113 protein-coding genes and 1 tRNA gene (2 of these 114 only partly in view) are annotated in these 111,327 nt (G+C 64.6%); 67 read left to right on the top strand and 47 right to left on the bottom strand.

What is annotated here, in order from left to right:
• A protein-coding gene (locus AKL02_RS01410; protein ID WP_083076208.1) for a DHA2 family efflux MFS transporter permease subunit crosses the window boundary here: on the top strand, positions 1–430 show its 3' end. The gene continues 1,133 nt to the left of window position 1, outside the view; only the last 430 of its 1,563 coding nucleotides appear in the window; its start codon lies beyond the left edge, outside the window; its stop codon occupies positions 428–430.
• Between the two features lie 72 nt (positions 431–502).
• On the opposite strand, the gene AKL02_RS01405 is transcribed toward AKL02_RS01410, so the two are convergent.
• Together AKL02_RS01405 and AKL02_RS01400 are read right to left on the bottom strand one after the other, a co-directional pair.
• A complete protein-coding gene (locus AKL02_RS01405) occupies positions 503–1,831 on the bottom strand; it encodes an ammonium transporter AmtB (RefSeq protein ID WP_172976213.1) in 1,329 nt (442 codons plus the stop codon).
• Positions 1,832–1,856: 25 nt separating this feature from the next.
• Positions 1,857–2,195, bottom strand: a complete 339-nt coding sequence (locus tag AKL02_RS01400) for a P-II family nitrogen regulator (RefSeq protein WP_078522388.1) — start codon at positions 2,193–2,195, stop codon at positions 1,857–1,859.
• A gap of 270 nt (positions 2,196–2,465) precedes the next feature.
• On the opposite strand from AKL02_RS01400, the gene AKL02_RS01395 reads away from it, so the two are divergent.
• Positions 2,466–4,685, top strand: a complete 2,220-nt coding sequence (locus tag AKL02_RS01395; RefSeq protein WP_083076210.1) for a transglycosylase domain-containing protein — start codon at positions 2,466–2,468, stop codon at positions 4,683–4,685.
• A 91-nt stretch (positions 4,686–4,776) separates the two neighbouring features.
• Here the strand turns inward: AKL02_RS01395 and AKL02_RS01390 are convergent, their stop codons facing one another.
• Both AKL02_RS01390 and AKL02_RS01385 read right to left on the bottom strand, forming a co-directional pair.
• Positions 4,777–5,400: an MlaC/ttg2D family ABC transporter substrate-binding protein gene (locus AKL02_RS01390; protein WP_078541733.1), complete on the bottom strand. Its 624-nt coding sequence runs from the start codon at positions 5,398–5,400 to the stop codon at positions 4,777–4,779.
• Positions 5,363–6,073 carry an MlaA family lipoprotein gene (locus AKL02_RS01385; protein WP_083076766.1) on the bottom strand — a complete coding sequence of 237 codons (711 nt, stop codon included), beginning with the start codon at positions 6,071–6,073 and terminating at the stop codon, positions 5,363–5,365. Before AKL02_RS01385 ends, AKL02_RS01390 begins: the two co-directional genes overlap by 38 nt.
• A gap of 283 nt (positions 6,074–6,356) precedes the next feature.
• Here AKL02_RS01385 and AKL02_RS01380 point away from each other — a divergent pair, with 283 nt between their 5' ends.
• The gene (locus AKL02_RS01380) at positions 6,357–8,120 is read left to right on the top strand and encodes a type I secretion system permease/ATPase (protein WP_083076212.1); all 1,764 of its coding nucleotides are present in this window, start codon (positions 6,357–6,359) and stop codon (positions 8,118–8,120) included.
• Positions 8,117–9,451, top strand: coding sequence for an HlyD family type I secretion periplasmic adaptor subunit (locus tag AKL02_RS01375; RefSeq protein WP_078541731.1), 1,335 nt, complete (start codon positions 8,117–8,119; stop codon positions 9,449–9,451). Before AKL02_RS01380 ends, AKL02_RS01375 begins: the two co-directional genes overlap by 4 nt.
• A gap of 18 nt (positions 9,452–9,469) precedes the next feature.
• Here AKL02_RS01375 and AKL02_RS01370 read toward each other — a convergent pair whose 3' ends face one another.
• Entirely contained in the window at positions 9,470–10,648 is a 1,179-nt protein-coding gene (locus AKL02_RS01370) for a lytic murein transglycosylase (RefSeq protein WP_083076214.1), read from the bottom strand.
• Between the two features lie 195 nt (positions 10,649–10,843).
• Between AKL02_RS01370 and AKL02_RS01365 the strand changes: the two genes are divergently transcribed.
• A complete protein-coding gene (locus AKL02_RS01365; RefSeq protein WP_083076216.1) occupies positions 10,844–11,191 on the top strand; it encodes a hypothetical protein in 348 nt (115 codons plus the stop codon).
• A gap of 45 nt (positions 11,192–11,236) precedes the next feature.
• On the opposite strand, the gene AKL02_RS01360 is transcribed toward AKL02_RS01365, so the two are convergent.
• Positions 11,237–12,412: a MalY/PatB family protein gene (locus AKL02_RS01360; protein WP_083076217.1), complete on the bottom strand. Its 1,176-nt coding sequence runs from the start codon at positions 12,410–12,412 to the stop codon at positions 11,237–11,239.
• A 129-nt stretch (positions 12,413–12,541) separates the two neighbouring features.
• Between AKL02_RS01360 and def (AKL02_RS01355) the strand changes: the two genes are divergently transcribed.
• The 8 genes from def (AKL02_RS01355) to AKL02_RS01320 all read left to right on the top strand — a co-directional run bounded on the left by def (AKL02_RS01355) (position 12,542) and on the right by AKL02_RS01320 (position 16,736).
• Positions 12,542–13,087 carry a peptide deformylase gene (gene def, locus AKL02_RS01355; protein WP_075775430.1) on the top strand — a complete coding sequence of 182 codons (546 nt, stop codon included), beginning with the start codon at positions 12,542–12,544 and terminating at the stop codon, positions 13,085–13,087.
• Entirely contained in the window at positions 13,087–13,587 is a 501-nt protein-coding gene (def, locus tag AKL02_RS01350; protein ID WP_083076218.1) for a peptide deformylase, read from the top strand. The genes def (AKL02_RS01355) and def (AKL02_RS01350) overlap by 1 nt, the downstream gene beginning before the upstream one ends.
• A 3-nt stretch (positions 13,588–13,590) precedes the next feature.
• Positions 13,591–14,487, top strand: a complete 897-nt coding sequence (gene fmt / locus AKL02_RS01345; RefSeq protein WP_083076219.1) for a methionyl-tRNA formyltransferase — start codon at positions 13,591–13,593, stop codon at positions 14,485–14,487.
• A gap of 95 nt (positions 14,488–14,582) precedes the next feature.
• A complete protein-coding gene (locus AKL02_RS01340; RefSeq protein ID WP_165756939.1) occupies positions 14,583–14,741 on the top strand; it encodes a hypothetical protein in 159 nt (52 codons plus the stop codon).
• 60 nt (positions 14,742–14,801) lie between these two features.
• Positions 14,802–15,644 (top strand): SPFH domain-containing protein, encoded by an 843-nt coding sequence (locus AKL02_RS01335; protein ID WP_408648146.1) that lies wholly within the window; start codon positions 14,802–14,804, stop codon positions 15,642–15,644.
• Entirely contained in the window at positions 15,644–15,919 is a 276-nt protein-coding gene (locus AKL02_RS01330) for an NfeD family protein (RefSeq protein ID WP_078522376.1), read from the top strand. Before AKL02_RS01335 ends, AKL02_RS01330 begins: the two co-directional genes overlap by 1 nt.
• 112 nt (positions 15,920–16,031) lie before the next feature.
• Entirely contained in the window at positions 16,032–16,340 is a 309-nt protein-coding gene (locus AKL02_RS01325; protein WP_078522375.1) for a flagellar basal body-associated FliL family protein, read from the top strand.
• Between the two features lie 156 nt (positions 16,341–16,496).
• Positions 16,497–16,736, top strand: coding sequence for a hypothetical protein (locus tag AKL02_RS01320; protein ID WP_083076220.1), 240 nt, complete (start codon positions 16,497–16,499; stop codon positions 16,734–16,736).
• A 10-nt stretch (positions 16,737–16,746) separates the two neighbouring features.
• On the opposite strand, the gene pyrF is transcribed toward AKL02_RS01320, so the two are convergent.
• Both pyrF and AKL02_RS01310 read right to left on the bottom strand, forming a co-directional pair.
• Positions 16,747–17,457: an orotidine-5'-phosphate decarboxylase gene (pyrF, locus tag AKL02_RS01315; RefSeq protein WP_408648105.1), complete on the bottom strand. Its 711-nt coding sequence runs from the start codon at positions 17,455–17,457 to the stop codon at positions 16,747–16,749.
• A gap of 71 nt (positions 17,458–17,528) precedes the next feature.
• Positions 17,529–17,738, bottom strand: coding sequence for a hypothetical protein (locus AKL02_RS01310; protein ID WP_078541724.1), 210 nt, complete (start codon positions 17,736–17,738; stop codon positions 17,529–17,531).
• Between the two features lie 197 nt (positions 17,739–17,935).
• On the opposite strand from AKL02_RS01310, the gene clpB reads away from it, so the two are divergent.
• Both clpB and AKL02_RS01300 read left to right on the top strand, forming a co-directional pair.
• Positions 17,936–20,557 (top strand): ATP-dependent chaperone ClpB, encoded by a 2,622-nt coding sequence (gene clpB, locus AKL02_RS01305; protein ID WP_083076222.1) that lies wholly within the window; start codon positions 17,936–17,938, stop codon positions 20,555–20,557.
• Positions 20,558–20,713: 156 nt separating this feature from the next.
• Positions 20,714–21,976, top strand: coding sequence for a DNA polymerase IV (locus AKL02_RS01300; RefSeq protein ID WP_083076224.1), 1,263 nt, complete (start codon positions 20,714–20,716; stop codon positions 21,974–21,976).
• A gap of 1 nt (position 21,977) precedes the next feature.
• Here AKL02_RS01300 and AKL02_RS01295 read toward each other — a convergent pair whose 3' ends face one another.
• Positions 21,978–22,844: an N-formylglutamate amidohydrolase gene (locus AKL02_RS01295; RefSeq protein WP_108722330.1), complete on the bottom strand. Its 867-nt coding sequence runs from the start codon at positions 22,842–22,844 to the stop codon at positions 21,978–21,980.
• A gap of 180 nt (positions 22,845–23,024) precedes the next feature.
• Between AKL02_RS01295 and AKL02_RS01290 the strand changes: the two genes are divergently transcribed.
• Both AKL02_RS01290 and ykgO read left to right on the top strand, forming a co-directional pair.
• A tRNA-Val gene (locus tag AKL02_RS01290) sits at positions 23,025–23,099 on the top strand.
• A gap of 81 nt (positions 23,100–23,180) precedes the next feature.
• Positions 23,181–23,306 (top strand): type B 50S ribosomal protein L36, encoded by a 126-nt coding sequence (gene ykgO / locus AKL02_RS01285; protein WP_038074920.1) that lies wholly within the window; start codon positions 23,181–23,183, stop codon positions 23,304–23,306.
• Between the two features lie 95 nt (positions 23,307–23,401).
• Here the strand turns inward: ykgO and AKL02_RS01280 are convergent, their stop codons facing one another.
• The 9 genes from AKL02_RS01280 to AKL02_RS01240 form a co-directional block, all read right to left on the bottom strand.
• Positions 23,402–25,051, bottom strand: a complete 1,650-nt coding sequence (locus tag AKL02_RS01280; RefSeq protein ID WP_165756940.1) for a peptidoglycan-binding domain-containing protein — start codon at positions 25,049–25,051, stop codon at positions 23,402–23,404.
• A 52-nt stretch (positions 25,052–25,103) separates the two neighbouring features.
• The gene (locus AKL02_RS01275) at positions 25,104–26,324 is read right to left on the bottom strand and encodes a phenylacetate--CoA ligase family protein (protein ID WP_083076228.1); all 1,221 of its coding nucleotides are present in this window, start codon (positions 26,322–26,324) and stop codon (positions 25,104–25,106) included.
• 89 nt (positions 26,325–26,413) lie between these two features.
• On the bottom strand, positions 26,414–27,238 hold the full coding sequence (locus AKL02_RS01270; RefSeq protein ID WP_083076230.1) for an ABC transporter ATP-binding protein: 825 nt from the start codon (positions 27,236–27,238) through the stop codon (positions 26,414–26,416).
• A gap of 58 nt (positions 27,239–27,296) precedes the next feature.
• Complete coding sequence (locus tag AKL02_RS01265; protein WP_078522367.1) at positions 27,297–28,583, bottom strand: ABC transporter substrate-binding protein; 1,287 nt, start codon at positions 28,581–28,583, stop codon at positions 27,297–27,299.
• Between the two features lie 73 nt (positions 28,584–28,656).
• Entirely contained in the window at positions 28,657–29,733 is a 1,077-nt protein-coding gene (locus tag AKL02_RS01260; RefSeq protein WP_078541718.1) for a branched-chain amino acid ABC transporter permease, read from the bottom strand.
• Positions 29,734–29,773: 40 nt separating this feature from the next.
• On the bottom strand, positions 29,774–29,956 hold the full coding sequence (locus tag AKL02_RS01255) for a hypothetical protein (protein WP_078541717.1): 183 nt from the start codon (positions 29,954–29,956) through the stop codon (positions 29,774–29,776).
• 148 nt (positions 29,957–30,104) lie between these two features.
• Positions 30,105–31,094, bottom strand: coding sequence for a branched-chain amino acid ABC transporter permease (locus AKL02_RS01250; RefSeq protein WP_078550810.1), 990 nt, complete (start codon positions 31,092–31,094; stop codon positions 30,105–30,107).
• A gap of 38 nt (positions 31,095–31,132) precedes the next feature.
• Positions 31,133–31,954: an ABC transporter ATP-binding protein gene (locus tag AKL02_RS01245; protein WP_078522363.1), complete on the bottom strand. Its 822-nt coding sequence runs from the start codon at positions 31,952–31,954 to the stop codon at positions 31,133–31,135.
• Positions 31,951–33,927 carry a long-chain fatty acid--CoA ligase gene (locus AKL02_RS01240; RefSeq protein ID WP_083076232.1) on the bottom strand — a complete coding sequence of 659 codons (1,977 nt, stop codon included), beginning with the start codon at positions 33,925–33,927 and terminating at the stop codon, positions 31,951–31,953. The genes AKL02_RS01245 and AKL02_RS01240 overlap by 4 nt, the downstream gene beginning before the upstream one ends.
• A 211-nt stretch (positions 33,928–34,138) precedes the next feature.
• Here AKL02_RS01240 and AKL02_RS01235 point away from each other — a divergent pair, with 211 nt between their 5' ends.
• The 3 genes from AKL02_RS01235 (at position 34,139) to AKL02_RS01225 (ending at position 37,100) form a co-directional block, all read left to right on the top strand.
• Complete coding sequence (locus AKL02_RS01235) at positions 34,139–36,043, top strand: hybrid sensor histidine kinase/response regulator (protein WP_083076234.1); 1,905 nt, start codon at positions 34,139–34,141, stop codon at positions 36,041–36,043.
• Positions 36,040–36,750 (top strand): response regulator transcription factor, encoded by a 711-nt coding sequence (locus AKL02_RS01230; protein ID WP_078541712.1) that lies wholly within the window; start codon positions 36,040–36,042, stop codon positions 36,748–36,750. The genes AKL02_RS01235 and AKL02_RS01230 overlap by 4 nt, the downstream gene beginning before the upstream one ends.
• Before the next feature lie 104 nt (positions 36,751–36,854).
• The gene (locus tag AKL02_RS01225) at positions 36,855–37,100 is read left to right on the top strand and encodes a WGR domain-containing protein (protein WP_078541711.1); all 246 of its coding nucleotides are present in this window, start codon (positions 36,855–36,857) and stop codon (positions 37,098–37,100) included.
• 7 nt (positions 37,101–37,107) lie between these two features.
• On the opposite strand, the gene AKL02_RS01220 is transcribed toward AKL02_RS01225, so the two are convergent.
• The 4 genes from AKL02_RS01220 to folK all read right to left on the bottom strand — a co-directional run bounded on the left by AKL02_RS01220 (position 37,108) and on the right by folK (position 40,977).
• Complete coding sequence (locus AKL02_RS01220) at positions 37,108–37,782, bottom strand: DUF2062 domain-containing protein (protein ID WP_083076236.1); 675 nt, start codon at positions 37,780–37,782, stop codon at positions 37,108–37,110.
• Positions 37,783–37,816: 34 nt separating this feature from the next.
• The gene (locus AKL02_RS01215; protein WP_078570796.1) at positions 37,817–39,949 is read right to left on the bottom strand and encodes a RelA/SpoT family protein; all 2,133 of its coding nucleotides are present in this window, start codon (positions 39,947–39,949) and stop codon (positions 37,817–37,819) included.
• 27 nt (positions 39,950–39,976) lie between these two features.
• Positions 39,977–40,333 (bottom strand): DNA-directed RNA polymerase subunit omega, encoded by a 357-nt coding sequence (rpoZ, locus tag AKL02_RS01210; protein WP_078522357.1) that lies wholly within the window; start codon positions 40,331–40,333, stop codon positions 39,977–39,979.
• A gap of 98 nt (positions 40,334–40,431) precedes the next feature.
• Complete coding sequence (gene folK, locus AKL02_RS01205) at positions 40,432–40,977, bottom strand: 2-amino-4-hydroxy-6-hydroxymethyldihydropteridine diphosphokinase (protein ID WP_232621689.1); 546 nt, start codon at positions 40,975–40,977, stop codon at positions 40,432–40,434.
• Positions 40,978–41,142: 165 nt separating this feature from the next.
• Here folK and AKL02_RS01200 point away from each other — a divergent pair, with 165 nt between their 5' ends.
• The 7 genes from AKL02_RS01200 to AKL02_RS01170 all read left to right on the top strand — a co-directional run bounded on the left by AKL02_RS01200 (position 41,143) and on the right by AKL02_RS01170 (position 45,393).
• A complete protein-coding gene (locus AKL02_RS01200; protein ID WP_078522355.1) occupies positions 41,143–41,706 on the top strand; it encodes a LabA-like NYN domain-containing protein in 564 nt (187 codons plus the stop codon).
• Between the two features lie 84 nt (positions 41,707–41,790).
• Positions 41,791–42,237: a YqaA family protein gene (locus AKL02_RS01195; protein ID WP_083076241.1), complete on the top strand. Its 447-nt coding sequence runs from the start codon at positions 41,791–41,793 to the stop codon at positions 42,235–42,237.
• A gap of 60 nt (positions 42,238–42,297) precedes the next feature.
• Positions 42,298–43,245: a 4-hydroxy-3-methylbut-2-enyl diphosphate reductase gene (ispH, locus tag AKL02_RS01190; protein ID WP_083076243.1), complete on the top strand. Its 948-nt coding sequence runs from the start codon at positions 42,298–42,300 to the stop codon at positions 43,243–43,245.
• Complete coding sequence (locus AKL02_RS01185; protein ID WP_083076245.1) at positions 43,245–43,673, top strand: DUF3429 domain-containing protein; 429 nt, start codon at positions 43,245–43,247, stop codon at positions 43,671–43,673. Before ispH ends, AKL02_RS01185 begins: the two co-directional genes overlap by 1 nt.
• Before the next feature lie 4 nt (positions 43,674–43,677).
• Positions 43,678–44,283: a glutathione S-transferase family protein gene (locus tag AKL02_RS01180; protein WP_083076247.1), complete on the top strand. Its 606-nt coding sequence runs from the start codon at positions 43,678–43,680 to the stop codon at positions 44,281–44,283.
• Positions 44,276–44,740: a ribonuclease HI gene (gene rnhA / locus AKL02_RS01175; RefSeq protein WP_078551118.1), complete on the top strand. Its 465-nt coding sequence runs from the start codon at positions 44,276–44,278 to the stop codon at positions 44,738–44,740. The genes AKL02_RS01180 and rnhA overlap by 8 nt, the downstream gene beginning before the upstream one ends.
• Positions 44,737–45,393, top strand: a complete 657-nt coding sequence (locus AKL02_RS01170; RefSeq protein WP_083076249.1) for a trimeric intracellular cation channel family protein — start codon at positions 44,737–44,739, stop codon at positions 45,391–45,393. Before rnhA ends, AKL02_RS01170 begins: the two co-directional genes overlap by 4 nt.
• Here AKL02_RS01170 and AKL02_RS01165 read toward each other — a convergent pair.
• Complete coding sequence (locus AKL02_RS01165) at positions 45,390–46,106, bottom strand: LrgB family protein (RefSeq protein WP_083076251.1); 717 nt, start codon at positions 46,104–46,106, stop codon at positions 45,390–45,392. The genes AKL02_RS01170 and AKL02_RS01165 overlap by 4 nt on opposite strands.
• The gene (locus AKL02_RS01160) at positions 46,099–46,455 is read right to left on the bottom strand and encodes a CidA/LrgA family protein (RefSeq protein WP_083076253.1); all 357 of its coding nucleotides are present in this window, start codon (positions 46,453–46,455) and stop codon (positions 46,099–46,101) included. The genes AKL02_RS01165 and AKL02_RS01160 overlap by 8 nt, the downstream gene beginning before the upstream one ends.
• A 239-nt stretch (positions 46,456–46,694) precedes the next feature.
• On the opposite strand from AKL02_RS01160, the gene smc reads away from it, so the two are divergent.
• The 6 genes from smc to AKL02_RS01130 all read left to right on the top strand — a co-directional run bounded on the left by smc (position 46,695) and on the right by AKL02_RS01130 (position 54,096).
• The gene (smc, locus tag AKL02_RS01155) at positions 46,695–50,153 is read left to right on the top strand and encodes a chromosome segregation protein SMC (RefSeq protein WP_083076255.1); all 3,459 of its coding nucleotides are present in this window, start codon (positions 46,695–46,697) and stop codon (positions 50,151–50,153) included.
• Between the two features lie 128 nt (positions 50,154–50,281).
• Positions 50,282–50,737: a RidA family protein gene (locus tag AKL02_RS01150; protein WP_078541698.1), complete on the top strand. Its 456-nt coding sequence runs from the start codon at positions 50,282–50,284 to the stop codon at positions 50,735–50,737.
• Positions 50,737–51,501, top strand: coding sequence for a glycerophosphodiester phosphodiesterase family protein (locus AKL02_RS01145; protein WP_108722331.1), 765 nt, complete (start codon positions 50,737–50,739; stop codon positions 51,499–51,501). The genes AKL02_RS01150 and AKL02_RS01145 overlap by 1 nt, the downstream gene beginning before the upstream one ends.
• Positions 51,502–51,558: 57 nt before the next feature.
• The gene (locus AKL02_RS01140) at positions 51,559–52,746 is read left to right on the top strand and encodes a GNAT family N-acetyltransferase (RefSeq protein ID WP_083076257.1); all 1,188 of its coding nucleotides are present in this window, start codon (positions 51,559–51,561) and stop codon (positions 52,744–52,746) included.
• Between the two features lie 39 nt (positions 52,747–52,785).
• Positions 52,786–53,667 (top strand): mechanosensitive ion channel family protein, encoded by an 882-nt coding sequence (locus tag AKL02_RS01135; protein ID WP_078570788.1) that lies wholly within the window; start codon positions 52,786–52,788, stop codon positions 53,665–53,667.
• A gap of 57 nt (positions 53,668–53,724) precedes the next feature.
• Positions 53,725–54,096, top strand: coding sequence for a 4a-hydroxytetrahydrobiopterin dehydratase (locus AKL02_RS01130; RefSeq protein WP_083076259.1), 372 nt, complete (start codon positions 53,725–53,727; stop codon positions 54,094–54,096).
• A gap of 54 nt (positions 54,097–54,150) precedes the next feature.
• Here the strand turns inward: AKL02_RS01130 and AKL02_RS01125 are convergent, their stop codons facing one another.
• Positions 54,151–54,639 (bottom strand): peroxiredoxin, encoded by a 489-nt coding sequence (locus AKL02_RS01125; protein ID WP_078570786.1) that lies wholly within the window; start codon positions 54,637–54,639, stop codon positions 54,151–54,153.
• 82 nt (positions 54,640–54,721) lie between these two features.
• Between AKL02_RS01125 and AKL02_RS01120 the strand changes: the two genes are divergently transcribed.
• The 3 genes from AKL02_RS01120 to AKL02_RS01110 are packed head-to-tail and all read left to right on the top strand — an operon-like array spanning position 54,722 to position 57,146.
• Positions 54,722–55,921 carry an NAD(P)/FAD-dependent oxidoreductase gene (locus tag AKL02_RS01120; RefSeq protein WP_083076261.1) on the top strand — a complete coding sequence of 400 codons (1,200 nt, stop codon included), beginning with the start codon at positions 54,722–54,724 and terminating at the stop codon, positions 55,919–55,921.
• A complete protein-coding gene (rsmD, locus tag AKL02_RS01115) occupies positions 55,918–56,481 on the top strand; it encodes a 16S rRNA (guanine(966)-N(2))-methyltransferase RsmD (protein ID WP_083076263.1) in 564 nt (187 codons plus the stop codon). Before AKL02_RS01120 ends, rsmD begins: the two co-directional genes overlap by 4 nt.
• Positions 56,478–57,146: an HAD family hydrolase gene (locus tag AKL02_RS01110; protein WP_083076265.1), complete on the top strand. Its 669-nt coding sequence runs from the start codon at positions 56,478–56,480 to the stop codon at positions 57,144–57,146. The genes rsmD and AKL02_RS01110 overlap by 4 nt, the downstream gene beginning before the upstream one ends.
• An 88-nt stretch (positions 57,147–57,234) precedes the next feature.
• On the opposite strand, the gene map is transcribed toward AKL02_RS01110, so the two are convergent.
• The gene (gene map, locus AKL02_RS01105; RefSeq protein WP_078550844.1) at positions 57,235–58,044 is read right to left on the bottom strand and encodes a type I methionyl aminopeptidase; all 810 of its coding nucleotides are present in this window, start codon (positions 58,042–58,044) and stop codon (positions 57,235–57,237) included.
• Between the two features lie 117 nt (positions 58,045–58,161).
• Here map and AKL02_RS01100 point away from each other — a divergent pair, with 117 nt between their 5' ends.
• Genes AKL02_RS01100 through AKL02_RS01090 form a run of 3 tightly spaced genes read left to right on the top strand, consistent with a single transcriptional unit; the run spans position 58,162 to position 60,700 of the window.
• Positions 58,162–58,890 (top strand): competence/damage-inducible protein A, encoded by a 729-nt coding sequence (locus tag AKL02_RS01100; RefSeq protein ID WP_083076267.1) that lies wholly within the window; start codon positions 58,162–58,164, stop codon positions 58,888–58,890.
• Complete coding sequence (locus tag AKL02_RS01095) at positions 58,887–59,600, top strand: GNAT family N-acetyltransferase (protein ID WP_083076269.1); 714 nt, start codon at positions 58,887–58,889, stop codon at positions 59,598–59,600. Before AKL02_RS01100 ends, AKL02_RS01095 begins: the two co-directional genes overlap by 4 nt.
• Positions 59,597–60,700, top strand: a complete 1,104-nt coding sequence (locus AKL02_RS01090; RefSeq protein ID WP_198453235.1) for an OmpA family protein — start codon at positions 59,597–59,599, stop codon at positions 60,698–60,700. Before AKL02_RS01095 ends, AKL02_RS01090 begins: the two co-directional genes overlap by 4 nt.
• On the opposite strand, the gene AKL02_RS01085 is transcribed toward AKL02_RS01090, so the two are convergent.
• Positions 60,607–61,512: a LysR family transcriptional regulator gene (locus AKL02_RS01085; RefSeq protein ID WP_078522334.1), complete on the bottom strand. Its 906-nt coding sequence runs from the start codon at positions 61,510–61,512 to the stop codon at positions 60,607–60,609. The genes AKL02_RS01090 and AKL02_RS01085 overlap by 94 nt on opposite strands.
• A gap of 225 nt (positions 61,513–61,737) precedes the next feature.
• Between AKL02_RS01085 and AKL02_RS01080 the strand changes: the two genes are divergently transcribed.
• Positions 61,738–63,753 (top strand): NADPH-dependent 2,4-dienoyl-CoA reductase, encoded by a 2,016-nt coding sequence (locus AKL02_RS01080; protein ID WP_083076273.1) that lies wholly within the window; start codon positions 61,738–61,740, stop codon positions 63,751–63,753.
• 73 nt (positions 63,754–63,826) lie between these two features.
• Here AKL02_RS01080 and AKL02_RS01075 read toward each other — a convergent pair whose 3' ends face one another.
• From AKL02_RS01075 to gatC, 4 genes are read right to left on the bottom strand one after another with little or no spacing between them, the layout of a single operon-like run.
• Positions 63,827–64,516 (bottom strand): N-acetylmuramoyl-L-alanine amidase, encoded by a 690-nt coding sequence (locus tag AKL02_RS01075; protein WP_232621688.1) that lies wholly within the window; start codon positions 64,514–64,516, stop codon positions 63,827–63,829.
• Positions 64,513–65,247, bottom strand: coding sequence for a hypothetical protein (locus tag AKL02_RS01070; RefSeq protein ID WP_083076277.1), 735 nt, complete (start codon positions 65,245–65,247; stop codon positions 64,513–64,515). The genes AKL02_RS01075 and AKL02_RS01070 overlap by 4 nt, the downstream gene beginning before the upstream one ends.
• 1 nt (position 65,248) lies before the next feature.
• On the bottom strand, positions 65,249–66,727 hold the full coding sequence (gene gatA / locus AKL02_RS01065; RefSeq protein WP_083076279.1) for an Asp-tRNA(Asn)/Glu-tRNA(Gln) amidotransferase subunit GatA: 1,479 nt from the start codon (positions 66,725–66,727) through the stop codon (positions 65,249–65,251).
• Entirely contained in the window at positions 66,724–67,011 is a 288-nt protein-coding gene (gene gatC, locus AKL02_RS01060) for an Asp-tRNA(Asn)/Glu-tRNA(Gln) amidotransferase subunit GatC (RefSeq protein ID WP_075775378.1), read from the bottom strand. The genes gatA and gatC overlap by 4 nt, the downstream gene beginning before the upstream one ends.
• 180 nt (positions 67,012–67,191) lie before the next feature.
• Between gatC and AKL02_RS01055 the strand changes: the two genes are divergently transcribed.
• The 10 genes from AKL02_RS01055 to AKL02_RS01010 all read left to right on the top strand — a co-directional run bounded on the left by AKL02_RS01055 (position 67,192) and on the right by AKL02_RS01010 (position 76,429).
• The gene (locus AKL02_RS01055) at positions 67,192–67,884 is read left to right on the top strand and encodes a metal-dependent hydrolase (protein ID WP_078606028.1); all 693 of its coding nucleotides are present in this window, start codon (positions 67,192–67,194) and stop codon (positions 67,882–67,884) included.
• Positions 67,885–67,971: 87 nt separating this feature from the next.
• Entirely contained in the window at positions 67,972–68,340 is a 369-nt protein-coding gene (locus AKL02_RS01050) for a MerR family transcriptional regulator (RefSeq protein ID WP_078522329.1), read from the top strand.
• A gap of 239 nt (positions 68,341–68,579) precedes the next feature.
• Positions 68,580–68,975 carry a MerR family transcriptional regulator gene (locus tag AKL02_RS01045; protein ID WP_078522328.1) on the top strand — a complete coding sequence of 132 codons (396 nt, stop codon included), beginning with the start codon at positions 68,580–68,582 and terminating at the stop codon, positions 68,973–68,975.
• A 29-nt stretch (positions 68,976–69,004) separates the two neighbouring features.
• Entirely contained in the window at positions 69,005–70,780 is a 1,776-nt protein-coding gene (locus AKL02_RS01040; RefSeq protein ID WP_083076281.1) for an acyl-CoA dehydrogenase C-terminal domain-containing protein, read from the top strand.
• 165 nt (positions 70,781–70,945) lie between these two features.
• Entirely contained in the window at positions 70,946–71,305 is a 360-nt protein-coding gene (locus tag AKL02_RS01035; protein ID WP_083076283.1) for a DUF6404 family protein, read from the top strand.
• Positions 71,306–71,420: 115 nt separating this feature from the next.
• Positions 71,421–71,633 carry a hypothetical protein gene (locus AKL02_RS01030; protein WP_083076285.1) on the top strand — a complete coding sequence of 71 codons (213 nt, stop codon included), beginning with the start codon at positions 71,421–71,423 and terminating at the stop codon, positions 71,631–71,633.
• 16 nt (positions 71,634–71,649) lie between these two features.
• Entirely contained in the window at positions 71,650–72,186 is a 537-nt protein-coding gene (locus tag AKL02_RS01025; RefSeq protein WP_083076287.1) for a hypothetical protein, read from the top strand.
• 194 nt (positions 72,187–72,380) lie between these two features.
• On the top strand, positions 72,381–73,007 hold the full coding sequence (locus AKL02_RS01020; protein WP_083076289.1) for a glutathione S-transferase family protein: 627 nt from the start codon (positions 72,381–72,383) through the stop codon (positions 73,005–73,007).
• A 9-nt stretch (positions 73,008–73,016) separates the two neighbouring features.
• Complete coding sequence (locus AKL02_RS01015) at positions 73,017–74,228, top strand: acetyl-CoA C-acetyltransferase (protein ID WP_078522322.1); 1,212 nt, start codon at positions 73,017–73,019, stop codon at positions 74,226–74,228.
• Positions 74,229–74,239: 11 nt separating this feature from the next.
• Positions 74,240–76,429, top strand: a complete 2,190-nt coding sequence (locus tag AKL02_RS01010) for a 3-hydroxyacyl-CoA dehydrogenase NAD-binding domain-containing protein (RefSeq protein ID WP_083076293.1) — start codon at positions 74,240–74,242, stop codon at positions 76,427–76,429.
• A 180-nt stretch (positions 76,430–76,609) separates the two neighbouring features.
• On the opposite strand, the gene AKL02_RS01005 is transcribed toward AKL02_RS01010, so the two are convergent.
• Both AKL02_RS01005 and AKL02_RS01000 read right to left on the bottom strand, forming a co-directional pair.
• Entirely contained in the window at positions 76,610–77,278 is a 669-nt protein-coding gene (locus AKL02_RS01005) for a Hint domain-containing protein (RefSeq protein ID WP_165756941.1), read from the bottom strand.
• A 262-nt stretch (positions 77,279–77,540) separates the two neighbouring features.
• Positions 77,541–78,188 (bottom strand): sulfotransferase family 2 domain-containing protein, encoded by a 648-nt coding sequence (locus AKL02_RS01000; protein ID WP_083076300.1) that lies wholly within the window; start codon positions 78,186–78,188, stop codon positions 77,541–77,543.
• Positions 78,189–78,285: 97 nt separating this feature from the next.
• Between AKL02_RS01000 and AKL02_RS00995 the strand changes: the two genes are divergently transcribed.
• On the top strand, positions 78,286–79,914 hold the full coding sequence (locus AKL02_RS00995) for an AMP-binding protein (RefSeq protein ID WP_083076304.1): 1,629 nt from the start codon (positions 78,286–78,288) through the stop codon (positions 79,912–79,914).
• A gap of 51 nt (positions 79,915–79,965) precedes the next feature.
• Here the strand turns inward: AKL02_RS00995 and AKL02_RS00990 are convergent, their stop codons facing one another.
• From AKL02_RS00990 to AKL02_RS00955, 8 genes are all read right to left on the bottom strand, one after another.
• A complete protein-coding gene (locus AKL02_RS00990; protein WP_078602275.1) occupies positions 79,966–80,316 on the bottom strand; it encodes a hypothetical protein in 351 nt (116 codons plus the stop codon).
• An 11-nt stretch (positions 80,317–80,327) separates the two neighbouring features.
• The gene (locus AKL02_RS00985; RefSeq protein WP_078602502.1) at positions 80,328–81,101 is read right to left on the bottom strand and encodes a DUF6478 family protein; all 774 of its coding nucleotides are present in this window, start codon (positions 81,099–81,101) and stop codon (positions 80,328–80,330) included.
• A 152-nt stretch (positions 81,102–81,253) separates the two neighbouring features.
• Entirely contained in the window at positions 81,254–81,850 is a 597-nt protein-coding gene (locus AKL02_RS00980; RefSeq protein WP_078602276.1) for a hypothetical protein, read from the bottom strand.
• Positions 81,851–81,986: 136 nt separating this feature from the next.
• The gene (locus AKL02_RS00975; protein WP_083076307.1) at positions 81,987–82,622 is read right to left on the bottom strand and encodes an ABC transporter ATP-binding protein; all 636 of its coding nucleotides are present in this window, start codon (positions 82,620–82,622) and stop codon (positions 81,987–81,989) included.
• A complete protein-coding gene (locus tag AKL02_RS00970; protein WP_083076311.1) occupies positions 82,619–84,274 on the bottom strand; it encodes an ABC transporter permease in 1,656 nt (551 codons plus the stop codon). Before AKL02_RS00970 ends, AKL02_RS00975 begins: the two co-directional genes overlap by 4 nt.
• Before the next feature lie 7 nt (positions 84,275–84,281).
• A complete protein-coding gene (locus AKL02_RS00965; RefSeq protein ID WP_083076314.1) occupies positions 84,282–85,481 on the bottom strand; it encodes an ABC transporter substrate-binding protein in 1,200 nt (399 codons plus the stop codon).
• An 11-nt stretch (positions 85,482–85,492) separates the two neighbouring features.
• On the bottom strand, positions 85,493–86,098 hold the full coding sequence (locus AKL02_RS00960) for a CDP-alcohol phosphatidyltransferase family protein (RefSeq protein ID WP_083076317.1): 606 nt from the start codon (positions 86,096–86,098) through the stop codon (positions 85,493–85,495).
• Complete coding sequence (locus AKL02_RS00955) at positions 86,095–88,224, bottom strand: dihydrolipoyl dehydrogenase family protein (RefSeq protein WP_083076320.1); 2,130 nt, start codon at positions 88,222–88,224, stop codon at positions 86,095–86,097. The genes AKL02_RS00960 and AKL02_RS00955 overlap by 4 nt, the downstream gene beginning before the upstream one ends.
• Before the next feature lie 134 nt (positions 88,225–88,358).
• On the opposite strand from AKL02_RS00955, the gene AKL02_RS00950 reads away from it, so the two are divergent.
• The gene (locus AKL02_RS00950) at positions 88,359–89,180 is read left to right on the top strand and encodes a glucosamine kinase nucleotide-binding domain-containing protein (RefSeq protein WP_083076324.1); all 822 of its coding nucleotides are present in this window, start codon (positions 88,359–88,361) and stop codon (positions 89,178–89,180) included.
• The gene (nagA, locus tag AKL02_RS00945) at positions 89,168–90,310 is read left to right on the top strand and encodes an N-acetylglucosamine-6-phosphate deacetylase (protein ID WP_083076327.1); all 1,143 of its coding nucleotides are present in this window, start codon (positions 89,168–89,170) and stop codon (positions 90,308–90,310) included. Before AKL02_RS00950 ends, nagA begins: the two co-directional genes overlap by 13 nt.
• On the opposite strand, the gene serB is transcribed toward nagA, so the two are convergent.
• Complete coding sequence (gene serB, locus AKL02_RS00940; RefSeq protein ID WP_078522307.1) at positions 90,286–91,158, bottom strand: phosphoserine phosphatase SerB; 873 nt, start codon at positions 91,156–91,158, stop codon at positions 90,286–90,288. The two genes, nagA and serB, sit on opposite strands and share 25 nt — an antisense overlap.
• A 159-nt stretch (positions 91,159–91,317) precedes the next feature.
• Between serB and AKL02_RS00935 the strand changes: the two genes are divergently transcribed.
• The 3 genes from AKL02_RS00935 (at position 91,318) to AKL02_RS00925 (ending at position 94,931) form a co-directional block, all read left to right on the top strand.
• Positions 91,318–92,463, top strand: a complete 1,146-nt coding sequence (locus AKL02_RS00935; RefSeq protein WP_083076330.1) for a phosphoserine transaminase — start codon at positions 91,318–91,320, stop codon at positions 92,461–92,463.
• A gap of 69 nt (positions 92,464–92,532) precedes the next feature.
• Positions 92,533–94,128 (top strand): phosphoglycerate dehydrogenase, encoded by a 1,596-nt coding sequence (serA, locus tag AKL02_RS00930; protein ID WP_083076333.1) that lies wholly within the window; start codon positions 92,533–92,535, stop codon positions 94,126–94,128.
• A gap of 68 nt (positions 94,129–94,196) precedes the next feature.
• The gene (locus AKL02_RS00925; RefSeq protein ID WP_083076337.1) at positions 94,197–94,931 is read left to right on the top strand and encodes a metallophosphoesterase family protein; all 735 of its coding nucleotides are present in this window, start codon (positions 94,197–94,199) and stop codon (positions 94,929–94,931) included.
• Positions 94,932–94,934: 3 nt separating this feature from the next.
• Here AKL02_RS00925 and AKL02_RS00920 read toward each other — a convergent pair whose 3' ends face one another.
• Positions 94,935–95,807, bottom strand: a complete 873-nt coding sequence (locus tag AKL02_RS00920; protein WP_083076341.1) for an MBL fold metallo-hydrolase — start codon at positions 95,805–95,807, stop codon at positions 94,935–94,937.
• Positions 95,808–95,970: 163 nt separating this feature from the next.
• On the opposite strand from AKL02_RS00920, the gene AKL02_RS00915 reads away from it, so the two are divergent.
• Positions 95,971–97,146, top strand: coding sequence for an acetyl-CoA C-acyltransferase family protein (locus AKL02_RS00915; protein ID WP_078570753.1), 1,176 nt, complete (start codon positions 95,971–95,973; stop codon positions 97,144–97,146).
• A 143-nt stretch (positions 97,147–97,289) separates the two neighbouring features.
• Positions 97,290–99,503, top strand: a complete 2,214-nt coding sequence (locus AKL02_RS00910) for a response regulator (protein WP_083076344.1) — start codon at positions 97,290–97,292, stop codon at positions 99,501–99,503.
• On the opposite strand, the gene recQ is transcribed toward AKL02_RS00910, so the two are convergent.
• Both recQ and AKL02_RS21030 read right to left on the bottom strand, forming a co-directional pair.
• Positions 99,500–101,563: a DNA helicase RecQ gene (gene recQ / locus AKL02_RS00905; protein WP_083076348.1), complete on the bottom strand. Its 2,064-nt coding sequence runs from the start codon at positions 101,561–101,563 to the stop codon at positions 99,500–99,502. The two genes, AKL02_RS00910 and recQ, sit on opposite strands and share 4 nt — an antisense overlap.
• A complete protein-coding gene (locus AKL02_RS21030; RefSeq protein WP_075775346.1) occupies positions 101,563–101,862 on the bottom strand; it encodes a YggT family protein in 300 nt (99 codons plus the stop codon). The genes recQ and AKL02_RS21030 overlap by 1 nt, the downstream gene beginning before the upstream one ends.
• Before the next feature lie 127 nt (positions 101,863–101,989).
• On the opposite strand from AKL02_RS21030, the gene AKL02_RS00900 reads away from it, so the two are divergent.
• The 9 genes from AKL02_RS00900 to dxs all read left to right on the top strand — a co-directional run bounded on the left by AKL02_RS00900 (position 101,990) and on the right by dxs (position 110,413).
• Entirely contained in the window at positions 101,990–102,523 is a 534-nt protein-coding gene (locus tag AKL02_RS00900) for an acyl-CoA thioesterase (RefSeq protein ID WP_083076352.1), read from the top strand.
• Between the two features lie 103 nt (positions 102,524–102,626).
• Positions 102,627–103,982 (top strand): MFS transporter, encoded by a 1,356-nt coding sequence (locus AKL02_RS00895; RefSeq protein WP_083076356.1) that lies wholly within the window; start codon positions 102,627–102,629, stop codon positions 103,980–103,982.
• Positions 103,979–104,875, top strand: coding sequence for a penicillin-insensitive murein endopeptidase (gene mepA / locus AKL02_RS00890; protein WP_083076359.1), 897 nt, complete (start codon positions 103,979–103,981; stop codon positions 104,873–104,875). The genes AKL02_RS00895 and mepA overlap by 4 nt, the downstream gene beginning before the upstream one ends.
• The gene (locus AKL02_RS00885; protein WP_083076363.1) at positions 104,848–105,777 is read left to right on the top strand and encodes an esterase-like activity of phytase family protein; all 930 of its coding nucleotides are present in this window, start codon (positions 104,848–104,850) and stop codon (positions 105,775–105,777) included. The genes mepA and AKL02_RS00885 overlap by 28 nt, the downstream gene beginning before the upstream one ends.
• Before the next feature lie 87 nt (positions 105,778–105,864).
• Positions 105,865–106,497, top strand: a complete 633-nt coding sequence (locus AKL02_RS00880) for a queuosine precursor transporter (protein WP_083076367.1) — start codon at positions 105,865–105,867, stop codon at positions 106,495–106,497.
• 349 nt (positions 106,498–106,846) lie between these two features.
• On the top strand, positions 106,847–107,242 hold the full coding sequence (locus AKL02_RS00875) for a c-type cytochrome (protein ID WP_083076370.1): 396 nt from the start codon (positions 106,847–106,849) through the stop codon (positions 107,240–107,242).
• 125 nt (positions 107,243–107,367) lie between these two features.
• Positions 107,368–107,604: an exodeoxyribonuclease VII small subunit gene (locus AKL02_RS00870; protein ID WP_078522293.1), complete on the top strand. Its 237-nt coding sequence runs from the start codon at positions 107,368–107,370 to the stop codon at positions 107,602–107,604.
• Positions 107,605–108,471 carry a polyprenyl synthetase family protein gene (locus AKL02_RS00865; RefSeq protein ID WP_083076374.1) on the top strand — a complete coding sequence of 289 codons (867 nt, stop codon included), beginning with the start codon at positions 107,605–107,607 and terminating at the stop codon, positions 108,469–108,471. It begins immediately after the preceding gene.
• Positions 108,472–108,490: 19 nt separating this feature from the next.
• A complete protein-coding gene (dxs, locus tag AKL02_RS00860) occupies positions 108,491–110,413 on the top strand; it encodes a 1-deoxy-D-xylulose-5-phosphate synthase (RefSeq protein WP_083076378.1) in 1,923 nt (640 codons plus the stop codon).
• A 42-nt stretch (positions 110,414–110,455) separates the two neighbouring features.
• Here the strand turns inward: dxs and AKL02_RS00855 are convergent, their stop codons facing one another.
• Both AKL02_RS00855 and AKL02_RS00850 read right to left on the bottom strand, forming a co-directional pair.
• Positions 110,456–111,073: an HAD family hydrolase gene (locus tag AKL02_RS00855; RefSeq protein WP_083076382.1), complete on the bottom strand. Its 618-nt coding sequence runs from the start codon at positions 111,071–111,073 to the stop codon at positions 110,456–110,458.
• Positions 111,066–111,327: the 3' portion of a YaiI/YqxD family protein gene (locus AKL02_RS00850; RefSeq protein ID WP_078522289.1), read on the bottom strand. The gene runs 197 nt beyond the window's last position; the window shows 262 of its 459 coding nt (coding positions 198–459); its start codon lies beyond the right edge, outside the window — the gene reads right to left on this strand; the stop codon is at positions 111,066–111,068. The genes AKL02_RS00855 and AKL02_RS00850 overlap by 8 nt, the downstream gene beginning before the upstream one ends.

Here is a 111,327-nt window from a genome sequence, read left to right as displayed (position 1 = left end):
CGGGCTGGGCTCGGTCTTCGTGCCGATCTCGACGCTCGCTTTCGCCACGCTCGCCCCGGAATATCGCGGCGACGGCACAGCGTTGTTCTCGCTTCTGCGCAATATCGGCTCGTCCATCGGGATCTCGATCGTGACCGCGCTGCTCACCCACAATATCGCGGTGAACCATTCCGAGATCGTCTCGGCGATCAATCCGCAGAACCTCTCGGGCGTGATGAACGGCGCGAGCGGCATGTCGCGGGAGGCGGCCCTTACGGTGCTCAACAACCTCGCGACGCAGCAGGCGGCGATGATCTCTTACGTGGACGATTTCAAGTTCATGATGTGGGTCACGCTGGCGGCGATCCCGCTCGTCTTCTTCCTGCGCAAGCCGGATTACCAGAACAGCGGCGGCGGCCAGAAGCCGCAAGGCGCTCCGGTCACCGAGTAAGCCGACACCAGACGCAATGAAAAAGGCCCGGGATCGCTCCCGGGCCTTTCGCTTTCTCTTGGATGCGGCGTCTTAGTTGACGAACTCCGGATAGGCTTCCATGCCCAGTTCCGCCTTGTCGAGACCCATCATCTCGTCCTCGGCCGGGGCGCGGATGCCCATGACGGCTTTGAGGATGAACCAGATGATTGCCGAGACCACGAAGACGAAGATGCCGACGATGATGATCGAGACGATCTGGCCGTAGAAGGTGCCGTCCGGGTTGGTGATCGGAACAGCCAGCGTGCCCCAGATACCAGCGCCGAGATGGACCGGGATAGCGCCCACGACGTCATCGATCTTCAGCTTGTCGAGCATCGGAACCAGCAGGACCACGATGATACCGCCGATCGCGCCGATGATGGTCGCCGCACCGAGGCTCGGGGTCAGCGGCTCAGCCGTGATCGACACGAGGCCAGCCAGAGCGCCGTTGAGAACCATGGTCAGATCCGGCTTCTTGTAGAGGATCTGGGTCAGGATCAGCGCTGCGATCGCGCCACCGGCAGCTGCCGTGTTGGTGTTGGCGAAGATGCGCGAGATATCGGCGACGTTGCCCACGGTGTTCATGTAGAGCTGCGAACCGCCGTTGAAGCCGAACCAGCCGAGCCACAGGATGAAGGTACCGAGCGTGGCGAGCGTCAGGTTCGAACCGGGCATAGCCTGGACCTTGCCGTCCTTATACTTGCCGATACGCGGGCCGAGGATCAGAGCGCCTGCGAGAGCCGCCCAGCCACCGACCGAGTGCACGACGGTCGAGCCAGCGAAGTCGAGGAAGCCGAAATCGGCGTCCAGGAAACCACCGCCCCATTTCCACGAAGCCTGGATCGGGTAGATGAAGCCCGTCAGGATCACGGTGAAGATCAGGAACGGCCACAGCTTGATGCGCTCGGCCAGGGTGCCCGAAACGATCGACGCGGTGGTGGCGCAGAACATCAGCTGGAAGAAGAAGTCCGAACCGACCGAAGCGTAGGTCAGGTCGACCGAATCCGCGCCGACGCCAACGGGCTCGAGCGAGGTGGTCGAGAAGGCACCGAGCACGCCGTTGATCGACCAGCCGTCGCCCGGGTACATCAGGTTGTAGCCGATCAGGTAGTACATGATCGCCGCGATCGCGAAGAGCGCGATGTTCTTGAGCGACTGCATGGTCACGTTCTTCGAACGCACGAGGCCAGCCTCGAGCATCGAGAAGCCCGCGCCCATCCACATCACCAGGAAGCCGGTGACGAGGAACATGAAGGTGTTCAGGATGAAGCCGATCTCATTGGCCGGCGGATCGACCGGGGCGGCGTCTTGCGCCAGCGCCGGCAGGGCCACCGCGGTCATCGCAACCGCAAGGCCAGTGATTTTCGAAAGCTTGTTCATTTTCCTACTTTCCCCCTGTCGCGCCTTAAAGCGCGTCGTCATTGGATTCGCCGGTACGCACGCGAACCGCCTGCCCGACATCGAGAACGAAGATTTTGCCGTCGCCGATCTTGTCGGTTTTCGCGGCTTTCATGATCGTGTCGACAACCTCGTCGGCGAGGCCGTCCGCGACGACGATCTCCAGCTTGACCTTCGGCACGAAGTTCACGGCGTATTCGGCACCACGATAGATTTCCGTGTGACCCGACTGGGCACCGAAGCCTTTGATCTCGGTCACCATCATTCCGCGCACGCCGATGGTGGTAAGCGCCTCGCGCACCTCCTCCAGCTTGAACGGCTTGATTGCTGCAATGATGAGTTTCACCTGACATCCCTTCCTTGTTCAGCCCTTTCGATGCCCGCTTGGTGACATCGCACGGTGTTAAAAGGCCCGCTGTGCCCCTTTCGCACAAGGAAACGAGGTTCCGTCCGAGTGGCAGCCTCAGCGGATTCTGGCTCAAATTTGCACAATTTGTGCGCTTTGCCGCTTTTTTAATCACATTGCAAATCTGAAACGTGATTTTTCGCGGGTGCACATCTCGGGTCGGCCCGTGTAGATTGCGCGCAATTAAAACGCAGGCAGCGGAACAGGCAGATGACTCAGAAAGGCGGAGGGCGCGGGCGCCTCGTGGCCGACAAGCGCTATTCCTCGTCGAAGCAGCCTCCCAAGGCATCGAAACCCACCAAGCCGCGCAAGAATGCGCGCCGGGGTGGAGGTAACGGCGGAGGTGGCGGTGGCGGCCGAGGTAAGCCGCCGCGGCGCAACGGGCCGGTCACCGGCCTGATCATCGGCCTCGCCCGGTTGATCTGGCGGGTCGTATGGGGCGTCGGCTGGCGCCTCGCGATGATCGTCGCCCTCGTGGTGGGCGCAGCGACGCTGTATTTCTACTCGACCCTGCCTGACTACACGAAGCTGCTCGACGGCCGCACCCGCGGCTCGGTCACGATGCTCGACGATCAGGGCAAGGTCTTCGCCTGGCGCGGCGAGACCTTCGGCGGCCAGATCGACGCGAAGAACGTCTCGCCCTATCTGCGCGACGCCGTGGTCGCGACCGAGGACCGCCGCTTCTACCATCACTTCGGCATCTCGCCGCGCGGCATCGCCTCGGCGATGGCAATCAACATGCGCGAAGGGCGCGGGCCGTTCGACGGCAACGGCGGCTCGACCATCACGCAGCAGACCGCGAAGCTCCTGTGCCTCGGCGTGAAGTTCGACCCGAAGAAATGGAAGAACGAAGCCGCCTACGAGAATGACTGCCGTTCGGGCGGTCTGCGCCGCAAGATCAAGGAAGTGCCCTACGCCTTCGCGCTGGAACTGAAATACTCGAAAGATGAAATCCTTTCGATCTACCTCAACCGCGCCTATCTCGGTGCGGGTGCGCGCGGCTTCGAGGCCGCGTCGGAGCGCTATTTCGGCATCTCGGCGGCCAATGTCGATCCGCAGCAGGCCGCGATGCTGGCCGGCCTTCTGAAAGCCCCTAGCTATTACGCCCCGACTTCGAGCCTCGAGCGTTCGCAGGAACGGGCCGCGACCGTGCTCAGCCTCATGCATGAGCAAAACTACCTGACGGACCGGCAATATCTCGACGCGAAGAACAACCCCGCCACGCTGAGCCAGGCGGCCCAGAAGCGCGCGGGCGGCTATTTCGCGGATTGGGTGATGGATACGATCCCGGACTTCCTGTCGCGCGACACGACCGAGGATGTGGTCATCAACACCACGCTCGATCAGCGCATCCAGTCGGCGGCCGAAGACGCGATGAAGTCGGTCTACGACAACAAGGTCTCCAAAGGCTCGAAGGCCGAATCCGCGATCGTCGTGATGAGCGCAGATGGCGCCGTGCGCGGCATGGTTGGCGGTCGGGCCACGAAGGTCTCGGGTGCGTTCAACCACGCGACCATGGCGCAGCGTCAGACCGGCTCCACCTTCAAGCCCTTCGTCTACGCGACCGCGCTCGATCTGGGCTACACCCCGGATTCGATGGTGGATGACGCGCCGGTCACGGTGAAGATGCCCGGCTCGCCCGATTGGAGCCCGCGCAACTACGAGCGTAGCTACATGGGGCCGATCACGCTGACCACGGCGCTCGAGCATTCGGTGAACGTCGCGACCGTGCGCGTCTCCGAAGCGGTGGGACGCGAGAATGTCATCAAGATCGCGGAAGGCTTCGGCTTTGCGCAGGACCTGCCGAACCTGCCTTCGGTGGCGCTTGGCGTGGGGGAATCGGATCTGCTCGACATGACAGGGGCCTATGCGGGCATCCTCAATGGTGGCTCTTCGGTGCAGCCCTATGGCCTGACCTCGCTGACGCTGAAAGGCGACGACCAGCCGCTCTTCGGTAAGCCCGGCGGGATCGGCGAGCGCGTGATCTCGAAGAAAGCGGCGCAGGAACTGACCTACATGATGCGTCAGGTCGTGCTGCACGGGACCGGCCGCCGCGCCAACATCGACGGCTACGAGATCGCGGGCAAGACCGGCACCACGCAGAGCGCGCGCGATGCCTGGTTCGTGGGCTTCACCTCGGATTACGTCGTCGGCGTCTGGATGGGCAATGACGACAACACGCCGCTGAAAGGCACGACCGGGGGCGGCCTGCCCGCCGAGATCTTCCACGAGACGATGAAGCGGGTGCTCAACGGCGAAGATCCCAAGCCGCTCCCGATGGCCCATCCGGGCGACTGGCAGGTGCCGGCACAGCAGTCTCAGGGGCAAAGCCAGAGCGCGGGACAAGCGCCCGCGCAGCCCCAGCGGCAGCGGCGCGATCCGTCGCAGTCGATCCTCAACGAATTGCTCAACATCTTCGGCAGCAACTGAGCGACCGACCCGAAACAAAAGAAACGCCCGGGCCACTGGCCCGGGCGTTTTCATTTGGTACGGCGTCTTGCCGGGCCGAAGCCCGCGCCGGTTACCCCGCCCGTTTCAGATCCTCGATCATCGCGTTGATATTGCCGCGACGCCGGTCGAGCATCGCCCCGATCTCGGCCCGTTCGGAGGCGAGCATGTTCACGCCCTCGACGATCAGGTTGAAGAACTTGTCGCTGCCAGAGCGATCCGAGACCTGCCACAGCACCTCGAACGGCGCCTGCCCCGGCAGGGTCGCGAGCGTCTTCACCTCGTAGAAGGTTTTGATCGGGCGGGCGCCCTGAATCTGGAACTTCGCGCCCTGGAACTCACGGAACCGCTTGCCGTATTTGCGCGAGAGGTAGCCCTGGAACGCCTTGGTGAAGGCCGCGAGCTGCGCCGGGCTCGCTTGCCGCGCCGCCACGCCCAGCGCCGAACGCGCGATGACGTTCACATCCGCATATCGCGCGAAAATCCGTTCGAACATCGCATAGAGCGCGGGCCCGGTGCGCCCCGAGGCGATGGCTGCGTTGACCTCGTTCACCGCTTTCTGGATCAGTGCGCGCGCCTGCGCATCCGTCAGCGCATATGCCGACCCCGGCACCATCGCCGCCGCCAGACCCGCCGCGCCGAGGCCCAGAACCTGCCGCCTATTGCGGCAGAAGGTCTTCGTAGGGATCGTAGGCATTCGCATCGGTGGCCTCCTCGCCATTGAGTTCGTAGCGTCGGTTCTGCAGATACAGAAGCCGGCTTTGGGAATAACTGTCGGCACTGTCATACAGGATCGAATCGACAGTGGTGCCATACATGTTGCGCTTCGCGACATTGCCTCCGAAGCGTAGCGCCCCTGCGGCGATGCGCTCCTTGTCGGGCAGCGCGCCCAGCGGGTCGATCACGAAATCGACGACCATCCCGACTGTATCACGCGTCGTGGACGGTCCGAAGACCGGCAATTCCTGATAATTACCTTCGCCCACGCCCCAGACATGCAGCGTCTCGCCGAAGTCGGTATCCGTCTCGGGCAACGAGAAATCCGTCCCCGCCGGATCGAAAATCCCCCCCAGCCCGATCGTCGAGTTAATGAAGAATCGGAAAGTGTTCTTCACCGCCGGCTCGGGCCGTCCTTGCAGTAGAGAGTTGAGCACTTTGCCCGGCAGGCTGAGATTGCTGCCGACATTATAGAGCGTCTTCGTCACCGGCCCGGGGCCACTGCCATCGGTCGAATCGGAGCGGAAGAAGGCCGAATCTAGCTTCTTGTTGAACTCATGCGTCTTGCGATTTGCCGCCTCGTAAGGATCCTGAATGCCGGTCGCGGGCGGCGCAGGCGCGCAGGCGGCCAACCCCAGCGCAAGCGCCGTCATCGTAGCCACCGCAGACCACCGCATGCCGATGCGCGCCGAGGCCCTCTTTTCTAATTCCTGCGCCAAAGTCGCTCCCCCCTGCGTTGCGGCTTAGGTCCTGAAATAGATAGGGCGCATCCGGTCGTGCCGCAACGCGAGTCGCTCAGAACTCCGGAGTTCCGGAAGAAATGGATCGAATTGACGGGAAAAGGCGCGGGGAAATTAACGCCCCGTTCAGCGCCCTCGCATCACCCTTGCCAAGCGCGGCGCTTCGATCAGCGCCCGTCATCGCGGGGAGAGCACGATGCCATATTCCAACACCGATCAAGCCATCATCAAACGCAACATCGTCAAAGGGCGACGGGAGATGGCCCAGCTGCTGGGCCGGGTACGAAGGCAATTCGTGCTGGTTGCAATATTCGCGGCCTTCATCAATCTGCTCGTTCTCGCGGGGCCGCTGTTCATGTTGCAGGTCTATGATCGCGTGCTGCCCGCGCGGTCCTTGCCGACGCTGATCAACCTGTTCCTGCTGGTGGCCTTTCTCTTCACGATGATGGGCGTCATCGATTGGGCGCGAGGTCGCCTGCTCGCCCGAATCGGAGCGGATCATCAGCGCGGTCTCGAACGGCGCGTGTTCGACGCCGCCATCATCGACGCCACCATCAACACGCAGGAGCGGTCCTCCAACAACGCCCTGCGCGATCTGGAAATCGTCCAGCGCTATTATGCCTCCCCGGTCGCGGCGGCGGTGTTCGATCTGCCCTGGACGCCGCTCTATCTCGGAGTGCTGTTCGTGTTCCACCCGTGGCTCGGCGCTCTGGCCTTCGCCGGGGGTGCCACGTTGATCCTGCTGTCTCTCGCCACGCAATTCGTCACGCGTGGGCGAATGGAAGAGACAACACAGCTCGAGAACAAAGCCCGGTATCTCGGAAACGATTTTCTCCGCCAGATCGAAACGGTCGTTTCGCTCGGGATGCGCGAAAGCGGCTTCAAACGCTGGCAGGCGGCGCGGCATGAATCGATGGACAACGCGATTCGGGCCACCGATCTCAGCGGCAGCTTCCATGCCTCGATGCGCGCGCTGCGGATGCTGCTGCAAACGTCGATGCTGGCGCTTGGCGCCTATCTCGTCCTGCAAGGCGAGTTGAGCGCGGGGGCGATGATCGCCGCCTCGATCCTGATGGGTCGATCGCTCGCGCCGGTCGAGCTTGCCGTGGGCGGATGGACGCAATGGCAGCGCGCCTCCGTCGCCCGCGACCGGCTGGCGGCCCTCCTCGGCGCTCACCCGGCCGCGCAAAAGGGCACTGAGTGGGTGAGCCCGAAGGCACGCCTCGCCGTCGAAGACATCACCGTCCGGCCCGCCAATTCCGACCGAGCGACGCTCGAGATGATCAGCTTCTCGCTCGAACCCGGGGAGGCACTCGGGGTGATCGGCCCGCTCGGTGCAGGCAAATCCGTTCTCGCGCGCAGCCTGTGCAACTTCTCCCACCCAAGCTCGGGCACGATCCGCCTCGACGAGGTGCCACTGGAGCAATACGACCGCGACAATCTGGGACGGCTGATCGGCTACCTGCCGCAATCGGTCACCTTTTTTCCCGGCACCGTGGCCGAGAATATCGCCCGGCTCGACCTCGCGCCCGACATGGACCGGGTCATCGCCGCAGCCAAACGCGCCGGCGCGCACCAGATGATTCTCAAATTGCCCGCGGGCTACGACACGCCGATCGAGTTCGAGGGGGCTTCGCTCTCCGATCGCCAGCGCCAGCTCGTCGCGCTTTCGCGGGCGCTCTATCACGACCCGATCCTCCTCATTCTCGATGAGCCAAACCTCTTGCTCAGTGGAGATGGCGGGGCCTGTCTGCACACGATGCTGAGCGATCTGAAGGCGCGCGGCGGCGCGGCAATCGTGATGACCAACAGTCCCGGCGCGCTCGCCGAATGCGAGCGTATCCTCGTACTCGACCACGGGGCGCAGCGCGCCCTCGGCGCGCGTGACGACGTTCTCAAGCGCATGATCGCCTCGGCCACGAAGGCCCGCGTGGTTCCACGCGCGGACAGCGCCGCGTGAGCGACGCCTGCATCCATTCCGGGCAAGGGGGCACCTGCTGCACCCCTTCGCAACATGGCGTCCCGATCAGCTTCGGCCTCGCGGCGATCGTAGCCCTCTTCATCGGATCCGCCCTTTGGCTCACCGTCACGCGGCTCGCCGGATCCATCCAGGCCTCAGGGCGGATCGAAGTCGACAGCTCCCGCCATGTGATCGAGCATCCGAGCGGCGGGACCATCGAACAGATCTATGTCAAAAGCGGCGATCACGTCACCCGCGGCCAAGTGCTGATGCGCCTTGCCTCGGACGACATCCGGACCGAGCTGGCCATCGTCGAAGCCTCGGATTTTGCCCTGCAGGCCCAGCGCGCGCGGCTGCAAGCCGAACGGGACGGTGCGAACACGGTCCCTTACCCGAGGCAGCTTTTGGAGGCGGCCAAGCTCCGCGCGGATGTCGCCGATCTGGTCGAGGGGCAGAATTCCCTGTTCGAAGCCCGCAAACAGTCCTTCGCTCAGCAACGCGCCGAAATGGCGCGGCAGCTGCAGCAAATCCGCGCGCAGCGCGACGGGCTCGATGCACAGGTCACAGCGCTGGAACGCGAAGAGCGGTTGATCGAAAAAGAACTCGCCCTCCGCGAACGGCTGAAGGATCGCGGCCTCGCCACATCGGCGCAAATACTCGGCCTCACCCGCGAGCAGGTCTCGCTGGAGCGACAACTCGGCGCGTTAAGCGCCCAGAAAACGCAGCTCACGGTGCAAAGCGGCGGCGTGGTGCTCACCGCGTCGCGGCTGCAATGGCAACGCCGGGAGGAAATCGAGTCACAACTCGAATCCAGCAACGCCCGCGCCATCGAGCTCTCTGCGCGCACCACACATCTGCGCCACGAATTGGCGCGGCGCACCCTACGCGCGCCAGTCAGCGGCACGGTGCACGATGTGCGCCTGCGCGGCGCGCATGCGGTGCTGCGCCCGGCAGAGATGGCGATGGCAATCGTAGAGACCGGGCGGCCACTCATCATAAATGCGCAGGTCGATCCGACCAATATCGACGGGGTGGCGGCAGGCCAAACTGCGATCCTCCGCTTTCCGGGACTGTCGCGGCGAATCTCGAGTGACGTGACAGGCACTATCACGCGTATTTCCCCGGACACACTGACCGATCCGGCGACCGGGAAAAGCTATTTCGAAGTGCGGATCACCTTCGATATGGACGAGCTCGACGCGGAAGAACGCAGGCTGCTCGTGCCCGGCATGCCCGCCGAGGTCTTCCTGCAGACCGCACCGGTCTCTCCGATCCGCTACCTGCTAAGCCCGTTCCTCGATTTCTTCGCACTTGGCGGCGCAGCGGGGTGACCTCCCGCGCCGACGCGGTCACAACCGATCGAGCAAGGCGCGTGTCGGCCATCCATCCGCGGGCAGTCCGAACTTCTCTTGCGCCGTCTGGACCGCGTTGCGGGTGTTGGCGCCGAGGATGCCGTCGACCGCACCCACGTCATAGCCCTTCGCGACCAGCTTCTCCTGCAACCGCTTCATCTGCGACACGCTCAGCCCCGGTTCGGGCGCACCGGGATCAAGGCGCGGCGCCCCTTCGAGGCGCGTCGCGAAATAGGCGGCGCTGGTGACGTAGACGAAGCTCTTGTTCCATTCGAACAGCACACGGAAATTCGGATAGACGATAAAGGCTGGCCCCTTGCGCCCCATCGGCAAAAGGATCGACCCGCGCAGGTTGCGCGCAAGCTGCCCCTGTCGCGCACGCACGCCGCGCGCCGCCCATTCGGAAACCGGCAATTCGGTGGTGAGCCCGGTCTGGGACCAATCGAGATCGTTGGGCACAGTCACTTCCTGCATCCACGGCTCGTTCGGGCGCCACCCCAAATCGCGCAGCATGTTGGCCCCCGACATCAGCGCATCGGGCGCCGAGGTCTTCAGGCGCACATGCCCGTCGCCATCGCCATCGACCCCGTTGTGCAGGATGTCCTCGGGCAGCATCTGCACCTGCCCGATTTCCCCGGCCCAGGCACCGGTGGTTCGCTTGGGATCGAAATCGCCGCGCCGGAACAGCTCGCCCGCGGCAATCACCTGCGGGCGGAACAGCTCGGGTCGGCGGCAATCATGGGCCAGCGTCAGCAGCGCGTCGCGCGTGTTGAAATCGCCCTGCACCGCGCCGTAATCGGTCTCGAGCGCCCAGAAGGCCAGCAGCACCCCGCGCGAGACGCCGTAGGTCTGCTCCATCCGATCGAAGGTTTTCGCATAACGCTTGGCGTTCTTCGCCCCGTTTACCATCCGGTTCTTGCTGATCACCGCGCTCGCGAATTCGAGAAAGGTTTTACGAAACACCCCCTGCGCCCGGTCCGCCCGCAACACGGCCTGATTCTGCCGCGCACCGGCGAGGAACGCATTGGCCTGCTGCGCGTTCAATCCAGCCGCCTGCAGATCGCTGCGAATCCCGGACAGGAAACCGGACCAGCTTCCGCCGCACTCGGCATGGGCAATACCGACGTTGAACATGGGCGAGAGAGCGAGGGTCAGGGTGAGCAGAGCTTTACGCATGAGAGCCTCCGGGTTGCGCGGTCATCCTCGACGCTATCTTGCGCGGCCCAAGGCGACAACCCGATCCGGCGGCCCTGCAAGCCGTTGCAATTTCAGCACTCTTTGCAACCGCAGAATCGGATCGTCTGAATGGTTAACTTGCTTTTTACATTGAGGTGATCAGCATGGATCACGGGGAAGCTGTTGGAGGATGTCATGGAATTCCTGCCTAAGGAGGTCCTTGAAGGACTGCGCGCCGCGCAGAAGCGCGATGCGGCGAAAAAGGCACGCCTGCGTGTTCTCGCGGGCGGTCAGATCTGGCCGGTGCTGCGCCGGGTGCCGGGTGGCTTTGCGTTGGATGCCGACGAGGTCACGCATCTGCGCGGCCATGTCGATCTCTATGACGGCCCCAAGCACGTCGCGACCTGCCTGATCGTAGCCTCGGAGATTCAGGGAAACGAGCTGATCTGCACGGTGAAGCGCGAAACCCCTGTCAGCGATCGCGCGGCGCTCGATTTTGCGCAGGAAGGGCCGACGCTGTCGGGCTACCTGACGAAGATCTGAGCGAGACCGAGATTCCAAAGGAAAGGGCCGGAAACCGGCCCTTTTTCATTGCAGATCGGAGAAGGCGGCCTGCAGGCGATCGACCGCTTCGCGCACCCGCGCCCGCGGCGTGGCGAGGTTGAAGCGCAGGAATTTCTCTCCCCCCGCGCCGAAAGTCGCCCCGAAATTCACCGCGATCTTCGCGTCCTTCAGAACACGCGACTTGTATTCCTCGGGCTCCATTCCGGTGCCGGAGAAATCGACCCAAGCGAGATAGGTCGCTTCGAGCGGCATCGAATGCAGCCCCGGGATCTCGGCGATCCCCTGGTCGAAAATCCGCCGGTTCTCATCGAGATAGGCGTTCAACTCATCGACCCACGCCGCCCCTTCGGGGCTGTAGGCCGCCGTCGCCATCGCGATGCCGAAACTGTTGGGCGAGATACCCAAGGCCGACATCCGCGTTGCGAATCGGGCGCGCAGATCCGGGTCCGAGATGATGACGTTGCCCGTATGCGTGCCCGCGATGTTGAAAGTCTTGGTCGTGGCCGTCATCATCACCAGCGGCAGATCGGGCGCGGCTTGCGCCATCGGGATATGGGTTTCACCCGGCATCACAATGTCATGGTGGATCTCGTCCGAGACCAGCACCAGCCCGTGGCGCTTCGCGAACGCCGCCGTGGCTTCCAGCTCCGCGCGGGTCCAGACGCGCCCGCCGGGATTATGCGGCGAGCAGAGGACGAGCATCTTCTCGGCCCCCGTCATCAGCCCGTCCCAAGCCTCGAAATCCATCTCGTAGCGGCCATCGACCAGTTTCAGAGGGCATTCGCGCACCTCGCGCCCGGCCGCACGGATGACCCGCGCAAACGCATGGTAGACCGGCGTCATCAGAACGACCGCATCGCCCGGATCGGTATAGGTGTCGACGCAGAGCGCCGTGCCGTTGACCAGACCGTGGGTCGTGAAGATCCAGTCCGGCTCGATCTCCCAGCCGTGCCGCTCGCGCATCCACCACTGGATCGCGGCGCGATACTCGTCCTCGCCGCCCCAGTACCCATAGATACCCTGCGCGACCATATCCTCGAGCGCGCGCTGCACGCAGGTGGGCGGGCGGAAATCCATGTCCGCGACCCACATCGCGATCCCGTCTTCCGGCGAAACCCCGTAATAGTTTTCCATCCCGTCCCATTTCTGCGAATGGGTGCCTACGCGGTCGATGATTTCGTCGAAGTCGGGTTTGCTCATCTGGGCCTCTCATTGGTCGGATCGGGCGCATCTGAGCAAAAGCAAAGCCGGGTTACAAACGGCGTTTTGTCACTGGCACAATCACCGCTGCCATTGCACAGACGCATTGCTTCGCCTAAATCCCTGCCCATGACGCTACGACCGATCCTGATCCATCCCGATCCGCGCCTGAAAAAGGTCTGCGAGCCGGTGCCCGAAGTTAACGACGAGATCCGCAAGCTCGCCGATGACATGCTCGCGACCATGTATGACGCGCCCGGCATCGGCTTGGCCGGGCCACAGGTCGGCGTGATGAAGCGGATCTTCGTGATGGATTGCGTGAAGGACAAGGAAGCGGCCCCCGAGCCGATGGTCCTGATCAATCCCGAGATCAGCTGGACCTCGGAAGAGACCAATGTCTACGAGGAAGGCTGCCTGTCGATCCCGGATCAATATGCCGAGGTGACGCGCCCCTCCGAGGTGCGGATGAAGTGGCTCGGCCTCGACGGGCAAAGCCATGAGGAGCAGTTCGACGCGCTCTGGGCGACCTGCGCGCAGCACGAGTTCGACCACCTCAACGGCAAGCTGTTCATCGACTATCTCGGTCCGATGAAGCGCAAGATGATCACCCGCAAGATGGAGAAGCTCAAGCGCGAGCGCGCCCGTGCGGGCGCGGCCAAGGATCCGATCCTCTGATGGCTTCGCGCGCCTTCATCCCCTACGACGACCGCCGCCTGCATCGCCCCGCCGAGCCGGTCGAGACGATCACCGAGACCGTTCGGATGATCTGGGACGACATGATCGAGACGATGGATGCGATGCCCGGTGTCGGGCTTGCCGCCCCCCAGATCGGGATCATGATGCGCCTCGCGGTCGTCGATGCATCCGACAAGCGCGGTCAGGCTGTGCGGATGGCGAATCCGGAAGTGCTTCATGCGTCGGTGCAGATGCGCAAGCATGAAGAGGCCTCGCCGAACCTGCCGGGTATCTCCGCCCCGATCGAGCGGCCTCGCGCGGTGACGGTGCGCTTCCTCAATGAAGACGGCGAGATGGAGGACCGCGATTTCGTGGGCCTCTGGGCGACGAGCGTCCAGCACCAGATCGACCACCTCAACGGCAAGATGTATGTCGATCATCTCTCGCCCCTGCGCCGCAAGATGCTGGTGCAGAAGTCGAAGAAACTCGCGAAAGGCTAAGCGATGCGCGTCATCTTCATGGGAACGCCGGAGTTCTCCGTCCCCGTTCTGGAGGCGCTGGCCGGCGCGCATGAGGTTGTCGCCGTCTATAGCCAGCCGCCCCGCCCCGCCGGTCGCGGCAAGAAAGAGCGCCCCTCGCCGGTCCATGCCAAGGCTGAGGAACTGGGGATCGAGGTGCGCACTCCGCGGAATTTCAAAGCCCCCGAGGATCGCGAGGCCTTCGCCGCGCTGAATGCCGATATCGCGGTCGTGGTCGCCTACGGGCTGATCCTGCCGCAGGCGATCTTGGATGCGCCCGCGAAGGGCTGCCTGAATATCCACGCCTCGCTTCTGCCGCGCTGGCGCGGGGCGGCCCCGATCCACCGGGCGATCATGGCGGGCGACAGCCAGACGGGCATCTGCATCATGCAAATGGAGGCCGGGCTCGATACCGGGCCGGTCCTGCTGCGCGAAGCGACCGAGATCGGCGCGACCGAGACCACCGGCGAATTGCATGACCGGCTGAGCGCGATGGGCGCGCGGCTGATCCTCGACGCGCTGTCCGAGATCGACTCGCTGATCCTTCAACCGCAGCCCGAGGATGGCGTCACCTATGCCGCGAAGATCGACAAGGCGGAGGCGCAGGTCGATTGGACGCGCCCGGCCGATGAGGTGATCCGGCATATCAACGGGCTCTCCCCCTTCCCGGGCGCCTGGACCGAAATCGGGGGCGAACGGATCAAGCTGCTGCGCGCCGCCCCGGCAGAGGGAAGCGGCGCACCGGGCGAGATCCTCGACGGGTTTACCATCGCCTGCGGCACGGGCGCGCTGGAGATCCTGACCGCGCAACGCCCGGGCAAGCGCCCGATGTCTGGCGCCGACGTGTTGCGTGGCCTGCGCCTGCCTGCACGCCTAGGCTGAGCGCAACAGCCTTCCCAAATCGCGGAAGTTGCGGCAAACTTGTGGAAAAGCCACAAGGAGCAGTCGATGACCCCCAATTTGATGGAATTCGCCTGATGGGCGTGCTGTTCGGCTTTCTCGCGACCGCGAGCAGTCGTATCCTCGGGATCGGCTTCGCGCTCGCGGTCTGGCTCATCTCACGGCCCGGTGGCTGGGCCGTGCTCGTGGTGCTGACGCTGCTCGCCTTGCGCGTCTTTCCCGGTAATCAAGTGTGAGTTCAGAAGGTCGAGGCCCAGATGTATTTCCTTAATTCCCTAACCGGCAGCGATATCGTGATGATCGCGGTCGCGGTTCTGCTGATCCTGTCGGTCTTCCTCGGCGTGCGGATCGTGCCGCAATCCGAGAAGCATGTCGTGGAGCGCTTCGGGCGGCTGCGCGCGGTGCTTGGCCCCGGCATCAACTTCATCGTGCCCTTCCTTGACCGGGTGCCGCACAAGATCTCGATCCTCGAACGCCAGCTGCCCAACGCGATGCAGGACGCGATCACCGCCGACAACGTGCTGGTGAAGGTCGAGACCTCGGTCTTCTACCGGATCACCGAACCGGAAAAGACCGTCTACCGCATCCGCGATGTCGATGCCGCGATCGCGACGACGGTGGCGGGGATCGTGCGCTCCGAGATCGGGGTGATCGAGCTCGACGAGGTGCAATCGAACCGCGCCCGCCTGATCGAGAAGGTCCGCGAACAGGTCGCCGTGATGGTCGATGATTGGGGGATCGAGGTAACGCGCGCCGAGATTCTCGACGTCAATCTCGACGAGGCGACCCGCGCAGCGATGCTGCAACAGCTCAATGCAGAACGCGCGCGCCGGGCGCAGGTGACCGAGGCCGAAGGCAAGAAGCGCGCGGTCGAACTCGCCGCCGAAGCGCAGCTATTCCAGGCACAGAAAGAGGCCGAGGCGCGCCGCATCTCTGCCGATGCCGAAGCCTATGCCACGGAAGTGGTCGCGCAGGCGATTGCGAAGAACGGCTTGGAAGCCGCGCAATATCAGGTCGCGCTGAAACAGGTCGACGCGCTGGCTCAGGTGGCCAAGGGCGAAGGCAAGCAGACCGTGATCCTGCCTGCCGCCGCCCTCGAGGCCTTCACCGATGCCTTCCAGCTTCTGAGGAAAGCGTGATGGACCTCTGGCAACTTCCGTGGGTCTGGGTTCTGGCCGGTCTGGTGCTGGGCGGAGCCGAGATGATCATCCCCGGCTTCATCTTCCTCGGCTTCTCGATCGGGGCGGTGATCACCGGCGGGCTGATCTGGATCGGCATCGTCGGAAAGTCGGTGCCGATCACGCTGATCACCTTCGCGGTTCTGTCGATCATCGCATGGCTCGCGCTGCGCAAACTGATGGGCGTGCGACGCGGTCAGGTGAAGCAATGGCATGACGATATCAACGAGAACTGAGGACCTGTGACGAAACCGCTGCCGGCGACTTCCCGCGCATCGCGGGAACTGGAAGCGGCCTATCGATGTTCTCTCGCCAATACAGAGAGATGAAAATCGACAGGAGATCATCATGTCTGACACGCATAATCACGAACGCTCGGGTCTGGGCGGCATCTATTTCGTTCTGGGCGCGGTCGTCGTCGCCCTCGGTATCGTCCTTTGGCTCATGATGTCGCCCGGGGACGAAAGCGCCAGCACTGCGCCCACCGAGAGCGATGCGAGCGCGACCTCGGTCACGATCGAGAACAACGACAACGCGGCCCCGGCGGACTCGTCGAGCGCCGACGCCTCGGGCGATGCGGCGGCCAGCGACAGCGGCAGCACCGACACGAGCGGCGCGTCGGCTGAGGCCACCACGCAAAGCGGCGGCTCGAACTGATCCCGCTTTCGCAGATCACGTGCAAGTGAAGCGGCGTCCTGCGGGGCGCCGTTTCATTTTGCGCCATGCTCCGCCTATCTGATGACGGGAGGAGGAACGCAGGTCAGAGCCTCGCGTTTCCTTTACCGAGGGATCAAAGCGAAGAGGCGAGCAAGAATGGCCAAGGATTCGAACCGACAGAGCAGTATCGGCGGCCTGATACTCACCCTGGTTGCACTGGTTGCGGCACTGGGTGTCGTGGTCTGGCTCGTTGCCGATACGCCAATCGACGGGGGTGACGACGCCGCCACCGATCCGCCGAGCGAGCAGCAGATATCCGACCCAAACGCCGCGAAGGTCGACGTGGCGCCCGACTCGAAGACGAGCGGCCCGGCGACAGGCGGCGACGGTCAGTAAGAGACGCTAATCAGCCCTGCAGTTCTTTGAGGATCGCTTCCGCCGCAGCCCGCGGATCGGGCGCGCGGTGGATCGGGCGACCGACGACGATATGGTCGGCACCTGCGCCCACGGCCGCCGCCGGGGTCGCGATCCGCTTCTGATCGCCAAGATCGGCCCCCGTCGGGCGCACACCCGGCGTCACGATGAGCTTGCCAGCCGCTTCGGGCAGCGCCCGGATCATCGCGGCTTCCTGCGGCGAGGCGATCACGCCATCCGCACCAGCCTCGAACGCGCGCCCTGCACGCTCCGCCACGAGGTCGCTGATCGCGCCGTCCTTGATGAGCGCACCGTTCAGGTCCTCGCGGTCGAGCGAGGTCAGGATCGTCACGGCGAGGATTTTCAGATCGGTGCCCGCCGCGCCTTCCTTGGCGGCCTTCACCACATAGGGGTCGCCATGCACGGTCAGGAAGTCGAGATCGAACTGTGCCAGCCCGCGCACGGCGTTCTCGACCGTCGCGCCGATGTCGAACAGCTTCATGTCGAGGAAAATGCGTTTGCCCTGATCTTGCTTCAGCTCGCTGGCCAGCGCGAGGCCGCCGCCGGTGAGCATTCCCAGACCGATCTTGTAGAAGGACACCGAGTCGCCCAGCTGGTTCGCCAGCACGAGGCCTTCATAGGCGCTCGGCACGTCGAGGGCGACGATGAGACGGTCGTCGGCGGGCAGGGTCATGTCGGTCATCGCTGGGCGCTCCTTTTCAAGATCGCCCCCTGATGCGGATCAATCACCGCTACGTCAAGCCGTTCGCGGGATCACAGCCCGCCTATGCCACGACGTTGCGCTTCGCGGGTCAGCGCGCGGGCAAGCTGGCGATGGGAAATATTCGGACTGGCTTCGACCCGAACGGGCACCCGCAGCGGCTGCGCGATCCCGGGGGTGAAGAATTCGACGACTGCCTCGAAACGGCGCTGCGCGGCGTTGTAAATCAGGCGCGCGATACGCGTGGCGCTGGCATGATGCATCCTCGGAGCCTCCTGCATGGGTGTCCTTGCGTAAACGCTAAACCTTGCGTTTTGGTTTCCACCTGCGGCGAAATGGTCGCCATAAAGCTCTTGAAGCGGGATGCGCCACATCCCATTTTTCATATCGAGACCCGGTCAGGACGGTGCCTAATATAGGGCCAGACACATCCCGGGGGCTTTAAAAAAGGAGAATGCCGATGAACATGGAGAAGTTCACGGAGCGGTCTCGCGGTTTCCTTCAGGCCGCGCAGACGATCGCGATGCGCGAGGGTCATCAACGTGTGGTGCCCGAGCATCTTCTGAAGGCTTTGATGGATGACGATCAGGGGCTGTCCGCCAATCTGATCAAGCGCGCCGGCGGCGAGCCTGCCCGCGTGCTCGAAGCCGTCGATCTGGCGGTGTCGAAACTGCCGAAAGTGTCGGGCGGCGACGGGCAGGTCTATGTCGAGCAGAGCCTTGTGCGCGTGCTCGACGAGGCCGAGAAGATCGCCAAGAAAGCGGGCGACAGCTTCGTCCCGGTTGAACGTGTGCTGATGGCTCTGGCCATGGTGAACACGCGCGCCAAGGATGCGCTCGATGCGGGCGCTGTAACGGCGCAGAAACTCAACGCCGCGATCAACGATCTGCGCAAGGGCCGCACGGCGGATTCGGCCTCGGCCGAAGAGGGCTATGAGGCGCTCAAGAAATACGCGCGCGATCTGACCGAAGCTGCCGAGCAAGGCAAGATCGACCCGATCATCGGCCGTGATGACGAGATTCGGCGCACCATGCAGGTGCTGAGCCGTCGGACCAAGAACAACCCGGTTCTGATCGGTGAACCCGGCGTGGGTAAGACCGCGATCGCGGAAGGCCTTGCGCTGCGCATCATCGACGGGGACGTGCCGGAATCGCTGCGCGACAAGCGGCTCCTCGCGCTCGACATGGGCGCGCTGATCGCGGGTGCGAAATATCGCGGTGAATTCGAAGAGCGTCTGAAAGCGATCCTCAAGGAAATCGAGGCCGCTGCGGGTGAGATCATCCTTTTCATCGACGAGATGCACACGCTCGTGGGTGCTGGGAAATCCGATGGCGCGATGGATGCGGCGAACCTGATCAAACCGGCGCTGGCCCGTGGTGAGCTGCACTGCGTGGGGGCGACGACGCTTGATGAATACCGCAAGTATGTCGAGAAGGACGCGGCTCTGGCCCGGCGTTTCCAGCCCGTGATGGTGGAAGAGCCGACGGTCGAGGACACGATCTCGATCCTGCGCGGGATCAAGGAGAAATACGAACTCCACCACGGGGTGAAAATCTCCGACTCGGCGCTGGTCTCGGCTGCGACGCTCTCGCATCGCTACATCACCGACCGCTTCCTGCCCGACAAGGCGATCGACCTCGTGGACGAGGCCGCCTCGCGTCTGCGCATGGAAGTGGACAGCAAGCCCGAGGAGCTCGACGCGCTCGACCGTCAGATCCTGCAGATGCAGATCGAAGCGGAAGCTCTGAAGAAAGAGGACGACACCGCGTCGAAGGACCGTCTCGAGAAGCTCGAGAAGGAACTGGCCGATCTGCAGGATCGCGCTTCGGAAATGACTGCCAAGTGGCAGGCCGAGCGGGACAAGCTGGAGTCGGGGCGCAACCTCAAGGAGCAACTCGACAAGGCCCGGGCCGAGCTCGATCAAGCCAAGCGCGAAGGCAATCTCGCCCGCGCCGGTGAGCTGAGCTACGGCATCATCCCGAGCCTCGAGAAGCAGCTCGCCGCAGCCGATGAGGCCGAGGGCGAAGAGCTGATGGTCGAGGAATCGGTGCGTCCCGAGCAGATCGCCGAAGTGGTCGAACGCTGGACTGGCATTCCGACCTCCAAGATGCTGGAAGGCGAGCGCGAGAAGCTGCTGAAGATGGAAGACGAGCTGCACAAGCGCGTCGTCGGTCAGGATGCAGCGATCACCGCCGTGTCGAACGCGGTGCGCCGTGCGCGAGCGGGGCTGAACGACGAGAACCGCCCGCTGGGCTCGTTCCTCTTCCTCGGCCCGACCGGTGTGGGTAAGACCGAGCTGACCAAGGCCGTCGCGAATTACCTGTTCGACGACGATCAGGCGATGGTGCGGATCGACATGTCCGAGTTCATGGAGAAACACTCCGTGGCGCGGCTGATCGGTGCCCCTCCTGGCTATGTCGGCTATGACGAGGGTGGCGTTCTGACCGAAGCGGTCCGGCGGCGTCCCTATCAGGTCGTGCTGTTCGACGAGGTCGAGAAGGCGCACCCGGACGTGTTCAACGTGCTGCTGCAGGTGCTCGACGATGGTGTGCTGACCGATGGTCAGGGCCGCACGGTCGACTTCAAGCAGACGCTGATCGTGCTGACCTCGAACCTAGGCTCTCAGGCGCTCAGCCAGCTGCCGGAAGGCACGGATGCGGGCGAGGCCAAGCGTCAGGTGATGGATGCGGTGCGGGCGCATTTCCGCCCCGAATTCCTGAACCGTCTCGACGAGATGGTGATCTTCGATCGCCTGAACCGCGAGAACATGGACGGGATCGTGGAGATCCAGCTCAAGCGGCTGGAGAAACGTCTGGCACAGCGCAAGATCACGCTGGAGCTGGACGACTCGGCCCACAAGTGGCTCGCCGATGCGGGCTACGACCCGGTCTATGGCGCACGTCCGCTGAAGCGGGTGATCCAGCGTTCGCTGCAGGACCCGCTGGCCGAGGCGATCCTTGGCGGCGAGATCATGGATGGTGCGACGGTCGAAGTCACCGCGGGCCCGAACGGCCTGATCGTGGGCGGCCACAGCGCGCCTTTGGGGGGCACGAAGCCTGCCGACGGCGTGCCGCTGCACTAAGGCCATCTGAAAGCCGTTTGAGAGGGGCGGAGCGATCCGCCCCTTTTTCATCAGCGTCAGGGGCGCTGCCCCTCTTGGCTGCGCCAATTCACCCCGGGATATTTCCGCCAAGAGGAAGAAGGAGTATCTAGGGGATATTCCCCGGATCGAGTCCCCATGCCTGCCCTTTGCCGCCATTGCCTGAAGAGTTTTGACGAGGCGCCGAAGCGTTGCCCCGCCTGCGGCAAGGCGCGGATCGTGGCGCATCCGGAGCTGTTCGACCTGCCCATCGCGCATATCGATTGCGACAGTTTCTATGCCTCGGTCGAGAAGCGCGACAATCCCGAACTGTCTTCGCAGGCGGTGATCGTGGGCGGCGGCACGCGCGGGGTGGTGACGACCTGTTGCTACATCGCGCGAATCTCGGGCGTGCGCTCGGCCATGCCGATGTTTCAGGCGCGCAAGCTGTGCCCCGATGCGGTGATCATCAAGCCGCGGATGGAGCATTACGCCAGCGTCTCGCGCGAGATCCGGGCGAAGATGGTCGAGCTGACGCCGCTGATCGAACCGCTCTCGCTCGACGAGGCGTTTCTCGATCTGGGCGGAACGGAGCGGCTGCACCATGCGCCCCCGGCCCTCCTGATGGCGCGGCTCGCGCGGGAGATCGAGACGGAGATCGGGGTGTCGGCCTCGGTCGGTCTGTCGCATAACAAGTTCCTCGCCAAGATCGCCTCGGACCTCGACAAGCCGCGCGGGTTCTCGGTGATCGGGCGTGGCGATACGGAAGAGTTTCTCCGCGACAAGCCGGTGTCGATCCTTTGGGGCGTGGGGGCGGCGACGCGCTCGGCCCTGGGGCGGGCGGGCATCCGCACGCTCGCCGATATCCGCCGCGCGGGGCTGTCGCGGATGGAGGACCGTTTCGGCGCGTCGGGGCGGCGGCTGTTTGAGTTGGCCAGCGGCCAAGATGCGCGGCGCGTCTCTCCCGACTCGCCGATGAAATCGGTGTCGAACGAGACCACCTTCAACACCGATATCGCAGATCGCGAGGCGCTGATGGGCAAGCTGTGGCATCTGGCCGAGAAGGTCTCGGCCCGGATGAAGGCGCGCGATCTGGCCGGGCGAACGGTGACGCTGAAGCTCAAGAAGGCCGATTTCGCGACCGTGACCCGGCAGACCCGGCTGGAGGAGCCGAGCCAATTGGCCGACACGCTCTATCGCGCGGGCGAGACGCTGTTCGACAAGCTGCCGAAGGGCCAAGCCTACCGCTTGATCGGCATCGGATTTTCCGACCTCACGGCGGCCGATGGGCGCGATCCGGCGGGCGATCTGCTCGACCCTTACGCGGGCAAGCGCGCAACAGCGGAGCGGGCGAAAGATGCGATCCGGGCCCGATTCGGGGCGGATGCGATCCGCAACGGGCGCGGCTGGGACGGGGAGTGACTTACTCCGCCGCGTGACGCAGCGGATGTGCCCCGAGATCGGCGATCTGACGCGCCACCCGGCTCATCAGCGCCGCGAACGCATTGAAATTCTCGTTCGGCGCGATGCGGTGCTGATCCATGTAGAGGGCGCGGTCGATCTCGATCTGGATCGCGTGATATCCCTCGCGCGGATGCCCGTAGCGCTGGGTGATATAGGCCCCGGCAAAGGGGCTGTTGCGCGCCACGTTCAGCCCTTCGCCTTCGAAGATCAGTTCGATCTCGCGCACGATCTCCCGGTCGGCGCTGGTGCCGTAGCGATCGCCAAGCACGATCTCCGCACGGCGCGGGCCGGTCGTGGCCAGCGCCTCGGAGGGCATCGAATGCATATCGAGAAGAATTGCCTGCCCGAAAGCGCCATGCGCCTCGGCCATCAGCGCCTCGAGCTGCGCGTGATAGGGCCGCCAGACATGGTTGATCCGCGCCTCGGCCTCGATCATCGGGATCTTGCCGCGATAGATCGCCCGCGCACCGGACACCACACGTGGAATCACCCCGAGCCCGGCAGCGACACGCGGCCCCGGATGCGCCCGGTCCAGCCCGGCGATCAGCGCCGAATCAAGTTCGTCCTCTGCCCGGTTGAGATCGACCCAGGCCCTCGGATACTGCGCGCAGAGAAGCGGCGCGCCGAATCGCGGCACATCCGCCAGCAGCTCATCGACGAAAGCATCTTCGGAAGACCGCAGGCGCAGCATGTCCAGAACGGCCCGTTCCTGCAGGCTATGCGGGTATTGCGCACCGGAATGGGGCGAGGCGAAGACCGCAGCCGTCCGCAACGCCTTGGGGCGAACCAGCCGGAACGGCGGCAAAAGGGCTGGGCTGTCGGACATGAAACCTCTTATGATCGCCTAATATCTTACACTGGAACGCTTTCACGCCAAAACCCTCTTGAAAGCCGTTTCGACTCTTTATATAGACCCCCAGACCGACGCGACACCGCGCCTTTCGGTTCCCTTCGCGGCCTAGCCGCAAGCGCGAATCAAAGGCATCAAACGGGATCGCACGGGTGTGGGCGGTTAGCTCAGCGGTAGAGCACTACGTTGACATCGTAGTGGCCACTGGTTCGATCCCAGTACCGCCCACCATCTATTCACCGCCCCCGGCTTGCAAGCCCGGGGCATTCGTTTTTCAAGGCGCACCGCGCGCCGCGATACAGGAGAAGGCCGATGAAGGTCCGCAACTCGCTCCGCTCGCTCAAGCAGCGTCATCGCGATTGCCAGGTCGTGCGCCGCAAAGGCCGCGTCTACGTGATCAACAAGACGCAGAAGCGCTTCAAAGCCCGCCAGGGCTGAGGCAGCCGAGCCGAAACGAATAAAGGCCCCGCCAGGGATTTCCCGGCGCGGCCTTTTCCTTTGTTCAGCGATCTGAGGCTGATAGGGATCGGCGCTTAACGCGCGCCGATCGCCCCGGCCAGAAGCTGCGCCACGGTGGCCTGATCGAGATAGCCGGTCGCTTCCAGCCCGCCTGCGGTCTGATAGCGGCGAATCGCGCGGCGCGTATCTTTGTCGAAGACGCCGTCGACCTTGCCGGGCTTCAGGCCCATTTGGGCGAGGCGTTGCTCCACCAGCGATTTCGCGACGCCGGGCAGGTTGAGGGCGGCCTCTTTCGCGGCGGCCGCGTCCATCGCGTCGCTTTGCTGATTCTGTTGCTGCAGCTCAGCGATGCGTGCCTCGGCCTCAGCTTTGAAGGCCGGGTCGGAGCGGCTTGCCAGATAGTCACGGTAGCTGGCGATGGTGTCGGCTTTACGTGCGACGTCCCAATCGGCGCGATCGGCCGACTGCGCTTCATCGCGGCGGTCCGCTTCGATCTTGTCGAGGCGCTCCTGCGCGAGTTCCGCAAACAGCCCGTCGGGATATTTCTTGAGGTAGGCGCGCAGCCCGGCCTCATCACCCGCCTTGCCGGTCTGCTCCCAATAAGCGCGGTCTTCTTGATCAATCTTGGCCTGACGGGCCTCGGCCTCGGCCTTCAGCTCGGCGGCGCGTTTCTCGCCCTGCGCCGAGAGCGCAGTCAGCTGGGCGCGGGTCAGATAGCTGGTGTCGTCGAAGCCGTTGGCTTTCTGCCAGCGCGCGATCGCCCCGCGCGAGCCCGGCCCGAAGATACCATCGACACCTTTCGGGTCGAATTTCAGGATCGTCAGGTTCTGTTGCACCTCGCGCTTCTGATCGCGGCTGAGGTTCAGCGCCTCTTCCGTAGCCTTCGCTTGCCGTTGAGGCTCGTCGCGAAGCTGCTGGATACGCTGCTTCGCCTGAGCGGCATTCGTGCCGTTCGGATAGCGGTCGAGATAGAGCTGATAGGCGGTGATCGTGTCCTCGGAACGCGCCATGTCCCAATACGGGGCCGACGGGTCAGCCTCGGGGGTCTTCACCGGGGCGGGCTTCTTGCCCGACGGATCGGTGACCAGGATGAAATCACGCGGCATGTAGCCGCTCGCGCGCAGGTCTTCGGACTGCGCCGATTGCATCAGCGAGGCGCCCGGCTCGGTCAGGTTGCCCGACATGAGGCTGGCGACATCCTTCGGGCTGCCGCGCAGCACGGTCACGCCCTGCGGAATGTCGAGCGTCCCGATCCCCGGCTGGGTCAGGCCCTGGCCGTTGCCCTCATCGTCCGCAGCGCCGAGAAGCAGCACGGCGCGCCCCGGATGGGCGGCGAGCACGGTCATAACGGCCGACAGCGGCAGCGCCTCGCTCACCGCTTCGGGCAGCGAGGTGTCGCGGGCGTCGACCGGCAGATACCACGTCTCGCCGTCGGAATGGACAAAACGGCCCGAGAGCGCCACAACCAGCCGCTCGGCCTCGGGTGCGCGGGTAACGAAATCACGGAAGCGGGACCGGATCTCGGCCGCATCGGCGTCATCCTCGATCAGCACCGAGAAGCCCGCCGTCTGCAGCTTTGCTTCGCTATCGGTCAGGGCAGTGCCCGAGCGAAGATCGTCGATCCGTTGATAATCGGAATTTCCCAGCACCAGCGCCAGATCGGCGGCATGGGCGGGAAGGCCAAGCGCCGCGATTGCGGCACCTGTCAGAAGAAGTTTACGCATGGGTTCCTCCACTCTCTTTTCGGAGAAACCCCTCAGGTGCGCGCGCGGTTCCTCAGTCGTATTTGCGCTGGTCGTCGATGACCTTCCCATCATTGGGCAAAGAGCCGGGCGACACCAGTTCGATCACGCCCTTCATCTTCAGCGCCTCGCGGATACCACCGTCGAAGCGGGCGGGATCGTCTGCCTCGGTTTCGATCTGCACGGTCATTACGTCCATCTCGCCGTCGCGGGTCGCGATGACGCGGGCTTTTTGCACCTCTGCATGGGCCGAGACAAAGCTGGCGACCTGCTCGGGGCGCACGAACATGCCCTTGATCTTGGTCGTCTGATCGGCGCGCCCCATCCAGCCCTTGATGCGCATATTGGTGCGCCCGCAGGGGCTGACGCCTTCCATTACCGCCGAGAGATCGCCGGTCGCGAAGCGGATCAGCGGGTAATCGGGGTTGAGCGTGGTCACGACGACTTCACCAACCTCGCCGGGGGCCACCGGATCGCCAGTGCCGGGGCGGACGATCTCGACGATCACGCCCTCGTCCACGATCATCCCCTCCATCGCGGCGCTCTCATAAGCGATATTGCCCAGATCGGCGGTGGCGTAGCATTGCAGGCAGGAGATCCCGCGATCCGCATAATCCTGACGCAGAGACGGGAAGAGCGCGCCGCCCGACACGGTGGCCTTGGTGATTTTCAGCGCCTCGCCCATCTCTTCGGCCTTCTCGAGGATGATGCGCAGGTAATCGGGCGTGCCCGCGTAAGTGGTAGTGCCGATATCGACGGCGGCGCGGACCTGCAATTCGGTCTGGCCGGTGCCCGCAGGCAGAACGGCCGCGCCCACCGCACGCGCGGCATTCTCGAACATCATGCCCGCGGGGGTGAGGTGATAGCCGAAGCAGTTCTGCACGATATCGCCGGGACCGACGCCTGCGGCATGGACGAAACGCCCCAGCCGCCACCAGTTGTGGCTGGTATCGCCGGGCTCGTAGATCGGGCCGGGCGACTGGAAGATATGCGCGAAGGCATGGGCGGGTTTCGTGACCAGCCCACCGAAGGGCGGCGCGCCTTTCTGCGCGGACCCGAGGTCGGACTTGCGCAGCACCGGCAGCTTCGCGAGCGCCTCGCGCGAGGTGATCGCGCTCGGATCGACGCCTTGCAGATGCGCCGCGATCCCCGGAGCCTTCATCGCCGCGCCGATCAGAGCCGGCAGGCACTCCGCCAGAGAGGCGTCACGCGCGTCGGCGCTGCGGGTTTCCAATTCGTCGAAATGTTCGCGCATCTCTCGACCCTTTCCGTTCAGCGGACAAACCGCTCCTATTCCGCGCCCAAAACGCTGCGCAGCAATTCAATTGAATCAGTAAGTTACCGTTACGCCAGCCAGCGCTTGCGGCGGCGATAGCTGCGCACGTCGCGGAAGCTCTTACGGCCTTCGTCGGACATGCCGAGGTAGAATTCCTTCACGTCCGGGTTCTCGCGCAATTCCTTGGCGGGACCGTCCATCACGATGCGGCCGCTCTCGAGGATGTAGCCGTAATGGGCGTAGCGCAGCGCGACATTGGTGTTCTGCTCGGCCAGAAGGAAGGTCACGTCCTCGTTCTCGTTAACCGATTTCACGATCTCGAAGATCTGCTCCACCAGCTGCGGCGCGAGACCCATCGAGGGTTCATCCAGCAGGATCGTCTCGGGGCGGCTCATCAGCGCGCGACCCATCGCGACCATCTGCTGCTCCCCGCCCGAGGTATAGCCCGCCTGCGATTTGCGGCGTTCCTTGAGGCGCGGAAAGTAGTCGTAGACCATATCCAGATCGGCCTGGATCGCGGCACGCCCGTCCTTGCGGGTATAGGCGCCGGTCAGCAGGTTTTCCTCGACGGTCAGGTGTTCGAAGCAATGGCGTCCCTCCATCACCTGGATCACGCCCTTGCGGACCAGATCGGCGGGAGAGCCGTCCTGCACCCGTTCGCCGCGATAGGTGATCGAGCCTTTCGTCACCTCGCCGCGCTCGGATTTGAGCAGGTTGGAGATCGCCTTCAGCGTCGTCGTCTTGCCCGCGCCGTTGCCGCCCAGAAGCGCGGTGATCCCGCCCTTGGGCACGCTCAGGCTCACCCCTTTCAGCACGAGGATGACGTGATTGTAGATCACCTCGATATTGTTGACCTCGAGAAGGGTGTTATCGGTTTTCGAAGCGTCGAGCATGGTTCTCTCCGGGGCGTTGGGGTGGCCCCCGGCGGCGCGCGCCGGAGGCCGTTTTCGATCAGTTACACTGGTCGGTGATGTTGTTTTCCGAAGCGAAGGCTGCGGAATCTTCTTCGATCAGCGGGTTCAGCACGTCCTTGTCGGATTCGATCCAGTCAGAGGCTTCGTTCCACTTCTTCGCACCGGCATCCCACTGGAAGACTTTGGCGGAGCCGGGGCCCCCGTGGTTCTCGCAGCTCGCCTTGATCGGCTGGGCGAAGTTCGGCAGGCCGAGCTCTTCCAGACGGGCTTCGGTGAGGTCGAGGTTCTCGAAACCGTCGCGCACTTCAGCGGCGTTGACGTTCGACTTGCCGGCCATCTCCTGCGCCTTGCGGATCGCTTCCGAGATGATCATCGCCGCGTACATGCCGCGCGAATAGAGCATCGTGCCGACCTGATCGCCTGCGCCCGACGCCTTGCCGGCATCGACGACATATTGCTTGAGGTCCGCATAGACCGGGTAATCCATGCCGGTGCCGTGGAACGAGAGCGCCTTGTAGCCAGAGGCCTTGTCGCCTGCCGGAGCCACGTCGTTCTCCGAACCCGACCACCAGACGCCGATGAAGTGATCCATCGGGAAGCGGATGTTCACGGCTTCCTGGATGGCGACCTGGTTCATGACGCCCCAGCCCCACATCAGGACATAGTCGGGCTTGTCACGACGGATCTGCAGCCATTGCGACTTCTGCTCCTGACCGGGGTGGTCGACGGGCAGGGTCGAAAGCTCGAAACCGTGCTTCTTGGCCAGCTCTTCGAGCGTGCGGATCGGCTCCTTGCCATAGGCGGAGTTGTGATAGACCAGCGCGATTTTCTTACCGCTGATGTCGCCGCCTTCCTGATCAATGATGTGTTTGATCGCGACCGAGGCGCCATCCCAGTAGTTGGCCGGGAAGTTGAAGACCCACTTGAACACCTTGCCGTTCGCAGCCGAGGTGCGGCCGTAGCCCGGGGTGTAGAGCGTGATGCCGTCAGCGGTGACCTTCGGGATCAGCTGATAGGTGATGCCGGTCGAGAGCGGGTTATAGGCCAGCGCGCCTTCACCCTTGGTCGACTCGTAGCATTCCACGCCCTTCTCGGTGTTGTAGGCGGTTTCGCATTCGGGGGTCGCAACCATCTCGCCGCCGATGCCGCCGTCACGCTCGTTGAGCAGGGTGAAATAGTCGTTGAAGCCATCGGCGTAGGGGATGCCGTTCGCGGCATAGGGCCCGGTGCGATAGCTGAGGTTCGGCACCACCAGTTCGGCGAAAGCCGGGGCCGTGGTCAGCGTCATCGCCGCCGCGACCAGTGCGGTTAGGGTCTTCTTCATTCGGTTCTCCTCCCAGAATGTTCGAGTGTTGCGCCGGGCGTGTCCCGGTTCTTTGTGTTGGGCGGCCCGGCCGTCAGTGCGGGAAGGGCCAAAGCCGGAGTTTTTCTTTCGCGACGCGCCAGAGCTGCGCGAGGCCATGCGGTTCCGCGATCAGGAAGGCCACGATCAGCCCGCCCACGATCATCAGCTCGATATGCGCGGCAAGGTCCGTGGGCCAACCGAGCGTGCCGACGAGCACGTTCTTGAGGAAGACCGGCAGCAGCACGAGGAAGGCAGCGCCCGCAAACGAGCCGAAGATCGAGCCCAGACCGCCGATGATCACCATGAAGAGGATCAGGAAGGACTTCTGGATGCCGAAGGCTTCGCCCACTTCCGCCGCGCCCAGATAGACCGCGAAGAACAGCGCGCCGGCGATGCCGATGAAGAAGGAGCTGACCGCAAAGGCCGACAGTTTCGTCGTCAGCGGATTCACCCCGATGATCTCGGCGGCGATATCCATGTCGCGGATCGCCATCCATTTGCGCCCCACCGTGCCGCGCGTCAGGTTACGCGCGACCAGCGCCACCAGCGTCAGCATCACGAGGCAGAACATGTATTTCGCCATCGCCGAGGTCTGCGCGCCGGTCACGAAGACGCCGAAGACGGTGCGCTCGGGCGCGTTGATCTGACCCGAGGCCGAGTAGTTGTAGAACCACGGCACCTTGTTGAAGAGCCAGACGAGGAAGAACTGCGCCGCCAGCGTCGCCACCGCGAGGTAGAAGCCCTTGATGCGCAAGCTCGGCAGGCCGAAGATCACGCCGACGGCGGCGGTGATGAACCCCGCGATGATGACGTGGAAGAAGATGTTGATGTCGGGGAAGGCCGTCATCAGCTTGTAGACGGCATAAGCGCCCACAGCCATGAAGCCCCCGGTACCAAGGCTGACCTGCCCGGCATAGCCCACGAGGATGTTCAGCCCGATCGCCGCGATGGCGTAGATCAGGAAGGGCACCGCGACCGCGTTTGCCCAGTAGTCGTTGATGAACAGCGGAACGATCCCGAAGGCGACCACCAGCACCGCGTAATAGCGCAGCCGGTCGAACTTGATCGGAAAGGTCTGACTGTCCTCCCGGTAGGATGTCTTGAAATCACCTGCTTCGCGGTAAAACATCAGCCTCTCCCTTTCGTCAGGGAGAGCGCGTCGTCTCCCGTCAGCAGTTGCCGCGCCGGATCCTCACCCAGGCCCAGAGCCCGGCTCCCGCCCCCAAGGCGGCCAGCACGATATTCAGTGTTTGCAAGGTGGTCGGTTCTTCCGGCGGCGCGGCCAGCGCGATCCATCCGAATGCCAGCGCGGCTCCCCAGCCAATCGTGAACACGGTTGCACAGGTCTTCATCGGTAACGGTCCTCCCAATGATCGTCACATCAGCGCGACGACACTGGGCTCCCCTCCCCTTGACGCCACGACATGTGGCAGCTTGTCGCACCCCCGCGGCTCGATCAAGGAATTTTTCACCGTGGCGTGAAGGCGTCGTGATCATCGCTCAGACCCTCTCGATTATCTTCTCGCCGAACAGGCCCTGCGGCCGGAACACGAGGAAGACGAGCGCGAGGACATAGGCGAACCAGTTCTCGGTCGCGCCGCCAAGGAAGGGCGCCCCGATCAGCAGTTCGAACAGCTTCTCGCCCACACCGATGATCAGACCGCCTACGATGGCGCCCGGGATCGAGGTGAAGCCGCCCAGCATCAGCACCGGAAGCGCCTTGAGCGCGATCAGCGACAGCGAGAACTGCACGCCCGATTTCGAGCCCCACATGATGCCCGCGACCAGCGCCACGAAGCCCGCGATCGACCAGACAAGGATCCAGATGAAGCGCAGCGAGATCCCGACCGACAGCGCGGCCTGGTGATCATCGGCGACCGCGCGCAGTGCCCGACCCTGCTTGGAGTATTGCGAGAACACGGTCAGCGCCGACACCAGCAGCACCGCGACGATCGCCGCCACGATATCGAGATTGTCGATGAAGAAGCCGTAGCCGAACATGTTGAAGGTGACGGTATCGATGGTCTCGTTGATGCCCTGCGGCAGCCCCACATCGAGCGTCTTGATGTCAGAGCCCCACATCACGTCCCCGAAGCCTTCGAGGAAATAGGCCATCCCGATCGTCGCCATGAAGAGGATGATCGGCGCCTGGTTCACCAGATGCTTGAGCACCACTTTCTCGATGATGATCGCGAGCACGACCATCACGGCCGCCGCCAGCAGGATCGCGACGATTGCCGGAACCTCCCACGGGAAATTCGTGTAGTGATTGCCCGTCATCGCGTTGATGAGATGGGCGAAGGGCACTTGCCCCTTCTGGATGCCGACCAGCGTCAGCGCGGCAAAGAGCGCGAGCACGCCCTGCGCGTAGTTGAAGATACCAGAGGCTTTGAAGATCAACACGAAGCCCAGCGCCACGAGCGCATAGAGCACCCCTGCCATCAGGCCGTTCAGCGTCACCTCGGCGGCATAGAGAACGATATCAGGCATGACGCGCCTCCGATGTCTGAATTGCGATGCGGATGGTCTCAGTCATGGGCCACCCCCAGATAGGCGTCGATCACGTCTTGATTGCTGCGCACCTCGTCGGGCGTGCCGTCACCGATCTTCTTGCCGTAATCCATCACGACGACCCGGTCGGAGAGGTCCATCACGACGCCCATATCGTGTTCGATCAGGACGATGGTGGTGCCGAATTCGTCGTTCACGTCGAGGATGAAGCGGCTCATGTCCTCTTTCTCTTCGACGTTCATCCCCGCCATCGGCTCGTCGAGCAGAAGGATCTTCGGCTCGGCGGCCAATGCGCGCGCCAGCTCCACCCGCTTCTTCAGGCCGTAGGGCAGACGTCCCACCGGTGTTTTCCGGATATTCTGGATCTCAAGAAAGTCGATGATCTTCTCGACCTTCTCGCGATTCTCGTGCTCCTCGGCGGCAGCTCCCGTCCACCACCAGCCCGCCTGCGACATGAGACCCTTCTTCATATGGGTCAGCCGCCCGGTCATGATGTTGTCGAGCACCGACATGCCGTCGAACAACGCGATGTTCTGGAAGGTGCGCGCGATGCCGAGGCGCGCGACCTGATAAGGTTTCATCGGCCCGCGCTTGATGCCCTTGTAGAACACCTCGCCCTCGGTCGGGATATAGAAGCCCGAGATGACGTTCAGCATCGAGGATTTTCCCGCGCCGTTCGGCCCGATGATCGCGCGGATCTCGCCCTCGCGGATGTCGAAGGAGATATCCTTGATCGCCACCACCCCGCCGAAGCGCAGCGTGATGTTCTTCATCTCCATGATGACCCCGCCGATCTGGCGGCCGTCGGCGGTGACGTAACCTTCGTTCATGTCTTTCATTCCGCCGCCTCCGCCATCTGTTTCGGGGCCACGACCTTCGCGTCGGCGATCTTCAGCGTCGCCTTGATCGAGCCTTTGCGCCCGTCCTCGTAGGTCACTTCCGTTTCGGTGTAGATCTCGTCACGCCCGTCGTAGAGCGCCGCGATGAGGTCGGCGAATTTCTCACCGATCACGTTGCGGCGGACCTTGCGGGTGCGGGTCATCTCGCCGTCATCGGCGTCGAGTTCCTTGTGCAGGATCAGGAAGCGATGGACCTGACAGCCCGAGAGCATCGGGTCTTCGGCGATGCTTTCATTCACCTCTTCGACATGCTCGCGGATCATCTCATAGACGCGCGGATGGCTCGCAAGCTCCTGATAGGAGGCGTAAGAGATGTTGTTGCGCTCGGCCCAGTTGCCGACCGCGGTGAGGTCGATGTTGATGAAGGCCGTGCACCGGTCCTTGCCCGCGCCGAACACCACCGCCTCGAGGATCGAGGGGTAGAATTTCAGCTTGTTCTCGACATATTTCGGCGCGAACAGGCGACCGTCGGCCATCTTGCCCACGTCCTTCGCGCGGTCGATGATCCGCAGATGCCCGGTGTCTTCCTCGAAGAAGCCCGCATCGCCCGTCGCGACCCAGCCTTCCGGGTCCTTGGTCGAGGCCGTGCTCTCAGCGTTCTTGTAATACTCCACGAAGGTGCCGGGGCTGCGATAGAAGACTTCGCCATTGTCGGCGATCTTCACCTCGACGCCCGGAGACGGCACGCCCACCGTATCGGCGCGCACTTCGCCATCGGGCTGCTGGGTGATGAAGACCGAAGCCTCGGTCTGACCGTAGAGCTGCTTCAGGTTGATCCCGAGCGAGCGGTAGAAGGAGAAGATCTCCGGCCCGATCGCCTCGCCCGCCGTGTAGCCCACGCGGATGCGCGAGAAGCCCAGCGTGTTCTTGAGCGGGCCATAGACGAAGAAATTGCCCAGCGCATAGGACATCCGCTTGCCGAAGCTGACGGGCTTGCCGTCGAGAATGTCGGGGCCGACTTCGCGCGCGACCTTCATGTAGTGGTCGAACAGCTTCTTCTTCAGCTTGCCCGCATCTTCCATGCGGATCATCACCGAGGTCAGCTGGTTCTCGAAGACCCGCGGCGGCGCAAAGAAATAGGTCGGCCCGATCTCGCGCAGGTCGATCATCATCGTCTCGGGGCTTTCCGGGCAGTTCACGGTGAAGCCCGACCAATAGGCCTGCCCGATCGAGAAGATAAAATCGCCCACCCATGCCATCGGCAGGTAGGCCAGAACCTCGTCATTATGGTTCAGGTGGTCGAATTCCGAAGACGCCTTGGCGGTCTCGATGATGTTGCGGTTCGACAGGACAACGCCCTTCGGCTTGCCCGTCGTGCCCGAGGTGTAGAGCATCACGCAGGTGCTGTCATAGGTCAGCTCGGCGATACGCTTGTCCAGCTCGGCCTCGTAGCGCGAATGGCCCGCGCGGCCCTCGGCCTGCACGTCCTCCAGCGCGTTCATACGCGAATGGTCGTATTTCCGCATGCCGCGCTTGTCGGTGTAGGTGACATGGGTGATCGCGTGGATGCGGTCTTCGATCTCGACGATCTTGTCGACCTGTTCCTGATCGCCGCAGACGACGAAACGCGCCCCGCAATGCTCCATCACATAGGCCATCTCGTCGGCCGCCGCGTCCTGATAGAGCGGCACCGGAATCGCGCCGCACATCTGCGCCGCGACCATCGACCAGTAATGCATGGGGCGGTTGCGCCCGATGATGGCGATATAATCGCCCCGTTCCACGCCGAGGCTCAGGAAGCCCAGCGCCATCGCGCGGATTTCCTCGGCCGCTTCGGCCCAGCTCCAGCTCTGCCAGATCCCGAATTCCTTTTCGCGATAGGCGGGGTAGCCACCATATCGGGCCACGTTCCGCGCCAAAAGCGCAGGAATCGATTGGGCAGATTCCTGCCCCTTCGCGACTGCGTCAGCCAAATTTTCCTCCCTCGTGCCGGTATGTCCGGCGTCCCTCGACCGCCCCGGGCGCTCCTCCGCGCACAGTTCGGCATGGCTCGACAGTCCATGTCAAAGTTTTCGTGATCTTTTCGTGATTGTAACGAATTCTTACGACCTCGCGTCGCCGCGAAACACGCTTTGCCGCGCCGCCCGCCAGTGGTAGCAAAAGCCAAGGAGCGGGAGGGGTGAGGTGAGCGAAACAAGCCGCGAGCGGCTGACACAGGCGGGGCTGAACCTGATCGGACAGGCGCTGTCGATCTTCGACAGCGATCTGCGGCTCGCCGTGTCGAACCGCCAATATCAGCTGATGTTCGACCTGCCCGACACGCTGACCCAGCCCGGCACCACCTTCGAGGACACGATTCGCTTCCTCGTGACGCGGGGCGAATATGGCGAGGTCGACGATATCGAGGCCGCCGTCCGCGAGCGTGTCGAGACCGCCCGCGCCTTCGAGGCCCATTACATGGAGCGCCAGCGGGCGAACGGGCGCACGATCTCGGTCGAAGGCGCGCCGCTGCCCGAAGGCGGCTGGGTCACGGTCTATACCGATATCACGCCGGTGAAGCGGCAAGAGGCGCTGTTGCGTGCGCGGTCCGAGGAATTGTCAGACCAGCTGCTCGACCATGCCGAGGCGCTGGCGGCGGCGAACCGGGAACTGGCCGCGACCAACATGGCGCTGGAGGAAACCTCGCGCCAGCTGGCGATCACCGAGGCCCGCACCCGGCAGGTGACCGAGATGATGCCCGCCCATATCGCGCGCGTCGATCGCAACCTGATCTACACCTTTTCCAACCGGCGCCTGTCGACCGTGATGCCCGGCTCGCTCGCCAATGCGGTCGGCCACCACGCGAGCGAGGCGCTCGGCCCCGAGACCTATCGCAAGATCACCCCCGGGTTTCGGCGCGCGCTGGCGGGCGAGGCGAGCGTCGTCGAGATCACCCATGACCCGTCGGGCCGGCGCATCCGCGTCGCGCTGACCCCCGACCTTGCCAGCAAGAACGAGGTGAGCGGGGTCTATATCCTCTCCACCGACGTCACGCATGAGGCGCAGGCCCGCGCAGCACTCGCGCAATCCGCGAAGCGCGAATTGGCAGCACAGCTCTCCTCGGGGCTCGCGCATGACTTCGCCAATCTCCTGACCATCATCCTCGGTCTGCAGGGGCGGCTCGAACGGATGGAGGGGCTGCCCGCCGACGCGCAGGACGCGATCCGGGCGACCCTTGGCGCGGCCCGGCGCGGCGGCACGCTTCTCGACCGGATCGCCGCGATCTCCGGCCCGCGCGAGTTGCGCCCGCAGGCGGTGGTGCTGGACGATCTCTTCGACGATCTCGCCGCGATGGCGGGGCCGACCCTTCATGATCCGGTGACGCTCGATTTCGACAATAGCGATCTGAAAGACCCGATCCTGCTCGATCCCGGCCCGTTGCAGGACAGCCTGCTGAACCTGATCCTGAACGCCAATCACGCGATGCGCGCCGAGGGCGGCACGATCCGGATCGAGGCCCGCGCGGTGCGCGATACGTGGGTCGAGATCGCCGTGACCGATCAGGGCGGCGGGTTCTCGGAAGAGGCGCTCGAACATGCGCTTGATCCGTTCTTCACGACCAAGGGCAATGAGGGTTCCGGGCTTGGCCTGTCGATGGTCTATGACCAAACCAAGCTCGCGGGCGGCACGCTGCGGCTGGCCAATACCGAGGACGGCGCGCGCGTCACGATGCGCCTGCCACTGAAACCGGCCGCGCGCCAGGCTGAGCCGATGATGGTGCTCTTGGTCGAGGATGACGAGGACATTCGCGCCAGCACCCGAGACATGCTGCGCGCGATGGATCACACGGTCGTCGAGGCGGGCACGATCGCCGAGGCCGAGGCCCTGCTGAACCTGCCCGATATCGCGCTGGTTCTGTCGGATATCCAGCTGCCCGGAACGCGCAGCGGGGTGGATCTTGCCCGCGAAATCCGCAATCAGGTTCCCATGATCCTGATGACCTCGCTGCCGCCGGGCGATGCGCTGCGCGCGCAGGCTCCCTGCCCGGTCCTTCAGAAACCCTTTACCGCCGCGCAGCTTGCGGCGCTGCTTGCGGGAGTGCCTCGATGAGTGCCGACCATCCCCTTGTCGCGATCCTCGACGACGAGCCCGAAATCCGCCGGATGCTTTCCGACGCGCTCGAAGAGGCCGGGTTCCGCACGACCTGCTACGGCCGCGCGACCGAGTTCGAAGCCGGGCTGAAGCGCTCCTCCCCCGATGTCTGCCTCGTCGATCTGGGCCTGCCCGATCGCGACGGGCTGGCGCTGGTGCATCGGCTGGCGCTGGAGTCGGGGGCCGCGATCATCATCATCTCGGGCCGCGCGCAGGTGCAGGACCGCGTGACGGGGCTGGAGCTTGGCGCGGATGATTACATCATCAAGCCCTTCGATCCGGCCGAGGTCGTGGCCCGCATCCGTGCGCGCCTGCGCAAGGGACGCAGCGAGGGCCCGGCGCAGGCGCAGACCGCCCATTTCGCAGGCTGGACCGCACATTTCGACCGCTACCTTCTGGTGGCGGAGGACGGGGCCGAAACCTCTTTCTCCCATGCCGAAGGCGAAGTGCTGCGGCTGTTTCTGGAAAGCCCGAACCGGCTGATCACCCGCGCGCAGATGCAGGAAAGCTTGGGCGGTGCGGCAGGCGAGAGCTTCGACCGGGCGATGGATGTGCGGATTTCGCGGCTGCGCACGAAGCTGGGCGAAGATCCGAAAAACCCGCGCCTTATCAAGACCATCTACGGCGCAGGCTATATCTTCCTGGGCGAGGTCCGCTGGAGCTGACGACACCGCCTCTAGCGCGGGCATCAAAGCGTTAACCTCTTTTCGCTGGCCAAAACTGCCCCGCTCTGATTCACTTCACGAAATCGGGATACAGGGGCACTGCCATGCTCAATCTCCTTCTTCACACGCCGACGTCGCGACGGTTCTATCGCGTGGAAGTCTCCGACAACCTGTTCGGAGAATATACCGTGTTGCGCGAATGGGGCCTGCAGGGCCAGACCGGGGCGTCCTGTCTGCGGTGGTTTTCCAACCTGCGCGACGCGGTCCATGCGGCGGAGCGGTTTCGCCGCCGGGCGCAGCGCCGCGGCTATGCGCTGAGCGAAGCGGGCGCGGGCGAAGCGCAGGCCTGAGCCCTACTCACTCGTCGGAGTTCTCGGCCTTCGCCACCGCAGCGCGTTCCTCGCGCTTGATCTTCGCCCGCATCTTTTCCAGCCGCGACTTGAGCTTGCTGCGGCGGCGGTTCTGATAGGCCGTGATGATCGGCAGGGACACGTAGTAGCAAATCGTCGCCGCGATCACGCCGGGACCGATCCCGCCGATCAGATAGGGCAGCCAGACATCGGTGAAGAACCGCTCCAGCCCGCTCCATTCCGCATGCTCGGGGGTGAACATCGCCCAGAAGTTATGCAGCAGATCGTGGCTCGCCGCCTGAAAGGTCTGCAGCAGGCTTTCCGGTTCCCCGCCATGATCGAGCCGGTCGCCGAGGATCTTGTGGCCCAGTTTCGTCGAGAAGACCGCTATGATCGGGAAGGTGACTGGGTTGCCGAAGAAGGTGGCGAGGATCGCGGCGAGGATATTGCCGCGCATGATCCAGGCCACGGCCGCAGCGCTGACGAAGTGAAATCCGAAAAGCGGCGTGAACGAGACCAGGACCCCGGCCCAGACGCCGCGCGCGATCCGGTGAGGTCGGTCGGGAAGCCGGTTGACCCGGTGCTTGACGTACTGGAAAGCGCGGGACCAGCCCGAACGCGGCCAGATTGCCTCGCGCAGGTTGGCCAGAAGCCCCCGTTTTTCGCGTCGTCTGAAGACCACGCCGCCGTCCTTTCTACACCCTGCGCAATGTGCGTCAGGGTTTGCGCGACAGGTTTCTGATCCGCTCCACCTGTGCCACGTCGCTCTCCGCCTCCAAGGCGGTAAGCAGGCGATGCATATGTTCTGCATCGCACAGTTCGACCTCGACGAGAACCGAATAGAAGTCCGGCTTGCGCTCCACAAAGTCGAGGTCCGAGATATTTGCCTTCTGCTGACCGATCAATGTGCAGATATGTCCCAGCACGCCAGCATCGTTCGAGATCGTGACCTTCAGGGTCGCGGTGTAGGCGGGCGGGTGTTGCCCGGTCTTCCAATGCAGATCGACCCAGCGTTCGGGCTGATCCTCGAACTCTTCGAGTGCGGGACAGTCGATGGCATGGATCACCACGCCCTTGCCGCGATAGGTGATGCCGACGATGCGCTCGCCCGGCAGCGGCTGGCAGCAATCGGCGCGGCGGAAGCTCTGATCGGCGCCGAGGCCCAGAACGGCGCGGGTCGGCTCGATCTCGGTGCCTTCGCGGCGTTGGGCGAGCTCCGGGTAAAGCGCGTCGAGCACATCCGAGGCCGCGAGCTCGGCGGAGCCGAGCCGGGCGAGAACTTCGTCCTGATCGCCGATCCCCAGCGCCTTGCCGGCGGTGCGCAGCGCCTTGTCGGTCACGCGGCGGCCGACATGCTCGAAGGCCACCCGCGCAAGTTCCTGCCCCAGCTTGATGAAGCGGTCGCGATCTTCCTCGCGCAGCGACTTGCGGATCGCGGCCTTGGCGCGCCCGGTCGCCACTATATCGAGCCAGGTCAGCTGCGGACGCTGGCCCGAAGCGGTGATCACCTCGACCGACTGGCCGTTCTTCAGCCGGGTCCAGAGCGGCACGCGGATGCCGTCGACCTTGGCGCCGACGCAGCTATTGCCGATCCGCGTGTGGATCGCATAGGCGAAATCGATCGGGGTCGCGCCCTTGGGCAGCTTCACCACATCGCCTTTCGGGGTGAAGCAGAAGACCTGATCGGAATACATCTCGAGTTTGACGTTCTCGAGAAACTCGTCGTGATCGCCATCGCCATCGGGGTCCGAGAACCGCTCGCTGAGCGAGGCGAGCCATTTCGCCGGATCGACCGCGAAGGGGTTCTGCGCCCGCTCGCCGTCGCGATAGGACCAGTGCGCCGCGACGCCCGCCTCGGCCACTTCGTGCATCTGCCGGGTGCGGATCTGCACCTCGACGCGCTTGCCGTCACGCCCCGAAACGGTGGTATGGATCGAGCGGTAGCCGTTGGTTTTCGGCTGGCTGATGTAATCCTTGAACCGGGTCGGCACCGCGCGCCAGCGGTGGTGGATCAGGCCCAGCACCCGGTAGCAATCCATCTCGGTGCGGGTAATGACGCGGAAACCGTAGATATCCGACAGGCGCGAGAAGGTGAGCTGCTTCTCCTCCATCTTGCGCCAGATCGAATAGGGCCGCTTCGCGCGACCGAAGACGTCGGCGTCGATATCCTCGTCTTCGAGCAGCGCGCGGATGTCGGCGGTGATCTTCGGGATCACATCGCCGGTTTCCTTCTGCAGGCTGACGAAGCGGCGGATGATCGAGGTACGCGCCTCGGGGTTGAGCACCTTGAAGGCGAGGTCTTCAAGCTCCTCGCGCATCCATTGCATACCCATCCGGCCTGCGAGTGGCGCGTAGATCTCCATCGTCTCGCGCGCTTTTTGCGCCTGCTTCTCCGCTCGCATCGAACGGATCGTGCGCATGTTGTGCAGACGGTCGGCGAGTTTCACGAGGATCACCCGCAGGTCTTTCGACATCGCCATGAACAGCTTGCGGAAGTTCTCCGCCTGTTTCGAGGCCGCGTTCGAAAGTTGCAGGTTGGTCAGCTTGGTGACGCCATCGACCAGCTCGGCGATCTGCTCGCCGAACATCTCGGACACTTCGCCATAGGTCGAGCGCGTGTCTTCGATCGTGTCGTGCAGAAGGGCGGTTACGATTGTCGCATCATCCAGACGCTGCTCGGTCAGGATCGCCGCCACTGCGACAGGATGCGAAAAATAGGGCTCGCCCGAATGCCGGAACTGCCCTTCATGCATGTCTTTTCCGTAGGCATAGGCCTTTCGGATCAGATCCGCATCGGTCTTGGGATTATAATTGCGGACGAGCGCGATCAGGTCTTCGACGTCGATCATTCGCGCTCGTTCCAGCCAATCAGTGGATTATTCGCGCCCCTGCGCGTCCATCAGCGCGCGCAGCATACGCTCTTCGCTCATGTCGTCTTCGACGGCACGATCGGGGCTCTCGCCACCCATGAGCATCGCCATCGAGTCCTCTTCGGGCTCGTCGACCTCGATCTGGGTCTGGTTGCTCTCGATGAGACGCTCACGCAGATCCTCGGCCGATTGGGTCTCCTCGGCGATTTCGCGCAGAGCGACGACGGGGTTTTTATCATTGTCACGCTCGACCGTGAGGGGAGCGCCAGCAGCGATTTCGCGGGCACGATGCGAAGCGAGCATTACCAGCTCGAAGCGGTTCGGAACCTTGTCAACGCAATCTTCAACCGTCACGCGGGCCATGAATCTCTCCAGAAGAACTCGGATTGAGGGCCCTACTTAGGCTTTGCAGTGCAGAAACACAAGCGCCCATCCGGCCTGTCCGCAGGGTTTTGAACACGTTACAGAGGGGAAATCGGGTTTTTTTCCACCTCGGGAAGAGCGGCGAGCATATCCATCACGCTGTCGCCCGTGATCGGGTGGCGCCAGAGCGGTGCGATTTCGGCCAAGGGAATCAGCACGAAAGCCCTGTCCTGCAAGCGCGGATGCGGCAGGATCAGCTCGGTCGGAGCGTCGCGCCGCTGCGCCTCCGGCGGAAGGTTTTTCCAGCGCAGAAAGCTCTCGCGTTCCGGCAGAACCCGATCCTCCGAGGCGATCAGGTCGATATCGACAACACGCGCGCTCCAACGACCTTCCCGCACACGGCCAAATTCTTCTTCGACTCCATGAAGTTGCGCGAGCGCATCGCGCGGTTGCAAACTGCTTCGCATTTTGCAACAAGCGTTCACGAAATCGGGACCGGACCCTTCGGGAACGGCAGGCGTCGACCAGAACCGACTGGCGGCAACCAAGGAAAACCCCAATTGCTCGAGCCGCTCGATCGCGGCGCAGAGCGTAGTGCGAGGAGACCCGAATTGGCTTGGTAGATTCGCCCCGAAAGCGACCAAATAGTTAGTGTCCATAAAGACAGATTCCGTTTCCCTCGCGAAATGCGATATGTCCTAGATAAATCTGGTCGGCCCTCCCCGCCTGTGCAACACAATTGATGCGGCTATACTTTCCGTATCGGCACCTGCGCGAACTGGTCCACCCTACCTGTGCAAGAGGACTGTATGTTCTACAAGGACGAACGGCTCGCCCTGTTCATTGACGGATCTAATCTCTATGCGGCCGCCAAGGCGCTTGGCTTTGATATTGATTACAAGCTGTTGAGACAAGAATTCGAACGTCGCGGTAAACTCGTCCGCGCGTTCTATTACACCGCTCTTCTGGAGAGTGAAGAATATTCGCCGATCCGACCGCTCGTGGATTGGCTGAATTACAATGGATTCGCGATGGTCACCAAACCCGCCAAGGAATACACGGATTCCATGGGTCGCCGGAAGGTGAAGGGCAATATGGATATCGAGCTGGCCGTCGATGCGATGGAACTCGCACCGCGCCTCGATCATATCGTGCTGTTCTCCGGCGATGGTGATTTCCGTCCGCTGATCGAAAGCCTTCAGCGTCAGGGTTGCCGCGTCTCGGTCGTCTCGACGATCCGCTCGCAGCCGCCGATGATCGCCGACGAGCTGCGCCGTCAGGCCGACAATTTCATCGAACTCGACGCGCTGCGCGAAGTGATCGGTCGCCCGCCGCGTGAGCCGCGCGAGGACGAGAACGGCGACGACAGCTGATCCGGGGCCTGACGCGACCCGTAATTCGTGCTTGAAGGGGCGTGCAGATCACCTGCGCGCCCTTTGTCTTTCGCGGAAAGCTTTATGCTCGAAAACGTCTCCCTCTTCGGCCTCTTCGTCTCGGCGCTTCTGGCGGCGACGCCGATCCCGTTCCAGTCGGAGCTCGTATTCGTCGCGCTGCAGACGCTTGGCACCCAGAATATCTGGCTGATGATCCTCATAGCCGCCGTGGGAAACACGATCGGCTCGCTCGTCACCTACGTGATCGGACTGGGCGTCACCCACTTGAAAGACCGCAAATGGTTTCCGGCCTCCGAAGCGCAGCTCGCGCGCGGCCATCGCTGGTTCGAGCGCTGGGGGATCGGGCTGCTGTTGCTGAGCTGGGCCCCCGGCGGCGATCTTATCTGCCTCGTCGCGGGCATCCTGCGGATGTCGATGTGGCTCTTCATTCCGCTGGTCTTCGTGGCCAAGGCCGGGCGCTACGCGGTGCTGGCCTGGCTGACGGCGGAAGCGATCAAACTCGCAAGCTGATCGCCTCTGGACGCGAGGCGGACGGGGCTTTAGGTCTGAACCCGAACAAAGGAGCGCGCGATGAAACCCTCCCTGACCCTTTATCTGGCGGCCCCGCGCGGCTTTTGCGCGGGCGTCGACCGGGCGATCAAGATCGTCGAGATGGCGATCGAGAAATGGGGCGCACCGGTCTATGTGCGCCACGAGATCGTGCATAACAAATACGTCGTCGACAGCCTGCGCGACCAAGGCGCGGTCTTCGTGGAAGAGCTCGACGAATGCCCCGATGACCGGCCGGTGATCTTCTCGGCCCATGGCGTGCCGAAATCGGTGCCTGCCGAGGCGTCGCGGCGCGAGATGATCTATGTCGACGCGACCTGCCCGCTGGTGAGCAAGGTCCACAAGGAAGCCGAGCGGCACTCGAACGAGGGGCTGCAGATGGTCATGATCGGCCATGCGGGCCACCCGGAAGTGCTGGGCACGATGGGGCAGCTGCCCGATGGCGAGGTGCTGCTGGTCGAGACGGTCGAGGACGTCGCCAAGATCACGCCGCGCGATCCCGATCGGCTGGCCTTCATCACCCAGACCACGCTCTCGGTCGATGACACCGCGGCGATAGTGACCGCGCTGCAGGACCGTTTCCCGAAGATCGTCGGCCCCGCGAAGGAAGACATCTGCTACGCCACCACCAACCGTCAGGCATCGGTGAAGGCGATGGCCGATCAGATAGACGCGTTGCTCGTGATCGGCGCGCCGAACTCGTCCAACTCGCGCCGTCTGGTCGAGGTCGGCAAAGCCTCGGGCTGCGCCTATTCGCAGCTGGTGCAGCGCGCCGCGGATATCGACTGGCGTGCGCTGGAGGGTGTGCAGACGGTCGGCGTGACCGCGGGCGCGAGCGCGCCGGAAGTGCTGATCGACGAGGTGATCGACGCCTTCCGCCAGCGCTATGACCTGACCGTCGACCAGATCGAAACCGCCCGCGAGGACATCGAATTCAAGGTGCCCCGCGTGCTGAGAGAGGCCTCGTGATGCGCGGTATTGGCCCGAAAATCCCCGGCGGCGCTTTGCTCCTTGGTCTTGCCGGGCTGATCCCGTTCCTCTGGGGCGTGCTGGTCGTGCAAACCGGGCAATTCGCCTTCATCGCGGACCCACGTGTGGCGGTGCTCGCCTATGGTCTGATGATCTTTTGCTTCATGACGGGCAGCCTCTGGGGTTTCGCCGCGAGCGCGGAATGGGAGACCGGCTATTTCCTCGCCGTCGCTCCGGTTATCTTCTTCATCGCCTTCGTGGCGCTCGGGATGCCGGTGAATTTCGTGCTGATTCTGGGCTTCCTCGCCCTGCTGCCGCTCGACTGGCTGTTCCAGAAATTCGGCCACACACCGCGCTGGTGGCTCAAACTGCGCATCGGCCTGACGGTCGTCGTCGTCGCCTGCCTGATCGCGATCGTAAGGACGTAACGAGATGAAGCTTTATTCGATGCCCTCCTCGGGCAACAGCTACAAGGTGCGTCTGCTGATGGCGTTGCTCGGTCAGAGCTACGACAAGATCGATGTCGAGTATGACACCGACGCCTTGGCCGAAGCTCATGAAAGCGGCGCGCTGCCCTTCGGTCGGGCGCCGGCGCTGCATCTCGACGACGGGCGGGTGCTCGCGGAGTCCAACGCGATCCTGACCTATCTCGGCGAGGGCTCGCGCTTCGTGCCGGAGGATCGTTTCGTCCGGGCGCAGATGCTGTCGTGGATGTTCTGGGAGCAGAACCAGCACGAGGGCGTCATCGCCGTGCGCGCCGCGATCCTGTGCTATCCGCATCGCGCCCATGAGCGCACGCAGGAGACGCTCGACGCGCTGGAAGTGCGCGGCCACGTCCTGCTGGGCATCATGGAACAGCGGCTGGAGCAGGCCGATTGGCTCGCGGGCGACGCAATGAGTCTCGCCGATATCTGCCTTTACGCCTACACCCATACCGCCGAGACCCGCGGCGGCTATGATCTCGAGCCCTTCCCGGCACTGCGCCGCTGGCTCGACCGGATCGCAGCGCTCGACGGCTATGTGGGTCTCGATGCCTGAGCTTTACGCATGGACGGACGGTGCCTGCAGCGGCAATCCCGGCCCCGGCGGCTGGGGCGTCTTGATGCGTGCGATGGACGGCGAAAGCGTCGTCAAGGAGCGTGAGCTGAAGGGCGGCGAGGCCGAGACCACCAATAACCGGATGGAGCTTCTGGCCGCGATCAACGCTCTGGAGACCCTGACCCGCGACACCGCGATCACGATCACCACCGACTCCGCTTACGTGAAGAACGGCGTCACCGGCTGGATCCACGGCTGGAAGCGCAACGGCTGGAAGACCGCGGCGAAGAAGCCGGTGAAGAACGTCGACCTTTGGCAGCGGCTGGACGAGGCGCAGCGCCGCCATCGTGTGACGTGGGAATGGATCAAGGGCCATGCGGGCCACCCCGAGAACGAGCGCGCCGACGAGCTGGCCCGCGCCGGGATGGAGCCCTTCAAACCGGCCAAGCAAAAATGACCGCCCTGCCCGACTGGCTGGGGGAGTTTCCCTTGGGCGCGGCGCTGGATTACGCCTCGGTACTGGTCTTCGCGCTGACCGGGGCTCTGGTCGCCTCGCGCCAGCAGCTCGACCTCGTGGGCTTCATCTTCATTGCCGCGCTGACCGCTATCGGCGGCGGCACGCTGCGTGATCTGCTTCTGGGGCGCGACCCGGTCTTCTGGGTCGGCGATCCGACCTATGTGCTGATCGCGGCAGGGGCGGCGGTGGTCGTGTTCTTCACCGCGCATCTCTTGGAAAGCCGCTACCGCGCGCTGCTGTGGCTCGATGCCTGTGCCTTGGCGGTCGCGGTGCCTGCGGGCGTCGCGATCACGATGCGGCTGGAGCATGGCCCGGTGATCGTGCTGATCATGGGCATCGCCACCGGCACGTTCGGCGGCTTGATGCGTGACGTGGTCTGCAACGAGGTGCCGCTGGTGCTCAAACAGGGCGAGCTGTATCTGTCCTGCGCGTTTGCCGGGGCCATGAGCGCCGTGGTCGCGACGGCCCTCGGGGCGGATACGCTGATCGCGCTGTTGATCTGCGGCGGCGTGACCTTTGCGCTGCGCGCCGGATCGCTGCGTTTCGGCTGGAAGCTTCCGGTCTACAAGGCGCGCCCGCCGAGGCAGTATTAACCGAAGTAACTCAGCACGACCGGCGCGAGGAAGGCGGTCAGCACCGCGTTCAGCCCCATGCCGATGGACGCAAAGGCGCCCGCAGTCTCATGCACCTGAAAAGCCCGCGCCGTGCCGATGCCGTGGGCGGCCACACCCACCGCAAAGCCCCGCGCCCGCCAGTCGCGAAAACCCAGCAGGTTGAGCATCGGCGTCACCGTGATCGCCCCGATCATGCCAGTGAGGATCACCAGCGCCGCGGTCAGCGACGGCTCGCCACCCAAGCTTTGCGAAATACCGATAGCCACCGGGGCCGTCACCGATTTCGGCGCGAGCGAGGCGAGCAGTTCAGGCCCCGCGCCCATCGCCTTCGCAATCGCCAGAACCGAGACGATGGCCGTGACCGACCCCGCCACGAGCCCCGCCGCGATCGGCAGAAGCGCGCGTTTCACTTTCGGCAGGTTCGCATGCAGCGGCACCGCAAGACAGACCGTCGCCGGACCCAGCATGAAGTGCACGAATTGCGCCCCGTCGAAATAACGCTGATAGGGCGTGCCCGTCATCAGAAGCACCGCCCCGAGGATAACCACCGCGATCATCACCGGATTGGCGAAGGGGCTGCGGTTCACGCGCCTGAAAATCGTATCCCCGATCCAATAGGCGATCAGCGTCGCCCACAGCCACAGCAGCGGTTCGGAGGACAGGTAGGACCAGAGCTTGAACGGATCAGTCATCGACATCGCTCCGGGTCAGCTTCGCCACCGCGACGAAGGCCGCCGCCCCGACCACGATCGCCAGCATGGTCGAGATCACCAGCGCCACCGCCAGACCCACCCCATGCTCGCGCAGCGCGCCGAGATGCGCGACGATCCCCACGCCCGCAGGCACGAAGAGAAGCGACAGGTGCTGCAACACGAACTGGGCCGTGGGGCGCACGATCTGCTGCACCTTGCCCGAGACGCTCATCGCGATCAGCAGGAAGATCATCCCCAGAACCGGGCCGGGAAGCGGCAGTTGCAAGGCGCGGGACAGGATCTCGCCGGCGAGTTGGCAGGCGAGGATCAGGGACAGGGCTGGGATCATCGGTCGGCTCCTTGGGACGCACCCGATGCTAAGCCTCCGCGATCAAAAGGAAAAGACAGCGGAGGTGCATACCCGACTGCGTCGGCGGGCATCTCGCACCCCCGAAACCTGCGCAAGAATGCGCCAATATATTGTGGATAACAGCCCCATCATCGCCAGATGCGGTGTCTTCCCATTGACTCGCAGGCCTGCTCTACGGACACTTCTCAGAACTCAGTCAGATTCGGAAAGTTCGGCAATTGCGCTTCTCTCGGCTACGTCTCAACGGTTTCAAGAGCTTCGTGGACCCCACGGATCTCGTGATCCATGACGGGCTGACCGGCGTCGTCGGACCCAATGGCTGCGGCAAGTCGAACCTCCTGGAAGCGCTGCGCTGGGTGATGGGCGAGAACCGCCCCTCGGCGATGCGCGGCGGCGGCATGGAAGACGTGATCTTCGCCGGTGCCTCGTCGCGCGGCGCACGCAATTTCGCGGAGGTCGCGCTGCAGATCGACAATACCGAGCGGCTTGCGCCCTCCGGGTTCAACGACAGCGACGGGCTGGAAATCGTGCGCCGGATCACCCGCGATGCGGGCTCGGCCTATAAGGTGAACTCCAAGGACGTGCGCGCCCGCGACGTGCAGATGCTGTTCGCCGATGCCTCGACCGGCGCGCATTCGCCCGCGCTCGTGCGGCAGGGCCAGATTTCCGAACTGATCAACGCCAAGCCGAAGAACCGCCGCCGTATCCTCGAGGAAGCGGCCGGGATTTCGGGCCTCTATCAGCGCCGCCACGAAGCGGAGCTGAAGCTGAACGGCGCGGAACAGAACCTGACCCGCGTCGACGACGTGATCGAGCAGCTCGCCTCGCAACTGGCCACCTTGGCCCGGCAGGCGCGCCAGGCCGCGCGCTACCGCACCATTGGCGAAGAGCTGCGCCGCGCCGAGGGGATGCTGCTGTATCGCCGCTGGCGCGAAGCCGATCTGGCCCGCACCACTGCCGAAGAGGCACATCGCGAGAAGGTCGCCGGGGCCGCGCAGGCGGAGAAAGCGTCCCGCGAGGCGGCCAAAGCCCGGCAAGGCAAGGAAGACGCATTGCCGCCGCTGCGCGAGGAAGAAGCCATTGCAGGCGCGATCCTGCAACGGCTCACCGTACAGCGCGATGCGCTCTCGGATCAGGAAGATCAGGCGATCGCGCGGATCGAAACGCTGAAAGCCCGGATCGAGCAGCTCGTGCGCGACATGGAGCGCGAAGCGGGTCTCAACCGCGATGCGGGCGAGACGATCGGGCGGCTCGAATGGGAGCAGGCGCAGATCGCGAAAGCCTCCGAAGGGCATGAAGACAAGCTGGCGGCCGCGGTCGATGCCGCCCATGAGGCCGCGCAGATTTTGCAGGAGCGCGAGGCGCAACTGTCGGAACTGACCGAGGATGTCGCGCGGCTCGCCGCCCGTCACCAGTCGTCGCAGCGTCTCGTCACCGACAACCGCGCGACGGCGGAGAAATCCGAAGCCGCTGCGGCGCAGGCGAAGCAGGCCGCCGAAGCCGCTGCTGCCGCGCTTGCGAAGGCGAACACGGAATTCGAAGCGGCAGAAGGCGCACAGACGCAGGCGCAGGCCGCAGCCGAAGCCGCCGAGGAAGCGCTTGGCCAAGCCGATGACGCGCGCGCCGAGGCTCAGGGCCGCGAAAGCGCGGCCCGGGCGGCGCGCTCGGAAGCCGAGGGCGAAGCGGGGGCCTTGCGGGCCGAGGTGTCGGCGCTCGCGCGTCTGGTCGATCGCGAAGCCTCCAACGGGCAGCAAATTCTCGACCGCGTCCGGGTGGATCGCGGCTACGAGGCGGCGCTGGGTGCCGCGCTCGCCGATGACCTGCGCGCGCCGGAAGTCGGCGAGGATGACGCGACCGGCTGGCAAGCCCTGCCCGACTATCCCGCGCCGCAGCCCCTGCCCGTCGGTGTCGAGCCGCTCTCAGCTCATGTGGATGTGCCCGATGTGCTGGTCCGCCGGATTTCGCAGATCGGTCTGGTCGAGGATTACGACGAGGGCGTGCGGCTGCAGGATCAACTGGCCCCCGGCCAGCGGCTCGTCTCGACCGAGGGCGACCTTTGGCGCTGGGACGGCTATCGCGCCGGTGCCGAGGACGCCCCGACCGCCGCCGCGCTGCGCCTGCAACAGCTCAACCGTCTGGTGGAGTTGAAGCGCGATCTCGAAGACGCCGAGGCGCGCGCTTCGGGCGCGAAATCCGCCCATGAGGCGCTGACCGCCGCGCTGGCCGAGGCCACCCGCGCCGATGCCGCCGCCCGCGAGGCGCGCCGTGATGCCGATCGCCGTCTGGCCGAAGCTGGCCGCGCGCTCAGCCGGGCCGAGGCCGATCGCTCCATCGCCAGTTCCAAGCTGGAAAGCGCCCAGCTCGCCGTCGCCCGCCACGAGGAAGAAGCCGGCAGCGCGCGGATGGCGCTGCGCGAGGCGGAGAATGCGCAATCCTCCCTGCCCGATCTGGACGCCGCGCGCGGCGACGTCGAGGCGGTGAAGATGACCGTCGAAGCGGCGCGGATGACGATGATGACCAAGCGCTCTGCCCATGACGAAATCCGCCGCGAAGGCGAGGCGCGGCTGAAGCGTCGGCAGGAGATCACCAAGGAAATCTCCGGTTGGCGGCACCGGCTGGAGACCGCCGAGAAACGCTCTGCCGAGCTGGAAACCCGCAAGATCGAGAGCGAGGCGGAGCTGAAGGACGCCTCTGCCGCACCCGAGGAACTGGCCGCGAAACGCGCCGAGCTGTCGGAGGCCATCGCCACCGCCGAAGCGCGTCAGGCAGAGGCGTCGGACAAGCTTTCGAGCGCGGAAAGCGCCCTGCGCGAGGCGCAGCTGGCCGAGCGCGAATCCGAACGTCTGGCTGGCGAGGCGCGCGAAGCCCGCGCCCGCGCCGAAGCGCGCGTCGATGCAGCCCGCGAGACCGTCGCCTATGCCGCCGAACGTATTCTGGAGGAGACCGAGAAGTCGCCGCAGGATCTGCTGGCAAGCCTCGACGCCGATCCCGAAAAGATGCCCGACGCGGAAAAGCTCGACGCGGAAGTGAACCGGCTGAAACGCCTGCGCGAGAGCCTTGGTGCTGTGAACCTGCGCGCCGAGGAAGACGCCCGCGAAGTGCAGGAAGAGCATGACACGCTGGTGCAGGAGAAATCCGATCTCGAAGAGGCGATCCGCAAGCTGCGCGCGGGGATTTCGGGTTTGAACCGCGAAGGGCGCGAGCGTCTGCTGACCGCGTTCGAGCAGGTGAACGAGAACTTCCGCACGCTGTTCACCCACCTCTTCGGCGGCGGCTCGGCGAACCTGCAACTGGTCGAAAGCGACGACCCGCTGGAGGCCGGTCTCGAGATCATGTGCCAGCCGCCGGGCAAGAAGCTGTCGACGCTGTCGCTGCTGTCGGGCGGTGAGCAGACTCTGACCGCGATGGCGCTGATCTTCGCGGTCTTCATGGCCAACCCCGCGCCGATCTGTGTGCTCGACGAGGTCGACGCACCGCTCGATGACGCCAACGTGACGCGCTTCTGCGACCTGCTCGACGAGATGACGCGGCGCACCGATACGCGCTTCCTGATCATCACCCACCACGCTGTAACGATGGCGCGGATGGACCGGCTGTTCGGGGTAACGATGCAGGAGCAGGGCGTGAGCCAGCTGGTCTCGGTCGACCTGAAGAAGGCCGAGGCGCTGGTGGCATAACGGCGAGGGGCTCCGCCCCCGCGCTATCGCGCCCTCGGGATATTTCGATCAAGAAGAAGAGACGCGAATCCGCTTGCGGGGAAACAGGCGCGCGCCTAGCCTCGCCGCGAAATTTCATGGAGGGCGCAATGGCCAAGATCGAAGCACGTCTCGAAGAGCTGGGAATTCACCTTCCCGATGCCCCGGCACCGGCGGCGAATTACGTGCCCTTCGTGCGCACCGGCAATCAACTGTTCGTCTCGGGACAGATCTCGAACGGGCCCGAGGGGCTGATCCGCGGCAAGCTCGGCGACGGGATGGATGTCGAAGAGGGCGCGATGGCGGCGCGGTTCTGCGGGCTGGCGCTGATCGCGCAGGCGAAAGCGGCCATTGGCGATCTCGACAAGCTCCGTGTGGTGAAGCTGGTGGGGTTCGTGAATTCGACGCCTGAGTTTACCGATCAGCCGAAAGTCGTGAACGGCTGTTCGGACCTGATGGTCGAGGTCTTCGGCGATGCGGGGCGTCACGCGCGTTCGGCGGTCTCGGCGGCTTCGCTGCCGATGGGCGTCGCGGTCGAAATCGAGGCGATTTTCGAGGTCGCGTGATGGCATTGCATCCTGATTTTCTCCGGCTTCCGATCGCGCATCGGGCGCTGCACGACTACACGCTCGGCCGTCCCGAAAACAGCCGTGGCGCAATCCGTGCGGCTATCGCGGCGGGCTATGGAATCGAGATCGACGTGCAACTCTCGGCCGATGGCGTGCCGATGGTGTTTCACGACTACGCGCTGGACCGGCTGACCGCAGAGCGCGGCCCGGTGCGCCAGCGCACGTCGGCAGAGCTTGCCGCGATCCATCTGAGCGGGACGCAGGAGGGCATTCCGACCCTCGCCGAGGTGCTCAAGATTGTCGACGGGCAGGTCCCGCTTCTGGTTGAGATCAAGGATCAGGACGGCGCGCTCGGCCAGCAGATCGGTCCGCTGGAAGAGGCGACAGCGCTGTTGCTGCGCGATTACGAAGGCCCGGTTGCGGTGATGTCCTTCAATCCGCATGCGGTGGCGGCATTCGGCGAATTGGCCCCGGGCGTTCCGGTCGGGCTGACGACCTCGGCCTATCAGCCCAATGACTGGGCGCTGCTGCCCGCAGCGCGCGGCGACGAGCTGCGCCATATTCCCGATTTCGAGCGTGTCGGCGCGGCCTTCATCTCGCATGAGGCGAAGGACCTGAACGCGCTGCGGGTGACCGAGCTGAAATCGCTCGGCGTGCCTGTTCTGTGCTGGACGATCCGCTCGGTCGACGAGGAGGCGCTGGCGCGTCGGGTGGCCGATAACGTGACCTTCGAAGGCTACCTCTCGGCGCTTCCGGCTTGACGCCGCGTGCTCAGGGTACAGATTCAGGCAAAGGATGGCCTAACCACCCGGGATAAAATGGATCAAAGCGTTGAAATCACGCTTTATTCGGATATTTCCGAAATAAGTGAAAAAGACTGGAACGCCTGCGCCTGCCCCGAAATCGGGGATGGGGAGCGGGCGTTCGACCCGTTCACCACGCATCGGTTTCTGGCCGCCCTCGAGGCCTCCGGCTCAGTCGGTCCGGGCACGGGATGGGATGCGCGACATCTCGTGGCGCGGATGGGCGATCGGGTGATCGGGGTAGCCCCCCTTTACGTGAAATCGCACAGTCAGGGCGAATATGTCTTCGATCACGGCTGGGCCGATGCGTTCGAGCGCGCGGGCGGGCGCTATTACCCCAAACTGCAATGCGCGGTGCCCTTCACCCCCGTGGCCGGACGACGTCTGCTGGTTCTGCCGGGGCTGGAAGAGGCCGGCGGCCGCGCGCTTCTGGCCGGGATGGCGCAGATCGCCGAAGGGGCCGGGGTATCTTCGGTCCATATGACGTTTTGCACCGAGGACGAGGCGGCGCTTGCCGCCGAGGCGGGCTGGCTGCCGCGGATCGGGCAGCAATTCCACTGGTTCAACGAGGGTTACGAGAGCTTCGACCAGTTCCTCGGCGAACTGAGTTCGCGCAAGCGCAAGACGCTGCGCAAGGAACGCCAGCGGGCACAGGCTTTCGGCGGCGAGATCGTTCAGCTGACCGGCGACGATATCCGGCCCGAGCATTGGGATGCGTTCTGGCAGTTCTATCAGGACACTGGCGCGCGGAAATGGGGCCGCCCGTACCTGAGCCGCGCCTTCTTCGATCTTCTGCACGAGATGCGCGACGACGTGCTTCTGGTGCTTGCGATGAACGGAGACCGCCCGATTGCGGGCGCGCTGAACCTGATCGGGCGCGATGCGCTGTTCGGGCGCTATTGGGGCTGTATCGAGGATCACCCCTTCCTGCACTTCGAGCTTTGCTACCATCAGGCGGTCGATTACGCGATCGCGCACAAGCTGAGCCGGGTCGAGGCCGGGGCGCAGGGCGAGCACAAGCTGGCGCGCGGCTACCTGCCCGTGGCCACCCATTCGGCGCATTGGATCGGCCATGAAGGTCTGCGCGGGGCGGTCGCGGAGTACTTGGAAGCCGAACGCGCCGCCGTGGACGAAGATATCGAGATACTTACCGAAATGGGCCCGTTCCGGAGCCCCTCGGGTGGCAGCGATGAGCAGGCGTGATAAGTAGCAATGTTAAAGGACGTATGACGGGAGCGATGAATGAATTTCAATGACCTGACCGATGTCAGCGCGTGGCTGACGCAGGATCGGATCGATGCGGCCATCATGGTTGCGGTGAATGTGGTGGCTGCGCTGGTGATCCTGCTGGTCGCGATGGCGATCTCGGCTTGGGCCAAACGGCGCATCGTGGCGCTGTCGCAGCGCTACAAACGGCTGGACGACACGCTCTTCGGCTTCCTCGGCAATATGGTGAAATACCTGATCCTCGCGATCGGGGTGATCTTCATCCTCAACCGCTTCGGTATTCAGACCACCTCGCTGGCCGCCCTTGTCGGTGCCGCCGGTCTGGCAATCGGTCTGGCGCTGCAGGGAACGCTTTCGAACCTCGCGGCGGGCGTGATGATCATTCTGTTCCGCCCGTTCCGCCAAGGCGATTTCATCGCGGCGGGCTCGGAAAGCGGCACGGTGACCGAGATCCAGCTCTTCTACACGGTGCTGACGACCTATGACGGCATCCAGATCATCGTGCCCAACAGCGATATCTGGTCGAGCGCGATCACCAATTTCTCCGCCAACCCGACGCGGATGATGGATCTGACCATCGGCGTCGCCTATGACGCGGACCTGAAGAAAACGCAGGAAGTGCTGGAGAATATCTCGCTTTCCGATCCGCGCGCCCTGCCGGAACCCGCGCCGGTGATCCGCGTGAAGCAACTGGGCGACAGCTCGGTCGATTTCACCTTCCGCGTCTGGGCCAAGACGGAAGATTTCTGGGGCCTGCAGGCGGAATATACCCGCAAGATCAAGGTGGAGTTCGACGCGAACGATATCGGCATCCCCTTCCCCACGCGCACGCTCGAAGTGGTGCAGGTGCCGAAAATCGAGACCCGCAGCGTGACCCGCGAAAGCGGTGCCGCTTGAACTGGCGGCCCGGGGCTGCAAGGCTGCGGGCCAGCTTAACGCATCAGGGAGTAAGCGATGACATCGAAGCTCGAACCCGAGGAACGCAAGGCGCTGCTCAATGCGCTTGAAGATACCGGATGGCGCGCGGCCGATGGGCAGGATGCCTTGATCAAGCGGCTTCTGTTCAAGGATTTCTCCGCCGCTTGGGGGTTCATGAGCCAAGCCGCGCTCTGCGCCGAGAAGATGGATCACCATCCCGACTGGCGCAACGTCTACAACAAGCTCGAAATCACGCTGACGACCCATGACTGCGGTGGCGTCAGTGTCCTCGACATCGAACTGGCCGGCGCGCTGGATTCGCTGGCCGAGGGCGTGGCCGAGGTCGACCGCGATATCGGGCGCCCGGTGATGCGACTGACCGAGCCGGTCGAAAAAGAAAAAGACTGAACGAAAAACGCCCGGCTCCTCGGCCGGGCGTTTTCATTTTGTCAGGGCGGCGGATCAGAGTTCCGCGAGAAGTCCTTCGCCTGCCGAGGCTTCGCAGGTGCCGGGGCTTTCCTCGACATTCAGATGCTTGACCACACCATCCTCGACGAGCATCGCGTAGCGCTTCGAGCGATTGATGAGGCCCGCGGGCGGCGCGGTGAAGTCCATCTCGATCGCTTGCGTGAAGGCGGCTTCCGGGTCGGCCAGCATGGTCAGCCCCGCCTCGGTCGCGCCCGTTGCCTCGCCCCAGGCCTGCATGACGAAGGGGTCGTTGACCGAGACGCAGATGATCTCGTCCACGCCCTTTTCGGCGAATTGGTCCTTGGTGCGGATGAAGCTGGGCACATGCGCGGTGGTGCAGACGCCGGTATAGGCGCCCGGCACGGCGAAGATCACGATCTTGCGGCCCTTCATCTTGTCGCCAAGGCTCACGGGTTGCGGCCCTTCATCGCCCACGGCGAGGAAAGTCGCGCCGGGAAGTACGTCGCCGGTCGTTAAGGTCATAGAAAGCTCCGATTTGTTCGCGTTGCACTTGTTCCGCCCGTCGATATAGGGTCAGGCGCGAGCCGGGCCAGTGGAGAAAGTTATGAGCGGAATAGTGATCGTCGGCGCGGGACAGGCCGCAGCCTCTATGGCCGCGAAACTGCGGGCGCTAAAATTTGACGGGGCGATCACCGTGATCGGCTCGGAGCCCATTCAACCCTACCAGCGCCCACCCCTGTCGAAAGCCTATCTGCTGGGCGAGATGGAGCTGGAGCGCCTGACGCTGCGCGCCTCCGACTGGTGGCAGGAAAACGACATCGCGCTGCGGCTCGGCACCTCCGTCACCGCGATCGACACCGAGGCGCAGAGGGTCACCCTGTCGGATGGCGAGACGCTCGATTATTCCGAACTCGCGCTCTGCACCGGAGCCACGCCGCGCCGTCTGCCCGCCGCGATCGGCGGCGATCTGGGCAATGTCTTCACCGTGCGCAACCTCGCGGATGTCGACCGGATGCAGCCCCATTTCACCCCCGGCAAGCGGCTCTTGGTGGTCGGCGGCGGCTATATCGGGCTGGAGGCGGCGGCGGTCGCGCGCAAGCTCGGCCTTGAGGTCACGCTGGTCGAGGCCGCCCCGCGCATCCTCGGCCGCGTCGCCTGCGAAGAAACTGCAGACGCGATCCGCAAGTTGCATCGCGAGCGCGGCGTCGAAATCCTCGAAGGGGTCGGCCTGACGCGACTGACCGGCGAGGAGGCCGTCACCGGCGCGATCCTTGAGGACGGGCGCGCATTGCCCGCCGATTTCGTGATCGTCGGCATCGGCATCACCCCCGACGAGGAGATCGCCCGCGAAGCCGGTATCCATTGCGAAAACGGCATCGCCGCCGACGCGCAGGGCCGCACCTCCGCGCCCCATATCTGGGCGGCGGGCGATTGCGCCTCTTTCCCCGGCTCCGAGGGGCGTATCCGCCTCGAATCCGTCGGCAACGCAATCGACATGGGCGAGCTGGTCGCCGAGAACATGCTGGGAGCAGGCCGCGCCTATGCGCCAAAACCGTGGTTCTGGTCGGATCAGTTCGACGCGAAGCTGCAGATCGCCGGGCTCAATGCGGGCTACGATCAGGTCGTCAGCCGCCACGATGACGGCAGCAGCTTCTGGTATTTCCGCGCAGGCCGCCTGATCGCGGTGGACGCGATCAACGATGCGCGCGCCTACATGGTCGGCAAGCGCCTCATCGAAGCGGGCAAGCCCGTGACGCCCGAAGCAGTCGAGACCACGGCAGAGCTGAAAGCCCTGATGCAATGAGAATTATCGGAGGCGCGAAGCGTGGGCTGAAACTGGCGGATGTGGGTGCGGGCGACATGGATGCGCATCTGCGCCCCACGACCGACCGCGTGCGCGAGTCGATCTTCAACCTGCTGACGAATGGCGGGCATGGCAATCCGGTGCCCGAGGCGCGGGTGCTCGATCTCTTCGCAGGCACCGGCGCGCTGGGGCTGGAGGCGCTGTCGCGTGGCGCGGCCCGCGTGGCCTTCGTCGATGACGGCACCGCCGCCCGCGCGCTTCTGCGCCGCAATATCGAGGCGATGCGCGCGATGGGCGTCACCGATGTCTGGCGGCGCGATGCAACCAATATGGGCCCCAATCGCGGCCCAGGCTACGATCTGATCTTCCTCGATCCGCCCTACGGGATGGGGCTGGGCGAACGCGCCCTCGCCTCCTGTCTCGAGAATGGATGGATCGCTCCGGGCGCGATGATCGTTTGGGAAGATAACACCCCGCCGATCCTGCCCGCCGCCCTCGAACAGCTCGACCAACGCCGTTATGGCGACACGCTCGTAACCCTTGCCCGGATGCCTGAATGACAAACCACCCGAAGATCCCCCATGCCGTCCTGTTCGATTGCGACGGTGTGCTCGTCGACAGCGAGCCCGCGACCTTCGACCTGATTCAGGAAGAATTCGCGCGCTATGGCGTGCACAAGACGATCTCCGAACTGGAAGACGCCTTCATCGGTTCCACCATCGAGAATGTCTATCAATGGGGCCGCGCGCATGGGGCCGATCTGCCCGAGGGCTGGGTCGATAGCTATTACGAGGGGCTCTACGCCCGGCTGCGCGAGGGGACCGATCTGATGCCCGGCATCCCGCGCCTTCTCGCCCGGCTCGATGCAGAGGGAATTCCCTTTGCGGTCGGCTCGAACGGGCGGCAGGCGAAGATGGAGGCGACGCTCGGGCAGCACCCGGATATCCGCACGCGGCTGGAGGGGCTGCTGTTCTCGGGGCAGGACATGGGACTGCCCAAGCCGAAGCCCGATCTCTACATCCATGCCGCGCGCCATCTGGGCGCTGACCCGACCGCCTGCGTGGTGATCGAGGATAGCGCCACAGGCGCGCGCGCGGCGAAAAACGCAGGCATGCGTTGCCTCGGCTACTCTCCGAAAGGCGACAATCCGAAGCTCGCGGCGGAAGGGGCGGAACTGTTCACCGACATGGCCCAAGTGCCGCGGCTCATCGGCCTCGATCCCTGATCTTCCTCTTGGCGGAAATATCCCGGGGGGCTGGCGCAGCCAGCGGGGGCGCAGCCAGCGGGGGCGGAGCCCCACTAACGACTGAATCTTAGCGCCAGGTCGGGTGGAAGCGTCCCGCCGGCGAGGTGGTGAAGATCTCGCAACCATCGGCGGTCACGCCCACCGAATGCTCGAACTGCGCCGACAACGACTTGTCCCGCGTCACGGCGGTCCAATCGTCGGCCAGAACCTTGGTCTCGGGGCGGCCCAGATTCACCATCGGCTCGATCGTGAAGATCATGCCCTCTTCCAGCATCGCGCCGGATCCTGCCCGCCCGTAATGCAGCACGTTCGGCGGCGCGTGGAACACCTTGCCCACGCCGTGGCCGCAGAAATCGCGCACCACCGACATGCGGTTGCTCTCGACGAATTTCTGGATCGCATGACCGATATCGCCAAAGGTGTTGCCGGGCTTCACCTGCTCGATGCCGACCATGAGCGAGTCATGGGTGACCTGAATCAGACGCTCGGCCTTGCGGCTCAGATTGCCCGCGACATACATGCGCGAGCTGTCCCCGAACCATCCGTCGAGGATCACGGTCACGTCGATATTGATGATATCGCCGTCCTTCAGCTTCTTGTCGCCCGGGATGCCGTGGCAGACGACATGGTTCACCGAGATGCAGCTCGCGTGCTGATAGCCGCGATAGCCGATGGTCGCCGAGGTCGCGCCCAGCTCGCCCACGCGGCGTTCGATGAAGGCGTCGAGTGCTGCGGTCGTGACCCCCGGCTCCACCAGATCGGCGACTTCGTCGAGGATCTGCGCCGTCACCTGCGAGGAGGCGCGCATTCCCGCAAAATCGCTCTGATCGTAGATCCGGATTCCGTCCTTCGTGGTGCGGCCCTGAGTATCGTCCAACGGTCTGCTCCTTAAGGGTTTCGGCCTTTAGATAGTCACAAAAGCGGGGCTTGGCCAGTGCCCGGGCTTTTCGCGCCCCGTTCCGCGCCCTATACCAAGTCGAAAGGAGCCTCACAGATGCCAAATCCCACCGCAGCGATCCTGATCATCGGCGATGAAATCCTCTCGGGGCGCACCCGCGAGGGAAACGCGCATTATCTGGCCGGACAGCTGGTCGAACGCGGAATCACCTGCCGCGAAATCCGCGTAGTGCCGGACGATAACGAGGTGATCGTAGCCGCGGTGCGGGAGCTCTCGGCAGCCCATGATCACCTTTTTACGAGCGGCGGAATCGGCCCGACCCATGACGACATCACCGCCGATGCGGTGGCCGAGGCGATGGGCGCGAAGCTCGACGTGCGCGAGGATGCCAAGGCGATCCTCGCTGCGCATTACGCAGCCCGCGACACCGAGTTCACCGCCGCGCGGCTGCGCATGGCGCGGATTCCCGACGGAGCGGAGCTGATCGAGAACCCGGTCTCTGCCGCGCCGGGCTTCTCGCTGGGCAATGTCCATGTGATGGCGGGCGTGCCGAACATCTTTCAGGCGATGGTCGAGGGGCTCTTGCCGAAACTCACCGGCGGCGCGCCGATGATCTCGCGCAGCCTGCAGGTGCTGCGCGCGGAATCCTCGGTGGCCGACGATCTGCGCGCGCTGGCGGGTCGCTATCCCGACCTCTCGATCGGCTCCTACCCCTTCGTGCAGGAAGGCCGCTACGGCACCAATCTCGTGCTGCGCGGCACCGATCCCGTTCAGGTCGACGCGGGCTTCGCCGAGCTGCAAACCGCCTTCCCGGAGGGCACATGATCGACGCCTATGCGATCATCGACGCGACCTGGCCCGCAGCCGAATATCGCCGCGCGGGCGGGTTTTTGATCCGCGACGGGCAAGGCGGCGGCTCTCGCGTCAGCTGCGCGACGCTGGAAGTGCCACTCGAGCAGGCCGACATTCCAGCCGCCGAAGCCGCGCATCGCGCCCTGGGCCAGCGTCCGCGCTTCATGATCCGCGCGGGCGACGAGGCGTTGGATGCGGTCCTGGAGGCGCGCGGCTACGAATCCTACGACCCGGTGCGGATCTGGTCGGCTCCGGTCGCCGCGATGCAGGGTGAGGTACCGCCCGTGACCGCATTCGCCCACTGGCCGCCGCTGCAAATCGCCCGCGACCTGTGGACCGAACTCGATGTCGGGCCCGAGCGCCAAGCGATCATGGATCGCGCCGAGGTGCCGAAAACCTGCGTTCTGGGCCGCAAGGACGACCGGGCCGCAGGCGTTGCCTATATCGGTCTCTACGAGGGGGCGGCGATGCTCCATGCGCTCGCCGTCGCGCCGAAATATCGCCGGATGAGCCTCGCGCGCGAGATGATCCATGAGGGCGCACGCTGGGCCGCCGAGGCCGGGGCCGAGCGGTTCGAGATGATCACGACGCTCGCCAATGACGCCTCGAACACGCTCGCCGAAAGCTTCGGTATGGAAGTGCGCGCGCAATATCACTATCGCCGCGCGCCGGAGGTGGTATGACCCGCCGGGCGACCCTCCTGCTGGCCGGGCTGCTGGCCGTCCCCCTGTCCCACGCGGCGCTGGCCGCATCGGCGGACCTGACACTGCCCGCAGGCGCCACCCAATCCGCGCAGGAAACGAGCCCCGCCACCAGCTACCAATTGGCGGTCGGGCCGTGGCAGGATGGTCAGCTCGAGACCCGCGATCTGGAAGGCGCGCGCTCCGACACCGCCTATCAGCTGCGCGCCAATCAGAACACGACGCTGCAAATCCTCGCCCCGCTGCGCGATCAGCTGAAGCAGGCAGGCTACGACATCCTCTATGAATGCGACACGCAGGCCTGCGGCGGGTTCGATTTCCGCTACGCGCTCGACCTGCTGTCAGAGCCCGCGATGCATGTCGATCTGGGCGACTTCCGCTATATCGCGGCGCGCAATGGGTCGGATTACTTCGGAATTACCGTGTCGCGCTCGTCCGAGTCGGGCTTCATTCAGGTGACCGAGATGCGGGTGCAGGACGTCACCCCCGCCCAGCCCGATGATCCGCTCGCCCCGCCGCAAACCGCGCCGATTTTGCCGCGCGCCGATGCGCCCGCCGTCGCCCCGTCCGCGCTTGCGCAAACGCTGGAGGCGCAGGGTTCGGTCGCGCTCGACGATCTCGACTTCCCCTCCGGGGCCTCTGCGCTTGGCTCGGGTGATTTCGCCTCGCTGCAGGCGCTGGCCGAGTTCCTCAAGGCCAATCCCGATTTTCAGGTGATGCTGGTGGGCCATACCGATGCTGTGGGCTCGCTTGCGGCTAATATCGCGCTGTCGAAGAAACGCGCGCAATCGGCACGGCAGAAGCTGATCGGCGATTACGGGGTGGCGGCGTCGCAGGTCAGCGCCGAGGGGGCGGGTTTCCTCGCCCCGCGCGCGAGCAACCTGACCAAAGAGGGGCGCGAGAAAACAGACGGGTCGAAGCGGTTCTCACCTCGACCCGGAGTTAGCGCCAGCCGGCGGAATGGCCCGGCGCGGGAGGGAGTTCGGTCTCACCAGTTGTCGGGGCCCTTCTCGGCGAAGGTCTTGGCGAGGAAATCGATGAAGGCGCGCACTTTCGGCTGGGTGAAACGGCCCGGCGGATAGATCGCGTAGATGCCCAGCGTCTCCATCGGCAGGTCGGGCATCGCCTCTTCCACCAGCCCTTCGCGCATCGCATCGGCGTAAAGGAAGGACGGCAGGTAAGCGATCCCAAGACCCGCAGTTGCAGCATGCAGCAGCGACTGACCGTCATTGACCGTCAGCCAGCCCGCCGAGCGGACCTGACGCCGCTCGCCCGAAGGCGCGGTCAGCTTCCAGACATTGCCAGCCGACTGGTTGGAATAATGCAGCAGCTTGTGGTCGTTGAGATCGTCGATCCGCTCGGGGCGACCGAATTTCTCGAAGTAATCCGGCGAGGCGATCATCCGGCGCGAGGTTTCGGTCAGCTTGCGCGCGCGCAGGCTCGAATCCTCCAGCTCGCCGACGCGGATCGCCATGTCGAACCCTTCGGAGATGAGTTCCACATAGCGGTTGTTCAGCACCATATTCACGGTGATTTCGGGAAATTCCTGCAAAAACTCGCCTAGAACGGGCGAGAGAAGGTTCACACCGAAATCGGTGGCGACCGAGATGCGCAGCAGCCCCGAGGGCGCCGTCTGCATCGACGTGACCAGCGCATCGGCCTCGCCCGCGTCGTTGAGAACACGACGCGCGCGGTCGTAATAGGCCAGCCCGATTTCCGTCGGCGAAACGCGACGGGTGGTGCGATTCAGAAGACGTGCGCCGAGGCGCGCCTCCAACGCCGAGACATGTTTCGACACAGCCGATTTGGAGATGCCCATCTTCTTGGCCGCATCGGTGAAGCCCCCTTGGTCCACAACGGTGGCAAAGGCTTCCATTTCAGTCAGGCGATCCATCCCAAACACCCTTCGGCTTGTAATTTCTGTTTCTTATTTCCCGCTTATCGGCACGAAATCGGGCGCAATTTAGACTTCGCGGCGACAATACGAGGGTAACAATGGGAGAGAATCCCGCAGGTTGGTGACCCCTGCGAAACGGTGGCGCTTTCGCTCTGACGCCGCGTTCGACGTGACAAGCTTGGCCTCGCGCCGCAGAGTGCGGGCCAAATCAGGGAGGGTTACATGAGCCAATATCCGCATATCTTCACGCCGCTCGATCTGGGCCATGTGACGCTGCCGAACCGCGTGCTGATGGGCTCGATGCACACCAATCTCGAAGAGCGCGGCGACTGGAATGCGGTGGCCGAGTTCTATGCCGAGCGCGCACGCGGCGGTGTCGCGCTGATGGTTACCGGCGGCATGGCCCCCAATAACGAGGGCGGCGTCTTCCCCGGAGCGGCGGGCCTGTTCACCCCCGAGGATATCGCGCATCACCAGATCATCACCGACCGCGTCCACGAAGCGGGCGGCCGGATCGCGATGCAGATTCTTCATGCGGGGCGCTACGCCTATGGCCCCGATTGCGTGGCCCCGTCGGCTATCAAATCGCCGATCTCGCCTTTCCCGCCGAAAGAGCTCGACGAAGCCGGGATCGAGAAGCAGATCGCCGACATCGCTACTGCCGCCGCGCGCGCCCGCGAGGCGGGGTATGACGGCGTCGAGGTGATGGGCTCGGAGGGCTATTTCCTCAACCAGTTCCTTGTGCGCCACACCAACAAGCGCGAAGACGGTTGGGGCGGCTCGTTCGAGAACCGGATGCGCCTGCCCGTCGAAGTGGTCAAGCGCGTGCGCGAAGCGGTCGGCCCCGATTTCATCGTGATTTTCCGGATCTCGCTGATCGACCTGATCCCCGACGGCTCGACCTGGGAAGAGGTCGTCACGCTCGCCAAAGCCGTCGAGGCGGCAGGCGCCACGATGCTCAACACCGGTATCGGCTGGCACGAGGCGCGGGTGCCGACCATCGTGACGTCGGTGCCGCGCGCGGCCTTCACCTGGCTCACCGGGCGGCTCAAGCCCGAGGTCTCGATCCCGGTCATCACGTCCAATCGCATCAACACGCCTGAAGTCGCCGAAGAGGTGCTTGGCGACGGCTGCGCCGACATGGTGTCGATGGCGCGCCCCTTCCTCGCCGATGCGGATTTCGTGGTGAAGGCGCAAGAAGGCCGCGCCGCCGAGATCGCGCCCTGCATCGCCTGCAACCAGGCCTGTCTGGACCACACCTTCCAAGGCAAGGTCTCGAGCTGTCTCGTGAATCCGCGCGCCGCCCATGAGACCGAGATCGTCATCACCAAGACCGAGGCGCCGAAATCCATCGCCGTCGTCGGTGCGGGCCCGGCGGGCCTGTCTGCGGCGATCACCGCAGCCGAGCGCGGCCATGCCGTGACCCTGTTCGACCGCGCCTCGGAACTCGGCGGGCAGCTGACCATGGCGCGTGCGATCCCCGGCAAGGAGGAATTCCACGGGCTCACCGACTGGTTCAAGACCATGATCGAGAAGACCGGCGTGACGGTGAAGCTGGAGACCGAAGCGACGCCCGAATTGCTTGCGCCCTTCGACGAGATCATCATCGCGACCGGCGTGCAGCCGCGCGACCCGGAAATCCCGACCGAGGGCGGGCAGGTCGTGAGTTACATCGACATCCTGAAGGGCCGCGTCACCGCCGGCAAACGTGTCGCAGTGATCGGCGCGGGCGGCATCGGCTTCGATGTGGCCGAATTCCTGACCGTGACCGACAGCCCGACCCTCGATCTGGAAGAATGGAAGCGCGAATGGGGCGTCGGCGATCCGGCGCAGACCCCGGGCGGGCTGACCAAGCCCGAGCCCGAAGCCCCTGCCCGCGAGGTCACGCTGCTGCAGCGCAAGAAGGAGAAGCTCGGCCGCCGCCTCGGCAAAACCACGGGCTGGGTTCACCGCGCGGCGCTGCATATGAAGGACGTGAAAATGATCGGCGGCGTGAACTACGAGAAGATCACCGCCGAGGGGCTGCATGTCAGTTTCGGCGAGGCGCGCGAGACCCCGACGTTGATCGAGGCCGATACGGTCGTGCTCTGCGCAGGTCAGCTCTCGGACCGCTCGCTGGCCGATGCGCTGATCGCGGCGGGCCGTAGCCCGCATGTGATCGGCGGCGCGGATGTCGCAGCGGAACTCGACGCGAAACGCGCCATCGATCAGGGCACCCGGCTCGCCGCCGCGCTCTGATCACCTTTTCGGCTTGGAAGAAATATCCCGGGGGGCTCCCGCAGGGAGCGGGGGCAGCGCCCCCTCATCGTCCTCAGCTGGATCGCCACGCCCCGCCATCCGCGCCGAAGCGCATGGCCAGATCGGCGACCAGCGCCATATCGACCGCATCCAGCGGCCCCTCATGGCGCGGACGGAAACGCAGGCGGAAGGCAGGCAGTATCGTCGCGAGCGGCGCCTCGGGGTAGCCGATGCTCGAGGCCAGCGCGAGGAAACTCTCGGGATCGACCGCAGGCGCAGCAGTGCCGCGTTCAGGCCAGATCGCCAAGCCCTGCCGCGCGAGCCTTTGCCAGTCGAAACGCGGACCGGGGTCGATCTTGCGCTCGGGCGCGAAATCCGAATGGCCGATGACGTTTTCCGGCGCGATTGCCCAGCGGCGCATGATCTGCGGCAGCAACTCTTCCAGCGACGCCATCAGCGGCTCGGGGAACGGACGGTCGCCTTCATTGTCCAACTCGATCCCGATGGAGCGCGAATTCACATCGCCCAGACCCTGCCAGCTCCCCAAACCCGCATGCCAGGCGCGCATCTCCTCGGGCACGAGCTGCTCGACCGAACCGTCGCGACCGATCAGCCAATGCGCGGAGACCTCCGCCTCGGGGAGGCAGAGGCGGGTGCGTGCGGACTCGCAGGACCGCATCGCGGTGTAATGGATGACGATAATTTCCGGCACCGCCCCATCGCGGCGCGGGCCGTAATTGGGCGAGGGCCAGTCGGCGCTCACTGACGCGCTTGCTGGAACGGCGTCGGATCCCAACCGCAGGCGAACCCGTCGCCATCGGGATCGAGGTTCAGCCGGTCTTTCTGCGGACCGCCTGCCGAGAGGAAGGCGCGCTGCGCCTGATCGGCCGAGACGTATTTCGCGCAGGCGTTGCTCGACGAGGTCAGCTTGATGCCCGACCGCTTGTAGACGGAATCACCCGGCCGGTTCGACACCGACAGCGCATAGGCGGCGAGGTTCGGTCCCGAACTGTCCTGATTGCTGATCGTGTTCTGCGCGACGGGCGCAGTGGCGAGGCTGCTCGACGCGGTGGTGTCGAAGCCCGGGGAGCTGGCCGTGGCGCTCGACCCGGCAGTGCTGTTCGACGCGTCGGTCTGCTGCAGTGCGGCCATCGCATCGGCCCCGATCGCAGCGCCGCTATTGTCGCCGCCATTCGAGCTGGAGGCAGAGGTCGACGGGTCGTCGCCAATTGTGCCGCCTGCATCGATCGTCGGCGCGGAGAGCGCATTGGTCGTGCCCGGCGTGGCCGTGCCGGTCGCGTTCAGCGGTGCGCCGGGCGCGTCGGGGTTCGTCGAACCGTTGTCGGTCGGCAGGACGCTCTGCGCCGAAGGCGGCACGATGGGCTGGCCGCGCAGTTCGGCCTCGCGACGGGCTTCGGGGCCACTGTCGGGGATCGAAGAGATACAGCCCGAGAGAGCCAGAACGCCGCCGAGGATCGCGAGAGCCTGTTTCATGTTACCACCATTTCTCCGGTTTGGCCGAGAAGCCTGCGGCCTGTTCGAGGACATGGGCGTGGTTCAGCAGATCGCCCTCTTCCCAGGGCCGCCCGATGAGTTGCAGCCCCAGCGGAAGACCCTTGCTGTCCAGCCCGCACGGCACCGAAACGCCGGGAAGGCCCGCAAGGTTCACCGTCACGGTGAACACATCCTGCATATACATCTCGACCGGATCGGCGCCGTCCATCTCGCCCAGACCGAAAGCGGCCGACGGGGTGGCGGGCGTCAGGATCGAGTCGATGCCCTGCGCGAAGACCTGCTCGAAGTCGCGCTTGATCAACGCGCGGACCTTGCGGGCGCGGTTGTAATAGGCGTCGTAGAAGCCAGCCGACAGCACATAGGTGCCGATCATCACGCGACGCTGCACCTCGGGGCCGAAGCCTTCGGCGCGGGTCTTCTCGTACATGTCGACGATGCCCTCGCCCGCCGCGAGCTTGGCGCGGTGACCGTAGCGCACGCCATCATAGCGCGCGAGGTTCGACGAGGCTTCCGCCGGGGCCACAACGTAATAGGCGGGCAGCGCGTATTTCGTATGCGGCAGCGAGATATCGACGATCTCGGCGCCTGCATCTTTCATCATCGCGATGCCGTCGTCCCAGAGCTTCTGGATTTCGGCGGGCATGCCCTCGATGCGATATTCCTTCGGGATACCGATCTTCTTGCCGCGAATGTCGCCGGTCAGCGCCGCCTCGAAATCCGGGACCGGAATATCGGCGGAGGTCGAATCCTTCGGATCGTGCGAGCACATCGTGCCCAGCATGATCGCCGCGTCGCGCACCGATTTGGTCATCGGGCCCGCCTGATCGAGCGAGGAGGCAAAGGCCACCACGCCCCAGCGCGAGACGCGGCCATAGGTTGGCTTGATGCCGACGATGCCGGTGAAGGCGGCGGGCTGGCGGATCGAGCCGCCGGTATCGGTGCCGGTCGCGGCAAGGCACAGATCGGCAGCCACGGCGGCAGCGGAACCGCCCGAGGAGCCGCCCGGCGTCAGTTTCCGGTCGTCGATCTTCCACGGGTTCACGGCGGGACCGTAGCAGGCGGTCTCGTTCGACGAGCCCATCGCGAATTCGTCCATCGACAGCTTGCCGAGCATCACCGCGCCCGCATCCCACAGGTTCTGCGTGACGGTGGATTCGTATTCCGGCTTGAACCCGTCGAGGATGTTCGACGCGGCCTGCGTCGCCACGCCCTTGGTGGCGAAAAGATCCTTGATGCCCAGCGGGATACCGCACATCGCGGGCGCATCGCCCGACTTGATGCGGGCATCGGCGGCCTTGGCCTGCTCCAGCGCGATCTCGGGGGTCTTGTGCACATAGGCGTTCAGCGCGCCAGCACCCTCGATCTCGCTCAGGCAGGACTCGGTCAGTTCGACCGCGGTCACGTCGCCCTTCTTCAGCGCATCGCGCGCGTCGGCAATCGTCAGTTTGTTCAGGCTCATTCGACCACCTTCGGCACGGCAAAGAAGCCCTCACGGGCATCGGGGGCGTTCTTGAGGATTTTCTCGGGATAACCGCCATCGGTCACCTCGTCGACGCGGCGCTTGAGGCGCATCGGCGTCACGGAGGTCATCGGCTCGACGCCCTCGACGTCGACCTCGTTGAGCTGCTCCATGAAGGTCAGGATGCTGGAAAGCTCCTGCGCGAGCTCGGGCAGATGGTCTTCGGGCACCCGGATCCGGGCCAGATGCGCCACTTTGCGGGCGGTGTCGATATCAATGGACATGTGCTTCTCCGCTTGTCTTGGAAGGCGGTTTAGCCCGAGCCACTGGGGCTTTCAAGCGCCGCGCCCCGCATCAGCGGGCCCCTGCCCTGTCACACGCGAATTTGCGCGCTAATCTTGGAACCTGCACAGTGCTGATACGTCACCCTGTCACAATCGAAGTGCCTAACGGAGGAAACCCATATGAAAGTCATTTGGCTCGGCCATTCCGGCTTCCGCATCGAAACCGGCGATGCGGTGATCCTGCTCGACCCGTTCCTGACCGGCTCGCCGGTCTTTCCGGACGACAAGCGCAGCGAAGCGATCGAAGGCGCGACGCATCTGCTGCTGACCCATGGCCACGGCGATCACGCCTCCGATGCGGTGCCGATCGCGAAGGAACTGGGCATTCCGATCTACTGCATTCACGAATTGTCGATCATCCTTGGCGCCGAGGGGGCCGAAACCGTCGGCTTCGGCAAGGGCGGCACAGTCGATGTCGGCGGCGCGAAGGTCACGATGGTGAACGCGACCCATTCGGCCTCGATCGACTACAAGGGCGGCGACCCGGTCTATGCAGGCCAGCCGGCGGGCTTCATGATCGAAGCCGAAGGTCACACGATCTATGTCACCGGCGACACCGACATCATGGCCGACATGGAATGGATGGGCGAGCTGCACAATCCCGATATCGGCATCCTTGCCGCGGGGGGCCATTTCACGATGGACATGAAGCGCGCGGCCTGGGCGTCGAAGAAGTATTTCAACTTCAAGACCGTCATTCCCTGCCACTACAAGACCTTCGATGCGCTGGAGCAATCGGCCCAGCCGCTCATCGACGGCTTGCCCGGTGTGGATGTGATCGAACCCGAGATACTCAAAGCGATCGAGCTCTAAGCTGAAGCGCGCCGGGTCGCGGGCGGCATTGCTTGCAGCTTGCAGCCCGGCGCGCTAGCTTCTCGCCCGGATCGGGAGGCCGAATAGATGTCAGACTTATTGTCCTTCAAGGAGATGTGCGAGCGGTTCGACGTGACCCCGCGCACGCTGCGCTATTACGAGTATATCGAGCTTCTCAATCCCCAGAAGGAAGGCCGCTCACGCTATTACGGCCCGCGCGAGGTCGCGCGGATGACGTTGATCCTGCGCGGGCGTCGATTTGGCTTCTCGCTTGAGGAACTGCGCCAGTGGCTCATGATCTACGATCAGCAAGGCACCGAAGAGCAGAACCGCGTCTGGGTCGAACTTGCCGATCGGCAGCTTGACGTATTGACGCAGCAGCGTGAAGAATTGGACGCGGCTATCGACGACCTCCGACAATTGCGTGATCAGGTTCGGGACACACTTGATTCTTGACCCTGAAATGCATTCCTTAACGTCAGCGAGGTCGTGAGAGCGCCTTGTGAGCTTGACGATTATGGCGAGTTTCGAAGAAAGAAACTTGCTTTACCGTACGGTAAAAATTCCCTGACATTACGTCATTGGATTCGTGACGCCACGTTACGGTGACGCGAACGTAAAGAAGTCTTGTAATGTGGCTGCAGGCAGACGATTTGCCGCGTCGCATTACGCAAAGGAAACGCGAGGCAGAGAGTATGACCGACACAGTAATGACGATCCGCGAGATGTGCGACGCCTTCGAGGTGACCCCGCGCACCCTGCGGTTCTACGAAAGCAAGGAGTTGCTGTTTCCCATTCGCGAGGGACAGAAGCGGCTGTTTACGCGACGCGATCGCGCCCGGCTGAAACTGATCCTGCGCGGCAAACGTTTCGGGTTTTCGCTGGAGGATATCCGCCAGCTGCTGGACCTCTACGAGATGGGCGACAAGCAGAAGACGCAGCTGAACGAGACGATCAAGCTCGCACAGCAACGTCTGGAGGAAATGACGCGCCAACGCGAGGAACTGGGTCAGGCGATCGACGAACTGGCCGGTCAGATCGAGTGGGCGGAGAAGGAACTGGAGAAGGCGCGCCACGACGACGCGGCCTGATCCGCGAAGACGACTAAAGGGAGCGAACCATGTCGAGCTTTATCGCCAACACCAAGGACATGCAGTTTGTGCTGCATGAGCTGCTCAAAGTCTCGAATTCGGATGTGCCGGGTTACGAGGAAATGGACCGCGACTTCACCGAGGCCGTTCTGGATGCGGCCGGGAAGGTCTCGTCCGAGGTGCTGGCCCCGCTGAACGAGGTGGGCGACAAGGAAGGCTGCGTGCTCGAAAACGGCGTGGTCCGCACGCCCAAAGGGTTCGACAAGGCGTTCGAAGCGATGAAAGAGGGCGGCTGGACCGCGCTCGATTGCGATCCCGAGTTCGGCGGTCAGGGCATGCCCTATCTGCTCAACTGCGCGGTGGGCGAGATGTTCGTCTCGGCCAACATGGCCTTCAACATGTATCAGGGCCTGACTCACGGCGCCTATTCGGCGATCCACACGCATGGCACGGACGACCAGAAGCAGACCTATCTGCCGAAGATGGTCACCTGCGACTGGACCGGCACGATGAACCTGACGGAGCCCCATTGCGGCACCGATCTGGGCCTGATGCGCACCAAGGCCGAGCCGCAGGACGATGGCTCCTACGCGATCACCGGCACGAAGATCTTCATCTCGGCGGGCGATCACGACCTGTCGGACAACGTGATTCACCTCGTGCTGGCGAAAGCGCCGGGCGGTGGCGAAGGCACCAAGGGCGTGTCGCTCTTCATCGTGCCGAAATTCCTCGTCAACGAGGACGGCTCGCTGGGCGAGCGCAACTCGCTCTCGGTCGGCAAGCTCGAAGAGAAGATGGGCATCCACGGCAACGCCACCTGCGTCATGAACTATGACGGCGCGAAGGGCTGGCTGCTGGGCGATCTCCACAAGGGGATGCGCGCGATGTTCACGATGATGAACGAAGCGCGTCTCGGCGTGGGCCTGCAAGGCTACGCCGTGGCCGAGGCTGCCTATCAGGAAGCGGTGGCGTACGCGAAGGACCGCACGCAGGGTCGCGACGTGACCGGCGTGAAAGCGCCCGAGAAAGCCGCCGATCCGATCATCGTGCACCCGGACGTGCGCCGGATGCTGATGGATCAGAAGAGCTTCGTCGAGGGCGCCCGCGCCTTCACCTTCTGGGGCGCGCATCTGATCGACCGCTCCCATGCGCTCAACGACGCCGAGGCCGAAGGTCTGATCTCGCTGATGACCCCGGTCATCAAGGGTTTCCTGACCGACAAGGGCTTCGAGACCGCCGTCTCCGCGCAGCAGGTCTTCGGTGGCCACGGCTATACCGAGGACTGGCCGATGTCGCAGCATGTGCGCGACGCGCGCATCGCGATGATCTACGAGGGCGCGAACGGCATTCAGGCGCTCGACCTGGTGGGCCGCAAGCTCGCTCAGGACGGCGGCAAGCACGTCATGGCCTTCTTCGAGATGGTCAAAGCCGAGTGCAAATCGCATGACGATGACGAGCGGATGAAGCCCTTCACCGACGCGCTGAAGAATGCCTCCAAGCAGCTTCAGACCGCGGGCATGTTCTTCATGCAGAACGGCATGAAGAACCCGAACGCGGCGCTCTCGGGCAGCTATGACTTCATGCACCTGATGGGTCATGTCTGCCTTGGCCTGATGTGGACGCGGATGGCGAAAGCCGCCTTCACCGCGCTCGACAACGGCGCCTCGGACACCGCGTTCTACGAAGGCAAGATCGCGACGGGTCGCTACTACATGGCGCGTCAGCTCCCGGCCTGCGCGATGCACCTCGCGCGGATCGAGACTGGCGCGGACCCGGTCATGGCGCTCGCCGACGACCAGTTCTAAGGCGACCGGATCAAACGAAAATGAACGGCGGGCCTCGGCCCGCCGTTTCAATTTTCAATCACCGCCATGTCAGGCGAAGTGTAGGGCCGGACGATTGTTTTGCGGCCGTGCGGGTCTACCCTCGGAGTCTCCATCCAGAGACGATTCCCACCGAGTCCCGCCGTCATGTATCTCGATAATGCAGAAACCAACCGCCGTTACGACGCCGCTCTCGCAGAGCTGCGTGCGCGGGGCGTGTTCCGCTCGACCCGACCGCCAATGGGCGCGCGGGTGCTGCATTGGCTGGGCTTCGAGCCGCGCCCGATTCCCTATCTCGACTGGAAGCAGAACCTGCTGATCTTCGCCGCCGGTTTCGCGGTTGCGCAGCTTCTGGTGGACCACCTGCTGAGCGCGACCGAGGGCATGTCCTTCGCGCCGCATCTGGTGACGCTGGTGATCTCGGCGCTCGCCTTCGGGGCGCTGATGACGCTGTGGCAGATCCACCGCAAGAACAAGCTCGGGCTGAGCGATTGGGACGACCTCTAGGGGCGGCCTTGAGGCTCGGAGCCAGAGCACCAGCGGTCTGGCCAGCGCGCAGGTTTCTTCCTAAGCTGCGCGCAACCTGATGCGCCTTTTCGCGCCACATTGCCCCGGAGCCTGAATGCCCAAACGCCTGCGCCTGACCCGTCGCTTTCCCGTCGCCATGACCAATGACGCCTATCGCAGACTCAACCGCTTCGCGCAGGAGGCGGATATCACGCCCGACGAGGCACTGACCTTCCTGTTCGAGCATTTCAACTCCGTCACCCACGAGGAAAATCTCAACCACCGCCTGCGGCTGTTCAAGGCCGAGCTTGGCGAGCGCAAAGCCTGATTTCGAAAGGACATCCATGACCCGCCTGTCTCTCGTTTTCGCTGTCGCGTCCCTTGCCCTCTCGGCCCTGCCCGCGTTTGCCTTCGACGCCGCCGACCGCAACGCGGTGACACAGGAAGTCGCGGGCTTCACCAAGGCAGTGGATGCGAAAGATTACTCGGTCTTCTTCGACACGGTGCCGCCGAAGATGATGCAGGCGATCGCGGATCAGACGGGTGTTCCGAAAGAGCAGCTCGAAGACATCATGCGCAAGCAGATCAACGACGCGATGGCCTCGGTGACGATCGACGATTTCGAGATGAACATCGCCGCGATGAAGACGGGAGAGACGTCTTCGGGCCGGGCCTATGCGCAGATCCCGACCTCGACGGTGATGGAGGTGCCCGATATGGGCAAGGTGCGCTCGACCAATACCACGCTGGCGCTGCAAGACGGCGAGGAATGGTATCTCGTGCGCATCGACAGCCCGGCGCAGATCGCGGTTCTGCGCAAGGTCTACCCCGATTTCGAAGGCATCGAGTTTCCCAAAGGCACGATGGAAGCGGTACGCTAACCGCGCCGCGGCCCTCGCTTTTTCCGCGCTTTCCGTTCACGTCCGTTCACCTCTCGCGACGGAACGTCGCCCTCTCCCTCGCGTTGGACGCGACGTCGTGCTGGAATGACGTTGCGGCGAAATGCTCATGAGGGGCTTACGTTCGCGTCACTTAGGGGTCAGATTGGCCCCGTGATCAGGGAGGACCGCAGCGAATGGCGGCACAACTTTATTGCTTCGGAGAGTCTGGCAACGCCTACAAGGCGGCGCTGACGATGGAACTGGCGGGCTACGACTGGGAGCCTGTTTATGTCGATTTCTTCAACGGCGAGGCGCGCAGCGCCGAATATCACGCGCTGAACGAAATGGCCGAAGCACCCGTCTTCAAAGAGGGCGATCTGACCCTGTCGCAATCCTGCGTCATCCAGCTTCATATCGCGGAGCAAACCGGCAAATTCCTCGCCGAGGATCGCAACGAGATGCTGCGCTGGATGTTCTGGGACGCGCAAAAGGGCTCGGGCCAGCAAGGCGGCCTGCGTTTCCTGATGAACTTCCTGCCCGAAGAGAAGCGTCCGCAAGAGGCGATCGGCTGGCTCAAGGGCCGCGTGCTCACCGCGATCAAGACGCTCGAGCGGCATATGGACGGTCGCGACTGGGTCGTCGGCGACCAGCCCAGCTTGGCCGATTTCGCCTGCTGCGGCTACCTCTACTACCCCGAGCCCTTCGGGTTCGACCGCAAGGAATTCCCCAATATCGACCGTTGGCTGGATGGCATCGCCGCCCTGCCCGGTTGGAAACACCCCTATGATTTGATGCCCGGCAATCCTTCCGACCGGGCGTGAGGAGGAACCATGACGGAAGCCTATATCTATGACGCAGCCCGCACCCCGCGGGGCAAGGGCCGCAAGGACGGCTCGTTGCACGAGGTCAGCTCGGTCGCGCTGTCGGCGCGGCTGCTGAACGCGGTGGCGGAGCGTAACAACCTCGAAGGCCACGCGGTCGAGGACGTGATCTGGGGCAACGCGACCCAGGTGATGGAGCAGGGCGGCTGCCTTGCGCGCTCGGCGGTGCTTCTGTCGGATCTCGACGAGCGCATTCCCGGCCTGTCGATCAACCGCTTCTGCGCGTCGGGCATGGAAGCCGTGAACCTCGCCGCCAACCAGGTCCGCGGCGGCGCGGGCATGGGCTATATCGCAGGCGGCGTCGAAATGATGGGCCGCGTCGCGATGGGCTCGGACGGTGCAGCAATCGCCGTGGACCCGTCGCTCGCGATGAAGACCTATTTCGTCCCGCAGGGCATCTCGGCCGATATCATCGCCACCGAATACGGCTTTAGCCGCGAAGACGTCGACGCGCTCGGCGTGGAATCGCAGCGCCGTGCAGCCGAGGCGATCAAGGAAAACCGTTTCGCGAAATCGATCGTGCCGGTGAAGGACCAGAACGGTCTGACCATCCTCGACCACGACGAATTCCCGCGGGCGGGCACCACGATGGAAAGCCTCGGCGGCCTCAAGCCCTCCTTCAAGGAGATGGGCGAGGTGATGCCGGGCTTCGACAAGGTCGCGATGCTGAAATACCCGCATCTCGATCACATCAACCACGTCCACCACGCGGGCAACTCCTCGGGTATCGTGGACGGTGCCGCCGCCGTGCTGATCGGCAACAAGGAATTCGGTGAGGCGCATGGCCTCAAGCCCCGCGCGCGCATCCGTGCCACCGCGAAGATCGGCACCGATCCGACGATCATGCTGACCGGCCCGGTTCCGGTGACCGAGAAGATCCTTGCCGACTCGGGCATGTCGATCTCCGACATCGACCTCTTCGAAGTGAACGAGGCATTTGCTGCGGTCGTGCTGCGCTTCATGCAGGCCTTCCAGGTCGATGCCGACAAGGTCAACGTCAATGGCGGCGCGATCGCGCTTGGCCACCCGCTCGGCGCCACCGGCGCGATCATCATCGGCACGCTGCTGGACGAGCTGGAACGCCGCGACCTGAACACCGGTCTGGCCACGCTTTGCGTCGCGTCCGGCATGGGCGCCGCGACCATCATCGAGCGCGTGTGAGGGAGGAACAAATGGCTGATTTCAAATACGAACTTGGCAGCGATGGCGTTGCCGTCATCACTTGGGACGTGCCCGAGAAGTCGATGAACGTGATGAGCATGGAGGGCTTCGCGCTTCTCGACAGCTTCATCGACAAGGCGCTGGCGGATGACAAATGCAAAGGCGTCGTCATCACCTCCGGCAAGCCCGATTTCGCGGGCGGCATGGACCTCAACGTTATCGCGGAGATGCGCGAAGGCGGCGCGCAGGCGATCTTCGACGGCGTGATGCAGATGCACCATGTCCTGCGCAAGATCGAGCGCGCGGGCATGGATCCGAAGACCAACAAGGGCGGCAAGCCGATCGCGACCGCGATCCCCGGCACAGCGCTCGGCATCGGTCTGGAACTGCCGCTGTCGACGCACCGCACCTTTGTCGCGGACAATCCGAAGGCCAAGATCGGCCTGCCCGAGATCATGGTCGGCATCTTCCCCGGCGGCGGCGGCACCACCCGCGTCTCGCGCAAGCTCGGCGCGATGGCGGCGGCGCCCTTCCTGCTGGAAGGCAAGCTCTCGGACCCCAAGAAGGCGAAAGCCGCGGGCCTGATCGACGAGGTCGTCGAAGATCCTCTGGCCGCCGCGAAGGAATGGGTGCTGAACGCCAAAGACGCCGATCTGGTCAAACCGTGGGACGCGAAGGGCTTCAAGATGCCCGGCGGCGCGCCCTATCACCCGGCGGGCTTCATGACCTTCGTCGGTGCCTCCGCGATGGTGCATGGCAAGACCGCAGGCGTCTATCCGGCGGCCAAGGCGCTCTTGTCGGCAGTCTATGAAGGCGCGCTCGTGCCCTTCGATCAGGCGATCAAGATCGAGGCGCGCTGGTTCACCAACGTGCTGCTGAACCCGTCGTCGACCTCGATGATCCGCTCGCTCTTCATCAACAAGGGCGCGCTGGAGAAAGGCGCGAACCGCCCCGACGTGTCCGATCAGAAGGTGAAGAAGGTCGGCATCCTCGGCGCTGGCATGATGGGCGCAGGCATTGCCTATGTCTCGGCCAAGGCCGGTATCGAGGTCGTGCTGATCGACAACAGCCAGGAGGCCGCCGATCGCGGGAAATCCTATTCCGAGGGCATCCTCGACAAGGGCATCTCGCGCAAGAAGGTCACCGAGGAAGGCAAGGCGAAGACGCTCGGCCTGATCAACGCGACCACGGATTACGCCGCCCTTGAGGGTTGCGACCTGATCGTGGAAGCCGTGTTCGAAGATCCGGGCGTCAAAGCCGAGGTCACCAAGAAGGCCGAAGCCGTCATCCCGCAGGACGCGATCTTCGCCACCAACACCTCGACCCTGCCGATCACCGAACTGGCCAAGGCCAGCGCGCGCCCCGAGCAGTTCATCGGCATCCACTTCTTCTCGCCCGTCGACAAGATGATGCTGGTGGAGATCATCAAGGGTGCGCAGACCGGCCCGGTGGCCGTGGCGAAAGCGCTCGATTTCGTGCGCCAGATCCGCAAGACGCCGATCGTGGTCAACGACGCGCGCTTCTTCTACGCCAACCGCTGCATCATTCCTTACATCAACGAGGGGATTCGCATGGTGGCCGAAGGCGTTAACCCGACGCTGGTGGAACATGCGGCCACGATGGTCGGCATGCCGCTTGGCCCGCTGCAGCTGGTGGACGAGACCTCGATCGACCTCGGCGTGAAGATCGCCAAGGCCACCAAGGCGGCGATGGGCGATGCCTATCCCGATGAGGCGGTCGATGACGTGCTGTTCTGGATGGCCGACGAGGGCCGGATGGGCCGCAAGTCCAACGCGGGCTTCTACGACTATGACGAGAAGGGCAAACGTCAGGGCCTCTGGGAAGGTCTCGACGCCAAGTTCCCGCGCGCCGACGAGCAGCCCGACGTGCATCACGTGCAGCATCGCCTGCTGATGGCGCAGGTGCTGGAAGCGGTCCGTGCCTTCGAGCAGGGCGTGCTGGAAGACATCCGCGAGGGTGACGTGGGCGCGATCCTCGGCTGGGGCTTCGCCCCGTGGTCGGGTGGCCCGTTCAGCTGGCTCGACATTCTCGGCGCCGGCAAGGCCGTCACGATCTGCGAGGCGCTCACCGCACAATACGGCCCGCGCTTCGAGGCCCCGGCTCTGCTGCGCGACATCGCAGCCTCGGGCGAGACCTTCTACGGTCGCTACGGCGAAGGTCAGGCCGCGAAAGCCGCCTGATCCCACAGCGCCAGAGAAACCAGAACGCCGGGACCGAAAGGCCCCGGCGTTTTTCTATGGCCGGGAGGCACTTCAACGCCCGCCTCCCACCTGTCTCCAAGACAAAGGAAAACGCCGCACCCTGGTCATGGGTGCGGCGTTCGGCCTGTCAGTTGATCAGGAGGGAATCAGGCCGGGCTATCACTCTGCCGCGTAAGCGTGCGCGGTCAGATCTTCGTCGATGAGCCCTGCAACGATCGAGCGTGCCATTTCAAGCGACAGCGTCTCGTAGTTCGGGCCTGCATCATCGTCGAAGAGTGCTTCAAGCCGGTGGCTGTTGACCGAACCGCAATGGACCATGCCAGAACCATTTGCGTAGACGATCTCCTCCTCCTCAAACTCCAGCACGATCACGTCGATCGGACGGTGGGGTGTAATCCGATCGATCCCACGATAGCCTTCAAGAGCAGAGGCAGGGATTACGGCGAAGGGGTCACCGTAAATTGCCTCAGCCATGTCGCTTTCCACCATCATGTTCTGTTCAGGCAAAAGCAGCATCGGGGTTTTGTTGCCCAACGCGCCGACCGGCACGGCGAGCGGCTTGCGATGGTCCGGGCAACGCCCGTGACCGAGCCAGAGTTGAGTTCGCTTGACGTCCACGACGGGACGCAGGCCACTGTCGAAGGTCATGACCATGTCGCGAACCGCAATTGCTTCCACCGGGCGCCAGCCCATAGCGGTCGCGATTCGCGTTCCGGCAACGATCCCCGAAGCAGCCCCGTTATCGAGCACTCGCCCGGAGGTTGCGCCCGCCAGAGCGGAATCAAAGGCGCAATCGTCGTTCCAAGTCGTCGTTGCACTGCGGGTCATGTCGGTCTTCCTTCTGAAAGTCGGCGAGGCCATTTCTTCGTCCTACCTAGATCAATTGATTCCTGGGGAGTTTCCGGGGCCGAAAGGTGACCGAAATGTGGCAAACCTATACTTTCGGACAGTAAGTTGCTCACGGACCCGTGATTGACCTATCTTTTTGGATAGGGGTTCGCGCGTTTGACCTATCTTTTTGGATAGGGGTGCGCTCACAGACCCGTGAGAATCGCCCAAATTGCGTCGCAAATTGCAATTGCGCGAAAATTTAGAATCGGTAACCGAACCGCGCGATGTCCTCGGCACAGAGTTTCGAAACCACTTCAGCATCGAAATCTGAAAAATACCCGCGCCAGTTGCGCTTCCGCTCGGAGATGTTGCATCTCGCGAGGGGAGTCACGGAAAACCCGAGATGTGACGCGAGAGGTGCGGCATCGGCCTCTACATCTTCGAGGCGAATATAGAGGTCACAAATCTCCTCCCCGTCCGGCAGCCGCATGTAGCTGCCATAGGGGGCCGCCGCGAGGGATGCCTGCGTGTGCGGATGGTTAAGGAAGTCCGAAAAGCTGAGCGACTTTGCTAACGCCACGGCGGGATGCGCCATCCGCTGCTCGCGCAACCAATGGTAGTAGCTGACGACCCGGTCCCACGGGTTCCGCACCAGCGTGAAGGTGAAATAGCTGCGTGCCTCATCTTCGCTATAGAGGCCCAGCCCGTCGCTCAGCGTGGAATGCTTCCAAAGCCGCCCCCGGGTCTCGCGTCCCTCCAGCCTGCGTTTGCGCCGCCGCGCCTTGGGCGTATCGCCGATCAGCAGGTCATCCGCCATCGCGCGGTTCTCCAGCGCGAGCGTCAGCGCCGTGCCACCCGTCTTCGGGATATGAACGAAGATGTAGCGGCGGCCATGCGAAACGATCATGCGCGCGACACTAGCTGTGACGAAAGATGACGCAAACCCTCTTTCCTTTCGCGCGATGCCGCCTGAAGATGCCCGGACAATTTACGTGGAGGATTTCATGGGCTGGCTTGCAGACGAGACGGGTCTGGAGAAATGCGCGGCGAATTACGCACCGCTTACACCTTTGTCGCATCTCAACCGCGCGCTGGAGGTCTTCCCCGAGCGACCGGCGGTGATCTACGGCAGCCGCTCTTATAATTACGTCGATTACCACGCGCGCGTGAGTCAGCTGGCCTCCGCCCTCAAGGCGCGCGGCGTGAAACCCGGCGACGTGGTGGCGACGATCCTGCCCAACACCCTGCCCCAGATCGAGGCGCATTTCGGCGTGCCCGCCTGCGGCGCGGTCCTCAATGCGATCAACACACGGCTCGATGTCGATACCGTCGCCTATATCTTCGAACATGGCGGTGCGAAGATCGTGCTCTGTGACGTGGCCTTCCTGCCGGTGGCCGAAGAAGCCGTGAAGAAGATGAAGGGCCCCGCGCCGCAGATCATCGAAGTGGCCGACCCCGAGCACGGCTTCGAGCCGACCGGGCACTACCTCGAATACGAGGCGCTGGTGGCCGAGGGCGATCCGATGTTCGACTGGATCATGCCCGAGGACGAATGGGAGAGCATCGCGCTCAATTACACCTCCGGCACGACCGGCAAGCCCAAGGGGGTCGTCTATCATCACCGGGGCGCCTATCTCTCGACTCAGGCGAATGCGATCTCGTGGCGCATGCAGCTCTATCCAGTTCTGCTGACCATCGTGCCGCTGTTCCATTGCAACTCGTGGACACATAGCTGGATGATCCCGATGATGGGCGGCACGGTCGTCGGCTGCCGGGACGTAACTGCGAAGAATATCTATGACGCGATCGCCGATCATGGCGTGACGCATTTCGGCGGCGCGCCGATCGTGCTGAACACGATCATCAACGCCAAGGACGAACATCGCCGCGCCTTCGATCATGTGGTGGAGGTCTTCACCGCCGGTGCGCCCCCGCCCGCCTCGACGCTGGCCGCGATCGAGCCTCTGGGCTTCAACGTCACGCAGGTCTACGGGCTGACCGAAACCTATGGCCCGGCGGTGGAATGCACCTGGAAGCCCTCCTGGGAGGGAACCGAGGGCGAGGCGCGCGCCGATCTTAAGGCGCGCACCGGGGTCTCGATGCCGATGCTCGAGAAGGTCACCGTCTACGATCAGGGCAAGGAGGTCGCGCGCGACGCCCAGCATCTGGGCGAGATCGTCTTCCGAGGCAACATGGTCATGAAGGGCTATTTCAAGAACCCGCAGGCGACGCGCGAAGCCTTCGAGGGTGGCGTGTTCCACTCGGGCGACATCGCCTTCATGCATCCCGACGGCTACATCAAGATCACCGACCGCGCGAAGGACATCATCATTTCGGGCGGCGAGAACGTCTCCTCGGTCGAGGTGGAGGGCGTGATCTGCGCCCATCCGGCGGTCTCGCTCGCCTCGGTCGTGGCGAAGCCGGACGAGACCTGGGGCGAGGTGCCCTGCGCCTTTGTCGAGCTGAAGGAGGGCAAGGAGGCAACGGAGGAGGAGCTGATCAAGTTCTGCCGCGCACGGCTCGCGGGCTTCAAGACGCCCAAGCGCGTGGTGTTCTCGGAACTGCCGAAAACCTCGACCGGAAAGATCCAGAAATTCGAGCTGCGGGCGGTCGCCAAACTGCTCGACGCGTAGGTCTGCTTACTACGCGCGCGCGCCCGCGCGCGAGGGACGCGCGTGAAATGCTCAGCTTTCGCTCTCGGCGCAATGCTGGCGGAAGGCGCGCGACAGCATGTCCAGCTCGGCGCGCAGCAGGTCGATCTCGGCGCGCAGATCGCCCGCCAGCGGCGCGCCTGCGACCAGCGAGAAGCGGTCGATCACCTCGCCATCCGCCTTACGGCAGACGAGGAAGGTCAGCACCCCCTCGCTCAGCAACTCCGCCGGGATCGGCTGCACGATGCGCCAGTCGCCGGGCGCGCCGCTGACCGACAGCCCCTCGAGCACCTCGCCCTGATGACGCACCTCCAGATCGGGCGCCTCTTTCTCATGGCTCACCGCTTCCCAGCGCCCTGCCTTGATCCGCGTGCTGTCCAGCATCCTCGCCTCCGTCACAGTTCGGCGCGCGGGTAGCGCGCGAAGGTGAGATCGCGGATCACCACCTCGTTCATCCGTGGGTTTTCAAAAATCAGATCGACCCACGCCTTTTCCAGCCGCCGCTCGTTCATCCGCGTATAGGCCAGATCGAATTCGACAGAGCGCGCGCCGTCGCCATGGGGCAGTTCGCGCACCAGCTGCTCCGAATTGGGGCCGTGCTTGATGTTGAGGCGGCAGAACACTTCCAGCTCCCGCTCGCAGTCCAGCTGCATCTCCAGCCGGATGAGATGGTTGAGTTGCAGCCCGCCAAGCGCCGCGTCGGGCAGGTCGAGCACCAGCGACAGGAACGACCCTTCGAACCGCAGCACATCGAGCCGCAGCCCGAACGGCGCGAGCGTTTCGCCCTTCGTATTGCGGATCTGGCGCAGCGTGATCTCGGAGCGCGGGCAGTCATGGAACAGGGTGAGGTCATCGCCAAGCTTGTCGCGGCTTTGCGCCCCCGCGATGCCATGCGGATGCGCCTTCACGCGCCACAGCGGCGGACGCCACGCCCAATCGCTGCCCGACGGTTTGCGCACAGAGCTATCGCCGGGAAAAGCCGTCAGCCGCTGTTCGGTCGCGCGCAGCACCGTGTCGACTTCGTTGCGCAGGGCGCGGGCACGTGCGCGCAGACCGCGAAGCCCCTCCGGATCCAATGCAGGGACCTTGGACGCCGCATCGCGCCAGCGCCGCAAGCTGCGCCGCTCGGCAATCCGTTGCAACAGCGATCCGCCGTTCCGTCCTGCCATGTGCTGCCCTTCTTTCCCGCCTGCCGGTGCCATCTGCGGCATCACAGCAGTTATTCCTTATCATCGGGTTGCGAGAAAGGGGGAATTTCCGCACGAACTCATCGCGTTCCGGGGTTTCGGCCGTGAAGGTGACGATGCGTCGGCTTGGGCGGTCAATTCGCGGCGCGGATCGCGGCGATGAATGTCTCCAGCAATTGCCGCTGCTGGGCATAGCTCATTTCGCCTTCCTTCAGCGGCATCACCGACAGCGCCGTGATCCGCCCGCCAAGGGCCGTGACGCCCCGCAGATAGGTCTTCGCAATCGGCGGTCCGCCCGTGCCGGAGCGGTCCTCGACCCGCAGCAGCAAGGTGCCATTCGAGATTTCGGTGCCCTTGATCGTGACGTCAGCGGCTTCGCCCGAGCGCGACAGCGCCGCGCGCCCGATTTCGGAATGGAAGAAATCACCGATTTTCTTGAGCCGGTCCTGCGACAGCTTGCCGGAGCCATCCTCCAAGGCGGGCGGCCCGACCGTGACGCTCAGCAGCGCGGGCTCGGGCGCGTGGGCATCCTCGGCATTGCCGGAGATCGCCGCGCAATTGCCAAAGAGCGCGAAGCCCCCCGCGCCGGAATTGCGCAGGCTTTTCGGATCGATGCACCAGCCTTTCGGCGCCGCCACCGTCAACGCGCCATTGGCCAGCGTGGTGCGGGCCTTCGCGACCTGCGCCGTGCCGAATGACGTCGGCTGGCAGGCGGCCAGCAAACCGGTCATCCCCAGTGCGAAGGCGAGGGGTTTCAAAAGACGTGACGAGCGGTGTCCGACAGCAGAAATCATGCGCTTGGAGATAGCCTCAGCGCCCTCATCGCGCAAGTCTGCCGGGTTTCGCCGCATTGCGGCTGCGCGAGGTTCAGCCCAATGCGATCCGGCGCGCCGCGGCCGCGCCGTCATCCGGATCGTGGCTGACCATGAGGCACGGGATACGCTCAGCCTCAAGATGCTGCAGCGTGAAACTGCGGATCTCGGCCCGCAACTCCGCATCGAGCGCGGCGAAGGGTTCGTCGATAAGCACCGCACGGGGTCGCGCCAGCAGCGTGCGCATCAACGCCGCGCGGGTGCGCTGCCCGCCCGATAGCGTCGCCGGGTCGCGATCCGCCATGCCCGCAAGCCCGGCCTGTTCCAGCGCGGCCTCCACCGCCGCGTGCCGGGCGACCTTGCCCTTCACCTGCGCCGACAGACCGAAGGCCAGATTGTCGCCGACCGAGAGATGTGGGAACAGCTGCGCCTGCTGGAACAGCATCCCGATGCCGCGCCTCTCAGCGGGGAGCTGCGTGACGCTTTCGCCATCGAGCCGGACATCCCCCGAAGCCGTGAACCCCCGCGGCAGATGGCCCCCGATATGGGCGAGCAGGCTCGACTTGCCGATCCCGGAGGGCCCCATCAGGCAGACGGTCTCTCCGGGCGCCACGACCAGCGACAGCGGAGCGAAGAGCGGCGCGGAGGCGTCGGACGCGGTCAGGCTCAGATCGATCAGTTCCAGGCTCATGCCACTCCTCCGCGCAAGCCGCGCCGGTTGCGGTGCCACCATGCCGGGACCGCGAGCGCCAGCGCGAAACCTACCCATGGCAGCGCCGCCTGCATCAGCGCAAGGATCGCGGCCAGCCGCCGGTCCGCCCCCGAGGCCAGCGCCACGGCTTCAGTCGCCAGCGCCTGAACGCGCCCCGCGCCGGGCAGCAGAACGGCCAGATATTGCGCGACCGACACCGCGACCCCGATCGCCGCCGCCGCACAGATCGGACCCAGCAGCATCGGCAGCTTGATCCGCAGAAGGCGCCGCGTCGGCCCGGCCCCGAGGCTCGCCGCACTGGCGAGATGCGCCCGGTCGAGCGCGCGCCACGGCCCGGCCAGCGCGATCATTACATAGGGAAAGACGAAGAGCAGTTCGGCCCATGTCACCGCGACCGGCCCCGGCGGCAGACCGAGCCAGAGAAACCCGGTGGTCAGCCCCTGCAGAAACCCGATCTGCGGCAGCAGAAGCGGCAGGACGATCAGCGCGCCTAGCGGCAGGCGCTTGCCGGAGCGGTCCTCGCTTTCCAGCCAGAGCATTGCGAGGATCAGCGCCAGCGCCGTCGAGACAAGCGCAAGGGTCAGGCTGGTCAGCGCAGGCCCCGCCCAATCGGCGCTGGCCCAGCGTTTGAGGGTGAGGTCGGCGGGCAGCGCATCGGGAAAACGCCAGAAGCTCGCTAGGCTCCACAGGACCAGGGCGCCCAGCGATCCGATCGCGAGGGCGCCGCCCGCGCCGATCAAACCAGCGCCGCTCCAGTTCCGCCGCGACACGCCGCGATGCCCCTTCCGGATCAGCGCCTTGCCGAGTCGCGCCACCGCGCGCTCGCCAACCATCCATAGCGCCGCACTCGCCCCCATCACGGCCAGCAAGATCACCGCCAGCGCCGAGGCGGGCACCGCCTGCGCGGGATCGGGCGCGCCGTAGAGCCGCAGAATGCGCACCGCCAGCGTCGGCGGGTTCGACGGCCCGAGGATCAGCGCCATGTCGACGACCGACAGCGAGAAGGCCAGCACGATCAGCACCGGCAGGCGCAGCGCCGGGTAAAGCTGCGGCCAGACAATCCGAGCCCAGACGCGGCCCGGCGCATAGCCAAGCGCGCGCCCCGCCGCCATCTGCTCGGCAACCGGGCGCTGCGCGGCGGCCACCAGCGTCATCAGCGTCAGGAACGGTACCTCTTTCAGCATCAGCCCGAGGATCAGCGACAGCCCCCACGGATCGCCCAGCGTCACGATCTGCGGCGGCAGATCCCAGCCGGTCGCCCAGGGCGAGATCAGCCGCGCGGCCCAGCCCGAGGGCGCGATCAGAAAGGCCAGCCCGATCGCCAGCGCCGCATGGGGCACTGCCAGCAGCGGCGTCAGCCAGCGCGACGCCGATTGCCGCGTCACCAGCCAGCGCGCCAGCGGGATCGAGGCCACGAGCGACAGCATCGCCGCCCCTAGGCCGGTCACCAATGTCAGCCGCAGCGAGGTGAGGATACCCGGCGCGGCCAGAGCCTCGGTGAAGCCCTCCCAGCCCAGATCAACCCGCCCCAGCCCCGGCTGCCAGCCGAAACCGGTCGCCAGCGTCAGCGCCGCGCCGAGCAGCACCGGCGCGCCGATCACCAGCGTCAGGATCGCCCCGGCGAGCCGCATCGGAACCTCACTTCGTGTAGCGCTGCGCCCAGTCCTCGGTGAGCTTGGTCATCCAGCTCGGATGCGGCTCGGGGAGCGTCGGCCCGAGATCGTTCAACGTCGGCAGCGCGGGCGCGGTGGGCAGGTCCGCGAAAGCCGCCTTCGCGTCGGCATCCAGCTTTGCCGGATCGAGCACCGAGAAACTGCCCAGCACGCGGATATCCTGCATATGCGCCTGCGTGGCCGGGTCGAGCAGGAAATTCGCGACCAGCTCCGCCCCCGCCTGATGCGCCGCGTTATAGGGGATCGCGACGTAGGAGATATTCCCGATCGTGCCGCCTTCAGGCACCCAGACGCGGACCGAAGGCGGCAGCACGCCCTGCTCGATCATCGCAGCTGGCGCGGCCGGGTCGAAGAACATTGCGAAATCGACCTCGCCGTCGGCCAGTAATTGCGCTTGCACGCTCTCGTTCTCGGGGAAGGATTTACCCTCGCGCCACATCAATGGGCGCAGCGCGTCATACCATGCCCAGAGCGGCGCGGTTTCCTTGGCATAGGCCTCGTCCGTCACCGGCTGTGACAGCGCCGCCGGATCGGGCGCAAGCTCGACCAAAGCCTGCTTGAGGAAGCTCGCCCCCATGAAATTCGACGGGTTGGGGTGGGTGAAGCGGCCCGGATGCGCCTTCGCCCAGTCCAGAAGCCCTGCCATATCCTTCGGCGGATCGCTCACCCGCTCCGCATCATAGGCAAAGGCGAATTTCGCGAGCCGCCACGGGCTCTCGTACCCTTCCGTCGGGACGGTGAAATCGGTCGTCGCCGCCGAGCCTTCGGACAGGTCGAGATATTTCGCATTGGGCAGATCGGAAACGAACGGCCCATGCAGCAAGCCCGCCTCTTTCATCGCCAGAAAATTCGGCCCGTTGATCCAGATAAGGTCAACCGCGCCGCCGTCATTCTTACCCGCCGCCTTCTCGGCCTGCACGCGCGAGACGGCTTCGGCGGTGTCGGACAGCTTCACCTGCTCGACCGTGACGCCGTATTTCTCCTGCATCTGGTCGGACACCCAATCTATGAACGCATTGGTGCGCGGATCGCCGCCCCAAGCGTTGAAATAAACCGTCTGGCCCTTCGCCTCGGCTTCCGTTTGCGCCCAATCGGCAAAGGCGGGCGCGGCAAGCGGCAGCGCGAGACTCGCGGCAAGAACCGGGGCGGCAAGAAGGTTTCTCATACTCTCTCCGTTCAGGAAAACGCCCGCCAGCCCATCAGCCAGCGGGTTACGGTGGTCACGAAACAAGCGGCAGCGAAGAGGCCCGAGAGGATCGGGAAGGCCTGCGGAAACAGGCAGATCGCCGAGAAGAACAGGATCGTCTCGGCCCCTTCGGTCAGCCCGCCAAGGTAATAGATACCCTTGGTCGGATAGGCTTCAGTGCTCATCCCGCGCTTGGCGGCGATGGAGGCGAAGGCGAGGAAGCTCGATCCGGTGCCGACGAAGGCCGCGATCAGGACGGTCGCGGCCAGCGCGTTGCGCGCAGGATCGGCCAGCGCGAAGCCCACCGGGATCAGCGCGTAGAACAGGAAATCGAGCGCAATATCGAGGAAAGCCCCGCGATCTGTCGGCCCCTTGATCCGCGCGATGGCCCCGTCGAGTCCGTCCGCGATCCGGTTGATGAGGATCAGCGCCAGCGCCAGCCAATAGGCATGGAATGCCAGCGCCGGGATCGCCAGAAGACCCAGTGCGAAGCCCGCCACCGTCACCTGATCGGCGCGGATACCGCGCGCGGCCAGCGCCTCGGCGGGGGGCTGCATCATCGCGCGTTGCAGCGGCAGGAGAGCTGCGTCGATCATCCGCGCCTCCAGGTCATGAAACGCTCGGCGATCCGCAGCGTGCGCGGGTTCACATGGGCCTGCCGCCAGCGCCCGGCGGCGTTTTTCGCGGCCTCGGACCAGCTCGGATAGATATGCGGCGTCGAGAGAATCTTGCCCAAGCCCAGCCCGTGCCGCATCGCCAGCGCGAACTCCGCCAGCACCTCGGCGGCATGTGCCCCGCAGACCGTGGCACCAAGGATCTTGTCGGAGCCTTTCGCGGTGACGATCCGCACGAAGCCCTGCCCCGCCCCTTCGGCGAGCGCGCGGTCGAGATCGCCCAGCGGATAGGTCGTGACCTCGTGATGCACGCCCTCGGACTCAGCTTCCGCAGCTGTCATCCCCACCCGCGCCAGTTCGGGCGAGGTGAAGACCGCATGCGGGATCGGCGCGGCATGAGCCTTGAAGCGCCAGAAGGGCGAGGCCAGCGCATTCGCCGCCGCGATCCAGCCCTGATGGCCTGCGGCATTGGTCAGCTGCAACGGTCCCGCCGCGTCGCCTGCGGCGTAGATATTGGGCATCAGCGTCTCGAGGTAGTCGTTCGTCTCGATCACCTTGTTCGCCGGAATGCCCAGTTTCTCCAGCTCGAAGCCTTCGAGCCGCGCCTTGCGCCCGACCGCGACCAGAAGCGTGTCGAATTCGATCTTCGAGCCGTCCTCCAGTTCCAGCCATTTGCCGCCTTCTTCACCGGACTCGTCACGCCCGAAACGGATCGCCTTCGCGCCGAGCTTCAGGTCGACCCCATCGGTGCGCAAGGCTGCCGCGATGGCATCCGAGGCTTCCGTATCCTCACGGATCAACAGCCGCTCCGCCGCCTCGACCACGGTGACGCCCGCTCCAAGGCGTGCCAACGCCTGCGCGATCTCGCAGCCAATCGGGCCACCGCCGAGGATCACCATCTTCTCGGGCGGTGCGGGCATCGCGGCAAGCGCCTCCCACAGCGTGTCCGAGGTCAGCGGCTCGACCGATCCGATCCCCTCGATCGGCGGGATCACCGGGGCCGCGCCAGTGGCAAGCACCACCCCGCGCGCGGTCAGGCGCTCATCGCCCACACGCACCGTCCACGGGTCTTCCAGCCGCGCATGACCTTCGATCACCTCGACGCCGAGACCTTCATAGCGTTCCACGGAATCATTCGGCTCGATCTGCGCGATCACCTCGGAGATTCGCTGCGTCACCACCGGCCAATCGACCGAGACATCCGCGCGCACGCCCAGCGCCTCGGAACCGCGCGCCACGCCCGCAGCCCGAGCCGAGGCGATCAGCGCCTTCGACGGCACGCAGCCGAAATTCAGGCAATCGCCGCCCATCGGGCCTTCCTGCACCAGCGTCACTTTCGCCTTCGCCTGCGCCGCGACATAGGAGGCCACCAGCCCCGCAGCCCCCGCGCCGATCACGATCAGGTTGCGGTCGAACTTCGCCGGGCGCTCATAGCCGCGATAGGCCCGCTTGCGTGCCCAGACCCGCAGCGCCGCGCGCGCCACCCACGGAAACACCGCCAGCGCCGCAAAGGCACCCAGCAGCCCCGGCGAGACGATCCCCGACAGGCTGTCCAGATCGCCCAGTTGCGCGCCCGCCGCGACATAGACGGCGGTGCCGGGCAGCATTCCGAGCTGCGAGACGGCATAGAATTTCCATACTTTCATCCGGGTCAGCCCGAAGGCGAGGTTGATCACGAAGAACGGCACGACCGGGATCAGCCGCAGCGAGAACAGGTAGAACTCGCCGTCGCGCGCCGCCCCTTTCTCGATCTTCGTGAGCCGCGGGCCAAGCCGCCCGCGCACCCAGTCGCGCATCAGGTAGCGCGCGACCAGAAAGGCCAGCAGCGCCCCGATGGAGGACGCGAACGAGATCAGAACCAACCCCTGCCAGAACCCCAGAAGCGCGGCACCCAGCAGTGTCAGCCAGACCGCGAAGGGCAGCGAAAGCGCCGTCACCACGACGTAAGTGACGAAGAACCCGATGGGCAGCGCCAGCGGATGCGCCTCGCGCCACGCGGCGAGGCTGTCGCGCAGCGCGCGCAGCCGCTCGGGGTCGGGATCGGCCACCAGAAAGGCCGCGATCACCGCCAGAGCGATCAGGCCAAGGAATATCAGAGGTTTGCGCATGGTCCTCCCGTGGGTCACGCCCCAGTGATAGAGGCGATGCGATCTTTCCCCAAGTCGTTTCGCGCGCCGATTTCGTTACGCGCTTTCTCTCGGAGCCGCTATTTGGCACTGTTACGCACAAAACGGAGGCGGGGATGCATTTCATTGCAGTCGATGGCGGAGGCAGCGGGTGCCGGGCGGTATTTGCCGACGGTTCTGGCCGCGTCATCGGGCGTGGCGAATCCGGCCCTGCGAATATCGCCTCGGACTATGACGAGGCGCGCCATCACATCTTCACCGCCATCGAAACCGCGATGGGCACTATCGACGCGCGCGAGATTCGCGCGGTGCTCGGGCTGGCGGGGGCGAACCATGCGCCGGCCGCAGAGGCCTTGGCGGACGAGTTGCCTTTCCCGGCCCGCGTCGTGCAGGACGTGACGACCTCGGTGCGCGGTGCGCTGGGGCCCGAGGACGGGATCGTCGCGGCCATCGGCACGGGTTCGTTCTTCGCGCGGCAGCTGAACGGTCAGCAGCACGCGATCGGCGGCTGGGGCTTACGGCTGGGCGATGAGGGATCGGGCGCGTGGATCGGCCGGGCGCTCGGGATGCGGGCCGGACGTGCGCTCGACGGGTTCTGCCCGGTGACGCCGCTCCTGCGCGAGTTGCTCGAGGAGATGGATGGGCGAAACGGGCTGATCGCTTTCAGCCTCGACGCGACCCCCGCCGATTGGGCGCGGTTTGCGCCGCGTATTCTGCAATCGACCGACCCCGCCGCCGTGGCCGTACGCGAGGCGGCGCAGGCCGAGATCCGCGCGGCGATTGCGCTTTTGCAGCCCGAAGAGCCGCTTCCGGTGACGTGGCTCGGCGGGCTTGGGCAGGGTCTTGCGCTGGGTGACTGGCCGCAGCGGGCCGCGAAAGGCAATGCGCTGGACGGCGCCTTGGCATTGGCGATGGAGGATGCGTTTTGGACAAGCTGATCCTGACGGGCGCGCGCGTTTTCGACGGCACCGCCTTCCATGAAAACCATGCGATCGTGCTGGAACAGGGTCGAATTTCGGCACTCTGCCCGATCGCGGAGATGCCCGAGGGCGAGGTGGTCGAGTTTCCGGGCGGCACGCTCGCGCCCGGTCTCGTCGATCTGCAGGTGAATGGCGGCGGCGGCGTGATGCTCGACGGGCACGCGACGCTCGAGACGCTCTCCACCATCTGCGCCGCGCATACCGCTCTCGGCGCGACCACGATCCTGCCGACGCTGATCACCGATACCCGCGCCGCGACTCAGACGGTGCTGGCGGCAGGCATCGCCGCCGTGACGCGCGTTCCGGGCTTCGGCGGGCTTCATCTGGAAGGCCCGCATCTCGACCCCAAGCGCCCGGGATGCCATCCGCCCGGCTGCATCCGCCCGCTGGACGAAGAGGACATCGAGACGCTGCTCGAGGCGAAGACCGGGTTGCCTGCGCTGATCCTGACGCTCTCGCCTGCCAATGCGACGCCCGAGCAGATCGCGCGGCTGTCCGAGGCCGGGATTGTCGTCAGCCTCGGCCATTCGGAGTGCAGCTTCGCGGAGGCTCAGGAGGCCATCGCGGCGGGCGCGCGGATGGTCACGCATCTCTTCAACGCGATGAGCCAGCTGGGCAGTCGCGAACCCGGCCTTGTCGGTGCGGCGCTGTCGCAGCCGGTCTCCGCGGGGCTGATCGCGGATGGCATCCATGTGCATCCCGAGACGATCCGGCTGGCGCTGGCGGCGAAACGGCAGGGCGAGGTCTTCCTTGTCTCCGACGCGATGGCCTGCGCCGGGTCCGATCTGATGGAATTCGATCTCGCCGGTCGTCGCATCCAGCGGCGCGACGGGGCGCTGCGGCTGGAGGATGGCACGCTTGCCGGGGCCGATCTGTCGCTGCCGCAGGCGGTGCGCTTCATGATCGAGACGGTCGGCGTATCACCGGAACAGGCGCTCGCGATGGCCAGCCGTATCCCGGCCGAGGCAATCGGCGCGCCGGTGGGCCGGATCGCGCCGGGCTTCGCCGGGGACCTGGTGCATTTCGATGACGACTGGCGCCTGACCGAGGTCTGGCAGGGCGGTCAGGCGAAATCCTCCACCGCGTAGCCCTGAATGTAGAGCAGCGCGCTCAGATCGCCGAAGTTGATCCGGATGTCACATTCCGCGGCGACCGAGGGTTTGGCATGCAGCGCGACGCCCGCACCGGCGAGCTTCAGCATCCCCAGATCGTTCGCCCCATCGCCCACGGCCATGACCTGCGCGTGATCCAGTTTCAGCTTTTCCGAAATTTCCAGCAAAGCCTGAACCTTCGCCTCACGCCCGAGGATCGGCTGCGACGGCACGCCCGTCAGCTTGCCATCCTCGACCAGCAGCAGGTTCGCGCGGTTCTCGTCAAACCCGAGCGTCTCCGCCACAAAGCCGGTGAACGCCGTGAACCCGCCCGAGACCAGCGCGCAATAGGCGCCGTTGGCCTTCATCGTCGCCACCAGATCATGCCCGCCCGGCATGAAGCTGATGCGCTTTTCGATCACCTCGGAAATCACGCTCTCGGGCAGACCTTTCAGCAGGCCCACCCGCTCGGTCAGCGCGCCCTCAAAGTCCAGCTCGCCGTTCATCGCCCGCGCGGTGATCTCTTTCACCCGCTCGCCCACGCCCGCGACATCGGCCAGCTCGTCGATGCATTCCTGCTGGATCATCGTCGAGTCCATATCGGCCAGCAGCATCTGCTTGCGCCGCCCCTCGGTGGGCTGCACGACCAGATCGACGCCCAGCCCCTGCAGGCCCTCCCAGGCCTCCCAACGATTCGACGGCACACGGTCCACCATGAACTCGGCCGCGACATTCGGATTGAGCCAACGCGCCGCGCCGCCGCCCCATGCACCGCAAAGCGCATCCAGCGTGCCTTGATCCAGATTGGCCTCTTTCGGGTCAGCGATCAGCGTGGCGGTAAACATGCGCGCTCCTTGGGGAATGTCGGTTCAAATGTCGTATCCGTGACCTGATGCGGCGCATTAGACCAAAAATTCTCCTTGCGCCAGAGCGGGCGCGAGCGTATCTGCGGCGGCGGGACACCCTTCCCCAACGAAGGGCATATATCTGGAAGGATACCAGCAATGGCTATTCAAGCTCCGGCTACGCGGCCGGCAAACCCGCGTTTTTCTTCGGGCCCCTGCACGAAGATCCCCGGTTTCTCCCTCGACATGCTCAATGACGCGCCCCTGGGCCGTTCGCACCGTGCCGCTATCGGCAAGGCGAAGCTGAAAGAGGCGATCGACACCACCCGCGAAATTCTGGGCGTGCCCGCCGATTACCGCATCGGCATCGTGCCCGCCTCCGACACCGGCGCCGTCGAAATGGCGATGTGGTCGCTGTTGGGCGAGCGCAAGGCGACGATGGTCGCTTGGGAAAGCTTCGGTGCAGGCTGGGTGACCGACGTGGTCAAGCAGCTCAAGATCGAGGCCGAGACGAAGACCGCCGACTATGGCGATATCGTCGATTTCTCCACCATCGACTTCAACACCGACGTGGTTTTCACGTGGAACGGCACCACCTCGGGCGTGCGCGTCCCCAATGGCGATGCGATCCCGGCGGACCGTGAAGGCCTGACCATCTGCGACGCCACCTCGGCCGCTTTCGCGATGGACCTGCCGTGGGACAAGCTCGATGTCACCACCTTCTCCTGGCAGAAAGTGCTGGGCGGCGAAGGCGGTCACGGCGTGCTGATCCTGAGCCCCCGCGCTGTCGAGCGGCTGGAGAACTACTCCCCCGCCTGGCCGCTGCCGAAGATCTTCCGCATGACCAAGGGCGGCAAGCTGAATGAGGGCATCTTCAAGGGTGAGACGATCAACACCCCCTCGATGCTCTGCGTCGAAGATTACCTCGTGTCGCTGAATTGGGCGAAATCGGTGGGCGGGCTGAAGGGCCTGATCGACCGCGCCGATGCCAACGCGAAAGTCGTGTGGGACTTCTGCGCCGCGAAGCCGTGGATCGCGAACCTCGCCAATGATCCGGCGACCGCGTCGACCACCTCCGTCTGCGTGAAGTTCACCGACGATCGCATCAAGGATGGCGCAGCCTTCGCCAAAGCCGTCGCCAAGCGGCTCGAGAATGAAGGCGTGGGCCTCGATCTCGGCGCCTATCGCGACGCCCCGGCCGGTCTGCGCATCTGGTGCGGCTCGACCGTCGAGACGGCGGATGTCGAGGCGCTGATGCCTTGGGTCGAATACGCCTTCGAGACCGAGATCGCCGCGCAAGCGTGATCCGTGACAGATTGGCGGGCCTCCGGGCCCGTCCTTTCCCGATATTCTGAAAATTCAAGGAGCCCAGACATGGCCCCCAAGGTTCTCGTCTCCGACAAGCTCTCGGAAACCGCCGTCCAGATCTTCCGCGACCGTGGCATCGAGGTCGATTTCGAACCCTCGCTCGGCAAGGACAAGGAAAAGCTCGCCGAGGTGATCGGCAAGTATGACGGTCTCGCCATCCGCTCGGCCACCAAGGTCACGGCGAAACTGCTCGAAAGCGCAACCAACCTGAAAGTCGTCGGCCGCGCCGGTATCGGCACCGACAATGTCGACAAGGAAGCCTCGAGCAAGAAAGGCGTGATCGTGATGAACACGCCCTTCGGCAACATGATCACCACCGCCGAGCACGCCATCGCGATGATGTTCGCCGTTGCGCGCCAGATCCCCGAAGCCGATGCCTCGACGCAGGCCGGCAAATGGGAGAAGTCGAAATTCATGGGGGTCGAGCTGACCGCCAAGACCCTCGGCGTGATCGGTGCGGGCAATATCGGTGGCATCGTCTGCGACCGTGCGCGCGGCCTGAAGATGAAGGTCGTGGCCTATGATCCCTTCCTGAGCGAAGAGAAGGCGGCCAACATGGGCGTCGAGAAGGTCGAGCTGGACGAACTGCTGCGTCGCGCCGATTTCATCACGCTGCACGTGCCGCTGACGGATTCGACCCGCAACATCCTCTCGAAGGAGAACCTGCAGAAAACCAAGCCCGGTGTGCGCATCATCAACTGTGCGCGTGGCGGTCTGGTCGACGAGCAGGCGCTGGCCGATCTCATCAAGTCGGGCCATGTCGCGGGCGCGGCCTTCGACGTGTTCGCCGAGGAACCGGCGACCGATAACGTCCTGTTCGGCCTGCCGAACGTGGTCTGCACGCCCCACCTCGGCGCCTCGACCACCGAAGCGCAGGAAAACGTCGCCCTGCAAGTCGCAGAGCAGATGTCGAACTACCTGCTGGACGGGGCGGTCGAAAACGCGCTCAACATGCCCTCGATGACCGCCGAAGAGGCGAAAGTCATGGGCCCGTGGGTCCGTCTCGCGCAGCACCTCGGCGGCTTCATCGGCCAGATGACCGAAGATGCGATCAAGGCGATCAACATCACCTTCGACGGTGTGGCGTCCGAGATGAACCTCAAGGCGCTCGACGCCGCCGTGGTTTCGGGCATCCTGAAAGCCAGCCAGCCGGACGTGAACATGGTCTCCGCCCCGGTCATCGCGAAAGAGCGCGGCATCCAGATCTCGACCACCTCGCAGGACCAGACCGGTATCTTCGAAGGCTACATCAAGGTCACCGTCGTCTCGGAGAGCAAGGAACGCTCGATCGCGGGCACCGTGTTCTCGGATGGCAAGCCGCGCTTCATCCAGATCAAGGGCATCAACATCGACGCCGAAGTGGGCGAGCACATGCTCTACACCACCAATGACGACGTGCCCGGCATCATCGGTAAACTCGGCACGATCCTCGGCGAGAAGGGCGTGAACCTCGCGAACTTCACCCTGGGTCGCTCCAAGCAAGGCGGCGAGGCGATCGCGATTGCCTATGTCGACGAGGCCGTCGGCCAGGACGTGGTCGACGCGCTGAAAACCTCGGGTGGCTTCAAGCAGGTCAAACCGCTGGAATTCGTCCTCGGCTGACTTAGCTGAACGGTTGAATCCGGGCCCTCCGCCGCGCGCGGGGGGCCTTTTCATTGGAAGGGACAGGCATGCGCACCTATGCGATCGGCGACATTCACGGACATCTCGACAAGCTCAAGCGCGCGCATGAGCTGATCGAAGCGGATCGCGCGGCATGCGGCGAGACCGAGGCCCCGATCGTGCATGTCGGCGATCTGGTGGATCGCGGGCCGGACTCTGCCGGTGTGATCGACTACCTGATGAAAGGTCAGCAGCGCGGCGAGAACTGGATCGTGCTGCGCGGCAATCACGACAGGATGTTCCTCGGCTTCCTCGACGATCCCTATACCGAAGATCCGATCCTGAGCGCGGAGGTCTCCTATCTCAATCCCCGCGTCGGCGGCGAGGCAACGCTGGAAAGCTACGGCATCTCCGACGCGTTCACCCGCCCGCTCGACGAGGTCGCAAAGGAACTATCCGCGATCCCGCAGGCCCATCGCGACTGGCTCGCGGGACAGCCCGCCTATTTCCCCCGCGGCGAGGCGATCTTCGTTCATGCGGGCATCCGCCCCGGCGTGGCGATGGAGGATCAGGTGGAGGATGACCTGCTGTGGATCCGCAAACCCTTCCTGACCGACAGCCGCGACCACGGGGCGCTGATCGTGCACGGCCATACAAACATCAAGGCGGCCACCCATTACGGTAACCGCCTCAATCTCGATTCCGGTGCGGGCTATGGCCACCCGCTCTCGACCGCAGTCATCGAAGGCCGCGACGCGTGGCTTCTGACGCCCGAGGGCCGGGCCGAACTGCCACGCGGCTGAGCATCAACGCGGCTCGAAATAGTCGAGCGGGATCTTCAGGTAGGACCGCCCGTCCCCCTCGGCCTCGGGCTTGCGCCCGCCACGGATATTCACCTGCAACGCGGCCAGCATCAGCTTCGGCAGCGGCAGGGTCGCATCACGCGCTTCACGCGTCTTGATGTACTCCTCACGGGTGATGCCGTCCTTGACGTGCTTGTTGTGCTTGCGGTGATCGGCGACGGTCGCGCCGGTCTGCGGCTCCTTGCCTTCGCCGGGATAGTCGTGCCCGATGAACAGCCGCGTCTCGGCGGGCAGATCGAGGATCGCCCGGATCGAATCCCACAGCTCGGCCGCGGAGCCGCCCGGGAAATCCGCCCGGCTCGTACCGCTTTCAGGCTGCATCAGCGTATCATGCACGAAGGCCGCATCGCCCACGACATAGGTGATCGAAGCCAGCGTATGCCCGGTCGAGAGCATCACCGTCACATCGAGATTGCCGATCCTGAACGTCTCGCCCTCGGCGAACAGGTGATCCCATTGCCGCCCGTCCTGCGGCAGCTCGGGCGTGTTGTAGATCTCGGCCCAGAGGCTTTGCACCTTGCGCACGCGCTCGCCGATGCCGCGCTTGGCGCCCAGTTTCTCGGCCAGCCAGACGGCGGAAGAAAAGTGGTCGGCATGGGGATGCGTATCGAGCACCCACTCCACGTCGATCCCCTCGGCCTTCACGTAATCTAGGATCTTCTCGGCGTTGCCCAGCGTCGTGGCAGCGGCCTGATGGTCGTAATCCCAGACCGGATCGACCACGGCCCCCTTCATCGTATCGGAGTCGTGAAAGACGTATTGCCAGCTTCCGGTGGGTTTATCCCAGAACCCTTTGACGATCGGGTTGGCAGTCATGTCGGCCTCCTAGTCATATTCGTTTTCTAGAATGTGTCCCCTTGGCCGAGAGTTTCAACCCACCGCCCGGCCAAATGACGTCTCGTCATAACCGCGTGGCCCTGCTGGCGCGGGTTCAGCCCATTCGCTACCCTCTCGCCGACCCAAACATTGGAGGCTACCCATGACCGGTATCGTCATTCTCTCCGGCACCCGCACGCCTATCGGCACGTTCGGCGGCACGCTGTCCGGCTTTGCGCCGATCGACCTCGCCACCCATGTCTCGAAAGAGGCGATCTCGCGGGCGGGCGTGTCGGCGGACAAGATCGGTCAGGTGGTCTTCGGCCATATCATCAACACCGAACCGCGCGACATGTATCTCAGCCGCGTGGCGGCGGTGAATGCAGGCGTCCCGGTCGGCACGCCCGCGATGAACGTGAACCGCCTTTGCGGCTCCGGCGTTCAGGCGGTCGTCTCGGCGGCGCAGATGCTGATGATGGGTGACGCAGATTTCGCGCTGGCCGGCGGCGCCGAGGTGATGAGCAAATCGCCCTATATCCTGCCCGCCGCCCGCTTCGGTCAGAAGATGGGCGACGCGAAGATGCTCGACATGATGACCGGCGCGCTGTCGTGCCCCTTCGGCACCGGCCATATGGGCGTGACCGCCGAGAACGTCGCCGCCGAGTGTTCGATTTCGCGCGAAGAGCAGGACGCCTTCGCGATGGAAAGCCAGGAGCGCGCGGCGAAAGCGATCTCTGAGGGTCACTTCAAGGAAGAGATCGCCCCCGTCGAGATCACCACGCGCAAGGGCACGACCGTCTTCGACACCGACGAGCATCCGAAACAGACGAGCCTCGAGAAGCTCGGCTCGCTCAAGCCGGTCTTCCAGAAGGACGGCTCGGTCACGGCGGGCAACGCCTCGGGCATCAATGATGGTGCTGCAGCGCTGGTTCTGGCCCGCGAAGAGGCCGCGAAAGAGGCGGGCCTGACCCCGCGCGCCAAGATCACCGGCTACGCCATCGCGGGCGTGCGCCCCGAGGTGATGGGCCTCGGGCCGATCCCCGCCGTGCGCGCGCTGCTGGAAAAGACCGGCATGCAGGCCTCCGATTTCGACTGGATCGAGAGCAACGAAGCCTTCGCCTCGCAGGCGCTGGCCGTTTCGCGCGAGCTGGGTCTGGATGCGTCGAAGGTGAACCCCGATGGCGGCGCGATCGCGCTTGGCCATCCGGTCGGCGCCACCGGCGCGATCCTGATCGTGAAGGCACTGCACGCGCTGGAGCGCACCGGCGGCAAGCACGGCCTCGTCACCATGTGCATCGGTGGCGGCCAAGGCATCGCGCTCTCGATCGAGCGTCTCTGAGACCCGATCTTTGAGGGTCAAGCGGGCGGGCAATCCATAGCAATTTAAGGATTTTCCCGCCCGCCCCTCATCGCGGTTAACCCGCCTTTCACGTAGCACTGCAACTCTGCCTCCCGGACCATACGGGGGGCTTTGCCGCGTCCATGCACAAGGCGATCGCAGAGAAACTGGCACAGGAACGCCGCGGACGGCTCGCGGCGGAAAAGCTGTTGGAGCAGAAGCGCCAGGAGCTGTTCGCCGCCAACCAGAAGCTGGCCCAGCACGCGCGCATGCTCTCCGATCAGGTGGTGGAGCAGCGCGAGGGCCTCGCCCGGGCGCTCAGCGAACGTGAAACCCTGCTGGGCGAAAACAGTCGCGTGCGCGACGATCTCGAACGGGCCAATTCACTCGCCCAGATCGCGCAGGCGCGGCTCTGGCATGCGGTCAATTCGATCTCGGACGGCTTCGCGGTCTTCGACAGCGACCTGCGCCTCGTCGCCGCCAACGAACTGTTTCTGGCCTTTTTCGAAGGAGAAATCGCGATCGGCCCCGGCGTTTCCTATGACGAGGTGACGCGCATCGCGGCAGAGAGCGGCTTCTTCGACCTGCAGGGACGCGACCCGCTCGATTGGCATTTCGAGATGTGCGAACGCATCCGCCGCACCGAGATCCCCCCGATGGAGCTGCGCACGCAGGATGGCCGCTGGTTCCGGCTCAACGACACATGGGGCGCGCAGGGCGATCTCGTCACCTTCGCGCAGGACATTACCGGCGCCGTCGCGCGCGAGGTCGAACTGCGCGAGGCCCGCGACCGGGCGGAGGCGGCGAACCGCGCGAAATCCGCCTTCCTCGCCAATATGAGCCACGAGATCCGCACCCCGATGAACGGCGTCGTGGGCATGGCAGACCTGCTGGCCGAGACCGATCTGACCGAGGAACAGCGCCTGTTCGCCGAGACCATCCGGTCGTCGGGCGAGGCGCTTCTGACCATCATCAACGACGTGCTGGATTACTCGAAGATCGAGGCGGAGCGGATGCGGCTTTACCCCGAACCCTTCGATCTCGAACGCTGCCTGCACGAGGTCATGGTGCTGCTGCAGCCCTCCGCCAAGGATCGCGAGGTGAAGCTGCTGGTGGATTACGACCTGTTCCTGCCCACGCGCTTCGAAGCCGATCCGGGGCGAATGCGGCAGATCCTGACCAACCTTCTGGGCAATGCGGTGAAATTCACCGATGCTGGCCACGTCCTCGCCCGCGTCGTGGGGGTCGAACGCGAGCCCGGTCACTACGAGCTGCATATCACCGTCGAAGACACCGGCATCGGCATCGCGCCCGAGCTGCTCGATCACGTCTTCGGCGAGTTCAATCAGGTCGACGCCGAGACCAATCGCAAATTCGAAGGCACCGGCCTCGGCCTCGCGATCACCCGCCAACTGGTGGAGCTGATGGGCGGCGAGGTCTGGGTGGACAGCGCGCTTGGCGAAGGCTCGTGTTTCGGCCTGAAGATCGTACTGCCCCGCGCCGAACCGGTCGAGCCGATCGACGCCCCCTCCCCGCCGATCACGCTGCGCGCGGCGCTGGTCGTCGACGATCTTCTGGTCAATCGCGTCATTCTGGAACGGCAGTTGCAGACCTACGGGCTGGAGGTCACGCTTTGCCGCTCGGGCGAGGAGGCGTTGCAGGTGATCGAGGATGGCAGCGCCTTCGACGTGATCCTGACCGATCACCAAATGCCCGCCCTCGACGGGGTGGCGCTCGCGCAGAGGCTTCGGGCGGATGGCGGTGACGTGCCGATCCTGCTGCTCAGTTCCGACCCGGAGGCTGCGAAGGCCGCGATGGCCGAGGGTATCACCGGCTGCCTGCAAAAACCGGTGCTGCGCTCGGAGCTGTTCCGCGCATTGCAGGACCTGTCGCGGGCCGCCGATGCCACGCCTGATCCACCGCCCCCCGGCCCGCCGCCAGACCTGACCGAGCGGCGCGCGATGCGCGTCCTCGCCGCCGAGGATAACCGCACCAATCAGCTGGTCTTTTCCAAGATGGTGAAGGATCTCGATATCGATCTGCGCTTCGCCAATAACGGACACGAGGCGGTCGCGCTGTGGCGCAGCTTCCAGCCCGATCTGATCTTCATGGATATCTCGATGCCCGGCATGGACGGGCGCGAGGCGGCGCGCAAAATCCGGGCCGCGGAAGGCTCCGCACATGTGCCGATCTGCGCGCTTACCGCCCACGCGATGGAGGGCGATAGCGAAGGCATCCTCGCCGCCGGGATCGACCACTACCTGACCAAGCCCCTGAAAAAGCGTGAGATTACCGAACGCATCCTGTCGGACTGCCCCGCAGAGGCGCGCCCACCCGCGATCGACCAGCCCGCTTAGCGGTAGTCGGCCAGCACCGCGAGGAACGCCTCGGCAAAGCGGTCGAGCTTCGCCTCGGGCAGGTTCGAAATCCGGGCGAGGTCATCGCGCGAGCGCGGCTTCGTCTCAGCGATCTTGCGGATCGTCGAGGCCGAGCAGGAGAGCGGGCGATCATAACCATCCGCGCCGCGTTCCAAACCCCGCTGCGCGTCGGCCAGACGATCGTAAATCTCCCCCTCGGTCGAGCCTGCCAGCTTGCGGCGCAGCGGGTGCATCTCTTCCACCGCGCCCGCGATCACCTCCAGAAACTCGGTGCCATAGCTTTCCAGCTTCTTGGCACCGACACCGCTGATCCCCGCCATCTCGTCGAGCGTTCCGGGGCGTTTCTCGGCCATCTCGATCAGGGTGCGGTCGGTGAAGACGACATAGGCGGGCACGCCCTGCGCCTCGGCCAGCGCGCGTCGCTTCGCCTTCAGCGCCGACAGCAGCGGCGCGTCGTCGTCGCTCACCAGCGTCCGCACGACATGCTTGGTCTTCGCCTTCGCCACCAGATCGCGGCGCAGGGTGATCGACTGCTCGCCGCGCAGGATCGGATGGGCGGTCTGGGTCATCACCAGCGCGCCGTGCCGCGCCGCGTCGGGGCGGATCAGGTCATGCCCCATCATCTGCCGGAACACCGCCTGCCATTGCGGACGGCTCAGATCGCGCCCGACCCCGTAGGTCGGCAGCTTGTCATGGCCCCATTGCTTGATCTTGTCGGTCTGCGAGCCCAGTAGGATCTCGATCAGATGCCCCGCGCCGAAGCGTTCTTCCGAGCGCAGCGCGGCGGACAGCGCCTTACGCACGGCCTCTGTCCCGTCGAAGACCTCGGGCGGCGTGTCGCACAGATCGCAATGCCCGCAGGGCGCGGCCTCTTCGCCGAAATAGCGCAGCAGCTTCACCCGGCGGCATTCAGTCGCCTCGGCCAGACCCAGCAGCGCGTTCAGACGTCCGTGATCGGCCTCCTTGCGCTCGGGCGGGGCGAGCCCCTCGTCGATCTGGGACCGCCGCAGCTTGATGTCGTCGGGCCCGTAAAGCGTTAGCGTCTCGGCGGCAGCGCCATCCCGGCCCGCGCGACCGATCTCCTGATAGTAAGCCTCGATGCTCTTGGGCAGATCGGCATGGGCGACCCAGCGGATATCGGGCTTGTCGACGCCCATCCCGAAGGCCACCGTCGCGACCACGATCAGCCCGTCTTCCTGCTGAAAGCGGGTCTCGACGGCGCGGCGGTCATCGGCCTCCATCCCGCCGTGATAGTGACAGGCCAGATGCCCGGCCTCACTCAGCGCCTTGGCCAAACTCTCGGTCTTCGCCCGCGTGCCGCAATAGACGATGCCGGATTGCCCTTTGCGCGCCGAGGCGAAACGCAAAATCTGTTGGCGCGGTTGATCTTTCGGGGAAAAGGCGAGGTGAATATTCGGCCGGTCGAAGCCACGCAGGAAGCTCTCGGGGGGCTGCCCGTCGAACAAGCGTGTGACGATCTCGGTGCGGGTTTCTTCGTCGGCGGTCGCGGTGAAGGCCGCGAGCGGGACGCCGAGGCTGCGGCGCAACTCGCCGATGCGCAGGTAGTCGGGGCGGAAATCATGCCCCCATTGGCTGACGCAATGCGCCTCGTCCACCGCGATCAGGCTGACGCCCGCGCGCTTCAGCAGATGCTGAGCCCCGCCCGAGGCCAGACGCTCCGGCGCCATGTAGAGAAGCTTCAGCCGCCCCTCGTCGATCGCGGTGAAGACCTCTTCGGTCTCTTCTTCGGTATTGCCCGAGGTCAGCGCGCCCGCCTCGACGCCGGCCTGTTTCAGCGCGCGCACCTGATCGCGCATCAGCGCGATCAGCGGCGAGATCACCACCGTCACGCCCTCGCGCGCCAGTGCAGGCAATTGATAACACAGGGATTTCCCGCCACCTGTCGGCATGATCGCCAGCACGTTCCGGCCGTCGATCACCGCGCGCACGATCTCTTCCTGACCGGGCCGGAAGGCGTCGAACCCCCAGACCCGCGCCAGTAGCTCTGCGGGTGCCTCGGCTGCCGCAGCCGCTGGCATCAGAAGCTGTTGCCGTAGAAGAAGGCCGCGTTGTTGAACAGCGCCTGACGGATGATGATCAGGATGATGAAGGCCACCAGCGGCGCCAGATCGAGCCCGCCCGTGTCGGGCAGGAAGCGCCGGATGCGCCCGTAGATCGGCTCCAGCAGGTTGTTCAGGCCGAACCAGATTTGCGCCACCAAGGGTTGGCGCAGGTTCAGCACCTGAAAATTGATCAGCCAGCTCATGATGATATGGGCGATCATGACGAACCAGATGACGTTCAGGATCAGCACCAGGGCCTGAAAGAGCGTGACCATCGAAACCTCCGCTTTGGATCGCAAAGACAGGTAAGCGAGGCGCAGCCCCATTGCAACCGCAGGCTGGCGCGCATTTTCCGTAACGTCTCTCTTGACCGCCCCGCTGCGGCGCAGCACCTCTGGGCGCATGTATCCCGTTATCCGCATGGCCAAAGAGATCGTGAAGTTCCGCAACGCCCCGGCGTTGCCGATCACGGGCACCCATGTCAGCCAGCATATCTGCTGGCCGTGGGACATTGACCTGTGGATGGAGCTCAACAACGGGCGCACGCTGACCCTCTTTGATCTGGGGCGGATTCCGCTCGCGATCCGCACCGGGCTCTGGGGTGCGCTCAAGCGCAACAAATGGGGCATCGTGGTCGCCGGGAACACCACGCGCTACCGCCGCCGGGTGCAGGCCTTCCAGAAATTCGAGATACGCTCGCGTTGCCTCGGCTGGGACGATCGCTGGATCTGGCTCGAACATGCGATGTTCACGAAGGACGGCGAGTGCACCTCGCATGTGCTGATCCGCGGGGCGGTTACCTCGAAAAAGGGCATGATCCCGCCCGCGCAGGTTCTGGCCGAGATGGGGCAGGATGCGACCTCGCCGCCGCTTCCCGAATTCGTGACCGCATGGGCCGAGGCCGACCACATGCGCCCCTGGCCGCCGCAGATGTAACACTGCCGCCAGCGCGGCCTGCCTAACCCGTCGAAACCCTTGCCAGATCGTCCCTTTTCGGGCTTGATCGCCGCAATTACTGGCGCGGCGGGGAGAGGGCGACATGATCACGGCGAAGAAACGCATCTGGGGCTGGTGGTTCTTCGACTGGGCGAGCCAACCCTATAACACGCTGCTGGTCACCTTCATCTTCGCGCCCTTCGTAAAAGACCTGATGGGCTCGGGCACGGCGGCGCAGACCGTCTGGGGCTACGGCGTCGGCATCGCCGGGATTCTGATCGCGCTCGGCTCGCCCTTCCTTGGTGCGGTCGCGGACCGCTCGGGACGGCGGATGCCGTTCATCTGGGTCTTCTCGGTGATGTATGTGCTGGGCGCATGGGGGCTGTGGTATGCTGTGCCGGGCGATTTCAAGCTGATGGCGATCATGATCAGCTTCGCCATCGGCATGATCGGCATGGAATTCGCGACCACCTTCACCAATGCGATCCTGCCCGATCTGGGCCCGCGCGAAGAGATCGGGCGCATCTCCGGCTCGGGATGGGCGTTCGGCTATATCGGCGGGATGATCACGCTGTTCATCATGCTTCTGCTGCTGCAGGCGAGCCCGACGACCGGCAAGACGATGCTGGGGATCGACCCGCTCTTCGGCCTCGACGTCGCCACGCGCGAGGATACCCGCGCGGTCGGGCCGCTCACCGCGATCTGGTACGCTGTCTTCATGATCCCCTTCTTCTTCTGGGTGCGCGAGCCGCGCAAACCGGACGCGCTGCCCATCGGCACGGCGCTGCGCGGCGCTTGGCCGGAACTGCGCGCGACACTGAAGGCGCTGCCGCGTCGGCGTTCGCTGACCTCGTTCCTGCTCAGCTCGATGTTCTACCGCGACGCGCTCAACGGCATCTACACCTTCGGCGGGCTCTATGCGGCGGGCGTGTTGAACTGGTCGATCACGCTGATCGGCATCTTCGGCATCCTCGGCACGATCACCGGGGCGACCTTCGCATGGCTCGGCGGCAAGGCCGATGACCGCTGGGGGCCGCGCACGGTGATCATCACCTCGCTGGTCGTGCTGACGCTGGTGGTGATCGGCATCGTGATGATCTCGCGCGAAAGCGTCTTCGGGATGGCCGTCACCCCCGACAGCAAACTGCCCGACATCGCCTTCATGGTGCTGGGCGGGATGATCGGGGCCTGCGGCGGCGCGCTGCAATCGGCCTCGCGCACGATGATGGTCCGCCAAGCCGACCCAGAAAAGATCACCGAGCATTTCGGCCTCTACGCGCTTTCGGGCAAGGCCACCGCCTTCATCGCCCCGCTCGCCATCGGGATCACGACACAGATAAGCGGAAATCAGTCGACGGGCATCACACCGATCATCGTTCTTTTGCTTTTGGGGCTGGTCCTGCTAGGATTCGTGAGAAGTCACGGAGACCCAGCGCCCGAAGGACCCCCCACATCATGATCGCGAAATTTCTCGTCGCCGCTCTTTCTTTCAGCCTTATTTCTGCGCCCACATTCGCCGAACCGCTCGCCCGCCAACTTTTCGGCTCCAAGGCGAGCGCTTCGGCGCAGGCGCCTTCGGCCATCGGGTTTTACTCGCGTGGCTGCGCCGCAGGCCTTCAGCGCATGCCCGAGAGCGGACCGACTTGGCAGGCGATGCGCCTGTCGCGCAACCGCAACTGGGGCCAGCCCGCGATGCTGACCTACCTGCAGGATCTGTCGCGCTATGCCGCGTCGCTGCCGGGCTGGAACGGGCTCTATATCGGTGACATTTCCCAGCCGCGCGGCGGTCCGATGACGGGCGGCCACGCGAGCCACCAGATCGGGCTGGATGCCGATATCTGGATGCTGCCCGCGACGAACCTGAATCTCAGCCGCACCCAGCGGGAGAAAATCTCCTCGATCTCGGTGCGCACCGCCGATCAGCGCCACACCAATTCCAACTGGACGCCGCAGCACCTCGCGCTGATGCGCCACGCCGCTGCCGATCCGCGCGTCGATCGTATCTTCGTCGCCGCCGCCGTGAAGATCGCGATGTGCAACACGGTGCCGCGCAACGATCGCGCATGGCTGCAGAAGATCCGTCCGATGTATGGCCACAACACGCATTTCCACGTCCGCCTGAAATGCCCGCCCGGTGCGCGCTATTGCGAGACGCAGAAACCGACCGTGGCGCAGCTCTCGAAGGGAGGCGATGGCTGTGACGACACGCTGAACTGGTGGGTGACCGATTACCTCAACCCGCCGAAGACCGCGGCCAAGCCCAAGCCGAAAGGGCCGCCGAAGAAAAACGCGAAAACCTACGTCATGTCGGACCTGCCCAACCAATGTCGCGCCGTTCTTACCTCGCGCTGATTGCAGGTGCGGGGCTGGCCATTCTCGGAGGGCTCGCGCCCGCCGGGCCGCATCCCCGCGCGCAATTCCTGCAAAGCTTTCACTGGACCATGCCGGGCGTGTTCGTCTTCGGCGGGTTTTCAGGGCTTGAGCTGGGGCCGGACGGAGGCGATTTCGTCACCCAGTCGGACCGCACGACCATCTGGCGCGGGCATCTCGATCGCGACGCAGCCGGCCAGATCAAGGACGTGAGGGTCACACAAGGGCCGAACTGGCTTCACAGCTCCAAAGGCGCGGCGCTGACCCGTCATCTGGGTGACAGCGAAGGCTTGGCGCTGGCGCCGGACGGTTCGGTCTATATCTCCTTCGAGGGGCTGGCGCGGGTGTCGCATTTTCCGACCGATGGCGGCCCGGCCGAGTTGCTGCCACGCCCGGATGCCTTTGCGAAGATGCAGAACAACTCCTCGCTCGAGGCGCTGGCGATCGACGATCAGGGCACGCTCTACACGATGCCCGAACGCTCGGGCGCGAAAGACCGGCCCTACCCGGTCTGGCGCTATCGCGACGGCAAATGGGATCAGCCCTTCGCCATCCCGCGCTCCGATAACTGGCTGCCGGTCGGTGCGGATTTCGGCCCCGATGGCCGCTTCTACCTGCTGGAGCGCGACTTCTGGGGGCTTCTGGGTTTTCGGACGCGCGTTCAGGTCTTCGACATCAACGGCGACTCGATCTCGGGCGGCGAGGTTCTTCTGGAAACCGGCGCGGGACGTCACGACAATCTCGAAGGCCTCTCGGTCTGGCGCGACGACAGCGGCGCGATCCGCCTGACGATGATTTCCGACGACAATTTCCGGTTTCTCCAGCGCACCGAGATCGTGGAATACGTCCTGCCTGAGACGCGCCGCACCGCCAAAAAGGATTGACGCAACGCGTTCGAGCGCGTATCGCGCGCCCTTGCCCGGAGGGTTCCGGGCCATGTCTCCGCTACCATGTAAAAACGGTTGAACATCATGACCCGCTATATTCCTGGCATCATTGCCATGGCCATCATCGTCGTGGCCTCGAACATCCTGGTGCAATTCCTCGTCGGCGACTGGCTGACCTGGGGCGCCTTCACCTACCCCTTCGCCTTCCTCGTCAATGACGTGATGAACCGCATCTACGGCCCGGGCGCCGCGCGCCGCGTGGTCGCCGCCGGTTTCGTCGTGGGCGTGATCTGCTCGCTCATCGGCAGCCAGATCATGCTGCAGGGCGACGGCTACACCTATCCGGCCGTCACGCTGCGCATCGCGCTCGGCTCGGGCGCGGCCTTCCTCGTGGCGCAGATGACCGACATCTTCGTCTTCGACAAGCTGCGCAATGGCGTCTGGTGGCGTGCGCCTGCGGTCTCGACCCTGATCGGTGCGTCGCTCGATACGCTGATCTTCTTCTCGATCGCCTTCTCGAGCGCGCTCATCTTCCTCGAGCCGTCGAACGACGTGTCCTGGGCGAACGAAACCCTGCCCCTGTTGGGCTTCGGGCCGACGGTGCCGCTCTGGGTGTCGCTGGCCACCGCAGACTGGCTTGTCAAACTTGCCCTGACTTTGATCGCACTGCTGCCTTTCAAGGCACTTGTTACGAAACTTTCTCCAAGGATTGCGTAATTTTTCTTGCCACACACAAAATCTGTGGCACGCTGTGGATAACGGCAACGCATGAAAGGAGGTGGTCCAGTGTCTAGAGTGATAGTGGAGAGAGGTGTCGGGACAGTGAGGGGGGCCGTGGCCTGAGGGCAAACCCTGGGGCAAAGAACCCTGACTGGGACGGCTGGATCCTTCGGACCCTAACCGGACCATCTCCGTAGATCTCGGAGGGCCATCTCGAACAGAGATGGCCCTTTTCGTGGGGCGTTCCTTAGCAAAAAGGAGCGCCCTTCGTCATTGACGTCGATCATCGACTCGGCCTCATTTCGCGCCCAACCTTCCTATGCGTCAACTTGTGTGGGAGGACACTATGCGCTTCACTTACCTCATCGCTGCGGCATGTTTCGCCGCGACCCCGGCCATCGCTCAGGACGGCGATGTCGGCAAAGCTCTCTACGGCCAATATTGCGCCAGTTGTCATGGCGACGATGGCACGGGCACCGGGCCGATGGCCGAATATCTGAACGTGAAACCCGCCGATCTGACCGGCCTTGCCGCCGCGAATGATGGCGAGTTTCCGATGCTCAAGGCGATCCACATCATCGACGGACGCACAGGCGTGCGGGCGCATGGCGGGCCGATGCCGGTCTTCGGCGATGTCTTCATGGAACAGGGCGGACACGGTGCGCCGTATTACACCGACGTTCTGGCCACACGCGGGCGCGTCCTTTCACTCGCGACATATCTCGAGTCGCTTCAGAAATAGGCGATAAGACGTTCACGATAGCACCGGTCTCGCGGGGTGATCTCGACTCCGCGAGCCGGATATGGTTTGCAGGAACCCGGGCGTCAGAGCCTTATTGGACGACATATCACCGGGAATGCAGATTGATGAGCGATATTGACGCGTTGAGCTTCGAAGAGGCGATGAAGGCTCTCGAGGAAGTCGTGGGCAAACTGGAACATGGCGACGTGCCCCTGGACGAGTCGATCAAACTCTATGAGCGCGGCGCCAAGCTGAAAGAGCATTGCGCCAAGCTTCTGAAAGAGGCCGAGGCGCGCGTTGAGAAAATCACGCTCAATGCCGACGGCGCTCCGAAAGGCACGACCCCCGCCGAAGGTCTGTAAATGTTCACCTCCCGTTTGAAAGAGGTGCAGACGACCGTTCAGGTCGCGCTCGATGCCGCCGTGGCGCGCCAGCCCGAGGGGCCGCTGCGCGCCCCGATGCATTACGCGCTGCAGGGCGGCAAACGCCTGCGCGCCTTCCTCGCAATCGAAAGCGCCGCGATCTTCGGCATCCCGGAGGCGCAGGTGATGCCCGCCGCCGCCGCGGTCGAGGCGCTGCACGCCTATAGCCTCGTGCATGACGACCTGCCCTGCATGGATGACGACGATCTGCGCCGCGGCCAGCCGACAGTGCACGTGAAATGGGACGAAGCGACCGCCGTGCTGACCGGCGACGTGTTGCAGACGCTTGCGTTCGAGCTTTGCGCCGATCCCGTCCTCGGCCCGGCAGAGCGGCGTATCGCGCTGAGCCTCGCGCTTGCGAAAGCCTCCGGCGCGGCCGGGATGGGCCACGGTCAGGCGCTCGACATCGCCGCCGAAAGCGCCACCGATCCGCTCTCGCTCAGCCAGATCACCGCGCTGCAGGCGGGCAAGACCGGGGCGCTGATCTCGTTCGCCTCGCGCACCGGCGCGATCCTCGCGGGCGAGGACGAGGGCCCCCTGAGCGATTTCGCCGATGCGGTCGGTCTGGCCTTTCAAATTCACGATGACATCCTAGATGTGACGGGTTGCGAAAAGGCCGCCGGGAAACGGGTCGGCAAGGATGCCGAGGCCGGAAAAGCCACCTTCGTCTCGCTGCTCGGCCTCACCGGCGCGCGGCTCCGGGAGGGCGAGCTGATCGAGCAAGCCATAGACGCGCTTTCGCCTTACGGCGAGGAAGCGGAAAACTTGCGGGCCGCTGCGCGTTTCGTTATCTCCCGCGAGATGTAGCGCGCCTAGGGGGCAGCCAATGAGCGATAACCCGAACGACCAAACGGCAACGCCGCTCCTCGACAAGGTGCGACTGCCGTCCGATCTGAAAGGCCTTTCCGATCCCGAGCTGAAAACGCTCGCCACCGAATTGCGCGCCGAGACCATCTCGGCCGTGTCGCAAACCGGCGGGCATCTGGGTGCGGGTCTTGGCGTGGTCGAGTTGACGGTCGCGCTGCATGCCGTATTCGACGCGCCGCGCGACAAGATCGTCTGGGACGTGGGCCACCAGTGCTACCCGCACAAGATCCTGACCGGGCGCCGCGACCGCATCCGCACGCTGCGCACCAAGGGCGGGCTGTCGGGTTTCACCAAACGCTCGGAGTCGCCTTACGACCCGTTCGGCGCGGGCCATAGCTCCACCTCGATTTCAGCCGCGACCGGCTTCACCATGGGCCGCGAGCTGGGCGCCGAAACGGGCGACGCGATCGCCGTGATCGGTGACGGCGCGATGTCGGGCGGCATGGCTTTCGAGGCGATGAACCACGCGGGCCACTTGGGCAAACGCATGTTCGTCGTGCTCAACGACAACGAGATGTCGATCGCCCCGCCCGTCGGCGCGCTGTCGAGCTACCTCACCCGGCTTTACTCCGAGGCCCCGCTGCAGGACCTGAAATCCGCCGCCAAGGGCGCGGTCGGCCTGCTGCCCGTGCCGTTCCAGGAAGGCGCGCGCCGGGCGAAGGAAATGCTCAAGGGCATCGCCATGGGCGGCACCCTGTTCGAGGAGCTGGGCTTCTCCTATGTCGGCCCGGTCGACGGCCACGATCTCGACCAACTGCTGCCGCTCCTGCGCACGCTCAAGGCCCGCGCGACCGGCCCGGTCCTGATCCACGCGGTGACGAAAAAGGGCAAGGGCTACGGCCCGGCCGAGAACCGCCCCGATGGCGGCCATGCCACCGCGAAATTCGATCTCAGCACCGGCGAGCAGAAGAAATCGCCCTCCAACGCGCCGAGCTACACCAAGGTCTTCGCCGAAAGCCTGATCAAGGAAGCGGCGAAAGACGAGAAGATCGTCGGCATCACCGCCGCCATGCCCGACGGCACAGGACTGAAGCAATTCGCGGGCGTCTATCCGCGCCGCTGTTTCGACGTGGGCATCGCCGAGCAGCACGCCGTGACCTTCTCCGCCGGGCTTGCGGCGTCCGGTATGAAACCGTTCTGCGCGATCTACTCGACCTTCCTGCAGCGCGGCTACGACCAGATCGTGCATGACGTCGCGATCCAGCGTCTGCCCGTACGCTTCGCCATCGACCGCGCCGGTCTGGTCGGCGCGGATGGCGCGACCCATGCGGGCTCGTTCGACGTGGGCTTCATGTCCTCGCTGCCCGGCATGGTCGTGATGGCCGCCGCCGACGAGGCCGAGCTGGTCCATATGGTCGCCACCGCCGCGGCCCATGACGAAGGCCCCATCGCCTTCCGCTACCCGCGCGGTGAAGGCATGGGCGTCGACATGCCCGAAGAAGGCGTGCCGCTGGAAATCGGCAAGGGCCGGATGATCGCGGAAGGCGCGCGGGTCGCGATCCTGTCCTACGGCACCCGTCTGGCAGAAGTGCTGAAAGCGCGCGAGGCGCTGCAGGCCCGCGGCCTTGCGCCGACCGTCGCCGATGCACGCTTCGTCAAACCGCTCGACACCGATCTGATCGACCGGCTCGTGGCCGAACACGAGGCGCTGATCTGCATCGAGGAAGGCGCGATCGGCGGCTTCGGCAGCCATGTCGCGCAATACCTGTCGGATCAGGGTGTCTTCGATCACGGGTTCAAGTTCCGCTCGATGGTCCTGCCCGACACGTTCATCGACCACGCCTCGCCCGAGGATATGTATCACTCGGCAGGCATGGATGCGCCGCAGATCGAGGCGAAGGTGCTCGAGCTTCTGGGCGTCGCGGTCGCGAAACGCGCCTGAGATAAGTTTTCCTTATTTTCGCGGCGGCTGCATAAGTTGAACTTATGCGGCCTCCGCCTCCTCCAGCAGGCCTTCCTCGACCAGCCGCCGCGCCCAGCCCTCCGGCCCGTCGAAGAGATGCGTCTTCCAGCCGAAGGTATGCGCCGTCGCGATATTGTCGGCGCGGTCATCGGTGAAGATCAGATCCGAGCCGGACAGCCCCGACGCGTCCTCGAGCATCTGATAGATCTTCGGATCGGGCTTCGTGACGCCCATATGGCCCGAGATGAAATCCCGGTCGAAATCGCGCAGGAACGGGTAATGCGTGGCCGCGAAATCGTAGCTTTGAATCCCGAAATTCGTCAGCGAGAAAACCGGCATCCCCCTGGCCTGCAAGGATTTCATCAGGCGTAGCGAATGCGGGATCTCGGGGGCTGCCATCTCGATCCAGTCATCGTGCCAGCGCCGGATCGCATCGCGCCAGCTCGGGTATTTCTCGGCCCATGCGTAGATCGTCTCGCGGAACGGCGCACCGCGGTCGATCTCGTCATTCATGCCGTGCAGATCGACCTCCGCGAACATCTGCTCGCGGGTCTCGCGCGGCATGATCCGGTCGTAATGCCGCTCCGGCTGCCATTCGATCAGCACGTTGCCGATGTCGAAGATAACTGCCTTAACCATTCTTAACCTCTCTTGCTGCCGCCCGCGCGACCCGGTCGAGCGCATCCGAGAACCGCGCCCGGTCGGCCTTGGAAAACGGCTTGCCGCCGCCCTGCCGGAACGGATCGGCGGAGCGCAGATCCGCCATCAAATCCCGTGTTGCCAGGACGTTACCGATATTGGCGGGCGTCAGCGCCTCGCCATCGGGGCGCAGCACCCGCGCGCCGGCCTCGACGCATTTCGCCGCCAGCGGAATATCATTGGTGATGACCACA

Source organism: Thioclava electrotropha (genome assembly GCF_002085925.2).
GTDB lineage: Bacteria > Pseudomonadota > Alphaproteobacteria > Rhodobacterales > Rhodobacteraceae > Thioclava > Thioclava electrotropha.
Note: the sequence above shows the minus strand (reverse complement) of the source record. Positions and strands in the feature narration are given on the sequence as shown.

Bases quoted from the DNA above. Each gene is read 5' to 3' on its own strand.
- AKL02_RS00935 (WP_083076330.1), top strand. From the start codon at position 91,318: ATGGCTATTCAAGCTCCGGCTACGCGGCCGGCAAACCCGCGTTTTTCT.
- AKL02_RS00985 (WP_078602502.1), bottom strand. From the start codon at position 81,101: ATGGCAGGACGGAACGGCGGATCGCTGTTGCAACGGATTGCCGAGCGG.
- AKL02_RS01035 (WP_083076283.1), top strand. From the start codon at position 70,946: ATGTATCTCGATAATGCAGAAACCAACCGCCGTTACGACGCCGCTCTC.
- rsmD (WP_083076263.1), top strand. From the start codon at position 55,918: ATGAGAATTATCGGAGGCGCGAAGCGTGGGCTGAAACTGGCGGATGTG.
- AKL02_RS01130 (WP_083076259.1), top strand. From the start codon at position 53,725: ATGACATCGAAGCTCGAACCCGAGGAACGCAAGGCGCTGCTCAATGCG.
- pyrF (WP_408648105.1), bottom strand. From the start codon at position 17,457: ATGACCGACATGACCCTGCCCGCCGACGACCGTCTCATCGTCGCCCTC.
- AKL02_RS01025 (WP_083076287.1), top strand. From the start codon at position 71,650: ATGACCCGCCTGTCTCTCGTTTTCGCTGTCGCGTCCCTTGCCCTCTCG.
- AKL02_RS00965 (WP_083076314.1), bottom strand. From the start codon at position 85,481: ATGAGAAACCTTCTTGCCGCCCCGGTTCTTGCCGCGAGTCTCGCGCTG.
- AKL02_RS01275 (WP_083076228.1), bottom strand. From the start codon at position 26,324: ATGCGCGAACATTTCGACGAATTGGAAACCCGCAGCGCCGACGCGCGT.
- AKL02_RS01185 (WP_083076245.1), top strand. From the start codon at position 43,245: ATGCGCGGTATTGGCCCGAAAATCCCCGGCGGCGCTTTGCTCCTTGGT.
- AKL02_RS01325 (WP_078522375.1), top strand. From the start codon at position 16,032: ATGTCTGACACGCATAATCACGAACGCTCGGGTCTGGGCGGCATCTAT.
- AKL02_RS00970 (WP_083076311.1), bottom strand. From the start codon at position 84,274: ATGCGGCTCGCCGGGGCGATCCTGACGCTGGTGATCGGCGCGCCGGTG.
- AKL02_RS01055 (WP_078606028.1), top strand. From the start codon at position 67,192: ATGAAAGTCATTTGGCTCGGCCATTCCGGCTTCCGCATCGAAACCGGC.
- AKL02_RS01280 (WP_165756940.1), bottom strand. From the start codon at position 25,051: ATGCGTAAACTTCTTCTGACAGGTGCCGCAATCGCGGCGCTTGGCCTT.
- AKL02_RS01015 (WP_078522322.1), top strand. From the start codon at position 73,017: ATGACGGAAGCCTATATCTATGACGCAGCCCGCACCCCGCGGGGCAAG.
- AKL02_RS01070 (WP_083076277.1), bottom strand. From the start codon at position 65,247: ATGAAACAGGCTCTCGCGATCCTCGGCGGCGTTCTGGCTCTCTCGGGC.
- AKL02_RS01370 (WP_083076214.1), bottom strand. From the start codon at position 10,648: ATGCGTAAAGCTCTGCTCACCCTGACCCTCGCTCTCTCGCCCATGTTC.
- dxs (WP_083076378.1), top strand. From the start codon at position 108,491: ATGAGCGATAACCCGAACGACCAAACGGCAACGCCGCTCCTCGACAAG.
- AKL02_RS00870 (WP_078522293.1), top strand. From the start codon at position 107,368: ATGAGCGATATTGACGCGTTGAGCTTCGAAGAGGCGATGAAGGCTCTC.
- AKL02_RS01230 (WP_078541712.1), top strand. From the start codon at position 36,040: ATGAGTGCCGACCATCCCCTTGTCGCGATCCTCGACGACGAGCCCGAA.
- AKL02_RS01330 (WP_078522376.1), top strand. From the start codon at position 15,644: ATGGACCTCTGGCAACTTCCGTGGGTCTGGGTTCTGGCCGGTCTGGTG.
- mepA (WP_083076359.1), top strand. From the start codon at position 103,979: ATGATCGCGAAATTTCTCGTCGCCGCTCTTTCTTTCAGCCTTATTTCT.
- serB (WP_078522307.1), bottom strand. From the start codon at position 91,158: ATGTTTACCGCCACGCTGATCGCTGACCCGAAAGAGGCCAATCTGGAT.
- AKL02_RS01110 (WP_083076265.1), top strand. From the start codon at position 56,478: ATGACAAACCACCCGAAGATCCCCCATGCCGTCCTGTTCGATTGCGAC.
- AKL02_RS01125 (WP_078570786.1), bottom strand. From the start codon at position 54,639: ATGACCTTAACGACCGGCGACGTACTTCCCGGCGCGACTTTCCTCGCC.
- AKL02_RS01165 (WP_083076251.1), bottom strand. From the start codon at position 46,106: ATGACTGATCCGTTCAAGCTCTGGTCCTACCTGTCCTCCGAACCGCTG.
- AKL02_RS00895 (WP_083076356.1), top strand. From the start codon at position 102,627: ATGATCACGGCGAAGAAACGCATCTGGGGCTGGTGGTTCTTCGACTGG.
- AKL02_RS01250 (WP_078550810.1), bottom strand. From the start codon at position 31,094: ATGCCTGATATCGTTCTCTATGCCGCCGAGGTGACGCTGAACGGCCTG.
- AKL02_RS00900 (WP_083076352.1), top strand. From the start codon at position 101,990: ATGTATCCCGTTATCCGCATGGCCAAAGAGATCGTGAAGTTCCGCAAC.
- AKL02_RS01225 (WP_078541711.1), top strand. From the start codon at position 36,855: ATGCTCAATCTCCTTCTTCACACGCCGACGTCGCGACGGTTCTATCGC.
- AKL02_RS01380 (WP_083076212.1), top strand. From the start codon at position 6,357: ATGCCATATTCCAACACCGATCAAGCCATCATCAAACGCAACATCGTC.
- AKL02_RS01120 (WP_083076261.1), top strand. From the start codon at position 54,722: ATGAGCGGAATAGTGATCGTCGGCGCGGGACAGGCCGCAGCCTCTATG.
- AKL02_RS01295 (WP_108722330.1), bottom strand. From the start codon at position 22,844: ATGTCCGACAGCCCAGCCCTTTTGCCGCCGTTCCGGCTGGTTCGCCCC.
- AKL02_RS00980 (WP_078602276.1), bottom strand. From the start codon at position 81,850: ATGACCGGTTTGCTGGCCGCCTGCCAGCCGACGTCATTCGGCACGGCG.
- AKL02_RS01160 (WP_083076253.1), bottom strand. From the start codon at position 46,455: ATGATCCCAGCCCTGTCCCTGATCCTCGCCTGCCAACTCGCCGGCGAG.
- AKL02_RS01030 (WP_083076285.1), top strand. From the start codon at position 71,421: ATGCCCAAACGCCTGCGCCTGACCCGTCGCTTTCCCGTCGCCATGACC.
- AKL02_RS00880 (WP_083076367.1), top strand. From the start codon at position 105,865: ATGACCCGCTATATTCCTGGCATCATTGCCATGGCCATCATCGTCGTG.
- AKL02_RS01335 (WP_408648146.1), top strand. From the start codon at position 14,802: ATGATCGCGGTCGCGGTTCTGCTGATCCTGTCGGTCTTCCTCGGCGTG.
- AKL02_RS00950 (WP_083076324.1), top strand. From the start codon at position 88,359: ATGCATTTCATTGCAGTCGATGGCGGAGGCAGCGGGTGCCGGGCGGTA.
- AKL02_RS00920 (WP_083076341.1), bottom strand. From the start codon at position 95,807: ATGACTGCCAACCCGATCGTCAAAGGGTTCTGGGATAAACCCACCGGA.
- AKL02_RS01300 (WP_083076224.1), top strand. From the start codon at position 20,714: ATGCCTGCCCTTTGCCGCCATTGCCTGAAGAGTTTTGACGAGGCGCCG.
- rpoZ (WP_078522357.1), bottom strand. From the start codon at position 40,333: ATGGCCCGCGTGACGGTTGAAGATTGCGTTGACAAGGTTCCGAACCGC.
- ykgO (WP_038074920.1), top strand. From the start codon at position 23,181: ATGAAGGTCCGCAACTCGCTCCGCTCGCTCAAGCAGCGTCATCGCGAT.
- AKL02_RS01405 (WP_172976213.1), bottom strand. From the start codon at position 1,831: ATGAACAAGCTTTCGAAAATCACTGGCCTTGCGGTTGCGATGACCGCG.
- ispH (WP_083076243.1), top strand. From the start codon at position 42,298: ATGAAACCCTCCCTGACCCTTTATCTGGCGGCCCCGCGCGGCTTTTGC.
- AKL02_RS01200 (WP_078522355.1), top strand. From the start codon at position 41,143: ATGTTCTACAAGGACGAACGGCTCGCCCTGTTCATTGACGGATCTAAT.
- AKL02_RS01245 (WP_078522363.1), bottom strand. From the start codon at position 31,954: ATGAAAGACATGAACGAAGGTTACGTCACCGCCGACGGCCGCCAGATC.
- AKL02_RS01085 (WP_078522334.1), bottom strand. From the start codon at position 61,512: ATGGATCGCCTGACTGAAATGGAAGCCTTTGCCACCGTTGTGGACCAA.
- gatA (WP_083076279.1), bottom strand. From the start codon at position 66,727: ATGAGCCTGAACAAACTGACGATTGCCGACGCGCGCGATGCGCTGAAG.
- AKL02_RS01080 (WP_083076273.1), top strand. From the start codon at position 61,738: ATGAGCCAATATCCGCATATCTTCACGCCGCTCGATCTGGGCCATGTG.
- fmt (WP_083076219.1), top strand. From the start codon at position 13,591: ATGCGCGTCATCTTCATGGGAACGCCGGAGTTCTCCGTCCCCGTTCTG.
- AKL02_RS01195 (WP_083076241.1), top strand. From the start codon at position 41,791: ATGCTCGAAAACGTCTCCCTCTTCGGCCTCTTCGTCTCGGCGCTTCTG.
- AKL02_RS00955 (WP_083076320.1), bottom strand. From the start codon at position 88,224: ATGCGCAAACCTCTGATATTCCTTGGCCTGATCGCTCTGGCGGTGATC.
- AKL02_RS01135 (WP_078570788.1), top strand. From the start codon at position 52,786: ATGAATTTCAATGACCTGACCGATGTCAGCGCGTGGCTGACGCAGGAT.
- AKL02_RS01360 (WP_083076217.1), bottom strand. From the start codon at position 12,412: ATGAGCAAACCCGACTTCGACGAAATCATCGACCGCGTAGGCACCCAT.
- AKL02_RS01385 (WP_083076766.1), bottom strand. From the start codon at position 6,073: ATGACGGCGCTTGCGCTGGGGTTGGCCGCCTGCGCGCCTGCGCCGCCC.
- AKL02_RS00865 (WP_083076374.1), top strand. From the start codon at position 107,605: ATGTTCACCTCCCGTTTGAAAGAGGTGCAGACGACCGTTCAGGTCGCG.
- AKL02_RS01040 (WP_083076281.1), top strand. From the start codon at position 69,005: ATGTCGAGCTTTATCGCCAACACCAAGGACATGCAGTTTGTGCTGCAT.
- AKL02_RS00960 (WP_083076317.1), bottom strand. From the start codon at position 86,098: ATGATCGACGCAGCTCTCCTGCCGCTGCAACGCGCGATGATGCAGCCC.
- AKL02_RS00910 (WP_083076344.1), top strand. From the start codon at position 97,290: ATGCACAAGGCGATCGCAGAGAAACTGGCACAGGAACGCCGCGGACGG.
- AKL02_RS01310 (WP_078541724.1), bottom strand. From the start codon at position 17,738: ATGCATCATGCCAGCGCCACGCGTATCGCGCGCCTGATTTACAACGCC.
- AKL02_RS01340 (WP_165756939.1), top strand. From the start codon at position 14,583: ATGGGCGTGCTGTTCGGCTTTCTCGCGACCGCGAGCAGTCGTATCCTC.
- AKL02_RS21030 (WP_075775346.1), bottom strand. From the start codon at position 101,862: ATGGTCACGCTCTTTCAGGCCCTGGTGCTGATCCTGAACGTCATCTGG.
- AKL02_RS01395 (WP_083076210.1), top strand. From the start codon at position 2,466: ATGACTCAGAAAGGCGGAGGGCGCGGGCGCCTCGTGGCCGACAAGCGC.
- AKL02_RS01170 (WP_083076249.1), top strand. From the start codon at position 44,737: ATGACCGCCCTGCCCGACTGGCTGGGGGAGTTTCCCTTGGGCGCGGCG.
- AKL02_RS00990 (WP_078602275.1), bottom strand. From the start codon at position 80,316: ATGCTGGACAGCACGCGGATCAAGGCAGGGCGCTGGGAAGCGGTGAGC.
- AKL02_RS00875 (WP_083076370.1), top strand. From the start codon at position 106,847: ATGCGCTTCACTTACCTCATCGCTGCGGCATGTTTCGCCGCGACCCCG.
- AKL02_RS01390 (WP_078541733.1), bottom strand. From the start codon at position 5,400: ATGCCTACGATCCCTACGAAGACCTTCTGCCGCAATAGGCGGCAGGTT.
- AKL02_RS00975 (WP_083076307.1), bottom strand. From the start codon at position 82,622: ATGAGCCTGGAACTGATCGATCTGAGCCTGACCGCGTCCGACGCCTCC.
- rnhA (WP_078551118.1), top strand. From the start codon at position 44,276: ATGCCTGAGCTTTACGCATGGACGGACGGTGCCTGCAGCGGCAATCCC.
- AKL02_RS01270 (WP_083076230.1), bottom strand. From the start codon at position 27,238: ATGCTCGACGCTTCGAAAACCGATAACACCCTTCTCGAGGTCAACAAT.
- AKL02_RS01020 (WP_083076289.1), top strand. From the start codon at position 72,381: ATGGCGGCACAACTTTATTGCTTCGGAGAGTCTGGCAACGCCTACAAG.
- AKL02_RS00855 (WP_083076382.1), bottom strand. From the start codon at position 111,073: ATGGTTAAGGCAGTTATCTTCGACATCGGCAACGTGCTGATCGAATGG.
- def (WP_083076218.1), top strand. From the start codon at position 13,087: ATGGCTTCGCGCGCCTTCATCCCCTACGACGACCGCCGCCTGCATCGC.
- clpB (WP_083076222.1), top strand. From the start codon at position 17,936: ATGAACATGGAGAAGTTCACGGAGCGGTCTCGCGGTTTCCTTCAGGCC.
- AKL02_RS01215 (WP_078570796.1), bottom strand. From the start codon at position 39,949: ATGATCGACGTCGAAGACCTGATCGCGCTCGTCCGCAATTATAATCCC.
- AKL02_RS01140 (WP_083076257.1), top strand. From the start codon at position 51,559: ATGGATCAAAGCGTTGAAATCACGCTTTATTCGGATATTTCCGAAATA.
- AKL02_RS01090 (WP_198453235.1), top strand. From the start codon at position 59,597: ATGACCCGCCGGGCGACCCTCCTGCTGGCCGGGCTGCTGGCCGTCCCC.
- AKL02_RS01050 (WP_078522329.1), top strand. From the start codon at position 67,972: ATGTCAGACTTATTGTCCTTCAAGGAGATGTGCGAGCGGTTCGACGTG.
- def (WP_075775430.1), top strand. From the start codon at position 12,542: ATGACGCTACGACCGATCCTGATCCATCCCGATCCGCGCCTGAAAAAG.
- AKL02_RS01000 (WP_083076300.1), bottom strand. From the start codon at position 78,188: ATGATCGTTTCGCATGGCCGCCGCTACATCTTCGTTCATATCCCGAAG.
- AKL02_RS01010 (WP_083076293.1), top strand. From the start codon at position 74,240: ATGGCTGATTTCAAATACGAACTTGGCAGCGATGGCGTTGCCGTCATC.
- AKL02_RS01320 (WP_083076220.1), top strand. From the start codon at position 16,497: ATGGCCAAGGATTCGAACCGACAGAGCAGTATCGGCGGCCTGATACTC.
- AKL02_RS01260 (WP_078541718.1), bottom strand. From the start codon at position 29,733: ATGTTTTACCGCGAAGCAGGTGATTTCAAGACATCCTACCGGGAGGAC.
- AKL02_RS01145 (WP_108722331.1), top strand. From the start codon at position 50,737: ATGGCATTGCATCCTGATTTTCTCCGGCTTCCGATCGCGCATCGGGCG.
- AKL02_RS01100 (WP_083076267.1), top strand. From the start codon at position 58,162: ATGCCAAATCCCACCGCAGCGATCCTGATCATCGGCGATGAAATCCTC.
- AKL02_RS01180 (WP_083076247.1), top strand. From the start codon at position 43,678: ATGAAGCTTTATTCGATGCCCTCCTCGGGCAACAGCTACAAGGTGCGT.
- recQ (WP_083076348.1), bottom strand. From the start codon at position 101,563: ATGCCAGCGGCTGCGGCAGCCGAGGCACCCGCAGAGCTACTGGCGCGG.
- serA (WP_083076333.1), top strand. From the start codon at position 92,533: ATGGCCCCCAAGGTTCTCGTCTCCGACAAGCTCTCGGAAACCGCCGTC.
- AKL02_RS01095 (WP_083076269.1), top strand. From the start codon at position 58,887: ATGATCGACGCCTATGCGATCATCGACGCGACCTGGCCCGCAGCCGAA.
- AKL02_RS00995 (WP_083076304.1), top strand. From the start codon at position 78,286: ATGGGCTGGCTTGCAGACGAGACGGGTCTGGAGAAATGCGCGGCGAAT.
- AKL02_RS01255 (WP_078541717.1), bottom strand. From the start codon at position 29,956: ATGAAGACCTGTGCAACCGTGTTCACGATTGGCTGGGGAGCCGCGCTG.
- AKL02_RS01045 (WP_078522328.1), top strand. From the start codon at position 68,580: ATGACCGACACAGTAATGACGATCCGCGAGATGTGCGACGCCTTCGAG.
- AKL02_RS00885 (WP_083076363.1), top strand. From the start codon at position 104,848: ATGTCGCGCCGTTCTTACCTCGCGCTGATTGCAGGTGCGGGGCTGGCC.
- AKL02_RS01150 (WP_078541698.1), top strand. From the start codon at position 50,282: ATGGCCAAGATCGAAGCACGTCTCGAAGAGCTGGGAATTCACCTTCCC.
- AKL02_RS00915 (WP_078570753.1), top strand. From the start codon at position 95,971: ATGACCGGTATCGTCATTCTCTCCGGCACCCGCACGCCTATCGGCACG.
- AKL02_RS01365 (WP_083076216.1), top strand. From the start codon at position 10,844: ATGGAATTCCTGCCTAAGGAGGTCCTTGAAGGACTGCGCGCCGCGCAG.
- AKL02_RS00925 (WP_083076337.1), top strand. From the start codon at position 94,197: ATGCGCACCTATGCGATCGGCGACATTCACGGACATCTCGACAAGCTC.
- AKL02_RS01265 (WP_078522367.1), bottom strand. From the start codon at position 28,583: ATGAAGAAGACCCTAACCGCACTGGTCGCGGCGGCGATGACGCTGACC.
- gatC (WP_075775378.1), bottom strand. From the start codon at position 67,011: ATGTCCATTGATATCGACACCGCCCGCAAAGTGGCGCATCTGGCCCGG.
- AKL02_RS01005 (WP_165756941.1), bottom strand. From the start codon at position 77,278: ATGACCCGCAGTGCAACGACGACTTGGAACGACGATTGCGCCTTTGAT.